Source organism: Streptomyces sp. NPDC048337, from assembly GCF_043201175.1.
GTDB lineage: Bacteria > Actinomycetota > Actinomycetes > Streptomycetales > Streptomycetaceae > Streptomyces.
This window is the reverse complement of record NZ_JBICYR010000016.1, coordinates 1-114391: the sequence shown is the minus strand read 5'-3', so window position 1 is coordinate 114391 and position 114391 is coordinate 1. Positions and strand designations below refer to the sequence as shown.

The following is a 114391-nucleotide window of genomic DNA, read 5'->3' as shown; positions in this document are numbered from 1 at the left end:
CCGTTACACCAGTGCGTGCAACGCCGATCCACGCAAGAAGGTGATCGACGACCTGTTCGCCGCCGGTGTCGCCACCGTCGTGGCGGCCGGTAACAGCGGCTACACCAACGCGGTCAGCGCCCCGGCCTGTGTCCCGTCGGCCGTCGCCGTCGGCTCGACCACCGATGCGGATCAGCTGTCTTCCTTCAGCAACCGTGGCCCGCTGCTCGACGTGTTCGCCCCCGGTACTGGCATAGTCTCCTCCGTTCCGGGAGGGCAGTTCGCCTCGAAGAACGGCACGTCGATGGCCTCCCCGCACGTGGCGGCCGCGATTGCGGTGCTGCGCCAGGCGCATGGGGAAGAAAGCCTGGACAACCTGCTCACGCTGCTGAAGTCGAAGGGGAAGCCGGTCACCTACACGGGTGCCACCACCCCGCGCATAGACCTCGCGGCGACGTTCGAGACGGGCGAGCCGGAGCCCGCCCCGGCCCCGAAGCCGCATCAGGCCGACTTCGCCAACACGAATGCCGCGGCGATCCCCGACGTCGGTACGGTCACCTCTCAGGTCCAGGTCAGCGGTATGGGCGCGCGGGCTTCGGGCGCGTTGCAGGTTTGGGTGGACCTCACCCACCAGCGCCGTAACGACCTGCGGATTGACCTGGTCGACCCGGCCGGAACGGCCCACCGGCTGTCGCTCGGCTACCAGGGCGCCGGCGACGTCAAGCGGTTCTACGGTGTGGACGCGTCGGCTGCTCCGGCGGACGGCACGTGGACACTGAAGGTGCAGGATGTCACCGCCGGGAACACGGGCACGCTGCGCAACTGGTCGATCGGCTTCCCGGTGCTGGAGAACCAGACTGTGACGGCGATCCCGGACGGCGGTTCGGTGGAGCTGCCGGTGACGGGTCCCGACCTCGTCGGATACCCGGCGTCGGAGGTGAACGTGTACGTGGACCTCACGCACGAGTGGCGAGGCGATGTGAGACTCGACCTGATCGCCCCGGACGGAACGGAGTACTTCGTGAAGTCGCCAGAAGTGGCGCAGCGGGGTGGTGATCTCCAGCGACTGTATCCGGTCACGATCGACCCCGAACAGCTCAACGGCACGTGGAAGCTGCGCGTAAGTGACGTGGTGACGGGTTCGACCGGTACGCTCAAGAGCTGGGCGCTGGTGTTCTAGCCGCCCCTGACCTCCCTCGTACGACAATGCCGCCACCGCGCCCAAACCCCGGGCCGGTGGCGGTGATTTTGTCTGCCGTCCCCCTGCGGTGGGCCGCGCCGGGCTGATTGAGGGCACGGGCGCGCACCGCACCTACGGGGTTCGGGGCGGAGTCCCCGGGGAACGGGGGAAGGGCGGAGAGGGACAGGCTCCGCGCAGCGGCCCAGCCCTAGCGGCGCAGCGCGCGCTCGTACACCGGGAGGAGGGTGTCCAGGACGGAGTCCATCGAGAAGGACTGCGCGGCCAGTTCGCGGGCCGCGCGGGAGGCGGATTCGTTCGCCGCCGGGTCCAGCAGGGACAGCACCGCCGATGCCACGCCCGACGGCCCCGGGTCGACCGCGTGGCCGGCTCCGGCGGCGGCGATGTCGCGGGCCAGACCGTTCGAGTGGGTCACCACCGACGGGACCCCCACCGACAGCGCCTCCAGCACCGACATCGGGAACGGCTCGTCCACCGACGGCAGGACGTAGACGTGGGCCCGGCGCAGTTCCGCGAGCACCTCGGCCGTCGAGAGCGCGCCCGGCACCGTGAACCGGTCCGTCAGGCCGAGCGCCGCGATCCGCGCCCGGACCGCCGCCAGCTCGCCCTCGTCGGGGCCCGCCACCACGAACTCCGCGTCCGGGTGCGCCGCGAGCACCGCCGGGGCCGCGTCCACGAAGTCCACCGGCCGCTTACGGGCCTGCAGGCGCGCCGAGTACAGGACGCGCGGCGGCCCGCCGAGCGAAGCGGCAGGCCGCTCCTCCTGCGCCGGCGTGCCGTTGACCAGGCGGACCGCGTTCGCCAGCGGGGCGCCGACCACCGCGTCCAGGCCCTCCCGCTCGTGCGGGGTCAGGTACAGCACCGCGTCCGCCCCGCGCAGCAGCCGCCGTACGGCCACCGCGTCCAGCACCTTGGCCAGCAGCTTCTCGCTCGGGTCCACCATCCCGTGGGTCTGCAGCACCAGCGGCTTGCCGGCCCGCAGCGCCGCGAGGGCCACCGGCAGGGTCACCAGGTCCCGTGCGAGGTGGACATGGACCACGTCCGCGTCCCGCACCAGGCGGCCCGCCGAGGCCAGCAGGGCCGGCGAGGTCATCCCGCTGAAGCCCAGGGGCAGCAGCCGCCGCGCCGGGAAGAGCCTGGCCGGGACGCCCTCCACGGAGGTCGGCCAGGGGTCGGGGAAACCCTCGCCCAGCGCCACCAGCCGCGCCTCGTGGCCGCGCGCCCGCAGCCCCCCGGCCAGGTTCAGCGCGACCCGGACCGGCCCGCCGAAGGCGTGCGAGGGGGAGTGCAGGGTGACGGCGTGCAGGACTTTCAACGCGGCACTCACTTGGGCTCCTCCACCGGGCGGCGCCGCCCGTCCTGGGTCTGCAGGGTCAGTTCCGGCAGGTCCTTGTGTACGACGGCCCCCGCGCCCGCGACCGCGCAGCGGCCCACGGTCACCCCGGCCAGCACGGTCGCCCGTACCGCCACCCACGCCCCGTCCTCGACGGTGATCGGCGCGTTGCGGTAGCGGAAGTCCGCGGCCCGGTGGTCGTGCGAGCCGGTGCACAGCAGGGCCTCCTGCGAGAGGCACACGTGCGAACCGATCGTCACCGGCTCCAGGTTCAGCAGCCAGGCGCCCTCGCCGATCCAGGTGTGGTCCCCGACGGTCAGCTTCCACGGCCACAGCACCCGCACCTTGTGCCGGATCAGCACGCCCTCGCCGATCCGCGCCCCGAAGGCCCGCAGCAGCGAGACCCGCAGCCGCGCCGGACAGAACCAGCTCATGAACAGCGTGTTCATCACGGCGAACCAGAGCGCCTGCGTCAGCAGCCCGCGCCCCTTGTCGTATCCGGCCAGCGTGAAGGAAGGAAGATCACGCACCTGTAGCCCCCATCGTGCACCCACACCGGCGCCTCCCCGGGCACGGCCCGCTCAGACTAGACTGCGCGCGGACCAGGCACATGGGGTGGGGGCGGCAGTGACGACGGACATACGCAAGCCCACCGTTCGGCCCGCGAAGCCGCCGGTGCCGTCGCCCTTCGAGGACGAGACGCTGTGGGGCCGGGTCACCACCCCGCGCACGCTCCTCTCGCGCGCGCTGTCCGTCCCGCTCGCCCTCGGATTCACCGTCTTCCTGCCGCTGTTCGTCGCCGTCCAGACCGGCGCCGGCGCCCGTGACGCGGCCTTCTGGCTCCAGCTCCTGCTCACCATGTACGCGGGTGCCCGGCTCTCCGCGATGGTGCTCACCAGCCGGCGCAAGCTGCTCCAGGGCTCCTTCTGGCTCTTCGTCTACATGGCCATGGGCGTGGCCCCGCTCGCGCAGGCCGTCCTCGGCCAGGTCCCCACGCCCGTCGTCGGCCCGCGCTCCGACCTCACCGCCGCCATCGGGCTGGTGCTGCTCGGCTGCACCGCCTTCGACGTCGGCGTCCTGCTCGCCCGCCACCGGCCGGCCGGCCGCGCGGGCGGCTCGCAGAAGGAACCGCGGCCGGTCATGGCGCACCGGCGCCGCCTCCAGCTCCTGACGGCCCTGTCCTTCCTGTGCAGCGCGGCCTTCGTCCTGAAGCTCGGCGGTCCGGCGGTCTTCTTCTCCAGCCGCCAGGAGATCATCGCGGGCATCGAGGAGGCGGGCGTCTCCAACGGCGACGGCCAGGCCGGCCAGGCGCTGCTGCGCGGCTTCGGTACGGTCCCGGCACTGCTGTCGCTCCTCCTCTACACCCGCTGGCTGATCACCTCGAAGTTCGCCCGTCGCAAGGTCTCGATCATCGTCACCTGGGGGGCGCTCGCCCTGCTGAACCTGGTGGTCAACAACCCGATCTCGAACCCGCGCTACTGGTTCCTGACGGTCATGTTCGCGATGCTGTTCACCGTCTTCCCGGTGAGCGCGGCGATGTACCGGGTGGCGCTGTCGATGGCGGTGGTGATCGCGCTCCTGATCTTCCCGTTCGCGGACCGCTTCCGGTACGACGAGAAGAACTACCGGCCGGTCGAGACCACGTCCTTCCTGGAGCCGATGGCGCTCAAGGACTACGACCAGATCGGCATGTTCGCGAACACGATCACCTTCTCGAACTCCGGGCCCGGCCACTATTACGGGCGCCAGCTGGCCGGATCGGTCCTCTTCGCGGTGCCGCGCTCGGTCTGGCCGGGCAAGCCGAGGGACACCGGCGTGATGGTCGGCCAGTGGATGGGCACGGTCAACACCAACCTCTCCTCCCCGATCTGGGCGGAACTGTGGCTCGACTTCGGGCCGCTGGGCATGGGCGCCGGGCTGCTGGGCATGGGCTACGCCTCGGCCCGCGTCGACCGCCGCTACGCGAAGCGGGCCACTCGGCGGTCGCCGCCGGGCAGCCTGATCTCGGTGGTGGTCCCGCTGGTCGCGGGCTACTCCTTCATCCTGCTCCGCGGCCCCCTCCTCCAGGCCTCGGGGCGCGTCGCCATCGCGGCCCTCTGTCTCTGGCTGGTGGCCACGTACCGCACCGATCGCGCCACCACCCTCCGCTGACCCACCCCGCAAGGGGTCAGGCCGTGGCGGACGCCTGTTGGGGCGTGGCCTGTGCGGTGGGGTCGGGGAGGCGGGAGACGCGGGTCCAGGCGGCCGCGGCCTTGAGGGCGGAGCCGGCTGCCAGGCCCCAGGCGGCGCCCAGGGCACCCCCGACGAGGTAGCCGGCCAGGAGGAGCGCCACCGACAGGAGGGAGAAGAGCACCTGCAGGGAGAGGGTCGACTTCGGGGCCAGGACCCGGAGGGTGAGCAGGGCGCACGTGCCCAGGCCCATCACCGCGTACTGCGCCCCCGTCGCCGGCAGCAGCGCGGACGCCGACGACCAGGTGTCGCCCAGCAGTTCGCGGCCCAGCCGGCCGGGGAGGAGGAAGAGGGCCGTGGCCCAGGCCGCCGAGACCGCGGCCAGTGCGGCGCCCAGCAGGACCGTCGCCCGGACCGTGGCCCGCTTGCCGCCGAGGCGCCCCAGTACCGGCGGGCCGAAGGCGTTCGCCGAGTTGAACAGGACGTTCAGCGGGCCGAAGAGCGTGGTCGCGCCGCGCAGCGCGCCGACCGCCAGAGGGGTCGCGAAGACGCCCAGGCCCAGTACGGCGAGTTGGCTGGCGCCGTTGCCCACCGCGAATTCGACGACGAACCGCTGCCCCAGGTGGCCCCGCCGAAGGTACGGCCGCAGGTCGGCGCGGGAACCGCGGACGTACGGCCGCAGCAGCCACAGCCCGACTCCCAGCGCCGGCAGCGCGGAGAGCCCCCACGCCAGCACCAGCCGCCCCGCCGAGGCACCGGCGGGCTGCACGGCCAGCGCCGCGACCACGCACACCAGCCGCAGCGCGTCGGCGGCCAGGGCCCGCTCGGGGGCGCGCAGCGCGGAGAAGCAGTACCGCAGCCCGTCCTGGAGCAACACCAACGGCAGTACGAGGCCCAGGGAGAGGAACGCCCGCCCCGTGGCCCCGGGGAGCAGCAGACCCACCAGAGCCAGCACCGCGCCCACCGCCGCCGAGGCGGCGCCCGTGAAGGCGGCCGCCGACCGGCACAGCGCGCCCAGCCGCTCGCCCTTCTCCAGGACCAGGCTCTGGCCGACGTAGGCCATGTTCAGTCCGAGGAGCACGCTGAAGGCCACGTACACCATGGAGAAGTCGGCGAAGCCGGACGCCGAGGACAGCCGGGCGGCCAGCACCAGCACAAGGATGTTCGTGGCGCTGGACGCCGCCTGGTCCAGGACCGACGCGACCGCCGCGAGGCCGCGCCGGCTCACCGCCTGCCCATGCGGACGGCCCGCAGGGTGACCGTGTCCGTACCGTCGCCGGGGATGTGCTGCTCGGGCTCGGCGGCCTCGTAGGGGATCGGCTGCGGCGCGGACCGCGTGCGCGCCGCCGGCGGCGGACCGCCGGCCTCCGGGCCGCCCCGACCGCCCTTGCCGCGGCCCCGCTTCTCGCCCGGCAGCGGCGCGTGCAGCACCGCGCCGAGCACCGTACCGCCTGCCCCGCTGATCAGTTCGCGGATCCGCGCGAGGTCGCTGCGGTGCACGGCGCGCGGGTCGCAGACCACCAGCACGCCGTCGACGCGGTCGACGAGGGCGAGGGCGTCGGCGTACGAGAGCACGGGCGGCGCGAGCACGACGACGGTGGAGTTGGGGGAGTCGGCCTCGGAGATCAGCCGGGTGGCGCGCGGGGAGGTCAGCGCGCGGGCGACGTTGCGCACCCGCTCGCCCGGGATCAGGTCGAAGGCGCCCGACTCCCCGGCGTCCACGACCAGCTGGCGCCCGTCGGGCCACTCGGTGTCCCCGTGCTGCGCCGGGCCCTTGCCGGCACCGGGAGCGCCCGGCGACTGGCTCCAGCGGGGCCGGCCGCCCGCGTCGGTCGGCAGCTGGCTGGCCAGCACCGGGGTGCGCAGGTCGGCCTCGATGAGCAGGACGTCCTTGCCGGTCTCCGCGAAGGAGGCGCCGAGGTTCACGGCGACCGCGGCGGCCGTCTCGCTGCTGCCGCGCGGGGCGACCACGAGCAGCCGGCGCCGGTCGGCGAAGCGGGAGTCGTAGGCGAGCCGGAAGGCCACCGAGCGGTACTCCTCGGCGAGCCGCGGATCCTCCTCGCCCGCCGCGAGCAGCGGCCCGCCGCCGGTCTTGTCCCGGGGCAGGTAGCCGAGTACGGGCGCGCGCAGGGCCCGTGCCACATCGCCCTCGGAGCGCGGCGCCGGGTCGAAGACGAGCCGGACCCAGGCAGCCAGCAGGCCGAGCGCGAGGCCCACGGCCGCGCCGAGCGCCAGCGACATGAGGATGCCGGGGCCGTCGGGCGCGGAGGGCGGGGTCGCGGCGCTGGTGACCCGGCCCGGGGTCATGTCCAGGGTCTCCAGCTTGGTGATCTTGGTGTTGTAGCCGCCGACCTCGCTCTGGAGGTCGGTCTTGGTGGAGGTGGCGGCGTCGCGCGGGGCGCCGGCCGGCATCCGGGCGATCTCCTTGGTGAGCTCGTCGAGCTGCTTGGCGATCGGGTCGCGCTGGTCCTTGTAGCCCTTGACCATCTTGTCGCGGGTGGCGTCGAGGGCCTCCTGCCGCTTGAGCAGGTAGGCCTCGGTCATCGCGTTGGCGCGCTGGGCGGCTTCCTTGGGGGAGGACGCGGTGTAGGTGAAGCGGAGCACCATCGTCTGCGGCGGGTTGGTGACCTGGAGCCCGCTGCGCAGGGCGGCGAAGCCGGAGGGGCCCACGCCGAGCTTCTTCGCGGCCTCGTTGGCTATGGAGGAACTGAGCGCGACCTGCCGCTCCGAGCCGATGTTGATCGCCTTGTCGGGGGCGAGGCTCGGGTTGAACGGGTCGTCGGTGGGGGCGCGCAGGACCACGTCGGTGGTCGCGACGTACGTGTCGGCCGTGGAGATGCCGAGGTAGACGCCGCCCAGCAGCCCGACCCCGATGCCCGCGCCGATGAGCCTGCGGTAGCGCAGGAGCTGGCGGAACTGGTCTCTGAGGAGGTCGGGTTCGTCGTCGGCCGGTGCCGCCGCGGGGCGGTTCGTCTCGATCACGGGCGGGGACCCCCAAGTGCCTCGTCCATCAGTGCGTCGATGCGGGCCAGGCCCGCTTCGCGGCTCAGGTGGGCCGCCACGTGGCGGGGCCCGGCCGCTCCCAGTTCGTCCGCGCCCTCTGGGTCCTCGGCCAGGGCCCGTACGGCCTTCAGCAGGGCCTCGGGGTCCTCCGGCGGTACGAGCACCCCCGCGCCCGAGCGCTCCACCTCCTGGGCGGTTCCGCCCTCCGCCGCCACGGAGGCGACGACGGGCCGGCCGGCCTGGAAGTAGGAGGTGAGCTTCGACGGCACGCTCATGTCCAGCACGGCCGCGTGCTGCGTGACCGCGAGCACGTCCGCCGCCGCGAGGATATCCGGGAACTCGCCGTCGGCGGCAGGGGGGATGATGTCGAGGTTGGGCACGTCGGCCGAGAGCTCGGCCAGGGTCGAGCGCTGGCTGCCGTCGCCCATGAGGACGAAGCGGACGCTCGGTTCCAGCCGGGCGGCGCTGACGAGCACCTCGAGCCCCTGCTTGAGGCCCATGTTCCCGGAGTGCAGGACGACGGTCTGGCCCGGGGCCCAGCCCAGGTGGCGGCGGGTCTCGGCGCGCGGTTTGGTGGGCACGGCCACGTGGGACCAGTTGGGCACGAGGCGTATGCGGCCCGGGTCCACGCCCATGCCGACGACCCGGTCCACGAAGGTCTCGTGGATGACGCCGACGAGGGTGGCCCGCTTGAGGGCGTACGCCTCGGCGCGGCCGGCGAGCGCGGCGGCCTTGTCGCCCCCGCTGATGCCGCTCTGCGCGGCGGCGGCGCCCATCAGGTCCTGGACGACCGGGACGTACGGGACCTTCCATCGCGCCGCGAGCCGGGCGGCGAGCACCCCGCCGGCCAGGCTGGGCATCTGGGCGAGGACGGCCTGGGGCTTCGGCATCCGGGGCGGGGCCACGGCACCGTGCAGCAGGATCGATCCTTCGAACAGGGCCCGCTTCACGGCGGTCTGACGCGGCGGCACGGTGTGCGCACGCCGGTGCACGGTGACCCCCGCGCGCTGTTCCGTGCGCCGGAGCGCCCCCTTGTACTCCGGCTCCAGCGACCACGCCGGGTAGTGCGGCATGCCGGTGAGGACGTGGGTCTCGTGGCCGAGATCCGCCCAATGCTCCGCGATCTGGGTGGCGTACGGCCCGATCCCCGCGTGCTCCGGAGCGTAATTGGTGGAAACCAGCAGCAGGCGCCGGTGACCGGATCTGGACACTGAGCGTCCCCTTCTCCCCTGGATGATGCGCACGTCACCCTATTCGTTCACCGGCATGGTGCGGAACGTGCACGCTATTGTCTGCTAATCCGCCGCACCGGGGGGTGCGACTGCTGGGGGTAACAGATGACGGAGCGGGACATGTCGGACCTTGGCGCGCCCGCGCGGCCGGGCGCGCAGCGGGCGTACAGGATCGGCTACGCGCCGGGTGCGTACGATCTCTTCCATATCGGGCATCTCAACATCCTTCGGCACGCCCGCAGTCAGTGCGACTACCTGGTGGCCGGAGTGGTCTCCGACGAGATGGCCGAACTCGCCAAGGGCCGGCGCCCGATGATCCCGCTGGTCGAACGCCTCGAAATCGTGCGCAGCGTGAAGTACGTCGACGCCGCCTTCGTCGAGACGGTCCCCGACAAGGTGGAGACCTGGCGGCAGGTCCGCTTCGACGTCATCTTCAAGGGCGACGACTGGCGGGGCACCCCCAAGGGCGACAAGCTGGAGAAGGACTTCGCCGCCCACGGGGTCGATGTCGTCTACTTCCCCTACACCGTGCACACCTCCAGCACCCAGCTGCGCCGGGCGCTGGACGCGCTCGCCGAACCGCCCGCCTCGGCGGACGGCCCGCTCACCGCCGAACGGCGCTGAGCTCCCGGAACCACTTCGCGAGGAACGCCACCAGGAACAGGGCGGCGACCACGCCGAAGCCGGTGTAGGCCCAGCGGAACAGCTGCCCGCCGCCGAGCAGCAGGAACACCCCGCAGAACACCCCGTAGTCCACGGGCAGCAGCGCCACCGCGCGGACGGTCGAGGGGGCCGCGGCGGCGCTCCCCGGGGCGGCCTTCGGCTTGAGCTTCTCGGTCAGCAGCCCGCCGAAGAAGGTGACGACCGCGGCCAGCTGGAAGCCCAGCGGTACGAGCAGCCAGCCGTCCGCTCCCGTCCCGTACGCCTCGGGGAAGCGGTAGAAGGCGATCAGCACGCAGGTGTGCAGCGCGGTCAGCTTGGCGCAGTCCACGACGTGGTCGAGCCACTCGCCCGCCGGGCTGCCGCCGCCGCGCAGCCGGGCCAGCTGGCCGTCGGCCGAGTCGAAGGCGAAGCCGACGGCGAGCGCCGCCCAGACGGCGATGCCCAGCCCCCACGAGGGCGCGGCCAGCGCGACCGCGGCCACGGCGGCGAAGCTGAAGGCGGCGCTGACCAGCGTCACCTGGTTCGGGGTGAGCCCGAGCGCGTAGGACCCGGCGGCCAGGAACCGCCCGGCGGGCCGGTTGACGAACCGGGAGTAGAGCGAGACGCCCTTCGCCGACTTCTGCGCCCCGCGCAGCTCCCGCAGCGCCGTACCGACACTCGCCATGCGTGCCCCTGTTCGTGTGTTCGTGTGCTCAAGTGTTCGCAGGAAGGCCACATCATCGCAGGCCCGCGGACACCACCACCCGCAGCAGCACCACCGACCGCGCCGGGACCGTCAGCGTCTCCCCGCCGCGGTGCCGGGTGCCCGGGGCCGCGGCCTGGTCCTCCCGCGAGGTGTCCACGACCAGTTCGTACGCCTCCGCCCAGGGTGCCCCCGGCAGCACCCACGCCACCGGCCGGTCCCCGGTGTGCAGTACGGCCAGGAAGCTGTCGTCCGTCACCTGCCGGCCCCGCTCGTCGCGGCCCGGGATGTCCCGCCCGGACAGGTACATGCCCAGCGTGGCGGTCGGCGCGTACCAGTCCCGCTCCGTCATCTCCGCGCCCGCCGGGGTGAACCAGGCCAGGTCCCGCAGCCCGTCCGCCCCCTGCGGACGCCCCGAGAAGAAGGCCCGCCGCCGCAGCACCGGATGGGCCTGCCGCAGCGAGATCAGCCGCGCCGTCAGCGCGAACAGCTCCCGCCACGCCGGGTCCTCCAGCAGCCGCCAGTCCACCCACCCCGTCTCGTTGTCCTGGCAGTACGCGTTGTTGTTGCCGCCCTGGGTGCGCCCGAACTCGTCCCCCGCCACCAGCATCGGCACGCCCGTGGACAGCAACAGGGTGGTGAGCAGGTTGCGCAGCTGGCGGCGGCGCAGCACCCCGATCCGCGGATCGTCGCTCTCGCCCTCCGCCCCGCAGTTCCACGACCGGTTGTCATTGGTCCCGTCCCGGCCCGCCTCCCCGTTGGCCTCGTTGTGCTTGCGCTCGTAACTGACCAGGTCCCGCAGTGTGAACCCGTCGTGCGCCGTCACGAAGTTCACCGAGGCGTACGGACGCCGCCCGCCCCACGCGTACAGGTCGCTCGACCCCGACAGCCGGTACCCCAGGTCCCGTACGTCGGGCAGCGCGCCCCGCCAGAAGTCCCGTACGGCATCCCGGTACCGGTCGTTCCACTCCGTCCACAGCGGGGGGAAGGCCCCCACCTGGTAGCCCCCGGAGCCCACGTCCCACGGCTCCGCGATCAGCTTGACCCGCCGCAGCACCGGGTCCTGGGCGATGACCGCCAGGAACGGCGACAGCATGTCCACGTCGTGCATCGAGCGGGCCAGCGCCGCCGCCAGGTCGAAGCGGAAGCCGTCCACCCCCATCTCGGTGACCCAGTAGCGCAGGGAGTCCGTGATGAGGCGCAGCACGTGCGGGCGCCCCGCGTGCAGGGTGTTCCCGCAGCCCGTGTAGTCGGCGTAGCGGCGCTGGTCCGACTGGAGCCGGTAGTAGCCCCGGTTGTCGATCCCGCGCAGCGACAGCGTCGGGCCGAGCTCGCCCGCCTCCGCCGTGTGGTTGTAGACCACGTCGAGGATGACCTCGATCCCGGCCGCGTGCAGGGCCCGCACCATCCGCTTGAACTCCCCGACCTGCTGCCCGGCCGTACCGCTCGCCGAGTAGCCCGCGTGCGGGGCGAAGTAGCCGATCGAGTTGTAGCCCCAGTAGTTGCGCAGGCCCCGGCGCAGCAGGTGGTCCTCGTGCGCGAACTGGTGCACCGGCAGCAGCTCGACCGCCGTCACGCCCAGCTTCACCAGGTGCTCGACCGCCGCCGGGTGGGCGAGGCCCGCGTACGTGCCGCGCAGCTCCCGCGGCACACCCGGATGGCGCATCGTGAAGCCGCGCACGTGCAGCTCGTAGATCACCGAATCGGCCCACGGGGTCTTCGGCCGGACGTCGTCCGCCCAGTCGTCGTCATCGTGGACCACGACCCCCTTGGGGACGAAGGGCGCCGAGTCCCGGTCGTCGCGCACGGTGTCGGCGATGTACTGCTGCGGCCAGTCGCGGACGTGCCCGTAGACCTCCGGCGGCAGGGTGAAGTCACCGTCCACGGCCCGTGCGTACGGGTCCAGCAGCAGCTTCGCCGGGTTGTGGCGCACGCCCGTCCAGGGATCCCAGCGGCCGTGGACGCGGAACCCGTAGCGCTGTCCGGGGCGCACGCCCGGCACGAAGCCGTGCCAGATCTCGTGCGTGAGCTCCGTCAGGGCGCAGCGGGTCTCGGCCCCGCCCCGGTCGAAGAGGCACAGCTCCACCGCCTCGGCGCCCTGCGCCCACAGCGCGAAGTTGGTGCCCGGCGTCCCGTCGGGGCCCTGGCGGAAGCGGGCCCCGAGGGGATGCGAGGATCCGGGCCACACGGGTGGTCCCGGGCGCGCGGAGGCACGTAAAACCTGCCCTCTGACCTGGCCGTTCGGCTTCCCGACGGCTTCCACCGCCTCTTCCTGCTCGGCTGCGCTCGACACTGACCGCCTCCACGGCTCCTCGGTACCTGCGGGGGGAGGGGAGTGCGGCCCCGGCGTCCCGGCCAGGGCCCGCCCCCGTCTGGTCCTTCCCACTGTTCTGCCCGGACTGTTCTCCCCGGAACGTGCGGCCCGCTCACGTTTCCCCCGGAGGGCCCCCGTCGTTGGAGGGATCGTGACACTTCTGACGAGGCGGGCAGGGGCGGGCTTGGCCGCCGTGGCGGTGTGGGCGGGCCTGCTCGGCAGCCTGGCCGGATGCACCGAGGACGGCCGGGCGCCGGTCGAGATCCAGCTCCCCGGCAAACCCCGCTCGCCGGACGAGGCCATCCGGATCACCCCCGACGACAACGCCAAGGGGGTCCCCGCGGACGGCCGGCTCATGGTCACCGTGCCCGAGGGCCGGCTGGAGCGGGTCGTGGTCACCAAGGTGGAGGACGCGCAGGAGGAGCAGGTCCCCGGCGACATCGCGGAGGACGGGCTCAGCTGGAGCCCCGACGCGTCGGCCGGCCGGCTCGCGCTCGCGGCCAAGTACACCGTGGACGCCGTCGCCCTCGACGGGCACAACCGCCGCCAGGCCCGGCACACCACCTTCACCACCTACGTTCCCGAGGAGCGGTTCATCGGCTACTTCAAGCCCGAGCACCGGTCCACCGTCGGCACCGGCATGATCGTCTCCTTCAACTTCAGCCGGGCCATCGAGCGCCGCGCCGAGGTGGAGCGGGCCATCACCGTCACCTCCGACCCGCCGGTGCAGGTCGTCGGCCACTGGTTCGGCAAGGAGCGGCTCGACTTCCGGCCCAAGCAGTACTGGAAGGCCGGCACCCAGGTCACCGTGAAGGTGAACCTCCGCGACATCGAGGGCGCCCCCGGCTCCTACGGGGTCCAGGCCAAGACGGTCACCTTCACCGTCGGGCGGTCCCAGATCTCCACCGTGGACGCCACCGCGCACACCATGGAGGTCCGCCGGGACGGGGAGCTGCTGTCCACGGTGCCGATCAGCGCCGGCGCGCCCAAGACCACCACCTACAACGGGAAGATGGTGGTGATGGAGATGTTCGACGTCACGCGGATGAACGGACAGACCGTCGGTTTCGGGGGCGAGTACGACATCCCCGACGTCCCGCACGCCATGCGGCTCACCTCCTCCGGGACCTTCCTCCACGGCAACTACTGGCTCAGCCCCGACACCTTCGGCAAGAGCAACATGAGTCACGGGTGCGTGGGCCTGCGCGACGACAAGGGCGGCGGCTCGGACACCCCGGCGGGCTGGTTCTTCGACCGGACCCTGGTGGGGGACGTGGTGGAGGTCGTGAACTCGCAGGACAAGACCGTGGCCCCCAACAACGGCCTGGGCGGCTGGAACATGTCCTGGGCCGACTGGGTCGCGGGCTCCGCCATCGCCTGACCGGCCCGCCCGAACGGGTCGGTCGGGGCGACCGACCCGGCAGTTGGGACGGAACGGTGACAAGACCGTGTTTTTTCGTAGTGTCCCCATGTGATTACCTGTCGACAAGCGCGCGACTGCCCGCGCGCGGGGGACATGGGGAGAACACGAGTGAACGTGCAGCCGATACGCGGCCGAGTCCGCACCGGCCTGCCGGCCCTTCTGCTGGGGGCGGCCCTGCTGCTGACCACCGCGTGCAGCGGTGGCGGAGGAGGCAACAGCAGCGGCAGCGGCGGCGACAACGCCGGGGGTGGTGCGGGCAAGACCGGCACCGAGGCGTCGAAGGCCGTCGTCAACGTCAAGCCCGACGACGGGTCCAAGGAGGTCGCGACCAGCGGCATCCTGAAGGTCACCAGCACCGGCGGCAAGCTCACGACGGTGACCGTCGCCGACACCAAGGGCAACGCCGTCGAGGGCAAGATCGCCGCCGACGGCGCGAGCTGGGAGCCCGCCCGCAACCTGGCCTCCGCCACCGAGTACAAGGTGCACGCGGTCGCCAAGGACGAGGCCGGGCGGGAGTCCGCCAAGGACACCACCTTCACCACGCTCACCCCGCAGAACACCTTCGTCGGCCACTACACGCCCGAGGACGGCGAGACCGTCGGCGTGGGCATGCCGGTGTCGATCAACTTCACCCGCGGGATCACCAACACCGAGGCCGTGGAGAAGGCCATCACGGTGACGGCCGAGCCGTCCGTCCCGGTCGAGGGCCACTGGTTCGGCAACGACCGCCTCGACTTCCGCCCCGAGAAGTACTGGGCCGCGGGAACCAAGGTCACCGTGAAGCTCGCCCTCGACGGAGTCGAAGGCCGCCCCGGCGTCTACGGCAAGCAGACCCGTACGGTCACCTTCACCATCGGCCGCTCCCAGGTCTCCACGGTCGACGCGACCGAGAAGACCATGGAGGTCGTCCGCGACGGCCAGGTGCTCAAGACGGTCCCGATCACCGCGGGCGCCCCGGCGACGACCACCTACAACGGCCAGATGGTCATCAGCGAGAAGTACAAGGTCACGCGGATGAACGGCGCGACCGTCGGCTTCGGCGGCGAGTACGACATCTCCGACGTCCCGCACGCCATGCGGCTGTCGAACTCCGGCACCTTCGTCCACGGCAACTACTGGGCCTCCTCCGGCACGTTCGGCTCCGAGAACGTCAGCCACGGCTGCGTCGGCCTGAAGGACGTCCGCGGCGCCGGCGACGACAAGCAGCCCGCCGCCTGGTTCTTCAACGAGTCCCTGATCGGCGACGTGGTCATCGTGAAGAACTCCAAGGACAAGCAGATCGCCCCGGACAACGGCCTCAACGGCTGGAACATGGACTGGGCGGAGTGGATCAAGTAGTCCCCTCCCGTACGTGACGGGATGGCCCGTGGCCCGGTGCTGTGACCCACAGCACCGGGCCACTCGGGGTTAACCGGCGCTAACCTTCCCCGTATGACCATCTCTCTCGAAGTCTCCGAAGGCGTCGGCACCATCCGCCTGGACCGGCCGCCCATGAACGCCCTGGACATCGCCACCCAGGACCGGCTGCGCGAGCTCGCGGTGGAGGCGACCGACCGGGCCGACGTCCGCGCGGTCATCCTCTACGGCGGCGAGAAGGTGTTCGCGGCGGGCGCGGACATCAAGGAGATGCAGGTGATGGACCACGCGGCGATGGTCGCCCGGTCTCGCGCCCTGCAGGACGCCTTCACGGCCGTGGCCCGCATCCCCAAGCCCGTCGTCGCGGCCGTCACCGGCTATGCGCTGGGCGGCGGTTGCGAGCTCGCGCTCTGCGCCGACTACCGGATCGCCGCCGACAACGCGAAGCTCGGCCAGCCCGAGATCCTGCTCGGCCTGATCCCGGGCGCCGGCGGCACCCAGCGGCTCTCCCGGCTGGTCGGCCCGTCCAAGGCCAAGGACCTGATCTTCACCGGGCGCATGGTCAAGGCCGACGAGGCGCTCACGCTCGGCCTGGTCGACCGGGTCGTCCCGGCCGCCGAGGTGTACGAGCAGGCGCACGCCTGGGCCGCCAGGCTGGCGCAGGGTCCGGCGATCGCGCTGCGCGCCGCCAAGGAGTGCGTGGACGCGGGCCTGGAGGCCGACATCGACACCGGGCTCACCATCGAACGCAACTGGTTCGCGGGCCTGTTCGCCACCGAGGACCGCGAGCGCGGCATGCGCAGCTTCGTCGAAGAGGGCCCGGGCAAGGCCAAGTTCGCCTAGCGAAGCCCCGTCCGGAGGCCGTCCGACCCCCGTCCTCCCTGCGGGTGGATTAGCCAGGGCTTAAGGCAGCCTTAAGCGGGATCCGTGATCTACTCACGGTGATCGCGGAAGTGCGCGCCGTCACACCAGGTCAACGGGGGTATACCCACCCGCTTTGTGCCCTCCGCATATGACAGGACACCCTCCGGAATGCTCGATTCCGGAGGGTGTTTTCCTGCGGAACGGCCCGGAGGGGCGGGCGGGCCGTCCATGATGGGTGCATGGCGGGCCTGGAGGGTGTGGAACAGCCGCGGCAGCGCAGCAGCGCTTCGGCCGTACGGCTCACGGCGGCTCTTGAGGACGAACAGGGTCTCAAGGCACTGGAGTTGTACGGGAACCCGGCCGAGGCGGAAGTGACGCTGCCGTCCCTGCCCGAGTCGGCCGGCACGGCGCGCAGGCTCACCCAGTGCGTGGTGATCCGCCTCTGGGGCCTGCAGCCGCAGATCGCCGAGCACGCCGTCCTGTTGGTCTCCGAGCTCGTCGGCAACGCGGTCCGGCACACCGGCGCCCGCTCCTTCGGCTTACGGATGCTGCGGCGGCGCGGCTGGATCCGGGTCGAGGTGCGCGACCCCTCGCGCGGGCTGCCCTGCCTGATGCCGGTCCACGAGCTGGACACCACCGGCCGGGGGCTCTTCCTCGTCGACAAGCTCTCCGACCGCTGGGGCGCCGACCTGCTGCCGCGCGGGAAGATCACCTGGTTCGAGATGCGGGTCGCGGACCGCCAGAGCGGCTGACTCCGAACGTCGACCGACATGCCTGAAGCCCCCGGGGCGCCGTGGTGGGGCGGTGCGGGGGCTTCATGGATGTGCCGAGGATCAAAGGGGGGTGTGTGATCCTCGGCAGGCGACTTCGCTCGGGTCAATGGGAAGCCGTGGTTCCGACTATGGCAGACGAGGGCTCAAACGCCAAAAGTCCCTACTCGGACATAAGTGTGCAAATAGTAAGAGTTTCGCGTTAAATCCTAGGTGAGGTGGGCCACTCGCCTCGCAATCAATGAATAAGTATCGACCGCTGAGCGTAAATCGTTGATCAGATAGCGGACGGACCCAGCCGTAGGCCGATTTCGGCGAACGTCTTGAATTGGGTCAATCATTACCTTCCGGGCCTACCGGCCCTTAAATGGGCAGGTGCTCTCACATCCAGGCCGCCGCGCGGCCCTGCGCGCGGCCGGTCTCGGGGTGGTCGGCGCCGCCGCGGCCGGCCTCACCGCCGCCTGCGGATCGGGCCGCCCCGCCACCGCGCCCACCGCACCACCGCCGGGCCCGGCCGAACCGGCCCGTCCGGCGCAGGCGGCCCCGGCCGTCCCGCGCAGGTTCCCCGGCCGACCCGTCGAGATCGACCACGGTCCGCGCGACCGCCCCCGGGTCGCCCTCACCTTCCACGGCAACGGGGACCCCGCCATCGCCCGGGCGGTGCTGGCCGAGGCCGAGAGAGCGGGCGCGCGGGTGACCGTACTGGCGATCGGCAGCTGGCTCGACGCCCACCCCGAGATGGCCCGCCGGGTCCTCGAAGGCGGCCACGAGCTCGGCAACCACACCCAGCGCCACCTCGCGATCAACGCCCTGCCCGAGGCGGAGGCGTACGCCGAGATCACCGGCTGCGCCCAGCGGATCAAGCGGCTCACCGGCTCCATCGGCACCTGGTTCCGGCCCTCCCAGACCCAGTACGCGACCCCGCTCGTCCGCAAACTGGCCCAGCGGGCGGGCTACCCGCACGTCCTCTCGTACGACGTGGACTCCCTCGACTTCACCTCGCCCGGCGCCGCGGCCGTCATCCGCACCGTCACCGGGACGATCCACGCCGGATCGGTGGTGAGCCTGCATTTCGGCTACGCGGACACGGTCGACGCGATGCCGCCCCTCCTCGAAGAACTCGCGCGACGCAAGCTGCGCGCGGTGACCACCACGGAGCTGCTGACGCCATGAAGACCACCCGCCTTCCCCGGAAGGCCACCGTGCTGCTGGCCGGTCTGGTCCTCGCCGCCCTGGCCGGCTGCGGATCGGCCGACAAGGGACCCGCCGAGGCGCTCGGCACCAAGGGCCCGGCCAAGCCCGCCAAGGTCGTTCCGGCCGCCCCGCCCGGCCTGGCGGGCATGCCCCCGCTCCTCGACCCCCACGACGTCTACGCGGCGGACCGCCCGAACAAGCTCTCCCCGGTGGTCAAGGACTTCCCGTCGCGCGTCTACGTGCCCAACACCAACTCCAACACGGTGTCCGTCATCGACCCGGCGACCTACCGGGTCATCGACACGATCCCGGTCGGCGTCCAGCCCCAGCACGTGGTCCCCTCCTGGGACATGAAGACCCTGTGGGTCAACAACAACCGCGGCCACACGCTCACCCCGATCAACCCGGCCACCGGAGAGGCCGGAAAGGCCGTCGAGGTGCACGACCCGTACAACCTGTACTTCACGCCGAACGGGAAGTACGCGATCGTCATGGCCTCGATGGACAAAGAGCTCGTCTTCCGCGATCCGCACACCATGGACCGCGTGAAAACCGTCCCGGTGACCTGTTACGGCGTCAATCACGCGGACTTCTCCGCCGACGGCCGCTACTTCATCGTGAGTTGTGAGTTCTCCGGTGAACTCCTCAAGGTCGACACGGAGAAGATGGAGGTCATCGGCCAGCAGAAACTGCCCTTCGAGGGCGCCATGCCGCAGGACGTCAAGGTCTCCCCAGACGGAAAGACCTTCTACGTCGCGGACATGATGGCGCACGGCATGTGGGTGCTGAGCGGGGACAAGTTCGAGACCCCCAAGCTGCTGCCCACCGGCAAGGGCTGCCACGGCCTCTACGTGAGCCGCGACTCCAAGGAGATGTACGTCTCCAACCGGGGCGAGGGCACCATCTCCGTCTTCGACTTCCCGCAGAACAGGCTCACCAAGAAGTGGGAACTGCCCGACGGCGGCAGCCCCGACATGGGCGGCGTCTCCGCCGACGGCAAGGTGCTGTGGCTCTCGGGCCGCTACAACTCCGAGGTCTACGCGATCGACACCACCACCGGCAAGCAGCTCGCCCGGATCCCGGTCGGCGGCGGCCCGCACGGGCTCGCCGTGTACCCGCAGCCCGGCCGCTACTCGCTCGGCCACACCGGCATCTTCCGCTGAACACGGCCGCCGGGCACGGCGATGCCCCGGGAGCTCGCACAGCTCCCGGGGCACCGCCGTGTGATCACCAGGCGACCGGGAGCCGCTCCGGCAGTCGCTTGATGAAGCCCGTACGCCACACCAGGTTCTCCGCCGGTACGGCGAGGCGGAGCCCGGCCAGGCGCTCCACCAGCACCTCCAGCGCGATCTCGGCGTGCGCCCGGCCCAGGGCGGAGGCCGGGCAGAAGTGCCGGCCCGCGCCGAAGGCGAGGTTGGCGTTCTTGCTCTCGCGCTCCAGGTCCAGCTCGTCCGGGTTCTCGAAGGCCTCGGGGTCGAAGTTGGCCCCCTCCAGGAGCACGAGCACGAGCTCGCCCTCCTTCACCAGCACGTCGCCGACCTGGATGTCCGCCAGCGCGATGCGCGGCAGGCCGTCGCCGACGGACAGGTTCCAGCGCAGCAGCTCGTCGACCGCCTTGCCCATGCGCTCGGGGTGCTTGCGCAGGTACCCGATGAGCTCGGGCTTCTGCAGCAGCGCGAGGACCGCGAGGGTCAGGAAGGCGGACGTGGACACCGCGCCCGCCCCGAAGAGCGAGACGGCGACGGTCGCGAACATGTCGTCGGTCAGGTGCGCGGAATCCGGGTCCGCCTCGCGCAGCTCGGCGAACTTTCCGAGGAGCCCCGTACGCTCCTCGGCGGGCAGCGCCAGCTGGGCGTTGAACTGCTCGACGAAGTAGCCGACGTCCTTGTACCAGTTGAGGGCCGAGTCGGCGAAGGGCTCGCGCGCGGTCATGAACGCGACGTCCAGCCCCGACATCAGCCGGCGCCAGTCCTCGAAGGGCACCCCGAGCACCTGGCAGTGCAGCGCCGCCGAGAAGGGGTCGGCGAAGCCGGCCCGGAGGTCGGCCGGGCCACCCTCGGCGACCAGCTGGTCGATGAGCTCGCCGGCCTTGGCGCGCAGCCAGTCCTGGAGCCCCTTCTGGCGCGGGTTGAGCGCCTTCATCACGGCGTTGCGCAGGCCCGCGCTGTTGATGTTGCCCATGTTGTTGACGACCTCGGGCGGGATCGTCAGCGCGTACTGGCGCGGGACGCCGGCGTTCGCCGTGTCCTTGAGGCTGAACCGCTCGTCCTCCAGCACCTGCTTGGCCAGCGCGTAGCTGCTCACCAGCCAGGCCGGGTCACCGGTGAGGGTGCGGACCTTGGCGACCGGAGCCTTCTCGCGGAGCCACGTGCACTCCTCCGGAAGCACGTCACCGCGCCGCGAGAGCGGGAAGTCGAGGAGCGGCTGCTCCTGAGTCCCCTGGCCCTCAAGCTGCTCGACGCTCATCGACGATCCCTTCGGTTGGTACGTGGTTCACGGTGCTCATGTCGTTCGTGGTGCGCCCGGGCCGGTCGGCGGCCTCGGGCCGCACGATGGCGTACGCCTGGTTGCGGGTCGCGCGCAGGCCCCCACCGCGCGCGTAGAGGACATCCGTCAGCGGCATCTTCACGTGGTAGGCCGCCACGGAGGACGGCACGTCGAGAATGCTCGGGGTGTCCACGAAGAACGGCAGCTCGGCCGCCATGTAGTCGAAACAGACCTGCAACTGTTCGTCAGTGATGGATTCACCTTCCGGCAACTTGGATCCGACAAAATGAAGGGCCATCTTCTCGCAGCCCTTACGGAATTCGTCGTCGGTCTCCAGGAAATGCAGTACGCGCCGGTGCAGTAGCTGGTAAACGGGGTTCGTCTGGAACTCCGAAAGTGCCCTCACGCGGATATCGGCCTGGGGAGGTCCTGATTCCTCCACACCCTTGAGTATCCGGCGCCGGACCGCCTTGATCTCCTTCGTGGCGCGCTTCTCCGCATGCTCCCGGGTGTAGCCGAAGGCGGCGAACATCCGGTCCACGTGGAGGTCCGCGTAGACGAAGTCGACCTGCGCGAAGCGGGTCGTGGCCCACTGGGCGAGGCTTCCGATGCGCTCGGAGCTGAAGTAGCTGTTGCCAGGACTCACTCCGATGAGCACATGGTCGCCGTCTTCCCAGATATGGCGGCAGGTGCGGGTGAAGGGCAGAACTTCGAATGATGCGTCGGCTGTGATCGTCACCTGTGGGATCGCCCTTGTTGCCGCTTGTCCCTGGGAGCCCTGCGCTCCTGGTGTGGCGGCAATGCCGGTACGTTATGCCGTGGTCCCGGAGCGTGACAAGTGGGGGTCTCATTTGTTGGCTGGAATTATCGCTTCCGCATTGCGGAAGGGGAATTGGAATATCTATCTGCCGCTCGAACGGGACCCGAGGAGGGGGTGGCCGGAGGGGGCCGCTACCCTGAGCCGGTCAACAAGCACCAAGAAGGGGTGGACCCAGTGGCGGACATCGAGAGCGCACGGGCTACGTTCGACAGGTTCGACGTGAACGGTGACGGCTTCATCACGGCCGACGAGTACAGCGCGGCCATGAAGGCCATGGGTGACGCGTTCGTCACCGGCTCGGTCGCGGACGCGGTGATCGCCGCCAAGGACACCAACGGCGACAAGCTGCTGAGCTTCGACGAGTTCTGGGCCTCCCTGAACAAGTAAGACCTCCACCGCACGCCCCCTCCCCACCGACCTGCCGGGGCGGGGGCGCGGTCAGGTCCGGGTCAGGACATGTCCTCGACCTCGGCGAGGGCCTCCTCCAGCCAGCGCAGCCAGAACGTCTCCAGGGCGATCCCGCCGTGCAGGACGAGCCGCCGCAGCCGGTCCTCGACGGCGTCGCGCTCCGCCGGGAAGTCCTTCTCCTCGATGGCCTCGTACTGCGCCAACTGCCGCTGGTGCAGCTCCAGGTGGCGCCGCAGCTCGGGGCCGAGCCCCTGCGGCCCCACGACGCCGGCCGCCCGGATGCGCAGCAGCAGCGGGTCGCGCATCGGCTTGGGGTCCTGGCTCTCGCCGACCCACCGGGCGAGCTCCGCGCCGCCGGCGGGCAGGACCTCGTACTCCTTCTTCTGCCCGCGCACGGGCACCTCGCTGGGCAGCGCCCGGATCAGCCCGGACTCCTCCAGCCGTCCCAGCTCGCGGTAGATCTGCTGGTGCGTCGCGGACCAGAAGTATCCGATCGACTTGTCGAACCGCCGGGTCAGCTCCAGCCCGGACGAGGGCTTCTCGAGCAGGGCGGTGAGGATGGCGTGGGGCAGCGACATGCCGCCATCCTAGGTTTGTCCGGCCCCGCGGACGGGACGGTCAGCGCCACGTGGACAGGGATTCCGGGAGGCGGGGGCCGGGGGCGTCGGCGGCGAGGAAGCCGTGGGTACGGAGGAAGGCCGTCACCGCCGGGGACCAGGCCTGGCGGAGGCCCGCCTCGGCCAGGAGGGCCGGGTCCGAGAGGAGGACCTCGGCCGGGCCCGTGCGGATCCCGCCCGGGGTGAGGACCGCCGCGTCGTCGGCCCAGCGGACCGCCAGCTCCACGTCGTGGGTGGCCATGACCACCGTGGTGCCCGCCGAACGCAGGCCCGAGAGGGCGTCCAGCAGCCGCTCCTGCCCGTCCGGATCCAGCCCCGCCGTCGGCTCGTCCAGGATCAGCACCCGCGGAGCCATCGCCACCGCCCCCGCGATCGCCGCCCGCTTGCGCTGCCCGTAGGAGAGCAGGTGCGTCGGCCGGTCCCGCAGCGCCGTGATGTCCAGCGCGGCCAGGGCCGACTCGACGCGCTCGTGGACCTCCGGCAACGGCAGGCCCAGGTTCATCGGCCCGAAGGACACGTCCTGCTCCACCGAGGCCGCGAACAGCTGGTCGTCCGGGTCCTGGACCACCAGCTGGACCGCGGTCCGCAGCCGGGTCAGGCCGGCCCGGTCGTGGGCCACCGCCGCGCCGTCGAGGTGCAGCGCGCCCGAGCCCGGCCGCAGGCCCCCGCTCAGCAGCCGCATCAGGGTGGTCTTGCCGCTGCCGTTGCGGCCCAGCAGCACCAGCGCGCGGCCCTCGGCGATCCCGAAGTCCACCCCGGACAGCACGGCGGGCCCGTCCTCGTACGCGTAGCCCGCGCCCACCAGTTCCACCAACGGCCTCACAGGTACAGCTCCTTCAGTACGAGGGTCACGGCCACCAGGGCCGCCAGAAGCGCCGCCGACGCGGCCAGGAACCGCCAGGACAGCGCGGACTCCGGTACGAGCACCCGCAGCGCGCCGTCGTAGCCGCGCCCGGCCAGGCCCGACTGGAGCCGAGCCGCGCGGTCGAAGGCCCGTACGAAAGAGGTCGCCGCGAGCCCGGCCAGCGAACGCCACGCCGCCGCCCGGCCGGTGGTGCCCAGCCGGGCCGCCTGCGCCTGGCGGACGCGGGCGAGGGAGTCCAGCAGCAGGAACCCGATGCGGTACATGACCAGGGCCACGTCGACCACCGGGGCCGGCACCCCCGCCCGGACCAGCCGCGGCAGCACGTCGGAGACCGGGGTGGTGAAAGCGAACAGCAGCACGCCGAGCGAGGCCGCGGAGGTGCGCAGCAGCAGCTCCACCGCCTGCCGGGGGCCGTCGGGGGCCAGTGCGACGAGCCCGTCGGGCCCGCCCACGGCGAACAGCAGCGGCAGCGCCCCCGTGAAGCAGAAGCCGAGCGGGATCCGGAAGGCCCGCCACAGCTGCCGCCCCGTGACCCCGGCGGGGCCGAGCAGCACGGCGAGCGTGGCGGCGGCGACCACCGGCCCGCCGGGCCACGGCGGCAGGCACACCGCCGTGACCGTCAGCCCGATCCCCAGCAGGGCCTTCTCCAGCGGGTGCCGGTGCCGCCAGCGGCTGCCGTGCGCGGCCGCGTCGATCGGCAGCACCCCTACGCCTCCGGGGCGGGCGCGGACGAGGCGGCCTCCGCTGCCGCCGCCCCCTGGCGGCGGCCCTTGCGGACGCCGAAGTAGTACGCGAGCACGCCCGCGCCCAGGGCCGCCTGGAGGGCGAACAGCGCCGACTCGATCTCCCCGGACGGGGGTTCGTACAGCGGCGAGAACCACGGCTCGTAGTCCGGCTTCAGCTCGGTGATGGCCGCCTCCGCCTGCGCGTCGGCGCCCGCGAACGGCTCCTCCTTGTCGTCGCCGAGCCCCAGCGCGAGCGGGAGTACGGCCAGCGCCGCCACCAGGAACAGCAGCAGGGTGTTGATCTTCGCGTTCCGGCTCATCGGGCCGTCGCCTCCTTCAGCTTCGCGACGCCGAGGCGGACCAGGTCCGACCGGCTGGACCGCATCAGCAGCCGCATCACGAGCACGGTCAGCAGGCCCTCGCTCACCGCGAGCGGGAGCTGGGTGACCGCGAAGATCCCGCCGAACTTCCCGAGCGCGCCGAGGAAGCCCGTCACCGGGTCCGGGAAGGCGAGCGCCAGCTGCACCGAGGTCACGCAGTAGGTGACCAGGTCGGCGAAGAAGGCGCCGAAGAACACGGTCACCATCAGCGGCACGTCGAGGCCGCGCAGCAGCCGGTAGACGCCGTACCCCGCCCACGGCCCGGCGATCGCCATGGAGAAGACGTTGGCGCCGAGGGTGGTCAGCCCGCCGTGCGCCAGCAGCAGCGCCTGGAAGAGCAGGGTGATCGTGCCGAGCACGGCCATGATCGGTGGCCGGAAGAGGATGGCCCCGAGCCCGGTGCCGGTCGGGTGCGAGCAACTGCCCGTCACGGAGGGGATCTTCAGCGCGGACAGGACGAAGGTGAACGCTCCGGACGCCCCGAGCAGCAGGGTGCTCTCCGGATTGGCCTTCACCTCGCGGCTCAGGGCGCGGACACCGTGTACGACGAAGGGGGCGGACGCGGCGCCCCAGGCGACCGCGTGCAAGGGGGGCAGGAAGCCCTCGGCTATGTGCATGTGTGGGGAAGACCTCTCCAGCACCTCGTGGATGGACAGCGCGCCCCGGCCGGTCTCCTGGCTCACGGGTACTGATGCCCGGGCTCCGCCTTCCCGGGCCGTGCGGTCTCCCGCGCGGGCCCAGTGGCTTCCCGCTGGGGGCACCTCCCGGACGGAGTCTGGGGGAGAGTGGAGCCGGACTTCCCGATCACAGTGGCGAGGGCCGCACCGGTTTCCCACCGGTTTCCCGAACACCAAGGCCCACTGACCCTATCCCGGATGTCCCGGATGGGTGCGCTCCGGTGGCGGCGCCGGCCCGATCCGCCCAGTGTGAAGGGGTGGCAGCCGACTACTCGTACCCGGACCTGACCGCCGTCTACGTGAACTGCACGCTCAAGCGCTCGCCCGAGACCAGCAACACCGAGGGCCTGATCGACAAGAGCCGCGCCGTCATGGAGTCGGCCGGCGTCCGGACCTCGCTCATCCGGGCCGTCGACCACGACATCGCGACGGGCGTCTGGCCGGACATGACCGACCACGGCTGGGAGAGCGACCAGTGGCCGGTGCTCTACAGCCAGATCATGGACGCCGACATCCTCGTGCTGTGCGGCCCGATCTGGCTGGGCGACAACAGCTCGGTGATGAAGCAGGTCATCGAGCGGCTCTACGCCTGCTCCTCGCTCCTGAACGAGCAGGGCCAGTACGCCTATTACGGACGCGTCGGCGGTGCGCTGATCACCGGCAACGAGGACGGCGTCAAACACTGCGCCATGAACATCCTCTACAGCCTCCAGCACCTCGGCTACGCGATCCCGCCGCAGGCCGACGCGGGCTGGATCGGCGAGGCCGGACCCGGGCCCTCCTACCTCGACCCGGGCTCGGGCGGCCCCGAGAACGACTTCACCAACCGGAACACCACCTTCATGTCCTGGAACCTGATGCACCTGGCCGCCCTCCTCAAGCGGGCGGGCGGGATTCCGGCGCACGGCAACCAGCGCTCACTGTGGGACGCCGGCTGCCGTTTCGACTTCCCCAATCCCGAGCACCGCTAGCACCGGTTGGTGTGCGCGAAGTCCACGACGAACCGGTCGGGCGAGTGCAGCGTGAAGGTGCGGTAGTACGGATTCGTGGCGAAGGCGGCGCCGAAGGTGACGTACCCCTCGAAGTCGCCGGTCAGGGCGAGGCCCTTGAGCTGGGGGAGGAAGATCTTCTGGAGCTTGGGCCCCTTGTAGACGCTGTGCCCCGCGTCGTCGTGCGCGGCGGCGGGGTTCAGCCGGATCTGCAGGAAGAACTTCCCGGCCAGCGGGACGGGCTTGCCGGACCCGTCGTAGACCAGGTGGGAGACGGGAGTGACGGTGACCGAGGGGAGGCCCCCCTTGAGGTCGATGACGAGCCGGTCGTAGGTGGGGTGCCCGCCCCAGCGGGCATTGACGACGAGCGGCGTCTGGGTCTGGGCCGGTGCGCGACCGGCGGCGGCCGTCGTGGCCGAGGCCGGAGCTACGAGGGAGAGCCCGGCGGCGAGCAGCACCCCGGAGGTCACGGCGGTGAGCCGGTGCAGGCGCGGATGGATCATGACGTCCCCTCGATTCTGAAGAGGCGGGGACAAATGGGTCAATTATAGAGATATCGGGCACCCCTCGTCGGTTGCACCCCCCGGCCCCCGGTATCGCGGCGCCGCCGACCCGGGGCGAGTGCCGGGCAGGTGTGCGCAACCCCATGTGCGAAGGCCCCGTTGGCAGTTGACTGTGTCGACGCGTCCCGCACCCAGGAAGGAAACCGGCGTGACTTTCGGCGGAGAGAACCCCTACGGCCCGGCGTGGCAGCCGAACGGGGGGCCGGCCTTCCCGTACGGGGGGCCGGCCTTCCCGTACGAGGAGCCCCGTCCGCTGTGGCAGCGCTTCCGCGAGGGTGACTGGCCTCCGCTGCTGGAGATACTGCGACGGCTGCCCGTCCACGGCTGCGCGTGGGCCGCGATCCTGTTCTGCTTATGGCCCCTGCTCCTGCCCGTCCTCGCCTATCCGCTGGCCCGCTCGGCCCGCCGGCAGGCCCACCTGAGGTTTCCCCCGCACACATACCGCCGCATCCTCGATCCGCAGCTGATGCGCGTGCAGAAGGTCCGGGCCGTGGCCGCCCTGCTCGCGTCCTTCCTGATCCTCGTCGTCTACGGCAGCGAGACGGACCTCGCGGAGATCCAAGGGCAGTACGTGCTCCGGCTCGCCGTCACGCCGTGGCTGCTGCTCCTCACCGCGCCGGTGGTGATCATGGTGCTGGTCCGGCTCGCGCCCGAGGCCGCACGGCCGGGGATGCGCACCCGCCTGCGCCCCGCCGTGCGCACGGCCCTGTGGTACTTCGCGGCCTTCACGGCCGTGCCGCTGCTCTTCGCGGGCATGGCGCTGCTCGGCCGGCAGTTCCAGGCCTACGTCTTCAGCCCGTTCCTCACGATCGCCCTGCTCGCACCGGTGCTGTGGATGCTGTTCTTCGTCTGCTTCGCCTCCACGACGCTGATCCCCACCGCCTTCGGCACCTCCGAGGTGCACGCCGCGCTCCCGGCCCTGCTGACGGGCGTGCTGGTGTGGGAGCTCGCGGTCTTCAACCTGGCCATGACCGGAACGCCGCCGGGACCGCCGTTCATCCAGATCCTCGCCGTGATCGGCGGTCCGGCGTCGGTGTCGGCGGTGGCGTGGTGGGAGATCGGCCGCCTGCGCGCGAGGTACGGGGTGACGCTGCGGGGCAGCCGGTGACCGCGGGCACGGGGAAGGCCCCGACCCGCGGTGCGGGTCGGGGCCTGTACGGGGCCCGGGGCCTCAGCACTCGATGACGTTGACCGCGAGGCCGCCGCGGGCCGTCTCCTTGTACTTGACCTTCATGTCGGCGCCGGTCTCCTTCATGGTCTTGATGACCTTGTCGAGGGAGACCTTGTGGCTGCCGTCGCCGCGCATCGCCATCTTGGCGGCGGTGACCGCCTTGACGGCCGCCATGCCGTTGCGCTCGATGCACGGGATCTGGACCAGGCCGCCGACCGGGTCGCACGTCAGGCCCAGGTTGTGCTCCATGCCGATCTCGGCGGCGTTCTCGACCTGCTCCGGGGTGCCGCCCAGGACCTCCGCGAGGGCGCCGGCCGCCATCGAGCAGGCCGAGCCGACCTCGCCCTGGCAGCCGACCTCGGCGCCGGAGATCGAGGCGTTCTCCTTGAACAGCATGCCGATCGCGCCCGCGGCGAGGAGGAAGCGGACCACGCCGTCCTCGTCCGCGCCGGGCACGAAGTTCATGTAGTAGTGCAGGACCGCGGGGAGGACGCCCGCCGCGCCGTTGGTGGGAGCGGTGACGACCCGGCCGCCCGCCGCGTTCTCCTCGTTGACCGCCATCGCGTAGATCGTCGTCCACTCGCTGCGGTGCATCATCGGGTCGCCCTCGGTGCGCAGCTGGCGCGCCGTGGAGGCCGCCCGGCGCTTCACGCGCAGGCCTCCGGGGAGGATGCCCTCGCGGGACATGCCCCGCGAGACGCAGGACTGCATGACCCGCCAGATCTCCAGGAGGCCCTCGCGGATCTCCTCCTCCGTCCGCCAGGCCTTCTCGTTCTCCAGCATCAGCGAGGAGATCGACAGGCCGGTCTCGTTCGCGAGGCGCAGCATCTCGTCGCCGGAGCGGAAGGGGTACTTCAGCACGGTGTCGTCGAGCTTGATCCGGTCCTCGCCGACCGCGTCCTCGTCCACGACGAAACCGCCGCCGACCGAGTAGTAGGTCTTCTCCAGCAGCGGGGTGCCGGCGGCGTCGTACGCGAAGAGCGTCATACCGTTCGCGTGGTACGGCAGCGAGCGGCGGCGGTGCAGGATCAGCTGGTTCGGCTCGTCGAAGGCGATCTCGTGGACATCGCCTATCTCGGCGCCCAGCAGGCGCAGCCGGCCGCTCTTGCGGATGCGCTCGACCTCGTCGTCCGCCGTCTCCACGTCCACCGTGCGCGGGGAGTGGCCCTCCAGGCCCAGCAGCACCGCCTTGGGGGTGCCGTGGCCGTGGCCGGTCGCGCCGAGGGAGCCGAACAGCTCGGCCCGGACGGAGGCCGTCTGGGCGAGTACGCCGTCCTTCTTCAGCCGCGTCACGAACATGCGTGCCGCGCGCATCGGACCGACCGTGTGGGAGGAGGACGGGCCGATGCCGATGGAGAAGAGATCGAAGACGGAGATGGCCACTGGCGGACTCCCTTGTCTGCTCGTGGGGTGGGAGGGGGCAGGAGAGGTGGATTGTTCGGATTTTGTCCGACAGACGAGCTTAACGTGGCGAGGTGAACGGCTCGTCTGCCGGACGGGAGGGGAAGGCGTCAGGCGGGTGTCAGCTCGTGCTCCCGTACGTCGCCGCGTACGGCGTCCCGGGCGGTCTCGGCGTCGAGGACCGGGTCCGGACCCGGCAGGCCCGCGTAGTGGGCCTTCACGCCCGCGTGGACGGCCCAGAAGTACGTGACCAGGGCCATCACCGCGACCAGGGCGATGTCGACCCCGCCCGGGATGGCGCCGCGGCCGCCGAAGTCGGTGGAGCCGAGCCAGGACAGCAGGGACAGCGCGCCGAGGAAGAAGACGATCCACCAGGCCGGGGCGAACTGCCGGCTGAGGCTCTTCTCACCCTTGCGGCGGAGCACCAGCGCCGCGATCGGGGCGGCCAGCAGCGTCAGTGCGGTGACGATGCCGGTGTTCGGCCACTTCGACCAGTACAGCGCGCAGGCGGCGAAGACGAAGGTCAGCGGGCAGAGCACGGAGGCGAACGGGAGACGGAACGGACGGGGCAGGTCCGGCTTCGTGCGGCGGAAGACGCCGACCGCGATCGGCCCGATCAGGTACGAGATCACCATCGCGGCCGAGATGATCGGGGCCAGGGTCTTCCAGCTGTGGCCGACCGTGACCAGCAGCAGGACCGAGAAGCCGAGGTTCATCCACATCGCCGGGCGCGCGGTCCCGTAGACGGGGTGGGTCTGCGCCAGCTTCTTCGGGAAGAAGCCGGTCTCGGAGAGGTTCTGGACCATGTACGCGGCCGAGGCAACGTTGGCGATGTTGGAGCCGGCGGGGGAGATGAAGGCGCCGAACTGGAGCATCACGACGACCCAGTGGATCATCAGCAGCTTGGCGAGCTCGGCGAACGGCGAGTTGAAGTTCACGCCCGACCAGCCGCCGGCCTGGGCCAGGTGCTCCGGCGGTACGGAGCCCAGGAAGGCCGCCTGGAGGGCGAGGTAGATGACCAGGCCCAGCGAGAGCGCGCCGACCAGGGCGATCGGGATGGCCCGGCCCGGGTTCTTGGCGGCCCCGCCGAGGTTCACGACGGCCTGGAAGCCGTTGAAGGCGAAGACCACGCCGGAGGTGGTGACGGCGGTCAGGACGGCCGTCCAGCCGTTCGGGGCGAAGCCGCCGTGGGCCGTGAAGTTCTCGGTGTGGAAGCCGGAGGCGATCAGTGCGACGACGGCGAGGACCGGGATGGCGAACTTGACCAGGGTCAGCAGAGAGTTGATCTTCGCGAGGAGCTGGACCGACCAGTAGCAGGACAGCCACAGCAGGACCGTGAGCAGCAGCGCCACGCCCATGCCGAAGCCGGTCAGCCGGTGGGACTCGGCGTCGACCAGGTCCCTGGCCCAGCCGAAGCTCCAGGAGGACATGTACTGGGTGGCCGCGATCGACTCGATCGGGATCAGCGAGGCGACCGCGATCCACACCGCCCAGCCTGTGATGAAGCCGAGGACCGGGCCGTGCGAGATGGAGCCGTAGCGGGCCATGCCGCCGGGGATCGGGTAGGCCGCGCCGACCTCGGCGTAGGACATGGCGATCATGCCGATGAAGACCGCGCCGATGACCCAGGCCACGAGTGCCGCGGGGCCGGCGACCTGGGCGGCCGTGCCGGCGCCGAAGAGCCAGCCCGATCCGAAGATCGAACCTATGCCGATCATGACCAGCGCGAAGAGACTGAGTCCCTTCTTGTTGGCTGCGCTCATGTCCATGCGTCGTGTCCGTCCTGAGGGGGATGCCTTGCTGCGGTTTCTTCCTTTATGGGGAGCCTATTTGCCAGTTTTTGGTTATCTCAGTGGCAATGGACCGCATCCACCTGGGGCTTTGGTCATGAGAAGGGCCCGGCCCTGTGCAAAACAAGGCCGGGCCCTCCCAAGGGCGCTGCCTAGAGCGACGGGTACAGCGGGAACTTCGCGGCGAGCGCGGAGACGCGCGCCTTCAGGCCCTCGCTGTCGTAGGCCGGCTTCAGCGCGGCCGCGATGATCTCGGCGACCTCGGTGAAGTCCTCGGCGCCGAAACCTCGGGTGGCGAGCGCCGGCGTACCGATGCGCAGACCCGAGGTGACCATCGGCGGGCGGGGGTCGTTCGGGATGGCGTTCCGGTTGACCGTGATGCCGATCTCGTGGAGCCGGTCCTCGGCCTGCTGGCCGTCCAGCTCGGAGTTGCGCAGGTCGACCAGGACCAGGTGGACGTCCGTACCGCCGGAGAGGACGGAGACGCCGACCTCCGTGACGTCGGGCTGCACCAGGCGCTCGGCGATGATCTTCGCGCCCTCCAGGGTGCGCTCCTGGCGCTCCTTGAACTCGGGCGAGGCCGCGACCTTGAAGGAGACCGCCTTGGCCGCGATCACGTGCTCCAGCGGGCCGCCCTGCTGGCCCGGGAAGACCGCGGAGTTGATCTTCTTGGCCAGCTCCTGCGTCGACAGGATGACACCGCCGCGCGGACCGCCGAGGGTCTTGTGCGTGGTGGTGGTGACGACGTGGGCGTGCGGCACCGGGTTGGGGTGCAGACCCGCGGCGACCAGGCCGGCGAAGTGCGCCATGTCGACCATCAGGTACGCGCCGACCTCGTCCGCGATCCGGCGGAAGGCGGCGAAGTCCAGCTGGCGCGGGTAGGCGGACCAGCCGGCGACGATCAGCTGCGGCTTGGACTCCTTGGCGAGGCGCTCGACCTCGGCCATGTCCACCTGGCCCGACTCGTCGACGTGGTACGGGACCACGTTGTAGAGCTTGCCGGAGAAGTTGATCTTCATGCCGTGGGTCAGGTGACCGCCGTGGGCCAGGTTCAGGCCCATGATCGTGTCGCCCGGCTTCAGCAGCGCGAACATCGCGGCGGCGTTGGCCTGCGCGCCCGAGTGCGGCTGCACGTTCGCGGCCTCGGCGCCGAACAGCGCCTTGATGCGGTCGATCGCGATCTGCTCGACCACGTCGACGTGCTCACAGCCGCCGTAGTAGCGACGGCCGGGGTAGCCCTCGGCGTACTTGTTGGTCAGGACCGAACCCTGGGCCTCCATGACGGCGACCGGAGCGAAGTTCTCCGACGCGATCATTTCCAGGGTCGACTGCTGGCGCACGAGTTCGGCGTCGACGGCGGCGGCGACGTCCGGGTCGAGCTCGTGGAGAGGGGTGTTCAGCACAGACATCAGGAGTCCCTGGGTCAGTTGTCGGAGTGGGTGAGCTTGGCGTACTCCTCGGCGGAGAGCAGGTCGGCCGGCTCCTCCGCGACGCGCACCTTGAACAGCCAGCCGCCCTCGAACGGGGCGGTGTTCACCAGCGACGGGTCGTCCACGACGTCCTGGTTGGACTCGACGACCTCACCGGTGACGGGGGAGTACAGGTCGCTGACCGACTTGGTCGACTCCAGCTCGCCGCAGGTCTCGCCCGCGGTCACCGTGTCGCCTACCTCGGGGAGCTGGGCGTAGACGACGTCACCGAGCGCGTTGGCCGCGAACTCCGTGATGCCGACCGTCGCGACGCCGCCCTCGGCGTCCGACAGCCACTCGTGCTCCTTGCTGTAACGCAGCTGCTGGGGGTTGCTCATGGCCTGATTCTCCTGGATGCGGGGGAGTGGATACGAACAGGGGTCTTGCGGGCTGAGACGGTTCGAGCGCGGTACGAGGATTACTTCTGCCGCTTGTAGAACGGCAGGGCCACGACCTCGTACGGCTCATGCGTACCGCGAATGTCGACGCCGACGCCGGAGGTGCCGGGCGCGGCGTGCGCCGCGTCCACGTACGCCATCGCGATCGGCTTGCCCAGCGTCGGGGACGGGGCGCCGGAGGTGACCTCGCCGATGACCTGGCCGTCGGCGACGACCGGGAAGCCGGCGCGCGGGACGCGGCGGCCCTCGGCGACCAGGCCGACCAGCTTGCGCGGCGGGTTGCCCGCGGCGCGCTCGGCGGCCGCCTCCAGGGCGGCGCGGCCGATGAAGTCGCCCTCCTTCTCGAACTTCACGACCCGGCCCAGACCGGCGTCGAAGGGCGTGAGGGAGGTGCTCAGCTCGTGCCCGTACAGCGGCATGCCCGCTTCCAGGCGCAGGGTGTCGCGGCAGGACAGGCCGGCCGGGACCAGGCCCACGCCCTCGCCGGCCTTGGTCAGCGCCTGCCACAGCTCCACGGCGTGCTCGGGGGAGACGAACAGCTCGAAGCCGTCCTCGCCCGTGTAGCCGGTACGGGCGATCAGCGCGGGCACGCCCGCGACGGTGCCCGGCAGACCCGCGTAGTACTTGAGGCCGTCCAGGTCGGCGTCGGTGAGGGAGGCGAGGATGCCGGGGGACTCGGGGCCCTGGACGGCGATCAGCGCGTACGCGTCGCGGTCGTCGCGGACCTCGGTGTCGAAGCCGGCGGCGCGCTCGGTGAGGGCGTCGAGGACCACCTGGGCGTTGGAGGCGTTGGCGACGACCATGTACTCGGTCTCGCCCAGGCGGTAGACGATCAGGTCGTCGACGATCCCGCCGTCCTCCTGGCAGATGTGCGTGTACCGGGCCCGGCCGACGCCGACGGTGGAGATGTTGCCGACCAGCGCGTAGTCCAGGGCCTTGACGGCCTCCGGGCCGGTCAGGGTGATCTCGCCCATGTGGGAAAGGTCGAAGAGGCCGGCCTTGGTGCGTACGGCGTTGTGCTCGTCGCGCTCGCTCGCGTACCGCAGCGGCATGTCCCAGCCCGCGAAGTCGGTCATGGTCGCACCGAGCGAACGGTGCACCGCATCGAGGGCGGTCAGACGGGGGGCAGTGCTCATGGGTGTGGCTCCCGGGTCCCAGGGCATGACATGACGAGGAGGGTCCTCCCCATCTGTCATCGGAACCTGAGAGGTTCGCCGAGAGTGCCCCCGATCAGACAGGGGTCCCCGGCTTGCACCTTGGGTGGAGCTGTTGCACGTCGCAGAGCTCGCTTTTCAGATCTGCCTCATCCACGCGGTACGGGGCCTGAGAGATTCAAGGGAGGTTCTTGCTCCTTCGGCGCCCGAGCACGGCCTTGCGGCGTGCCGGGACTCTCCCGCGCGGATTCAAGCGGCCGGTATGCAGTTGGTCCAGATGGCGCACATCATTGCACGCCACCGCGGTGATCGGGGGTGGGGGTCCGAAGGTTCGTGCGGATCTCGAGCGGGCAGACCGGAACCGGGGCCCCCGGATTACCGTCTCTTTACACTCAGTGGGCAAGGGTCCTTGGGACCCGATTCGGGGGAGGCGAACACTGTGCGGAGATTCGGAGTGGTGGCGACAACGCCGGGGACCGTGGACGCGGTGCCGGTGCAGCGGAGCGGCGCGGGTGCGGCCGCGGCCGCCGCCGGCGCGCGGGGCCGCCGTGGGCCGGCCGGTCCGGTCCGCGACCTGCGCGGGCCCGGCGTGCGTGGCCCGCGGCGGCTGGGCTTCGCCGCGGGGGACATCGTGGTGGTGTCCGGGCTGCCGGGCGGCGGCAAGAGCACGCTGATCAAGCGGGCGGCGGCCGAGGGCGGGGCGATCGACTCCCAGGACACGCGCGAGCGCTGGGAGCGCCGGATGCCGGGGGCGCTGCCGTACGCCGTCTACCGCCCGCTGGTCCGCGCCGCCCACTACTGGGGGCTGTGGCGCACCCTGCGCTCCGGCGCCTCGGTCGTCGTCCACGACTGCGGTACGCAGACCTGGGTGCGGAGCCTGCTCGCGGCGGCCGCGCGCCGCCGGGGCCGTGCGCTGCACCTGCTCCTCCTGGACACCAGCCCCGAGGAGGCCCTGTCCGGCCAGGCGGCGCGGGGCCGCCGGGTCTCCTCCTACGCCTTCGCCCGCCACCGGGGCGCGGTGGCCCGCCTCCTGCGCGACGCGGAATCGGGCCGCCCCCCGGCCGGCTGCGCCTCGGCCACCCTCCTGGACCGCCGCTCGGCGGCCGCGGTGACGCACATCGCGTTCCACGTTTGAGCGCCGTTGCCGGGGGCTCCGCCCCAGACGACGCGCCTCAAACGCCGGCGAGGCTGGATGTGGCTGCTGCCGTCCGCTGGGCGTGGGGCCGAGCCCCGGTCTATTGGCCGCACCTGTGCACTCAGGCGGGCAAAACCCAGCCTCGCCGGCGTTTGAGGCGCGGGGTCTGGGGCGGAGCCCCAGGAAGTGGCGCCGCACCCGGGCCGATAGCCTCTCCACCTACATCGGCGGGAAGCGAAGGCAGGGGCACATGCACAGCGGCGGCTGGCCGGGGAATGAGCTGGAGCAGGTGCTCGGGGCGGCGCTCGGGCAGCCGGACGCCGGCGGGCGGATCCTCGAGGTCCTCGGGCGGAGCCGGCTGTGGGTGCCCCTGCCCGCCGGCGGCTCCCCCGAGCAGGGCGGCACCGAGGGCCTGACCCTGCCCACCATGGAGATCGGCGGCGCGGCGTACGTCCCGGTGTACAGCTCCGAGGCCCAGTTCCACGCCTGCGTCGGCCCCGGCATGGACTTCGCGGTGGCACCCGCCGTCGAGTTCGCCCGCGGCCTGCCCCCGCAGCTCGGCATCGCGCTCAACCCCGAGGGCGCCGTCGGCCTCCCGCTCCCCCCGCCCGCCGTGGCGGAGCTGTGCCGCACCGGTCGGACCCCCCTCGACGGCCCGACCACCGGCGGCCGCGTGCGGCTCTACGAGCCCGACTGGCAGGAAGACCCGGTGGACTTCCTGGCCGCCGCCGCCGAGGAGTTCCGCTCCACCGGCGTGGTCGCCGCCGCCCACCGCTGCCTCGCCAGCGTCGAGGGAGGGGCGCCGGAACTGTTCGTCGCTGTCCGCCTGCTGGGATGGGAGCCCGAGATGCGAAACGCCCCGATGGACGCGCTCGGCCGCGCCCTGGCCCGCGTACCGGCGCCGTGGCCGGTGCAGTTGATCCTCCTGGACGCCGCCGAGGACCCGGTCACGGACTGGATTCGTGAGCGCGTACGCCCCTTCTACCTCCCGTAGCGCCGCTTAAGCTGGACGGGACGTGTGGACGACGGGCGGACGAAGACGAAGAGGGGTACCGGGTGAGTGCGTCAGGCACGGCCGCGGCCGGGCAGGTCGAGCACATGCTGCGCCAGGTGACTCCGGGGCGCTATGAGGGATACGAGTCGCTTCTGCACGCCCTCGGCGAGGGCCGCCTGTGGATGCTGCTCTGGCAGGGGCAGTCGGGCTCACCGGACGCCCAGTACGGCGGCATGGAGGTCGAGGGCCTCGGGTACGCGCCCTGCGTGACCTCCCCGCAGGAACTGGCCGCCAGCGGCTGGAACCGCGGCTACGAGGTCGTCACCGGGCGGGACATCGCCCGCGCGCTCTACCCCGACCGCTGGGGCCTGTGGCTGAACCCGCACGCCCAGGGCGGCGGCCTCGGCATCCCCTGGGCGGACCTGCGCCGGATCGCGACCGGCCTGGACCGGATGCCGGCCGGACCGCTGCGGCTCTCCGAGCCCGCCATCGAGCTCCCGCAGTTCTACGGGCTGCTGACCCAGCACGCCCACCGCACCCCGGCCGTCCGGTCGCTGCGCCGCGCCTGGGTGCAGCCCGCGCTCGGCTCCCCGTACCTCGCCGTCGGGCTCGACCTCTACGACGCCTCCGCGCCGGCGCTGGAATCCGTACGGGAGATGATGCGGCAGTCGGTCGGCGCGGTCCCCGAGGGCGTTCCCGTGTGCACGGTCGCCCTGGCGGACGAGCACGACCCGGTGGCGATGTGGCTGCGCGCGCAGACCCGCCCCTTCTACGACCGCGAGGGCCAGGCTCCCGCCTACTGAGCAGCTCCTGCGGGCATATCCGCATACTGAGACATTCATCTCGAAGGCCGCACCGGACCCACCGGTGCGGCCTTCGGCATATCCGCCGAATCCACCCAAGAACCGTGCCTGAAATGGCAGTTGGGCCGGATGTCCGTTCCGGGCCGAAGGGGCACTGTTTCACCGCTCACCAGAGCGCGCGGTTCGGATAACGGAAGGTGTAGACGCAGATCACGGTTGCGCATCACATCACCGGCAGGTCTGGCGGGCGATTGAGAGGCCGTTGAAGACTCCCCCCACCGAAGGCCGGTCAATCCCGCAAGCACCAGCTCTTCACGTGCACTTCAGGCGCATTTCGCGCCAATCGCACCATCAGCGACGCCGAAAGAACCAAAGCCGCCACAGCGGCGGGCATGGGCCGGCCACCGTCGGCCGAGAGGGGTCCCCACCACGATGACGGCACCACTGCACGACACCAGCGAGGCCGAGCCCGCGGCCGTGGCCGCCCCCGACGCTCCGCAGAAGGCGATCGAGGGCCGCTCGCCGTGGCAGATCGCCTGGCTGCGCCTCAAGCGTGACAAGGTCGCCCTGGCCGGCGGTGTCGTCGTGCTCCTCCTGATCCTCGTCGCGATCTTCGCGCCGCTGATCGTCAAGGCCTTCGGCCACCCGCCGGAGGAGCTGCACGAGGACCTGCTGGACCCGCTCCTCGGCCTGCCGGCCGGCGACTGGGGCGGCATGAGCGGCGACTTCCTGCTGGGCATCGAGCCGGTCAACGGCCGCGACGTCTTCAGCCGGATCGTCTACGGCGCCCGGATCTCGCTCCTGGTGGCCTTCCTGTCCGCCTTCGTCGCGGTCTCGCTGGGCACCTTCTTCGGCATCATCGCCGGCTACTTCGGAGGCTGGATCGACGCCGCCATCAGCCGCGTCATGGACCTGCTGCTGGCCTTCCCGCAGCTGCTGTTCATCATCGCGCTGATCTCCGTCATCCCCAGCAAGCTGTGGGGTTTCGAGGGATCGGGCCTGCGCATCGCCGTACTGGTGCTGGTGATCGGCTTCTTCGGCTGGCCGTACATCGGCCGCATCGTCCGCGGGCAGACCCTGTCGCTGCGCGAGCGCGAGTACGTCGAAGCCGCGCGCAGCCTCGGCGCGGGCCGCATGTACATCCTCTTCCGCGAACTGCTCCCGAATCTGGTGGCGCCCATCACCGTCTACTCGACGCTGATGATCCCCACCAACGTGCTGACCGAGGCCGCCCTGAGCTTCCTCGGAGTCGGCGTCAAGCCGCCCACGCCGTCCTGGGGAGAGACCCTCTCCACGGCCGTGCGGACCTACGAGGACGATCCGCTGTTCATGATCTTCCCCGGCGTAGCGATCTTCATCACCGTGCTGGCCTTCAACCTCTTCGGCGACGGCGTCCGTGACGCCCTCGACCCGAAGGGCTCCCGCTAGCCATCGCAGGGCACACCAGGAACCGGCTTCGAGCCGTAAGCACACCGGAACACCGGTACTACAACGGAGGGTTGCGAGCATCGTGACTACCCATCGCACGTCGAAGCGCAGACTGGCCGCCGGCACCGCCGTCGTGCTCGCGGCCATGCTGACCGCGACCGCCTGTGGCGGCAACGACAAGAAGGACGAGAAGGCGGGCGCCTCGGGCGGCTTCAACGCCGGCATAGGCAAGGTCGCCAACGCGTCGGACAAGAAGGGCGGCGAGCTCAAGTTCGTCGGCACCCAGGAGGCCGACTCGTGGGACCCGCAGCGCGGCTACTACGGCTTCGTGTGGGACTTCCAGCGCTACTACACCCGGCAGCTGGTGAGCTACAAGGCTGCCCCGGGTGAGCAGAGCACCGACCTGGTGCCCGACCTCGCCACCGCCAAGGCCGAGATCAGCGATGGCGGCAAGACGTACAAGTACACCCTCAAGGACAACGTGACCTGGGAGGACGGCACCCCCGTCACCGCCCAGGACGTGAAGTACGGCATCGAGCGCACCTGGGCCCAGGACGTCATCTCCGGCGGCCCGGTCTACCTGATGCAGGTCCTGGACCCGAAGACCGAGTACCCGGGCCCGTACAAGGACACCGCCCCGGACAAGCTCGGCCTCAAGGCGATCGAGACCCCGGACGCGAAGACCATCATCTTCAAGCTCCCGCAGCCCAACGGTGACTTCGAGCAGATGCTGGCCATGCCGGCGGCGAGCCCGGTCAAGCAGGAGAAGGACACCGCGGCCAAGTACGGCCTGAAGCCCTTCTCCAACGGCCCGTACAAGATCGACTCGTACGAGCCCAACAAAAGCATGAAGCTCTCGCGCAACGAGAACTGGAAGCCCGAGTCGGACACGATCCGCAAGGCGCTCCCGGACACCATCTCGGTCACGTTCATGGCGAACGCGGACGACATGGACAAGCGCCTGATGAACGGCGAATTCGACCTGGACATCAACGCGACCGGCATCGGCCAGGCGGCCCGCGCCACCGCGCTGAAGGACCACAAGGCGAACCTGGACAACGGCCAGACCGGCTTCATCCGGTACGCCGTCATGCCGACGACCGTCGCGCCCTTCGACAACATCGAGTGCCGCAAGGCCGTCATCTACGGTGCCGACCACAAGTCCCTGCAGACCGCCCGCGGCGGCCCGCAGGCCGGTGGTGACATCGCCCCCAACATGCTCCCGCTGGGCATCAAGGGCTCGGACGCCTCGTACGACCCCTACGAGGTCCTGAAGAACGACGGCAAGCCGAACGTCGAGAAGGCCAAGGCCGCCCTGAAGGCCTGTGGCAAGGAGAGCGGCTTCAAGACCACCATCGCGGTCCGCAACAACAAGCCGGTCGAGATCGCCACGGCCGTCTCGCTCCAGAACGCCCTGAAGCAGGTCGGCATCGAGGCCGACGTCGACCAGTTCGACGGCGCCCAGACCTCCGGCATCATCGGTTCGCCGAAGGTCGTCAAGGAGAAGGGCTACGGCATCATCATCATGGGCTGGGGCGCCGACTTCCCGACCGGGCAGGGCTTCTCCCAGCCGCTGGTCGACGGCCGCTTCATCCTGCAGAGCGGTAACAACAACTTCTCCGAGCTGAACGACCCGGCGATCAACGGCCTGTTCGACAAGGCCATCGCCGAGACCGACCCGGCCAAGGCCGGCGACATCTACAAGCAGATGAACCAGAAGGTCTCCGAGGCCGCGGTCTACCTGCCCTTCGTCTTCGACAAGACGATCACGTGGCGCAGCGACCGGCTGACGAACGCCTACACCTCCGACGCCTACAACGGCCGCTACGACTACGCGTCGCTCGGCGTCACCAAGTAGTAGTCCGTCAGACCCGGTTCAGATCCACTTTCCAGTGTTCCAGTGCCACACCCGCTAGGCACGAAGGGCAGGTGATGGCCGCGGTTACGGCTTGGGGGCGCTCTCCAGAAGGGGGCGCCCCCGGGCCGCAGCCAGGCCGAGCGCAGTGCTTGCATATCTCATCCGACGGATCTTCGCCGTCATCGTCATGCTGTTGGTCATCTGTCTGGTGACCTTCGGAATCTTCTTCCTCTTCCCGAAGCTGATCGGGACGGATCCGGCCCTGTACTTCGTCGGCAAGCAGTCCGACCCCGCCGCCATCGAGGGCATCCGGCAGAAGATGGGTCTCGACGACCCGATCCTCGTCCAGTTCGGCAAGTTCATCGTCGGGCTGGTGGCGGGTCGCACGTACGCCAACGGCTCCGACGTCACGCAATGCGCCGCGCCCTGCTTCGGCTACTCCTTCAAGACCGAGCAGGAGGTCTGGCCGCTGCTGCTCGACTGGCTCCCGGTCACCCTCTCGCTCGCCGCAGGCGCGGTCGTGCTCTGGGTGATCGGCGGCGTCGCCACCGGCGTCGTCTCCGCCCTCAAGCGCGGTTCAGCCCTGGACCGTTCGGCGATGGGCGTCGCCCTCGCCGGCGTCTCCCTCCCCATCTACTTCACGGGCATGCTCTTCATCGCCCTCTTCTCCGACCAGCTCGGCTGGTTCGGGCGGCCGGAGGCGACCTTCGCCGACGACCCGGGCAAGTGGTTCAACGGCATGATCCTGCCGTGGGTCTCGCTCGCCTTCCTCTACGCGGCGATGTACGCGCGGCTCACCCGCGCGACCATGCTCGAAGTCCTCAACGAGGACTACATCCGCACGGCCCGCGCCAAGGGCCTGACGGAACCGGTCGTCATCGGCAAGCACGCCATGCGCTCGACGATGACCCCGATCCTGACCGTGCTGGGCCTGGACCTCGGCGCCCTGATGGGCGGCGCGGTGCTGACCGAGTCCACCTTCTCGCTGCACGGCCTCGGCTACAGCGCGGTCCGTGCCATCAGCGACCACGACCTGCCGGTCATCCTGGGCATCACCCTGATCTCCGCCTTCTTCGTCGTCGCCGCGAACCTCATCGTTGACCTCATGTACGCGGTGATCGACCCCCGAGTGAGGCTGTCATGACCGATCTCACCAAGACCGGAGCTCTCAACGAGCCCGTCGGCGCCGGGCAGCCCTCCAGCGCCTTCCTCGAAGTCCGCGACCTCAAGGTGCACTTCCCGACCGAGGACGGACTGGTCAAGTCGGTCGACGGCCTCTCCTTCACGCTGGAGAAGGGCAAGACCCTCGGCATCGTGGGCGAGTCCGGCTCCGGCAAGTCGGTCACCTCGCTGGGCATCATGGGTCTGCACCGCGTCGGCCAGTACGGCCGCCAGCGGGCCCGGATCTCCGGCGAGATCTGGCTGAACGGCAAGGAGCTGCTCTCCGCCGACGAGGACGAGGTGCGCAGGCTGCGCGGCCGGGAGATCGCGATGATCTTCCAGGACCCGCTGTCCGCGATGCACCCGTACTTCACCGTCGGCAAGCAGATCGCCGAGGCGTACCGGGTCCACCACAAGGTCGACAAGAAGGCCGCGCGCACGCGGGCGATCGAGCTCCTCGACCGCGTGGGCATCCCCGAGCCGCACAAGCGGGTCGACAGCTACCCGCACGAGTTCTCCGGCGGCATGCGCCAGCGCGCGATGATCGCGATGGCGCTGGTCAACAACCCCGAGCTGCTCATCGCGGACGAGCCGACCACCGCCCTGGACGTCACCGTCCAGGCCCAGATCCTCGACCTCATCCGGGATCTGCAGAAGGAGTTCGGCTCCGCCGTCATCATGATCACGCACGACCTCGGCGTCGTCGCCGAGATGGCCGACGACCTCCTCGTGATGTACGGCGGCCGGTGCGTCGAGCGGGGCAGCGCCGAGAAGGTCTTCTACGAGCCCAGGCACCCCTACACCTGGGGCCTGCTCGGCTCGATGCCGCGCATCGACCGCGACCAGACCGAGCGCCTCATCCCGGTCAAGGGCTCGCCGCCCAGCCTCATCAACATCCCGAGCGGCTGTGCGTTCAACCCGCGGTGCCCGTACGCCGACGTACCCAAGGGCAATGTGACCCGTACGGTACGGCCGGAGCTCACGGAGGACGGCAGCCGCCACTGGTCCGCCTGCCACATGTCGCAGGAGGAGCGGACCCGGATCTGGACCGAAGAGATTGCGCCGAAGCTGTGACCGACACGCCTGAGACCAAGAAGACGGAAGCAGCCGCGATCCCCGCGCAGGCCACGGGCTCTCCCGATGCTCCCGAGTCCGAGCTCCTGCTCAAGGTGACGGGCCTGACGAAGCACTTCCCGATCACCAAGGGGCTGCTGAAGCGGCAGGCGGGCGCGGTCAAGGCCGTCGACGGCATCGACTTCGACGTCCGGCGCGGGGAGACCCTCGGCATCGTCGGCGAGTCCGGCTGCGGGAAGTCGACCATGGGCCGGCTGATCACGCGGCTCCTCGAACCGACCGGCGGAAAGGTCGAGTTCGAGGGCAAGGACATCACCCACCTCGGTGTCGCCGGGATGCGGCCGATGCGCCGCGACATCCAGATGATCTTCCAGGACCCGTACGGCTCGCTGAACCCGCGCCACACGGTCGGCACGATCGTCGGCGCGCCGTTCAAGCTGCAGGGCGTGGAGCCGGAGGGCGGGCTCAAGGCGGAGGTCCAGCGGCTGCTGTCGTTGGTGGGCCTCAACCCGGAGCACTACAACCGCTATCCGCACGAGTTCTCCGGCGGCCAGCGCCAGCGCATCGGCATCGCCCGGGCACTGGCCCTCAAGCCGAAGCTGGTCGTGGCCGACGAGCCCGTCTCGGCCCTGGACGTCTCCATCCAGGCCCAGGTGGTCAACCTGCTGGACGACCTCCAGGAGGAGCTCGGCCTCACGTACGTGATCATCGCGCACGACCTGTCGGTCATCCGGCACGTCTCGGACCGCATCGCGGTGATGTACCTCGGCAAGATCGTCGAGCTGGCCGACCGCAAGTCGCTGTACGAGGCGCCGATGCACCCGTACACGACGGCCCTGATGTCGGCCGTGCCGGTACCGGACCCGCGCCGGCGCGGTGCCAAGAGCGGCCGCATCCTGCTCAAGGGCGACGTGCCGTCCCCGATCTCGCCGCCGAGCGGCTGCCGCTTCCACACGCGGTGCTGGAAGGCGACGCAGATCTGCACGACGCAGGAACCGCCGCTGCTGGCGCTCAAGACGGGCCACCAGGTGGCCTGCCACCACCCGGAGAACGCCCCCGACCAGGCGCCGGGCGACCAGCCCCTGCCGGGCGCGGCCGATGCGGTGGCCACGGTTTCGGAGTAGCGGCCGAAACGCCGACGGGGCCGGGCAGCCGTACAACGGCACAACCCGGCCCCGTCGGCATGCCCTCCGGCTCCGCCGGGGACAATCCAGCCCCACCGGGGAAATCCAGCCTCGACGGGGACAAATCCAGCCCCGCCGGCGTTTGAGGCGCGGGGGTCCGGGGGCGGAGCCCCCGGCAGCGGCGCCGCACATTCAGCCTCGCCGGCGTTTGAGGCGCGGGGTCTGGGGCGGAGCCCCAGGGGCCGGGCGCAGCCCGGCCCTCCGGCGGCGGAGCCCCCGGTAGGGGCGCGGCGGCGGCGCCGCAGGTGACAATGGCCCGGTGCTCCACGATCTCTTCCCGCCCGGGATCCAGCATGCCCTGGACCTCGCCGGCATCTTCGTCTTCGCCACCGCGGGCGCCCTCCTCGCCGTCCGCAAGAACTTCGACGTCTTCGGCATCGCCGTCCTCGCCCTCGTCACCGCCCTCGGCGGCGGCCTCTTCCGCGACCTCGTCATCGGCGCCGTCCCCCCGGCCGCCTTCGGCGAGCTCAGCTTCTTCCTGACCCCCCTCATCGCCGCCGCGATCGTCTTCTTCCTGCACCCCGAGGTCCAGCGCATCAACCGCGCCATCAACGTCTTCGACGCCGCCGGCCTCGGCCTGTTCTGCGTGACGGGCACGACCAAGGCGTACGAGTACGGCCTCGGCCTCACCGCCTCCGCCGCGCTGGGCCTCGCCACCGCCGTCGGCGGCGGCGTCCTGCGCGACGTGCTGGTCAACGAGGTGCCGTCCCTGCTCCGTGACCGCGAGATGTACGCCGTGCCCGCCGTCGTCGGCGCCTCGATGGTCGCCGTCTTCATCGGCCTCGATGTCCTCAACGCCTTCACCACGGCCGTCGCGATCGTCACCACCTTCGTCCTGCGCCTGCTCGCCATGCGCTACCACTGGCGGGCCCCGCTGGCCTGGAACCGACGCTCGTCCGTGGCCGAAGAGCCGTAGAAAAAAGCTACCGCTTAGTAGCCGCCAGGTGTACCGTCGTTTACATGTCACACGCAGCTGCCCAGGCATCCATCGGCGACAGCGAGTTCGACCGCGACACCACCGTCACCGCGCGCGCGGACGAGCCCGGGGTGTACGACGCGGAGCTCTCCGCAGGCTGGACGATCATCACCGCCGTCAACGGCGGTTACCTGCTGGCCCTGGTCGGCCGGGCCCTGTCGGCGGCCCTGCCGCACCCGGACCCCTTCTCGGTCTCGGCCCACTACCTGACCTCCTCGGTGCCCGGCCCCGCCGTGATCCGCACCGAGGTCGCCCGCGTCGGCCGCACCCTCTCCACCGGCCAGGCCTCGCTGTTCCAGTACGACGAGAATGGCGTCGAGGTCGAGCGCATCCGCGTCCTCGCCTCCTTCGGCGACCTCTCCTCGCTGCCGGAGGACGTCCGCACCACGGCACTGCCGCCGGTCATGCCCGCGTACGAGGACTGCCTCGGGCCTGAGGCCGGCCCGGCCCCGATCCCGGGCAGCTCCGCGATCGTCGACCGGCTGCGGCTGCGACTGGACCCCGCGACCGCGGGCTGGGCCGTCGGCGCCCCCTCGGGCAAGGGCGAGATGCGGGCCTGGTTCGAACTGGCCGACGGCCGTGACGCCGACCCGCTCTCCATGCTCCTCGCGGTGGACGCCCTCCCGCCGACCTCCTTCGACCTCGGCCTGCTCGGCTGGACCCCGACGGTGGAACTCACCACCCACATCCGCCGCCGCCCGGCCCCGGGCCCCCTCCGTATCTCGATCACCACCCGTAACCTGGCCGGCGGCTTCCTGGAGGAGGACGCCGAAGTCTGGGACTCGGCCGACCACCTGGTAGCCCAGTCCCGCCAACTGGCCCGCGCCCCCCGCAGCTGATCCAGCCCCGCCTGCGTTTGGGGCGCGGGGGTCCGGGAGTCCCCTGACCCCCGCGGAGCGGAGGGGTCGGCCGCGCCCGCGGGGGACTCGTAGAATCGGGGGATCATGGCCTACCTCGATCACGCCGCCACCACCCCGATGCTGCCGGAGGCCGCCGCGGCGATGACCGCGCAGTTCGCCGCCACCGGAAACGCCTCCTCCCTCCACGCCGCCGGCCGCCGCGCCCGCCGCACCGTCGAGGAGGCCCGCGAGGCCTTCGCCGAGGCGATCGGGGCCCGCCCGAGCGAGGTGGTCTTCACCGCCGGCGGCACGGAGGCCGACAACCTCGCCGTCAAGGGCCTCTACTGGGCCCGGCGCGACGCCGACCCCGCCCGGACCCGCGTCCTCGCCAGCCCCGTCGAACACCACGCCGTACTGGACGCGGTCCACTGGCTCGCCGAACACGAGGGCGCCCAGGTCGACTACCTGCCCGTGGACCGGTACGGCCGCGTGCACGCCGAGGCCTTCCGCGAGGCCGTCGAGCGCAACCCGGACGACATCGCGCTCGCCACCGTCATGTGGGCCAACAACGAGATCGGCACCGTCATGCCGGTCCGCGCCCTTGCCGCCATCGCCGCCGAACACGGGATCCCGCTCCACTCCGACGCCGTCCAGGCCTTCGGCCAGCTCGACGTCGGCTTCGCCGACAGCGGCCTCGCCGCCATGACGGTCAGCGGCCACAAGGTCGGCGGCCCGTACGGCATCGGCGCCCTGCTCCTCGGCCGCGACCAGACCCCCGTCCCCGTACTGCACGGCGGCGGCCAGGAGCGGCACGTCCGCTCCGGAACCCTCGACGTCCCGGCCATCGCCGCCTTCGCGGTGGCCGCCACCCTCGCCGCCGAGCGGCGCGAACGCTTCGCCGCCGAGATCGGCGCCCTGCGCGACGAGCTGGTCGCCGCCGTCCTCGCGGCCGTGCCCGACGCCGTCCTCGGGGGAGACCCCGTCGACCGGCTCCCGGCCAACGCCCACTTCAGCTTCCCCGGCTGCGAGGGCGACTCCCTGCTCCTCCTGCTGGACGCCCAGGGCATCGAGTGCTCCACCGGCTCCGCCTGCACCGCCGGCGTGGCCCAGCCGAGCCACGTGCTCCTGGCCGCCGGCACCGACCCCAAGCTGGCCCGCGGCACCCTCCGCTTCTCCCTCGGCCACACCTCCACCAAGGAGGACATCGCGGCCCTCGCCGCGGTCATCGGCCCGGCGGTGGAACGCGCCCGCACGGCAGGCCTCAGCTAGCGGCGGCCAGCGCCTCGCCGACCAGGCGGACGTACCGGTCCCAGTCCCAGTGGCGGCCCGGATCCGTGTGGTCGGCGCCCGGCACCTCGGAGTGCCCGAGGATGTGCTTGCGGTCCACGGGTATGCCGTACCTCCGGCAGACATCCGCCGCCAGTCGGGCCGACGCCGCGTACATCGCGTCCGTGAAGTCCTGCGGCCGGTCCACGTACCCCACGTGCTCGATGCCGACGCTGCGCTCGTTCATTGAGCGGTTGCCCGAGTGGAAGGCCACGTCCAGCTCGCGCACCATCTGCTCGATGTGGCCGTCCTGGCGGACTATGTAGTGCGCCGACGCCCTGTGCCACGGGTTCTTGAAGGCGTCCACCGACGACTCGAAGCCGCCCTGCGTCACATGGATCACGATCCGGTCCACGCGGTAGTCGTCCGGCCGGTCCGCCAGCCGCCAGTTCGCCGGCGAGGCCGCCGTCCAGCTCGCGCCCGCGTGGTCGAGCTCGCCCTCCTTGCGCGGCTTGGACACCCCCGGCACCAGCCACCAGGCCCGGCCGATCTCGTCCCGGCCGGCGATCGCCGCCACCGTGAAGATCCCGAGCCCGCCGAACAGCACGGCCCTGCGCGTCCTCCCCGGCCGCTTCTTCGCCTGCTTCCCCTTGCTCGCCATGTGATCCACCCCCCACAGCCGATAACGCGCTGTGACCCCGCGCGGTTCCCCGTACTCTGGAAGGCGCTATGACTGAGAACCTGCCGCGCACCGCCCGCCCCCTTCGCGTCCTGGCCGCCATGTCCGGCGGCGTGGACTCCGCCGTCGCCGCCGCCCGCGCGGTCGAAGCCGGGCACGACGTGACCGGCGTCCACCTCGCGCTCTCCGCGAACCCGCAGTCCTTCCGGACCGGCGCGCGCGGCTGCTGCACCATCGAGGACTCCCGAGACGCCCGCCGCGCCGCCGACGTCATCGGCATCCCCTTCTACGTCTGGGACCTCGCCGAGCGCTTCCGCGAGGACGTGGTCGAGGACTTCATCTCCGAGTACGAGGCCGGGCGCACCCCGAACCCCTGCCTGCGCTGCAACGAGAAGATCAAGTTCGCGGCGCTGCTCGACAAGGCCCTCGCCCTCGGCTTCGACGCCGTCTGCACCGGCCACTACGCCACCGTCGTCCTGAACGAGGACGGCACCCGCGAGCTGCACCGCGCCTCGGACATGGCCAAGGACCAGTCGTACGTCCTCGGCGTCCTCGACGAGAAGCAGCTCGCCCACGCCCTCTTCCCGCTCGGTGACACCCTCACCACCAAGGACGAGATCCGCGCCGAGGCCGAGCGGCGCGGCCTGGCCGTGGCGAAGAAGCCCGACAGCCACGACATCTGCTTCATCGCCGACGGCGACACCCAGGGCTTTCTCGCGAACCGCCTGGGCAAGGCCGAGGGCGACATCGTCGACGAGGCGACCGGCGAGAAGGTCGGCACCCACGACGGCGCCTTCGGCTTCACCATCGGCCAGCGCAAGGGCCTGCGCATCGGCCACCCCGCTCCCGACGGCAAGCCGCGCTACGTCCTCGACATCTCGCCGGTGAACAACACCGTCACCGTCGGCCCCGTCGAGGCCCTCGACGTCACCGCCCTCACCGCGATCCGCCCCCGCTGGTGCGGCTCCACGGCCGCCGCCCCGGGCACCTACACCGCCCAGCTGCGCGCCCACGGCGGCGAGACCGAGGTCTTCGCCGAGCTGGTCGACGGCGAGCTGCGCGTCTCCTTCACCGAGCCGGTCCGCGGCGTGGCCCCCGGCCAGGCGATCGTCCTCTACGACGGCACCCGCGTGGTCGGCTCCGCGACGATCGCGACGACGACCCGGGCCGCTGCGGCGGCCACCGCCTAGCCGCTCGGCCGCCTAGACGACCGTCAGGACGATCTTGCCGGTGGTGCGGCCCTGCTCGCCGAGCTCGTGGGCCTTCGCGGCCTGCGCCAGCGGCAGCACCGTGTCGACCACCGGCCGGAGCCTGCCCTCCTCCACGAGGGTGGCGATGGCCCTCAGGCCCGCGTGGTCCGTCTCGACGAGGGTCCAGCCGGTGCGGAAGCCCTCCGCTTCGGCCGGCACCTCGTCGGGGCCGTTGAGGGTGATCAGGTGTCCGCCGGGGCGGAGCACCTTCAGGGAGCGCGCGCCGTAGTCGCCGCCGATGGCGTCGATCACCACGTCCACGTCCGCCACCGCGTCCTCGAAGGCCGTCGTCCGGTAGTCGATCAGCTCGTCGGCGCCGAGCGAGCGCAGGAGGTCGTGCTTGGCGGCGCTGGCCGTGCCGATCACGTACGCGCCGAGGGCCTTGGCGATCTGGACGGCGAAGTGTCCGACGCCGCCGGCCGCCGCGTGGACGAGCACCCGCTGCCCCGGCCGGAGCCCGGCGGTGTCCGTCAGCGCCTGCCAGGCGGTGAGCGCGGCCAGCGGGAGCGCCGCCGCCTCGACGTGGCCGAGGGCGTCGGGCTTGCGGGTGAAGTGCCGGGCCGGGGCCGTGACGTACTCGGCGTAGCCGCCCGCCTGGACCGGGAAGCGCGGCATGCCGAAGACCTCGTCGCCCGGCCGGAACATCGTCACGCCCGGGCCGACGGCCTCGACCGTGCCGGACACGTCCCACCCGACGGCCGGGACCGGGCCCCAGGGGATGAGGGCGCCGCTCGCCCGGGTCTTCCAGTCGACGGGGTTCACCCCGGCCGCGTGGACGCGTACCAGGACCTCGCCCATGCCCGGCTCGGGCTTCTCGATCTCGGTCTCGGTCAGTACCTCGGGCCCGCCCCACTGGCTGACGACGATGGCGCGCATGGTGTTTCTCCTCAGGTCGGCGCTGCTGTACGGCTACCAGCCTCGGCCTCGGAGCGAGGGCGTGGTATTGGCCAGACGGCCACCATGTGTCAGGATCTGGCCATGCACCGGATTGCCGTACTCGCCCTCGAAGGCGTCCCCCCGTTCGAGCTCGGAATCCCCTCCCGGGTCTTCGGAAACGCCCGCGACGAGGCCGGGAACCCGCTCTACGAGCTGACGGTCTGCACCGCGGACGGACAGCCCGTGACCAGTGACGCGGGCTTCACGGTCGGCGTCTCGGCGGGCCCCGAAGCCCTCGCCGCGGCCGATACGGTGATCATCACGCCCACGCACGCCATGGACGAGCTCGCCCAGGGCGCGCCCCTGCCGCGGGCGCTGGCGGACGCGCTCGCCGGCATCCGGCCCGGCACCCGGCTCGTCTCCCTCTGCACCGGCTCGTACGTCCTCGCCGCCGCGGGGCTGCTCGACGGCCGGCCGGCCACCACGCACTGGGTGCACGCCCCCGTGTTCCAGCGCGGCTTCCCGCGCGTCCGACTCGACGACGAGGTCCTCTTCGTCGACGACGGCGACATCCTCACCTCGGCGGGCGTGGCCGCCGGGGTCGACCTCTGCCTCTACATGATCCGCCAGGACCACGGCTCGGCCGTCGCCAACCGCGCCGCGCGGCTGTGCGTGGTCCCGCCGTGGCGGGACGGCGGCCAGGCCCAGTACATCGACCGCCCGGTCCCCGAGCCCACGGTCGCCACCACCACCGCCACCCGCGCCTGGGCCCTGGAACGCCTCGCCGAGCCGATCACCCTCGCGGAACTCGCCGCCCACGCCCGGATGAGCCTGCGCACCTTCACCCGCCGCTTCCGCGACGAGGTCGGCATGACCCCCGTGCAGTGGCTCACCATCCAACGCCTCGAAATCGCCCGCCACTTGCTGGAGTCCAGCGACCTGCCGGTCGACCTCGTCGCCCACCGCTCCGGCTTCGGCTCCGCGGGCTCACTGCGCCAGCACATGCGCACCACCCTCGGCGTCTCCCCGATCGCCTACCGCCGCACCTTCCAGCCGCAGCCGCAGCAGCCGCAGAGCCCGGCCCCGGCATGACGCCGGGGGTCATCGCCCCCGAGCCGGTCGCCTGGCAGGATCTGATCAACGGCCCGATCCGCCGGGCCGGTTGAAGGGGGATATCACCATGACCGCGTACGCCATCGGCCACATCCGCCCCGACACGATGAACGAGGACGTCCTCCGCTACATCGAGGAGATCCAGTCCACGATGGACCCCTTCGGCGGCCGCTTCCTCGTCCACGGCCGGGAGGTGGAGGTCAAGGAGGGCCCCTGGCCCGGCACGGTCGTCGTCATCGGCTTCCCGGACATCGACCGGGCCCGCGCCTGGTACGACTCGCCCGCCTACCAGGCCCTCCTCCCCCTGCGCACCGCCCACATCCAGGGTGAGGTCATCCTCGTCGAGGGCGTCCCGCCCTACTACGACGCCAAGCAAACGGCCGCCACCCTCCGCGAGGCCGCGGGGCTCTGACACGGCCGCCCCGGCCGCCGCCCGGCCCCCGTCGAGGGCCCCGGATGTGGGGCGGCCGGGACGGGGGGACCGGGTGGGGTGCGAGCATGGGCGGTATGGCTACTCACCTGATCACCGGTGCCGGGTCCGGCATCGGGGCCGCCGTCGCGGCCCGACTGCACGCACGTGGCGACGACCTCGTCCTCCTCGCCCGGGACGCCGCTCGGGGCAAGCAGCTCGTCGAGCGGTACCCCGGCGCGCGGGCCCTCGTGGGCGACCTCGCCGATCCCGACCGGCTGTCGTGGGCCTTCTCCAAGCAGGCCATCCCCGAGCGCATCGACTCCCTGCTGCACATCGCCGGGATCGTGGACCTCGGACCGGTCGGGGAGCTGCGACCCAAGACCTGGCACCAGCAGCTCAACGTGAACCTGATCGCCCCCGCCGAGGTCACCCGGCTGCTGCTGCCCACCCTGCGGGCCTCGCGCGCGACCGTCGTCTTCGTGAACTCCGGCGCCGGCCTCACCGCCCACGCCGACTGGAGCGCCTACGCCGCCTCCAAGCACGGGCTGAAGGCCCTCGCCGACTCGCTGCGCGCGGAGGAGAAGGGGAACGGGATCAGGGTCACCTCCGTGTACCCCGGGCGCACCGCCAGCCCCATGCAGGCGAAGGTGCACTCGCAGGAGGGCAAGGACTACGACCCCGCCGACTGGATCGACCCCGAGTCCGTCGCGACCACGATCGTCATGGCCGTCGACCTGCCCCGCGACGCCGAGGTCAACGACCTGAGCGTCAGGCCCGGCCGATGACCGCGAGCGCCACCGGCGTCGGATCACTCCCCGGCGGCGACGCCCGCGAGGCCGCCAAGACCGTCACCGGCTCCTTCGAGGAGTTCCCGTACCTCGCCGAGCTGCCCGCCCGCGGGCCCGGCGCGGACATGGTCGGCCGCTCCCTCGGGCTGCTCGTCGACATGTACGCGCACGTCGAGCCCAGCGGATGGCGCGTGAGCGACCGGCCCGGGCGGGACAGCCGACGCGCCCGCTCCTGGCTCGGCGAGGACCTCGACGCCCTGGAGGAGTTCACCCAGGGGTACGAGGGGAAGCTGAAGGTCCAGGCCGTCGGGCCCTGGACCCTGGCCGCCGCCCTCGAACTGCACGGCGGCGAGGCCATGCTCCAGGACGCGGGCGCCTGCCGCGACCTGGCCGGATCGCTCGCCGAGGGGCTGCGCGGGCACCTGGCCGACGTGCGCAAGCGCATCCCCGGCGCCGAGATCGTCCTCCAGTTCGACGAGCCCTCGCTGACCGCGGTGCTGCTCGGGCGGGTGCGGTCCGCGAGCGGCTACCGGACGTACCGGGCCGTCGACCGGCAGGTCGTCGAAGGGACGCTGCGGGAGCTGTTCGCCGTCCACGAGGGGGACGTGATCGTGCACTCCTGCGCGCCCGAGGTCCCCTTCGGCCTGCTGCGGCGAGCCGGCGCCGCGGGCGTGTCGTTCGATTTCTCCCTGCTCACCGAGCGCGAGGATGACGCCATCGGGGAGGCCGTCGAAAGCGGTACGAAACTCTTCGCCGGAGTGGTGCCGGGGACCGACGGCCCGTTGTCAGACCCTGCCGGTAGCGTCATGGGTGTCAGGAAGCTTTGGCGCAGGCTGGGGCTGGCCCCGGGGACTCTGGCGGAGTCCGTGGTGGTCACTCCGTCGTGCGGTCTGGCGGGCGCTTCACCCGCCTACGCCCGCGCGGTGCAGGCGCATTGCGTCAGGGCGGCGAGGTCGCTCGCCGACAACCCTGAGTGACGGTCGAGACGGGCCACGGGAGGACACGGCATGGCAGCCGAACAGAAGGACACGGCAGTACCGACGGCGGTGCGTGAGCAGCACCAGCTGCTGGCCGAGCAGGTCGAGGAGCACCGCTTCCGGTACTACGTGAACGACCAGCCGGTCGTCAGCGATGCCGAGTTCGACAAGCTGCTGCGCTCGCTGGAGGCGCTGGAGGAGGAGTATCCGGAGCTGCGCACGCCCGACTCGCCCACCCAGAAGGTGGCCGGGGCGTACGAGACGGACTTCGCCTCCGTGGAGCACCGCGAGCGGATGCTCTCCCTCGACAACGCCTTCGACGACGAGGAACTGGCGGCCTGGGCCGAGCGGGTGGCCCGGGACACCGGCACCGCCGACCACCACTTCCTCTGCGAGCTGAAGGTGGACGGCCTCGCCGTCAACCTCACCTACGAGAACGGCCGCCTCACCCGCGCCGCCACCCGCGGCGACGGCCGCACCGGCGAGGACATCACGCCCAACGTCCGCACCATCGCCGAGATCCCGGACCGCCTGCGGGGCGACCGGGTCCCGGCCCTCGTCGAGATCCGCGGCGAGGTCTACTTCCCGATGGAGAAGTTCGAGGAGCTCAACGCCCGGCTCGTCGAGGCCGAGGGCAAGCCCTTCGCCAACCCGCGCAACGCGGCCGCCGGTTCACTGCGCCAGAAGGACCCGAAGGTCACCGCCACCCGGCCGCTGCACATGGTGGTGCACGGCATCGGCGCCCGCGAGGGCTTCGAGATCGAGCGCCAGTCGCAGGCGTACGAGCTCCTGCGCGAGTGGGGTCTGCCCACGGCCCAGCACAACAAGGTGGTCTCCTCGCTCGCCGAGGTGCGCGAGTTCATCTCCTTCTTCGGAGAGAACCGGCACTCCGTGGAGCACGAGATCGACGGCGTGGTCGTCAAGCTCGACGAGATCGCCCTCCAGGGCCGCCTCGGCTCCACCGCCCGAGCCCCGCGCTGGGCCATCGCCTGGAAGTACGCCCCCGAAGAGGTCAACACCAAGCTGATCGACATCAAGGTCGGCGTCGGCCGCACCGGGCGCGTGACCCCGTACGCGCAGGTCGAGCCGGTGACGGTGGCCGGCTCGGAGGTCGAGTTCGCGACCCTGCACAACCAGGAGGTCGTCAAGGCCAAGGGCGTGCTCATCGGGGACACCGTCGTGCTGCGCAAGGCGGGCGACGTCATCCCCGAGATCCTCGGCCCGGTGGTGGACCTGCGGGACGGCAGCGAGCGGGAGTTCGTGATGCCGGCCGTCTGCCCCGAGTGCGGTACGGAGCTGCGGCCGATGAAGGAGGGGGACATCGACGTCCGGTGTCCCAACGGGCAGACCTGCCCGGCCCAGCTGCGCGAGCGCCTCTTCTACCTGGGTGGTCGGCAGAGCCTGGACATCGAGAACTTCGGCATGGTGGCGGCGGCCGCGCTGACCAGCCCGCTGGAACCGGCCCAGCCTCCGCTCCTCGACGAGGGCGACCTCTTCGACCTCACCATCGAGCAGCTGCTGCCCATCAAGGCGTACGTCCTCGACCCGGACAGCGGGCTGCCCAAGCGGGACCCGAAGACCGGCGAGGAGAAGATCGTCACGGTCTTCGCCAACCAGAAGGGCGAGCCGAAGAAGAACGCGCTGGCGATGCTGGAGAACATCGCGGCCGCCAAGGAGCGCCCGCTCGCCCGCATCATCAACGGCCTGTCGATCCGTCATGTCGGCCCGGTCGCCGCGGAGGCGCTCGCCCGCGAGTTCCGGTCGATCGAGCGCATCGAGCAGGCCACCGAGGAGGAGCTGACCGCCACCGACGGCGTGGGCGCCATCATCGCGGCGTCCCTCAAGGAGTGGTTCGCCGTCGACTGGCACCAGGAGATCCTGCGCAAGTGGCGTGCGGCCGGAGTCCGGATGGAGGAGGAAGGTTCCGCCGAGGAGGAGGGGCCGCGCCCGCTGGAGGGGCTGACCGTCGTCGTCACCGGCACTTTGCAGAGCCACACGCGGGACGGCGCGAAGGAGGCCCTGCAGAGCCGCGGGGCCAAGGTCACCGGCTCCGTGTCGAAGAAGACCTCGTTCGTCGTGGTCGGCGACAACCCGGGCTCGAAGTACGACAAGGCCGTGCAGTTGAAGCTCTCCATCCTCGACGACGCCGGTTTCGAGGTACTGCTGGAGCAGGGCCCGGACGCGGCGCGGGAAGTCGCGCTCCCGGTGGACGGCGAGGGCGAAGGGCAGTAGGACATCAGTAGGCAATCGCCTCGGGGGAGTAGCGAAGGCGAACGGATGCGTGGCGTGCGGCCGTACGGGCGGGCGCACGCCAGGCGCGTCCACCGGTGGTAAACGGCCGGTACAAGGCTGGTCGCAGGGCGGTGACCTGTCGGATCATCGGATGGGTGACCGGGGGGTCCTGGTCCAAACTCACCCGTTCGGCGGATACCGTACTGATGAGGATGGCTGGGTCGCATTCGGGCAACCACCGCCGACCGCTGCCCCTGGGAGCCTCCCGCGTCCTACTGTTGAGGGGTGCGCCTGTCGTGCACGGCTGCCGGACGCGATTCCAGCCGTGATGGCATGACGTCAGGGCCATTGCGTGACATCGGCATCGCCGGCTGTGAGAGGGACGGGCATGAAACCCACCGAAAGCGCCGACCCGTCACCTGAATTCGGCGGGGAACTCCCGTCCATGCGGGCGGGCCGGCTCGGTGTCCTGGGGTCCAGGACACCGGAGACCCGACCGCTCGACCTCGGTGACGGCGGACCCGGGCGCCGGGGCGTGCTCGCGCTCGCCCTCGTGGGCCTCTCCGTCGTGGTGCTCGCGGCCGGTGTGGTGTCCGCGCTGACCGGCCGTCATGCCCTGTTCCCCGGCGGTTCGGTGGGCTGGGCGCTGGCCCTGCTCACCGGCATCATCGTCGGCCATCTCGTCGCGCTGGGCCGCGACCGCTGGTGGGGCGGCACCGGATCGGGCGCCGCCCTCACCCTCGGCGTGCTCATCCTCTACGGGTGGGTGCCCGCCGGGCTCGTCTCCCTGGCGGTGGTCTCCCTGGTCGGGGCCGCGCGCCGGCACCGCTGGCGGCAGGGGCTGCTGCACGGCTCCGTGGACGTCCTCGGCATCGGCGCGGGGGCCCTCGTACTGGCCGCCTTCGGCGAGGCGCCGTCCGTCGAGACCCCCTGGAAGCCCACCACCTGGGGCCTGGACGCGGTCCCCGAGGTCATCCTCGTCGCCGTCGCCTACCTGCTCGTCACCCGCGTCCTGCTGTGGCTCGCGCTGGCCCCGCGCGGCGGCGGCCTGCCCACCGCCGCCCGTACGGCCCTGGTCCGCCAGGCCCTGGTGGCCGTGGCGCTGCTCGGCATCGCCCCGCTCATCTGCGCCGTCGCGGTCACCCAGCCGGTGCTGCTGCCGCTGTTCGCCGTACCGCTGATCGCGCTGGACTCCACCCTGTGGATCGCCCGGGCGCGCGCCGAGGAACAGCTGCGGGACCCGCTGACCGGGCTGCCGAACCGGCAGTGGCTGCTGGAGCGGGCCTGGTCCGCCCTGGACGAGGCTGAACGTTTGGGCACCCGGGCAGCTCTTGTGTTGATCGACCTGGACCGCTTCCGCGCGGTCAACGACACGCTGGGCCACCTGGCGGGCGACCGCCTCCTCCTCCAGATCGCCGAGCGGCTGCGCCAGGCCCTGCCCGAGGACGCCGAGGCGGCCCGGCTCGGCGGCGACGAGTTCGCCGTCCTGCTCCCGACGACCGACTCCACCACCAGCGCCCAGCGGATCGCCCGGCACCTGGTCGCCGAGCTCAGCTCGCCGCTGGACCTGGACGGCCTCACGCTCGTCCTGGAGGCCAGCGCCGGCCTCGCCGTCTTCCCCGACCACGCGCTGGACGCGGAGGGGCTGCTGCGCCGGGCCGACGTCGCGATGTACCAGGCGAAGCGGGACCGCACGGGGGTCGAGGTCTACGAATCCAAGCGGGACAGCAACACGCCCGACCGGCTCGGCCTCCTCGGCGACCTCCGCCGGGCCCTCGACGCGGGCGAGGTGGAACTCCACTACCAGCCGAAGGTCCGCTTCGACGGGCAGGTGGCGGGGCTGGAGGCCCTGGTCCGCTGGGTGCACCCGGAGCGCGGCCGGGTCCCGCCGGACGAGTTCATCGCCATCGCGGAAACCTCCGGCCTGATGCCGCACCTCACGGAGTACGTCCTGGAGACGGCCCTCGCCCAGGTCGCCCGCTGGCGCGCCCAGGGCCTGAAGGTGCCGGTCGCCGTCAACGTCTCGCCGCGCGACGTCCACACCCCGGGCTTCGCGGGCGCGGTGGCCGCCAGGCTGGCCCGGCACGGGGTTCCGGCGAGCGGGCTCCAGCTGGAGATAACGGAACACGTGCTGCTGGAGGACCCGCAGCGGGCGGCCGACACCATGGCCGGCCTGACGGGCCACGGCGTGAAGATGTCGCTGGACGACTTCGGTACGGGGTACTCCTCGCTGGTGCACCTGCGCCGCCTGCCGGTCAGCGAGCTGAAGATCGACCGGTCGTTCGTGGGCCGGCTCGCCGTCGACACCCAGGACGCGGAGATCGTCCGCTGCACGGTGGACCTGGCCCACTCCCTGGGCCTGCTGGTGGTGGCGGAGGGCGTGGAGGACGACGAGACCTGGGAACGCCTCCGGGACCTGGGCTGCGACGCGGTCCAGGGCTGGCTGGTCGCGGCCGCGATGCCGCCGCAGGAGGCGACGGCCTGGCTGCTGGCCCGCGGCGAACGGGGTTGGCGCCGCCCGGCGGACATCTCGGCGGAGCTCGCAGCCGCCGAAGCCGACGCCGTCTGACTCCGTCGGTGCGCGGGCCCGGCTGAATGGTGCCGCGCCGTAATTGCCGGCCCTGGCCAGAACGTGAGCGCCGCACCAAGCGGACGGCAGGGGCCCAATCCAGCCCCGCCGGCGTTTGAGGCGCGGGTCCGGGCGGAGCCCGGGAAGCCCCGCGCAGCGGTCCCGCGCCCGGCCCCCGGACCGGCATCCGCGCAGCGGCCCCCGCTAACCGTTTAGCGGGTCAGGGGGCGGGCCCCATAGGATTGGGCCCGAAACCTACACACTCACCACCCCCAGAGGATCGCTGCATGCCTGGCATCACGCGCGAGGAGGTCGCCCACCTCGCTCGGCTGGCACGTCTGGAACTCAAGGCCGAAGAGCTGGACCACTTCGCCGGACAGCTCGACGACATCATCGGCGCGGTCGCCCGCGTATCCGAGGTCGCCGACCAAGACGTACCGCCGACCTCCCACCCGCTGCCCCTGACGAACGTCATGCGCGCGGACGAGGTCCGTCCTTCGCTCACCCCCGAGCAGGCGCTCTCCGGCGCTCCCGCCCAGGAGCAGCAGCGTTTCAAGGTGCCGCAGATCCTGGGGGAGGACTAACAACCATGGCTGACACCCACATCATCAAGCTCACGGCCGCCGAGACCGCCGAGAAGATCGCCTCCGGCGAGCTCACGGCCGTCCAGGTCACCGAGGCCCACCTGGCCCGCATCGACGCGACCGACGAGAAGGTCCACGCCTTCCTGCACGTCGACCGCGAGGGCGCCCTCGCCCAGGCCGCGGCCGTCGACGCCAAGCGCGAGCGCGGCGAGAAGCTCGGCCCGCTGGCCGGCGTGCCGCTCGCCCTCAAGGACATCTTCACCACCGTCGGGGTTCCGACCACCGTCGGTTCGAAGATCCTCGAAGGCTGGATCCCGCCGTACGACGCCACCCTGACGCGCAAGCTCAAGGAAGCCGACGTCGTCATCCTCGGCAAGACCAACATGGACGAGTTCGCCATGGGGTCTTCGACGGAGAACAGCGCCTACGGCCCCACCGGCAACCCCTGGGACCTCACCCGGATCCCCGGCGGTTCCGGCGGCGGCTCCGCGGCCGCGCTGGCCGCCTTCCAGGCGCCCCTCGCCATCGGCACGGACACCGGAGGCTCCATCCGCCAGCCCGCCGCCGTCACCGGCACCGTCGGCGTCAAGCCCACCTACGGCGGCGTCTCCCGCTACGGCATGGTCGCCTTCTCCTCCTCCCTCGACCAGGGCGGCCCGTGCGCCCGTACGGTCCTGGACGCGGCCCTCCTCCACGAGGTCATCGCCGGCCACGACCCGCTGGACTCCACCTCCATCGACGCCCCGGTCCCGCCGGTCGTCGAGGCCGCCCGCAACGGCTCCGTCGCCGGCATGCGCGTCGGCGTCGTCAAGCAGTTCCGCGGCGAGGGCTACCAGGCCGGCGTCGTGCAGCGCTTCGACGAGTCCGTCGAGCTGCTCAAGGAGCTCGGTGCCGAGATCGTCGAGCTGGACTGCCCGTCCTTCGACCTCGCGATGGCCGCCTACTACCTGATCGCGCCGTCCGAGTGCTCCTCGAACCTGGCCCGCTTCGACGCCATGCGCTACGGCCTGCGCGTCGGCGACGACGGCACCAAGTCCGCCGAGGACGTCACCGCCCTGACCCGCGAAGCCGGCTTCGGCGACGAGGTCAAGCGCCGCATCATCCTCGGCACGTACGCGCTCAGCTCCGGCTACTACGACGCGTACTACGGCTCCGCCCAGAAGGTCCGCACGCTCATCTCGCAGGACTTCGAGAAGTCCTTCGAGCAGGTCGACGTGATCGTCTCCCCGACGACCCCGACCACCGCCTTCCCCATCGGCGAGCGCACCGACGACCCCCTCGCCATGTACCTCGCGGACCTGTGCACCATCCCGACCAACCTGGCCGGGAACTCCGCCATGTCGCTCCCGTGCGGCCTGGCGCCCGAGGACGGCCTGCCGGTCGGCCTGCAGATCATTGCCCCGGCGATGAAGGACGACCGCCTGTACAAGGTCGGCGCGGCCGTCGAGGCCGCCTTCGTCGCGCGCTGGGGACACCCGCTGCTCGAGGAGGCTCCGTCGCTGTGAGTTCCAGTGCACTGTCCAAGGCCAAGGGCTTCAAGAAGTCCAAGTCCGGTACCTACCTGTCGATCGGCACCACCGCCTTCGGCGCCATCAGCGTGATCAAGCAGGCCAAGAAGGCCCGCAGCGAGCACGACACGCTGAAGCTGGTCGACGCCGTCGTGTCCGCCGCCGCCATCGTCACCGGCCTCGCGATCCTGTACCGCGAGCTGAAGCGCCTGGGCGACGACGACGTCCTGCTGGGCTGAGAGGGAAAAGTTTCACCGTGAGCACCTACACCGAACTGATGTCGTACGAGGACGCTCTCGCCTCGTACGACCCCGTCATGGGCCTTGAGGTCCATGTCGAGCTCGGCACCAAGACCAAGATGTTCTGCGGCTGTTCCACCGAGCTGGGCGCCGAGCCCAACTCGCAGACCTGCCCGACCTGCCTCGGTCTGCCCGGCTCCCTGCCGGTCGTCAACGCGATCGGCGTCGAGTCCGCCGTCAAGATCGGCCTCGCGCTGAACTGCGAGATCGCCGAGTGGTGCCGCTTCGCCCGGAAGAACTACTTCTATCCGGACATGCCGAAGAACTTCCAGACCTCCCAGTACGACGAGCCGATCGCCTTCAACGGCTTCCTCGACGTCCAGCTGGAGGACGGCGAGGTCTTCCGCGTGGAGATCGAGCGCGCCCACATGGAGGAGGACACCGGCAAGTCGCTGCACGTCGGCGGCGCCACCGGCCGTATCCACGGCGCGTCCCACTCCCTGCTGGACTACAACCGCGCCGGCATCCCTCTCATCGAGATCGTCACCAAGCCGATCGAGGGCGCGGGCGAGCGCGCCCCCGAGGTCGCCAAGGCGTACGTGGCCGAGCTGCGCGAGGTCATCAAGGCGCTCGGCGTCTCCGAGGCCCGCATGGACAAGGGCCAGATGCGCTGCGACGTGAACCTGTCGCTGCGCCCGAACGGTACGAAGGAATTCGGCACCCGCTCGGAGACGAAGAACGTCAACTCGCTGCGCTCCGTCGAGCGCGCGGCCCGCTTCGAGATCCAGCGCCACGCGGCGGTGCTCTCGTCGGGCGGCTCGATCGTGCAGGAGACCCGGCACTTCCACGAGGAGGACGGCTCCACCACGGCCGGCCGCATCAAGGACAACGCCGAGGACTACCGGTACTTCCCGGAGCCCGACCTGGTCCCCGTGGCCCCGGCCCGCGACTGGGTCGAGGAGCTGCGCGCCGGCCTCCCCGAGATGCCGCGCGTGCGCCGCAACCGGCTCCGCGAGGAGTGGGGCGTGGGCGAGCACGACATGCAGTCGATCCTCAACGCGGGCGCGGTGGACTCCATCGTCGCCACGATCGAGGCGGGTGCCGACTCGACCGCCGCCCGCAAGTGGTGGATGGGTGAGCTGGCCCGCAACGCCAACGAGCAGGGCGTCTCCGTCGACGAGCTGCCGATCACCCCGGCCCAGGTGGCCCGGGTGGCTGCCCTGGTCGCGGACGGTTCGCTCAACGACAAGCTGGCCCGCAAGGTCCTCGAAGGCGTCCTCGCCGGCGAGGGCACCCCGGACGAGGTCGTCGAGAAGCGCGGCCTGAAGGTCGTCTCGGACGAGGGCGCGCTCGGCGCGGCCGTGGACGAGGCCATCGCCGGCAACGCGGCCATCGCCGACAAGATCCGCGGCGGCAAGATCGCCGCCGTCGGCGCGCTGGTCGGCGCGGTCATGAAGACCACGCGCGGCCAGGCCGACGCGGCGCGCGTCAAGGAGCTCATCCTGGAGAAGCTCGGCGTCTCCGAGTAACCGCGCGCACGCACACGCCAGATGGCCCCGCCCCGGATATCCGGGGCGGGGCCATCTGGCGTCCCCGTTAAGGTGCGGACATGACAGGAAGCCGTGAGGAAGAGCCGGCCGGGCCCCGTTTCACGTGGGGCTACTTTCCGGGCCGCCGCAGGAACCTGCCCCCTGCCCTGGTCATCGGCCTTCTCACTTTCGCGGGAGCGGCGATGTGGTACTTCCACGCGAGCGAGTCCTGGAGCGAGGGGGAGGTGCGCGACGCCGTGGAAAGAGCCGTCCACACGCTGGACGGCACAGCGCACCGGCCCGCCACCTATCCGCGGTACGGAGAGCTGATCGACCAGGCGATCAAGGCGTCCGGCGTGGGGCCGCGCGGCGGTCTGCGCATCGAGAAGCGGTCCGTGGGGGAGACGGACGCGGACCATTTCGAGCTCACCCCGGGCCCAGGTGGCGCCGCTTACTGCATGACCATCCGGCCCAAGGAACGGATCGGGCCGTGGGAGGAGGGAACGGACCTGCTGTCGGTGACGGCGGAGGCGGGGAGCTGCCGATGAGTGCTGCTCCCGAGAGGCCGCCGTATCCCAGGGCGCGAGGTGGGCCCGGCAGACTGGGCGGTGGGGGGTCGCGCGCGGTGGGCGCGGGGCCGATGAGGTACACGGAGCATGCGCGTGGAGATCGGGGCGATGGTCATCGCCGTCGTGGGTGTGGCGGGGACGCTCGGCGGGGCGCTGATGACGCAGCGGGGCGCGGAGCGGACCAAGCGGCGGGAGATAGAACTCGTGCGCGCGCACGAGGAGGTACGGGAGAACCTGGCCCTGCGGCGCGACTGCTACACGGCCCTCAACCGCGACTCCCGGCAGTTCACCACCGCCCTCAACCGGCACCTGCACGCCCTGCGGGAGCGCGGCGTCGAGGACACGGACCGGGAGGAGCTCGACGCGGCGAAGGCCGCGCACCGGGACACGTACTCCGAGGCGCAGATGATCGCCCCCGACGGGGTGCTCGACGCGGCGACCGCCGCCAACCACGCCCTGAACCTGGTCTACGGGCAGGTCAAACGCCTGGAGCGGGACGACCCCGAGGCGGGTGAGACGATGGAGACGGTCTCCCGGGCCCAGCAGGAGATCTGGGACCTGCTGCGGGAGATGCGCGCGGCCATGCGCGCGGACCTCGGGGTGTCGTCCGACTAGCGGGTGGCGCTGCCGACGAAGGCCGCCCAGGTGGTGGGGGCGACCGTCAGGACGGGGCCGTCGGTCACCTTGGAGTCGCGGACGTGGACGGCGGCGGGGTGGGTGGCCACCTCGACGCACTCGCCGCCTTGGCTGCCGCTGTAGCTCGACTTCCGCCAGTTGTAGGCGACTTCGAGGCAGGCACCGCCCGCATCGCCGCTGTAGCTCGACTTGAACCAGGCCAGTTGGTGTGTCATGACTCTCCTAGCAGGTCGTCCAGCAGGCGCTTGCTGTCCTCGATCGACAGCGCCTGCGAACGCAGCATCCCATATTTGAGATGGAGGAGATGGACCTCGTCGGGGTCGTCCTGGAGGAAGCTGACGTGCTGGCCCTCCAGGTAGGCGAGTTGGTCGTGGTCGGGGGTCTCCAGCAGGATCATGGGGCCGTTGAGGCCCGCGTGGGTCTCGCGGTCGGTCCGGATGATCTGGATTCCCACGAACGGGAGTTCTGCCATCTCTCGCAGATGGCGCAGCTGTCCGCGGAGGACGTCCATGCCGCCGATGGGGCGCTCCAGTAGATGCTGCTCGATGATGAAGTGCATCACCGGCGGCTGGGGCTTGCGCTGGAAAAGGCTCTGGCGAGCCAGGCGATCCTCGGTCTGCTGGGTGATCTGGTCGGCGGGTAGCGGTGGGTAGAAGTTGGAGAAGACCGCTGCCGCGTACTCAGGGGTCTGGAGCAGGCCGGGGATGGCAGTGTTCTCGTACCAGAGCAGGCTGAGCGCCTCCTCCTCGTGCTCCATGTAGTCGCGGGCGAACGCCGGATACCGCTCGCGGCGGGGGATCGCCTCCGCCGCCTCGCGCAGCGCTCCCTTCGCGTCGAGGTGGTTTTCGAGGACCACGGCCATCTTCACGGACAAGGGCCGGCGGCCCTGTTCCGCCGAGGCGATGGACTCGACGTCGCAGTGGGCCAGTTCGGCCAGTTGCTCCTGGGTGAGCAGGGCGCGCCTGCGCTGATGGGCCAGCAGGACGCCGACGATCTTCCAAGAGCCGTTGCGCTGGGGCCTGTTGCGTTGGGGCATGCCGGACACTTTCCCCTCTTGTGGCGTCCCTGACTCGCGAACCGCACGTACACCACCCGTACAGAATCCTTGTACGGGTTATTTCTGTAGCGATCGTTAGGGAATCTGTGTATCGTTCAATACGTAACGACCACTACGGAAATGCCGAAGGGGACTTCCATGTCCGTCATCACGACCACCCCCTACGCCCGCACCGTCCGCAAGGAGAGCGGCGGCCCCGGACTGCTGCTGGCCCACGGGGGAGGCGGCGCCATCGAGAGCAACTACGGGGCGATCCTCGACGAACTCGCCGCCGGGCACAGCGTCGTCGGCGTCGACTACCCCGGGACAGGGGGCACGCCGAAGTCCGAAGAGCCGCTGGAGCTCGACGAGCTGGCCGACCAGCTGGTGGCCGCCGCCGATGCCGAGGGGCTGGAGACGTTCGCCGTGCTCGGGTACTCCCTCGGGGGGAACGTCGCGCTGCGGATCGCCGCCCGGTACCCCGAGCGGGTGACCGCGCTCGTGCTCACCGCCACCTTCGTCCGCGCCGGGAACCGGCTGAAGCTGGTCGGCGACCTGTGGTCGGGGCTGGCGGCGCGTGGGGAGAACGAGCTCCTCGCCCGGCTGCTCGTGCCGCTGGCGGTGAACCCGGCGGTGCTGGAAGGGCTGACCCCCGAGCAGGCCGAGGAGGTGGTGCGGGCTACCGCCGCTTCGATTCCGCCGGGCGCGGGGGACCACGTCGACCTGATCAAGGGGGCCGACCTGCGCGCGGAGGCCGCGGGGGTCTCCGTACCGGCCCTCGTCATCGCGACCACCGAGGACCTCCTCGTGCCGCTCGTCCTCCAGCGGGAACTGGCGGACGCGCTGCCGGGCGCACGGCTCGCGGAACTGCCCACCGGGCACCTCCCGTTCGCCGAGCGCCCGGCCGAATGGGCCGCGCTGGTCACCGGTTTTCTGGCTGAGGCGCCGGTGCGCTGAGGAAGCAGAGGCGGGCCTTCTTGGCCGGGAGGTAGACCTCGGGCAGGTCGATCTCCGGGAGTTCGATCTCCGGCCCCACCGCGAAACCGGTCCGCTCCAGGCGGGCGATGGCCTTGTCGTTGCGGGCGTCCGGCTCGGCGACGATGCGCCGGGTGGCGGGGTCGGAGAAGAGGAAGGCGAGGAAGGCCGTCATCAGCCCCGCGCTGAAACCGCGTTCGGGGGCCCCCTCGCCCGGACTGATCAGCAGGTGCACGCCCGTGTCCCCGGGCTGGACCTCGTAGCACTCGCTGACCCGGTCCTCGGCGCAGTCGTACGTCTGGAACAGCGCGACCGGCACCCCCTCGCGGGCCACGATGAACGCGTGGTGCGTGGTGCGGCGGTCGACGTCCTCGTAGATCTCCCGGACCAGCTCGCGGCTGGCCTCGCCCATGCCCCAGAAGCGGGCCCGCTCCTGCGTGACCCAGCCGTGGATCAGCGCGGAGTCGGCGGCCGGGTCGACGGGGGTGATGGTGACCGTGCCGAAGCCCTCGACGAGGTGCGTGTACACGGGCTGTCGGGTCGAGCTCATATCGATTCCTTGGTGAGGCGGGCCCAGTCGGTGACGACGGGGACGAGTTCGCAGCGCGCCCACAGGGGGAGCTGGTCGCGGTGGTGGGGGGTGCCGGTGACGCCGTCCGCGCCCAGCGGGACCGCCCACAGGCTGTCCTCGCGGCGGGCGAGGTCCCACACGTAACGGGCCGCCGATGCGCGGGCGGTGAGGTCGGTGAAACCGGGGACGGAGGAGGTGGCGTTCACGCAGTCGTGGTCGCCGCCGAGGCCGGGCCACTCGGCCTGCGGGTCGGGGAGCGCCGACCAGGGGGCGAGCCGGTGGACCTCCGCCCAAGGGGTGTCGGGGGCGCCGGCCGCGGCCGTCTCCTCCAGGGCGGCGCGGACGTGGGCCGTCCGGTCGAGGGCGGGGAGGAGGGTCGTGCCGAGCAGGCCTTCGAGGGCGTAGCCGATCCGCGGGACCAGGTACAGCCAGGGGTGGAACACCTCCGGGCCGGTGGGGGCGCCGGCCAGGTCCGCGAAGACGGGGTCGGCGGCGAAACGGCGTACGGTCGCGGTCCGGAAGGCCGCGAACACGGTGGCGTCGGCGCTGTCGGCCGCCATGTGCCGGTCCCAGGCCAGCAGTCGGGCGCGCAACGCCTCCGCCGCCGGGGTCAGGCCCTCGAAGGCGGGCAGCAGGGCGAGGAGCGGCTCGGCGGAGGCCAGGTGCGTGTCCGCGTGTACGTCGGCCATCGCCTTCGGGGACCAGTCCGCGGAGCCGCTGAGCAGCTCGCGGATGCGGTTGGCGCGGTGCGGGGGCGCGAACTCCACGCCGAGCGGCGAGGCGATCCCGCGCGCGTTCGCCATGACGGCGAAGCCCTGCACCGGCTCGGCGGGGGTCTCGGCCCAGCCGCCCTGCCAGACGTGGCGGGGGTCCCAAGCGGGCACGGGGCGCAGCCGGTTGGCGCCGTCGCGCAGCGGTACGGCGCCCGCGACGCGGTGCAGCAGGCCGCCCGCGGAGTCGGCGGCGTGGACGACGTTGACGGGCTCGGCCCAGCCGTCGAGCGCGCGGTCGATGTCGGCGACGGTACGGGCGCGCAGGAGCGCGGGGAGGACGGCGAAACCGAGGTCCTCGCGGACGCGGGGCGGGTAACGGAGGGAGAGACTCTGCCCGGCGCCGGAGACTTCGTCCGGGTGGACGATCACCGGGCCGCGGGCGGTCTCCAGGACCTCGACCTCGACGTCCTCGCCGCCGGCCACGGCGATCGTCTCCGTGTGCCGGTGGACGGGCTCCCAGGCGCCCTCCGGGCCGAGGGCCTCCACGCCCGTACCGTCGGCCGTGGGCCGGAGCCGCTCGGCGTACAGGTCCTGGTAGTCGGCCATCGCGTTGGTGATGGCCCAGGCGGCGCTGCCGGTGTGCCCGAAGTGGCCGAGGCCGGGGACGCCGGGGACGGCCAGGCCGAGGACGTCGTAGTCCGGGCAGGAGAGACGTATCTGCTGGTAGACGCCCGGGTCCTCGATGAACCGGTGCGGGTCGCCCGCGATGATCGCGCAGCCGCTGGTGGTGCGGTCGCCCGGCACCAGCCAGCCGTTGCTGCCCGCGGTGCCGGGGCCGTCGGTGGCGAAGAGCGTCACGGCGTCGTCGCCGAGGGCGCGGGACACGCGCTCGCGCCACAGCTTGGTGGCGAAACCGGCGAACAGCACGTGCGTGGCGGTCCAGATCGAGAGCGGAACCCACGGATCCCAGGGGGTGGGGGTCAGCCCGGTGCGAGCGAAGCGCTCGTCGCGCGCGGCGCCGGCGGCCAGCCCGTCGTTGACCCCGTCGACGTACGCGCCGACCCAGGCGGCCGTCCGCGCGTCGAGGGCCTCGTGGCAGCGGCGGGCGGTGTCGTCGAGCCGGCACTGGCGGGCGAACCGGTCCCAGGCCACGGAGTCCGCCCCGAGGAAGGCCGCGCTGGAGCCCTGGGCGCGGTGCCGTTCGACCTCCAGCTGCCAGGCGCGGTCGAAGGCGGTGACGCGGCCCTGGGCGTAGGCGAGGGTGAGCTCGTCGGAGGCGCGCAGGTGGGGGATGCCCCAGGGATCGCGGAAGACCTCGTAGGTCGCGCGGGCACTGCTCTCGTTGGTCACGCTGCTCACACTCTTCCCCAAGCGGCATTAGGTTAGGCTGGCCTAACTATAGGGGAGGTGTGGTCACCCGGATCGGCCCCGGCCCCGGCACCCCGGCACCTGAGGTGCCTCAGGCGCCGGTGACCCCGTCGATCGCCTCGCGGAGGAAGTCGGCGTGGCCGTTGTGGCGGGCGTACTCGTGTATGAGGTGGAGCATCAGCATCCGCAGCGAGGCCTCCTTCTCCCAGCGCGGCACGAACGCCGTCACGTCGAGGGACTCGGCGCCGGCCTCGATGCTCCGGGAGTGGGCCAGCTCCGCCTCCCACGCGCCGAACGCCTCGGCGCGGTCGGAGCCGGAGGCGTCGTAGGCGGCCTGGAAGTCGTGGCTGTCCGACCACAGGTGCGGGAGCTCCTCGCCGTTCAGGACCCGGCGGAACCAGTGCCGCTCGACCTCGGCCATGTGCCGGACCAGCCCCAGCAGGGACAGGGTGGACGGGGGCATCGAGGCGCGGCGCAGCTCCTCGTCGGTGAGGCCCTCGCACTTCCAGGCGAGGGTGGCCCGGTGGTAGTCGAGGTAGGCGCGGAGGGTCTCGCGCTCGTCGCCGGTCAGGGGCGGGGAGATGCGTTCGATGCGGTCCATGCGGACGATCCTGCCCGCCGGCCCCACGCCGGGGAAGGCCTGTGGCTCCGGCGCGCGCGCCTACTCGGCCGTCCATACGTACGGAACCGTCACGCCCAGCACCCCGAAGCCCAGCCGTTCCAGGATCGGGCGGCTGTCCGCCGACGCGTCCACCTGGAGGTACGGGATGCCGCGTTCCGCCGCGATCCGGGCCCGGTGGGCGACCAGCAGCCGGTAGATGCCCCGGCCCCGCCACCGCGGATCCGTGCCGCCGCCCCACAGGCCCGCGAACGAGGCCCCCGGCCGCATCTCCATCCGCGCCGCGCTCACCGGGGTGTCGCCCGCCATCGCCACGACCGCCGCGATGGACTCCGGCTCCTCCCGCAGCAGGTCCACCATCAGCGCGCGGATCCGCGGCCGCTCGGTTCCGAACGCCCGCGCGTGGACGTCCATCATCAGGTCCACCCCGGCCTCGTCCGTCACCACCCGCAGGGTGATCCCCTCCGGCGGCTCCAGGGGCAGCCGCGCGAGCTCGGCGGCCGACCCCACCATCAGCGTCTCGGCCGGCTCCGGCACGAGGCCCGCCGCCCGCAGCCGGTCCCCGAGGTCCGCCGGGCGGTCGTGGCCGTAGAGCTTCCACTCGAACTCCGGCGCCCCGCGGCCCGAGAAGTACGCGACCTGCGCCGCGATCTCCGCGTCAGCCGTGCCCTCGTCGAGGTCCGACCAGAGCACCCCGTTCCAGCCGAGCTCGGGCGCGGTCTGCCGTACGACCGCGCCCGCGCGCTCCACCCGGGCCCGGGCGGAGTCCGGCTGCGCGTCGCGGCGCATCCGGGCGTCGTATTCGGCCCGGGCCTTGCGGAGGTCATCGAGATCCATCGTCATCGCGCCAGCTGATCAGTGTCCGACCCGGCCCCACAACTGCATTAGCCTCACCCCGTGAACGACGACTCCACCATCTACACCGGCAAGGCGGGCCCCGACGCGGCCGCCGACCGCGGCTGGCTCCTCGGCCACTTCAAGGACCCCGGGGACCCCCGCCACAGCGCGGACGTGGAGATCAAGTGGGGCGTCCACGCCAAGGGCGAGCAGCGTGAGCGCTGGGCGACCGCCGAGCGGCGCACCGCCCTGCTGGTGCTGATCGGCGGGCGCTTCCGGCTGGAGTTCCCGGGGCGGACCGTCGTCCTCGCCGAACAGGGGGACTACGTGCTCTGGGGCCGCGGAGTCGACCACTCCTGGTACGCGGAGGAGGACGCGGTGGTCCTCACCGTGCGCTGGCCCTCCATACCGGGCTACCGGGTCGACGAGCCGGACGCCCACGAGGGGCGCGACGAGGCCGACCGCGACGACGAACGGCCCTCCGTCCACGCCCCGCGGTGACCAACGTCCCGCCATTCCCCGCCACCCTGTGACGATGCACACGAAAGGGGCCAACGATCACGAAACGCTGAGATCGTGGCGGTGTACACGAGTAATTCAAGAGTTTTGTGCGTTCTTTGCGGCGGGCTGTCTCCCGGTAAAGATCCGAACCACCAGGGAGCACGTCCGTTGGCAGCGATCGCACGGTGGTGCATGCGGCACCGACTCCTCGCCGTACTGATATGGCTGCTCGCGCTCGGCGGAACGGCGGCGGCCGCGACGACCGCCGGATCGGCCTTCTCCAACGACTACGAGGTCCCCGGCACCGAGTCCGGCAAGGCGGCCCGCCTCCTGCGCGAGGGCTTCCACGGGCAGGGCGGAGACACCGACACCGTCGTATGGCGGGCCCCGGCCCATCAGAGCGTCCGCACCCCGGCCGTCGAGGAGCGCATGGCCCGGGCGCTGGACACCATCGCCCGCCTCCCCGGCGTCGGATCGGTCGCGGGCCCCTACGGGCCCGGCCCCGAGAGCGCCGCGCGGATCAGCCCCGACGGCCGCACCGCCTACGCCGTGGTCACCTTCGACAAGCAGGCCGACTCCGTACCCAAGGCACAGGCCAAGGCGGTCGTCGACGCGGCGAAGAACCCGGCCACCGAAACCGACGGCCTCCAGGTCGAACTCGGCGGCCGCGCCATCGGCCTGACCGAGGCGCCCACCGCCCACCTCGCCGAGGTCATCGGCGTCGCCGTCGCGGCCCTGGTCCTCTTCCTGGCTTTCGGCTCGCTCGCCGCGAGCCTGCTGCCCATCGCGACCGCCCTGGTGAGCGTGGGCACCGCCTACTTCGGCATCACCCTGCTCGGGCACGCGATGCCGGTCGCCGACTTCGCCCCGATGCTCGGCACCCTCATCGGCCTCGGCGTCGGCATCGACTACGCGCTGTTCATCATCACCAGGCACCGCAAGGGCCTCGCCCGGGGACTCGCGGTCGAGGAGGCCGCCGAGAACGCCGTCGCCACCACCGGCCGGGCCGTCGTCTTCGCCGGCGCCACCGTCTGCATAGCGCTGCTCGGCATGCTGGTGCTGCGGCTGAACTTCCTCAACGGTGTCGCGATAGCCGCCTCGGTGACCGTGGTCCTGACGGTCGCCGCCTCGGTCACCCTGCTCCCCGCCCTCCTCTCCGCCATCGGCATGCGCGCCCTCTCCCGCCGCGAGCGCCGCAAGCTCGCCGCCGAGGGGCCCCAGCCCGAGCGGACCACCGGCTTCGCCGCCCGCTGGTCTGCCTTCGTGGAGCGCCACCCCAAGCTGCTCGGCCTCCTCGCGACCGCCGTCATGCTGGTGCTGGCACTGCCCACCCTCTCCCTCCACCTGGGCACCTCCGACCAGGGCAACAACCCGGCCACCTCCACCACCCGGCAGGCCTACGACCTGCTGGCGGAGGGATTCGGGCACGGCACGAACGGCCCGCTCGCCGTCGTCGCCCGCCTCGACGGCGCCGGCGACCGTCTCGCCGTCGACCGCCTGGCGGACGCGCTCCGTACGACGAAGGGCGTCGCCTCCACCGGACCGGCCGTCTTCAACCGGAGCGGGGACACGGCCATCCTGACCGTCGTACCGGACTCCGCCCCCCAGTCCCGGGCCACGAGCGACCTCGTCGACACGCTCCGCGAGGACGTCATCCCGCGCGCCGCGCACGGCACTTCCATGGAGGTCCACGTCGGCGGCGTGACCGCCGGCTACGACGACTTCGCCGAGGTCATCATCGGCAAGCTGCCGCTGTTCGTGGGCGTGGTCATCGCCCTCGGCTGCGTGCTCCTGCTGCTGGCCTTCCGCTCGATCGGCATCCCGCTCAAGGCGGCGGCCATGAACGTCGCCGCCGTCGCCTCCTCCTTCGGGGTGGTCGTGGCGATCTTCCAGTGGGGCTGGGGCAGCGAGCTGCTGGGCCTGGGCAGCGCAGGGCCGATCGAGCCCTTCCTGCCCGTGATCATGGTGTCCGTCCTCTTCGGACTGTCGATGGACTACCAGGTCTTCCTCGTCAGCCGGATGTACGAGGAATGGCTGGAGACCGGCGACAACAGGCGGGCCGTGCGCGTCGGCCTCGCCGAGACCAGCCGGGTCATCAACTCGGCGGCCGTCATCATGATCTCCGTCTTCCTCGCCTTCGTGCTCAGCGGCGACCGCATCATCGCGATGTTCGGCATCGCGCTCGCCGCCGCCGTGGCCCTCGACGCCTTCGTCCTGCGCACCCTGCTCGTCCCGGCCCTCATGCACATGCTCGGCGGCGCCAACTGGTGGCTGCCCGCCTGGCTCGACCGACGGCTCCCCAAGATCAGTATCGAGCCCCCCGAGAGCCGTCCGCATGCGAAACTTCCGGCACAGCGGCCGAGCGGAGACACCGCGGAGCCGGCTGACCCCGTATCCGCATCCGTGTCCCGCTGACCAGCCGTAAGGACTCCCCGCATGTTCGCGATAGACCTGGCCGAAGACGCCCAGCTGAAGCCGCTGGAGGTGTGGCACGCCGAGGAGTTCCTCGCCCACATGGACCGCGGCCGTGAGTACATCGGCCAGCACGTCGGCTTCCCCGACCGCGCCACCGACCTGGACTCGGCGCGCGAGCTGCTCCGCACCAACGCCGAGAAGGCCGCCAACGACAGCACCCGGTTCTTCGGCATCTGGGTCGAGGGCACCCTCCGCGGCGGCGTGCTCTACCCGGCCTTCGACGCGGCCGGCGGCAACTGCGAGGTCGGCTGCTGGCTGGAGCCCGCCGCCGCCGGACGAGGGCTCGTCACCGCCGCCTGCCGGGTGCTCATCGACTGGGCCTTCAACGGGCGCGGCATGCACCGCGTCGAGTGGCACGTCGCCACCGAGAACAAGAAGAGCATCGCGGTCGCCGAGCGCCTCGGACTGACCCGCGAGGGCGTGATGCGCGAGAACCACCTGCACCGGGGGGTGCGCCAGAGCACCGAGGTCTGGGCGGTCCTCGCCCACGAATGGCCCGCCGTCCGCTCCGCCTGAGCCGTCCGCGGGCCCCGTCGCCGCGGGGCCCGCGGGATTTCTCATGAACCTCTCATGCGGGCCGCCTACGGTGCCCCGCATGGACACCACGAAGACCCCCGCCCCGAACGCCGTCGACCTGGACAAGGCCGACACCGACCCCACGGCCGAAGCCGCCGACCTGGACCAGGACCCTGCCGCGGACCTGGACGAGGACGCCGAGGCGGAGGCGCTCGCCGCGGAGCAGGACGAGGACGAGGAGCCGAGCCACGTCGGAGCCGCCGCCTCCGCGATCGTGGCCGCGGGCCTGTCCGTCGTCGCCCTGAGCGGCAGCTGGGTCGCGGGCATCGTGTCCGAGCGCACGAGCGTCACCAACCGCCTGGAACTGACCCAGGCCGCCGACGCCAACGCGCAGATCGCCGCCCAGTTCGTCGGCCCGTGGCACAGCACCGCCCTGGTGAACGGCATCTTCTCCACCCTCGCCCTGATCATCGCCGTCTTCGTGCTGGCCCTCCCCGCCTTCGGCACCCCCGAGCGCCACCTCCCCACCTGGGTCCGGTCCGTCTCCTGGGCGTCCATCGCACTCGGCGCCCTCGGCATCCTGCTCTTCGTCCTCATGTACTTCGACCTCCTCCTCGTCATCCCGAAGGCAGCCGGCTAGTCCCGGCCGGCCCCCGGCTAGGCATCGCCTTAGGCATCCCCCGCCCGGACGGGGGACCTTCGGCCCGGGTCTAAGGCCCCCTGCCCCCGGCAGATGCGGCATGCGCCCGATGCCCCGGGACCCCCTGAGACGCGAAGCTTGGATCACACCGAACGAGGTGACCGGGAAACGCAACCAGGGAGTACGAGATGTTCGAGTACGAGATCGCCACCGCCCGTCGCGCCGACCTCATCCGCCAGGCCGACGAGTACCGCCTGATCCGCGAGGCCAAGAAGGCGCGGCGCGCGGCCTCGCGAAGCCAGGAACCCGAAGGGTCGGTGAGAGGGAACCGGAGCCGCTTCGCCCGCGCCGCGTGAGCCGCGCCGCGACCCGCGTGAACTGACACGTGATGAGAAGCGCACCGACAACGAGTGCCGCCGGGCAGGACGTCTGTGCGATGCTCGCCGACGTGGAGACCAGATCTGTCAGCCCGGTGTTCGTCGGCCGCGCCGACGAACTGGCCGTACTCACCGACGCACTGACGCGAGCCGCCGGCCAGGAGCCGCAGGCGCTGCTCATCGGGGGAGAGGCAGGGGTCGGCAAGACCCGCCTCACCGAGGAGTTCCTCTGTGAGGCGACCCGGCGGGGCGCCGTGGTGGCCGTCGGAGGTTGTGTGGAGATCGGGGCGGAGGGGCTCCCCTTCGCCCCGTTTTCGACCGCGCTGCGCAATCTGCTCCGCGCGCTCCCCGACGAGCTGGCCGCCGCGGCCGCCGGCCAGGAGGACGAACTCGCCCGGATCCTGCCCGAGCTCGGCGACACCCCGCGCGGCCCGCACGACGAGGAGAGCACCGCACGCCTCTTCGAGCTGACGGCCCGGATGCTGGAACGCCTCGCCGCCGACCGCACCGTCGTCCTCGTCCTGGAGGACCTGCACTGGGCGGACACCTCCACCCGGCACCTGCTGTCCTACCTCTTCCGGGCCCTCGGGAGCGGCCGCCTCGTCGTGGTCGCCACCTACCGCGCCGACGACGTCCACCGCCGCCACCCGCTGCGCCCCCTCCTCGCCGAACTGGACCGGCTCCGCACGGTCCGGCGCATCGAGCTGCCCCGCTTCAACCGCGCCGAAGTACGCCGCCAACTCGCCGGCATCCTCGCCTCGCAGCCGGACGAGGACTTCGTCGACTCCGTCTTCGAGCGGTCCGACGGCAACGCCTTCTTCGTCGAGGAACTCGTCGCCTCCCGCGAGAACGGATGCCGCGCCGGGCTCACAGAATCCCTGCGCGACCTGCTCCTCGTCCGGGTCGAGGTCCTCCCCGATGAGGCCCAGCGCGTGGTCCGCATCGTCGCCGAGGGCGGTTCCACCATCGAGTACCCACTCCTGCGCGCCGTCGCCGGGCTCGGCGAGGACGCGCTGATCGAGGCGCTGCGGGCCGCGGTCGGGGCCAACATCCTGCTCGCCACCCAGGACGGAGACGGCTACCGATTCCGCCACTCGCTGGTCCGCGAGGCCGTCAGCGACGACCTGTTGCCCGGTGAGCGGGCCCGCGTCAACCGCCGCTACGCCGAGGCCCTGGAGGCCGACGACACGCTGATCCGCACCGAGGAGCGGGTCATCCGGCTGGCGAGCTACTGGTACCACGCCAACGATCCGTCCAAGGCGCTGCCCGCCGTCCTGTCGGCCTCCGTGGCCGCCCGCCGCCGGCACGCCTACTCCGAGCAGCTGCGCCTGCTGGAACGGGCGATGGACCTGTGGGAGAGCGCCCCGGAGGAGGTCCGCGAGGCGCTGCGCCCGGCGGACTACACCGAGGTGTACCCGCCGTGCGGCTGCGACCCGGCGACCACCCCGCTCCAGCACCTGGACCTGCTGGCCGAGGCGACCGTCGCGGCCCGCTACGGAGGTGAGCGGGAACGCGCCCTGAAGATCACCAAGATGGCGCTGCGCCTGCTGGACGACGGCCACGACCCGCTGCGGGCCGCCTGGTTCTGGACCGAGCGCTCCCGGCTGGTCCAGAGCCTCGGCCGGAGCGACGGATGGGACGAGATCGCCAAGGCGCAGGACCTCGTCCAGGGGTTGCCCCCGTCCCAGGTGCACGCCGAGGTCCTGGTCCGGGCCGCGGGCTGGGGCATGCTCCACGACCCCGGCCCGGGGAACATCGCCGCCGCCGAACGAGCCGTCGAGTACGCGCGGATGGTCGGCGCCGAGGACGTGGAACTCAACGCCCGGATCACGGTCGGCTGCCTCCTCACCGACTCCGGCGACCCCGAACGGGGCCTGGCCGAAATGCACGCGGTCAGGGAACGGGCCACGGAACTCGACCTCGCCGTGCTCGTGGGACGTGCACATATCAATCTCACCTCTCAGCTGGAAAGCATGGGCCGGTCCCCCGAAGCCGTGGAACTGGCCGAACAAGGGGCCGAACTGGTCAGGAAATCCAGGCTCTTGGACATCGAGGCCTGGGTTCGCGGCAACATGGCGGAGAGCCTGTACAGCCTCGGCCGCTGGGACGAGGCCGCCGAGGCGGCCCGGCGCACCCTGCTCGTGGGGCAGAGCGCGGCCCCGCGCGGCGCAGCCGCCGCCCGGCTCGCCTATCTGGCGCTCGCGCGCGGCGAGTCGAGCGAGGCGGCCCAGCAGCTCGCCGCCGCCCACGGCCACTTCGGCACCCACGACGTCCAGCCCCAGCACCGCATACCGCTGTACCGCCTCGCGGTCGGCATCGCCGCGGGGGAGGGCCGGATCACCGACGTCCGCGCCGAGACGGCCGCCGCCGTCGCCTACGGGTTCCGGCTCGGGCAGCACCGCTACGCCTGGCCGCTGCTGCTCGCCTCCGCCACCGCGGAGGCGGACTCCCGGGGACTCCCGGCCGCCGACGCCGGCCGGGAAGCCGCCCTGGACGTCCTGAGGAAGGCCGCCCGGGCCCTGCCCACCCCGGCCCCGGTGTGGTGCGCCCACGCCGAGTACCTGCGTGCCGAGCTGCTCCGGGCGCAGGCCCTGGACACCCTCGCCGACTGGACCGCCGTCGAGGAGGCCATCCGCCCGCTGGAGCGCCCCTACCTGCTGGCCAGGGCCCGCCACCGGCTCGCCGAGGCCCTGCTGGCCGCGGGCGGCGACCGCGAGCCCGCGGCCGCCCTGCTCCGCGCGGCCTACACCACCGCCGACGGCCTCGGCGCACGCCGGCTGCGCGAGGACCTGGCCCTGCTCGCCCAGCGTGCCCGGCTCCCGCTCACCGCCACCGCCACCCTCCCCGACCCGCCCGCACGTCAGGCCGACCCCGTCGAGGCACTGGGCCTGACCAGCCGCGAGCGGGACGTCCTGCGCCTGGTGGCGGCGGGCAGCACCAACCGCAAGATCGCGGAGGAGCTCTTCATCTCCCCGAAGACCGCCAGCGTGCACGTCTCGAACATCCTGGCGAAGCTGGGCGTCGCCGGCCGGGGCGAGGCGGCCGCCCTCGCCCACCGGCTGCGCCTCTTCGCCCCCTCCGGGCCCGTCAGCGCCCAGCCGGAGGATGCTCGCCGAGGCGTATGAGCACCGTGCCGGAGTCGAGGTCTATCGGCCCCCGTCCCGGGTCCCCGTCATTGACGTCGACCCGGGACAGCTCCAGCCGCTTCTTCTCCTCGTCCGTGTGCCCCCGCCCCGGATTGAACAGTTCCTCGATCATGTTGAACACCGCGCCCACCGCACCCTTCGTCCCCTGCCGGGGCCATGCCGGTTACCGCACCGTCAGTGTCAGGATCCTGTCGTCGCCCGCTTCCGGCGACCCGCGCCCGTCCGTCTCGCTCGTGACCAGCAGCAATTTGTCCCCGCCGAGAGCCACCACCGTCCGCAGCCGGCCGTACTTCCCCTCCAGGAAGGCCTCGGGCTCCGCCACCGGCACCGCCCCGGCCAGCGGGATCCGCCACAGCCGGTTCCCCTTCAGCCCGGCCATCCACACCGACCCCTCGGCCCAGGCGATCCCGCTCGGCGAGGCCTCGTCCGTCTTCCAGACCGCCACCGGATCCCGGAAGCCCGGTCTGCCCGCCTTCCCCTCGGCCTCCGGCCAGCCGTAATTGGCGCCCGGCTCGATCAGATTCAGCTCGTCCCAGGTGTGCTGGCCGAACTCGGACGCCCACAGCCGCTTGTCCTTGTCCCAGGCGAGGCCCTGCACATTGCGGTGCCCGTAGGAGTAGACGACCGAGTCCGCCTCCGGATTGCCGTGCACCGGCTCCCCGTCGGGGGTCATCCGCAGGATCTTGCCGCCCAGCGACTTCTTGTCCTGCGCGAGCCCGGTGTCACCCGTCTCGCCCGTCCCCGCGTAGAGCATCTTGTCCGGGCCGAAGGCGATCCGCCCGCCGTTGTGGATCAGGCCCTTCGGGATGCCCCGGAGCACCGTGTCGGGCGCGCCCAGTTGCTGTCCGGGAGGCCGCTGTTCGTCATAGCGCATCCGGGCGATGCGATTGTCGGACTCGGTCGTGAAGTACGCGTACACCAGCCGGTCCGAGGCGAACGAGGGCGACAGGGCCAGACCCAGCAGCCCGCCCTCCCCGCCCGGGGCCACCCCGGGCACCTTCCCGATCTGCGTCACCGCGCCCGAGCCCACCGCGACCCTGCTGATCGTCCCCTTGTCCCGCGAGGCCACCAGCAGGTCCCCGCCGGGCAGCGGGGCCACCCCCCACGGGGACTCCAGGCCCTTGGCCACCTCCCCGGTCACCGTCACCGAACCCTTCGCCGGCGGCCCGGAGGCCTCCGGAGAGGCGGACGCCCCCGAGGCCGAAGCCGCGGCCCCCGGCGATCCGGAGCCCGCCGAGGCCGTCCCCGGTGGCGAGCCCCCCGGCCGCGCCCCCGGACCGCCCTCCGGCGAGCATCCCGCCGCCAGCAACGCCCCGCACCCGGCCAGCGCGACCGCCTCCAGCACGCCCCGACGCCCCGCGCCCCGCCCCGCGGTCCCCACCCGTCCGTATCGCATGGCCCTGCTCCCTTCCCGTCCTCCGATCGTGCCCTTCACGTGTCTCAACAGCCCGGCCGGTTCCCGAAGTTCCACCACTCGTACACTCGATCGAGTGGTTGTGGGTCAGTCCCAGGCCTCCACCGCGCCCGGGAGCGCCGCGATCTCGGCCAGATCCCCGGCCGTGAGCCGCACCTCCGCCGCCCGGGCGTTCTCCGCCGCCCAGCGCGCCCGGTCCGCCCCCGGCACCGGAACCACCTGCGGCCCCTGTGCCAGCACCCACGCCAGCGCCACCTGCGCGGCCGTGACCTCGGGCCCGTGCCGCTCCGCCACCCGCCGCAGCCCCGCCACCAACCCCTGGTTCGAGGCCATCGCGTACGCCGTGAACCGCGGATGCCGGGCCCGCACGTCCTCCGACTCGAAGCCCTCGCCCGGCGTGAGCGTTCCGGTCAGGAACCCGCTGCCCAGCGGCATCGCCGCCAGGAACCCCACCCCGCGCGCCGCGCACCAGGGCAGCAGCTGCCACGCCGCCTCCGGCGACCACACCGACAGCTCCGCCTGGACCGCGCTCACCGGGAACACCTGCTGGGCCCGCTCCAGGTGCCGCACGGTCGTCGCGTACGCCCGGTCCCCGCGCCGCCCCGCCCCCGGCCCGGCCCCCGCACCCAGCGCGCAGAACCCGAGCGCCCGCACCTTCCCCGCGCCCACCAGCTCCGCCATGGCCCCCCACGTCTCCTCCACCGGCACGTCCGGATCCACCCGGTGCAGCTGGTAGAGGTCTATGACATCGGTCCGCAGTCGCCGCAGCGAGGCGTCGCAGGCCCGGCGCAGATAGCCGGGCCGCCCGTCGGCCACCACGTGCTGATCACCCGCCCGCAGGCCCACCTTGGCCGAAACGAACGCCTCGGACCGCCGTTCCCGCAGCACCCGCCCCAGCAGCAGCTCATTGGTGAACGGCCCGTACACATCGGCCGTGTCCAGCAGGTTCGACCCCAGGTCCAGAGCCGCGTGCACGGCGGCCAGCGACTCCTGACCCCGCCGCCGCGAAGGCGCGTACGCCCAGCTCATCGGCATGCAGCCGAGCCCGATGGCGCCCACCGTCAGCGCCCCCGCCCCGATCGACCTGCGCTCCACCCCTGCGTCCCCCTCCTGCTCCCGCCCCCAAACTAACGGCTTGATCCTTATCCCTTGGCATAGCCTCCTGATCATGACCGCAAAGACCGCCGACGTCTGGCTCCCCTTCCCCGCCGAGGAGATCGAGGGCCTCCCCGACACCTTCCGGTACCGCCTGTGGGACGGTGAGGACGCCTTCCCGGCCGATCCGGCCGACTGCCTCTTCTACGTCACCCCGTACATGAAGTCCCCGGAGGTCACGGTCCGCCCGCTGGCGGCGATGCCCAACCTCCGGGTCGTGCAGACCCTGACCGCCGGAATCGACCACGTCCTGGGCGGCCTCGGCGACCTGCACCCCGGCGTACGGCTCTGCAACGCGGCCGGCGTCCACACGGCGAGCACCGCCGAACTCGCCCTCGCACTGGTCCTCGCCTCCCTGCGCGGCATCCCCCGCATGGTCCGGGGCCAGGACCGCGAGGAGTGGCACGGCGGCTTCTACGAGGCCCTCGCCGACAAGTCCGTCCTGATCGTCGGCTACGGATCGATCGGCGCGGCCGTCGAGGACCGGCTCACGCCCTTCGAGTGCGGGCGGATCGCGCGCGTCGCCCGATCCGCGCGCGACAATGCCCGCGGCCCCGTCCACGCCCTGGCCGACCTGCCCGAACTCCTGCCGCAGGCCGATGTGGTGATCCTCACGACCCCGCTAACCGACGCCACCCGGGGCCTGGCCGGCGCCGCGTTCCTGGGCCGCATGAAGGACGGCGCCCTGCTGGTGAACGTGGCCCGCGGCCCCGTCGTCGACACCAAGTCCCTCCTGGCGGAGGTGGAGTCGGGGCGGCTGCGCGCGGCGCTCGACGTCACCGACCCGGAACCGCTGCCCGCCGGCCACCCGCTCTGGCATGCTCCGAACGTCCTGATCACACCTCATGTCGGGGGCAGCAGCTCGGCGTTCGAACCCCGGGCCAAGCGCCTGCTGGCGCGCCAGCTCACCCGGTTCGCCGCCGGAGAGCCCGTGGAGCACACGGTGCTGATCACCGAGTGAGACGGAGTGCGTACGCTCCGCAGTCGATCCGACGCGTCCCGTGGGTGCAACTCCCTCCGTGGTAACGGAGAGTAGAGAAGGTATGTCCCTGAGTGACGAAAGTGGTGTATCGTCCGGAAGAAGGGGCTGCGCCACGAACGTCTGGCGCTGGGGAGTGATCGGACACTTTGGGGGGCGACGGGCGATGCACGGCCAATGGACGAAGGATCCGATGCGGCAAAGCCGCCGGAGGCGACGCTGCCGAGACTGGGCTGCGCCGGAACCAGTCGGCGAGGGGGACCGGTGAGTGTCCCGGGGGCGGCCCTCCTGAACCGTCCGTCCCTCTCGGGCGGAGGCAAGGGCCTGGCGATGCAGCTGCTGCTGGCGGTGATCAGCGGCGGGTACGCCGTCGGTGCCGCCCTCAACTGGGGCTCGGAGGAAGTCGCCCAGATCATGGGAGACTTCGGACTCAGCGCCGCCGGCTTACTCGCGGCGGTCTCCTGCTACACCTACGCGCGGGCCATCGACAGCCGTGAACGGCCCGCCTGGCTGCTCTTCGCCTTCTCCTCGCTGATGGGTGCCGGCGGCAACGCCGTCTGGGGCTGGTACGAGGTGATCCTCGGCGAATCCGTGCCCAAGCCCTCGCTCGCCGACTTCGCCTTCCTCTGCTTCGCCCCGCCCGCCATCGTGGGCCTGCTCGTCCTCGCCAAACGGCCCGTCACGCGCGCCGGCTGGGTGTGCCTAGGGCTCGACTCCTGGCTCATCGGCGGCTCGCTGCTCACCCTGTCCTGGAGCCTGGCCCTCGCCCACGCGGCGCGGACCGCCCAGTCCGGCGCCCCCGGCAGCGTCCCGCGCGCCGCGCTCTCCCTCGCCTACCCGCTCCTGGACATCGCGCTCGTCTCGATGGTCCTGGTCCTGCACTTCCGGCGCTCCGAGACCAACCGCTCCGCCGTCAACACCGCCATCGCGGCGCTCGCCCTGACCGTGCTCAGCGACGCCCTGTTCACCTCGCCGCTGCTCAGCGCCGGGTACCAGTCCGGCCAGCTGCTCGACGCCGGCTGGTTCGCGGGCTCGCTGCTGCTCGCGTACGCGCCCTGGGGCGCCCGCCGGGTCCACCCGGGCCCGCAGCCCGTCGGCCACCACCCGCGCGCCGAGCGGGCGCACAGCCGCCCGATCACCGGCTCGCTGCCCGCCCTCACTCCGTACCTCGCGGCCGCCGTGTGCACCCTGGGGATCCTCTACAACGTCGTGGACGGCCGGAAGGTGGACCGGATGGTCGTCTTCACCGGTTGCACGGTGATCCTCGCCCTCGTCATCCGCCAGGGCATCATGCTCCTCGACAACATCGCGCTGACCCAGGAACTGGCCCAGAAGGAGAACCACTTCCGCTCCCTGGTCCAGGGCTCCAGCGACGTCATCATGATCGCCGCGCCCACCGGCACCCTGCGGTACGTGAGCCCCGCCGCGGCCGGGGTCTACGGCCGCGAGGCGGAGGAGCTCGTCGGCACCGAGCTCGCCACCCTGATCCACCCCGACGACCTGGGCCGGGTGGTCCACGAGGTGCGCCGCTTCCTCGCCGCACCGCCCACCGAGGAACCCACCACCCGCATCGAGTGCCGGTTCAAGTCGGGCGGCGGTGAGTGGCTCAATGTGGAGTCCACCGTCAACCGCCACCACGGCGGGCTCATCCTCAACAGCCGGGACGTCACCGAGCGGGTCCGGCTCCAGGCACAGCTCCAGCACAGCGCCGAGCACGATCCGCTCACCGACCTGCCCAACCGTGCCCTGTTCACCCGACGGGTCCGCCAGGCCCTGACCGGCCGGCGCGCGGGCGACCACAGCACCGCCGTGCTCTTCATCGACCTCGACGGCTTCAAAGCGGTCAACGACACCATCGGCCACCAGGCGGGCGACGAGCTGCTCATCGAGGCCGCGCGCCGGCTCCAGGACTCCGTCCGGGCCGGGGACACCGCGGCCCGTCTCGGCGGCGACGAGTTCGCCGCGCTGATCCTGGGCGACGGCAGCCGCGACCGCAGCGCCCGCGAGTACCAGGTCCACGAGATCGCCGACCGGCTGCGCACCACTCTCTCCCAGCCGTACCGGATCGCCGGGAGCGAGGTGAGGGTCGCCGCGAGCATCGGGGTGGCCTTCGCCGACCCCGGCATCACCCCTTCGGACCTGATGCGCAACGCGGATCTCGCGATGTACCGGGCCAAGGCGGGAGGCAAGGACCGTGTCGAGTTGTACGCCCCGCAGATGCAGGCCGAGGTCGTACGGAAGGCCGAGCTGGCGGGGCGGCTGCGGACCGCACTGCACGAGGGGGAGTTCGCCCTGCTGCACCAGCCGGTGGTCTCGCTGGCCACCGGCGAGGTCTCGGCGGTGGCCGCCCAGGCACGCTGGCGCTCCGCCCAGGGGATCCTCTTCACCCCGGCGGAGTTCCTCCGTGTGGCCGAACACAGCGAGGGCGCCGCCGCCGGAGCCGCTCCCGATGCCTCGCGCACCGCCGAGCTGGGGCGCTGGCTGCTGGAGGAGGCCGTGGAGCAGGCCGCAGACCGGCACCGGGCGGGGCACGGCGTACCCGTGGCCGTCCGGATGACCGCCCAGCGGCTCCTGGACCGGGCCGTACCCCTCGGCTCCGTGGAAGCCCTGCTGACCCGGCACGGGCTCCCCTCAGGGGCCCTGATCCTCGAACTGGCCGTATCCGACCCCAGAGTGCCCTTCGACGACCTGGAGCGGCGCCTGACGGCCCTGCACCGGCTCGGGGTGGGCATCGCCCTCGACGGCTTCGGCAGCGGCTACGCGGCCATCAGCGCCCTGCGTCGGCTCCCGGTGGACATGCTCAAGCTGGACCGCGGCCTGGTGGAAGGGGTCGTCGAGTCCGCCCGCCTCCACAAGATCACCGCAGGATTGTTGCGGATTGCAAACGACCTGGGCATGCAGTCCGTGGCCGACGGGGTGGATCTTCCCGAGCAGGTCATGGCCTTGCGCGCCATGGGATGCACCCACGGCCAGGGAATGGCCTTCTCCGGGCCGCTCGACGAATACAGGCTGCGGCGCGCGCTCGTGCGCGGTACTTTCCCAGTACCGGGTGGGGCGGTCCAACCCGCCCTGGCCGGAGGTTCGCCCGGGGGCTCGATGGCCATCCGCAGAGGCTCACATAATGAGACGCCCGTCCCACCTACTTGACATCACCCTCCCGCCGGAGGGAGGGTCAATGCCATGCGCACCCGAATTCTCGTACTTGGAAAGCGCGTCGGCTGAAGCCGGGACCAGCATGTCCCCGCTCAACGCACCCGACGCGCTCCCCTCGCTTGCCCACCGGCACGAGGGGTTTTTTGTTGCACTGGCACAGAGTCGAATCCCGTAAAACCCTCAGCTTCGAGAAGAGAATGCCGATGACCGAGCAGGCCACCGGGGCCCACCATCCGCAGCCGCGGCCCCGTTCCGGCGGACACCAGCCCGCCGCAGTTGAGCACGTCACGGGCGCGCAGTCCCTCATCCGCTCTCTCGAAGAGGTGGGGTGCGACACCGTCTTCGGTATTCCGGGCGGCGCCATCCTTCCCGCGTACGACCCGATGATGGACTCGAAGAAGGTCCGTCACATCCTGGTCCGCCACGAGCAGGGAGCCGGCCACGCCGCCACCGGCTACGCGCAGGCCACCGGCAAGGTCGGCGTCTGTATGGCCACCTCCGGCCCGGGCGCCACCAACCTGGTCACCCCGATCGCGGACGCCCACATGGACTCCGTCCCGCTCGTCGCGATCACCGGCCAGGTCTCCTCCAAGGCGATCGGCACCGACGCCTTCCAGGAGGCGGACATCGTCGGCATCACCATGCCGATCACCAAGCACAACTTCCTGGTCACCAAGGCCGAGGACATCCCGAAGACGATCGCCGAGGCGTTCCACATCGCCGCCACCGGCCGTCCGGGCCCGGTCCTGGTCGACATCGCCAAGGACGCCCTCCAGGCGAAGACCACCTTCTCCTGGCCGCCCACCCAGGACCTCCCGGGCTACCGGCCGGTCACCAAGCCGCACGCCAAGCAGATCCGCGAGGCCGCCAAGCTCATCTGCCAGGCCAAGCGCCCGGTCCTGTACGTCGGCGGCGGCGTCATGAAGTCCGGCGCGACCGCCGAGCTGAAGGTGCTCGCCGAGCTGACCGGGGCCCCGGTCGCCACCACCCTGATGGCCCTCGGCTCCTTCCCCGACAGCCACCCGCTGCACGTCGGCATGCCCGGCATGCACGGCGCGGTCACCGCCGTCACCGCGCTCCAGAAGTCGGACCTGCTGATCGCGCTCGGCACCCGCTTCGACGACCGCGTCACCGGCAAGCTCGACAGCTTCGCCCCGTTCGCCAAGATCATCCACGCGGACATCGACCCGGCCGAGATCGGCAAGAACCGCGCCGTCGACGTCCCGATCGTCGGCGACGCCCGCGAGGTCATCGCCGACCTGATCCAGGCCGTCCAGGCCGAGCACACCGAGGGCAACGCCGGCGACTACAGCGCCTGGTGGAAGGACCTCAGCCGCTGGCGCGACACCTACCCGCTGGGCTACGACCTGCCCGAGGACGGCATGCTCTCGCCGCAGCAGGTCATCGAGCGGATCGGCGCGCTCGCGCCGAAGGGCACCATCTACGCGGCCGGCGTCGGCCAGCACCAGATGTGGGCCTCGCACTTCGTCAAGTACGAGGAGCCCCGCACGTGGCTGAACTCCGGCGGCGCCGGAACCATGGGCTACGCGGTCCCGGCCGCGATGGGCGCCAAGGTCGGCATGCCGGAGCGCACGGTCTGGGCGATCGACGGTGACGGCTGCTTCCAGATGACCAACCAGGAACTGGTCACCTGCGCGCTGAACAACATCCCGATCAAGGTCGCGATCATCAACAACGGTGCGCTGGGCATGGTCCGCCAGTGGCAGACCCTGTTCTACAACCAGCGGTACTCCAACACCGTGCTGCACGCGGACGAGACCGGCCACGACACCGTCGGCTCCCAGCTCGGCGAGTCCGTCGCCCCCCGCAAGGGCACCCGCGTCCCGGACTTCGTCAAGCTGTCCGAGGCCATGGGCTGTGTGGCGCTGCGCTGCGAGGACCCGGCCGACCTGGACAAGGTCATCGCCGAGGCCAACGCGATCAACGACCGTACGGTCGTGATCGACTTCATCGTCCACGAGGACGCCATGGTGTGGCCGATGGTCGCCGCCGGCACCTCCAACGACGAGGTCATGGCAGCCCGGGGCGTCCGTCCCGACTTCGGCGACAACGAAGACGACTGAGCCGAGAGAGCCTGAGAGAGAGAACGACTCACATGTCCAAGCACACGCTCTCCGTCCTGGTCGAGAACACGCCCGGCATCCTCGCCCGGATCGCCGCGCTGTTCTCCCGCCGCGGGTTCAACATCGACTCCCTCGCGGTCGGTGTCACCGAGCACCCCGACATCTCCCGCATCACCATCGTCGTGAATGTCGAGGACCTGCCCCTCGAGCAGGTGACCAAGCAGCTGAATAAGCTGGTCAACGTGCTCAAGATCGTCGAGCTGGAATCGCACAACGCGATCGAGCGCGAACTCGTTCTGGTGAAGGTCCGCGCCGACAACGAGACGCGGTCGCAGATCGTCGAGATCGTCCAGCTGTTCCGCGCCAAGACGGTCGACGTCTCCCCGGAGGCCGTGACCATCGAGGCCACCGGCGGTGCCGACAAGCTCGGCGCGATGCTCAAGATGCTGGAGCCCTTCGGCATCAAGGAGCTCGTGCAGTCCGGCACCATCGCCATAGGGCGTGGCGGCCGGTCCATCACGGACCGCAGCCTGCGGGCGCTCGACCGCAGCGCCTGACCGTCCGGATCATGCGTCAGTTCGCATAGCGAGACCCGAAACTCAGATTCCGTTCCCCGCCGTACGGTGGGTGCAACACCAGCGCACCAAGGAGATATCCCAGTGGCCGAGCTGTTCTACGAGAACGACGCCGACCTGTCCATCATCCAGGGCCGCAAGGTCGCGGTCATCGGTTACGGCAGCCAGGGCCACGCCCACGCGCTGTCGCTCCGTGACTCCGGCGTCGACGTCGTCGTCGGCCTGAAGGAGGGCTCGAAGTCCAAGGCCAAGGCCGAGGAGCAGGGCCTGAAGGTCGTCCCCGTGGCCGAGGCCGCCGAGTGGGCGAACGTCATCATGATCCTGACGCCGGACCCGCTGCAGGCCGAGATCTACGAGGAGTCCATCAAGGACCACCTCAAGGAGGGCGACGCGCTCTTCTTCGGCCACGGCTTCAACGTCCGCTACGGCTTCATCAAGCCCCCGGCCAACGTGGACGTCGCCCTCGTCGCCCCGAAGGGCCCGGGCCACCTGGTCCGCCGCCAGTACGAGGAGGGTCGCGGCGTTCCGTGCATCGCGGCCGTCGAGCAGGACTTCTCGGGCAGCGCCTTCGACCTCGCGCTCTCGTACGCGGCCGGCATCGGCGGCACCCGCGCCGGCGTCATCAAGACCACCTTCACCGAGGAGACCGAGACCGACCTGTTCGGTGAGCAGGCCGTCCTCTGCGGTGGCGCCTCCGCCCTGGTCAAGGCCGGTTTCGAGACCCTGACCGAGGCCGGCTACCAGCCGGAGATCGCGTACTTCGAGTGCCTGCACGAGCTGAAGCTCATCGTGGACCTCATGTACGAGGGCGGCCTGGAGAAGATGCGCTGGTCGGTCTCCGAGACCGCCGAGTGGGGCGACTACATCACCGGTCCCCGCGTCATCACCGACGCCACCAAGGCCGAGATGAAGAAGGTCCTCGCGGAGATCCAGAGCGGCGAGTTCGCCAACACCTGGATGGCCGAGTACAAGGCCGGTCTGCCGAAGTACAACGAGTACAAGAAGGCCGACGAGGCGCACCTGCTGGAGACCACCGGCAAGAAGCTGCGCAAGCTCATGAGCTGGGTCGACAGCAGCGAGAACTGATCTCGCCGCGCCGGGGCCGGGACGGTGCGTCCCGGCCCCGTCGCACAGGCGGGACCGGCCGGATCGGGCTCCTCGCGAGCCCGGCTTGTCCAACCCGGCCAACCCCGGAAGGGTGATCCTTCCGTACAGGCGGAAATCCGGTCCGTCAGCGCTTATACACTGCTCAACACAACGCGTCAGGCCCACAGTGTCGTGCGTCTTCCACGCGGCTACCCCCTCCACCGCCTGCGGCCGTCGGGACGGCCGTCCGCACTGGACTTGTGAGGACCCACGTGAGCTCGAAACCTGTCGTACTCATCGCCGAAGAGCTGTCGCCCGCCACCGTCGAGGCGCTCGGCCCGGACTTCGAGATCCGGCACTGCAACGGCGCCGACCGCGCCGAACTGCTGCCCGCGATCGTCGACGTCGACGCGATCCTGGTCCGCTCGGCCACCAAGGTCGACGCCGAGGCCATCGCCGCCGCCAAGAAGCTGCGGGTCGTCGCCCGCGCCGGCGTCGGTCTGGACAACGTGGACGTCTCCGCCGCCACCAAGGCCGGCGTGATGGTCGTCAACGCCCCGACCTCGAACATCGTGACCGCCGCCGAGCTCGCCTGCGGCCTGCTCGTCGCCACCGCCCGCAACATCCCGCAGGCCAACACCGCCCTCAAGAACGGTGAGTGGAAGCGGAACAAGTACACGGGCGTCGAGCTCAGCGAGAAGACCCTCGGCGTCGTCGGCCTCGGCCGCATCGGCGTCCTGGTCGCGCAGCGCATGTCGGCCTTCGGCATGAAGATCGTCGCGTACGACCCCTACGTGCAGCCCGCGCGCGCCGCCCAGATGGGCGTCAAGATGCTGACGCTGGACGAGCTCCTGGAGGTCGCCGACTTCATCACCGTGCACCTGCCCAAGACCCCCGAGACCCTCGGTCTCATCGGGGACGAGGCCCTGCACAAGGTGAAGCCGTCCGTCCGCATCGTCAACGCCGCCCGCGGCGGGATCGTGGACGAGGCCGCGCTGTACTCGGCCATCAAGGAGGGCCGCGTCGCCGGCGCCGGCCTCGACGTCTACGCGAAGGAGCCCTGCACGGACTCCCCGCTCTTCGAGCTCGACCAGGTCGTCTGCACCCCGCACCTCGGCGCGTCCACGGACGAGGCCCAGGAGAAGGCCGGCATCGCGGTCGCCAAGTCGGTGCGCCTCGCGCTCGCCGGAGAGCTCGTACCGGACGCGGTCAACGTCCAAGGCGGCGTCATCGCCGAGGACGTCCGTCCCGGCCTGCCCCTCGCCGAGAAGCTCGGCCGCATCTTCACCGCCCTCGCGGGCGAGGTCGCGGTCCGCCTCGACGTCGAGGTCTGCGGCGAGATCACCCAGCACGACGTCAAGGTGCTCGAACTCTCCGCGCTCAAGGGCGTCTTCGAGGACGTCGTCGACGAGACGGTCTCCTACGTCAACGCCCCGCTGTTCGCGCAGGAGCGCGGCGTCGAGGTCCGCCTGACCACCAGCTCGGAGTCCCCCGACCACCGCAACGTGGTGACCGTACGGGGCACCCTGTCGGACGGTCAGGAAGTCTCGGTCTCCGGCACCCTCGCGGGCCCGAAGCACCTTCAGAAGATCGTCGGCATCGGCGAGTACGACGTGGACCTGGCGCTCGCCGACTTCATGGCCGTGCTGCGCTACGCCGACCGCCCGGGCGTGGTCGGTGCGGTCGGCCGCATCCTCGGCGAGGCCGGCCTGAACATCGCGGGCATGCAGGTCGCCCGCGCCGAGGCGCACGGCGAGGCCCTCGCGGTCCTCACCGTCGACGCGGAGGTCCCGGCGAACGTCCTCGCGGAGATCTCGGCCGAGATCGGCGCCGTCTCGGCGCGCACGGTCAGCCTCGGCTGACCCGCACGACACGGCGAAGGGCCCGGGGGAAACCCCCGGGCCCTTACGCTTTCCGCCGGACCGTGCACCTGCACCGATCAGTTGTACGTGGGCACCCGCACGCCGGCTTCGGGAACCTCGGCCCCCTCCGCCGCGGGCGGGGCAGGGGTTTCCACGCCCCGCAGCAGCGCCGCGGCGAGCAGCGCCGCCCCGAGCAGCAGCGCCGTACCGCCCCAGGCCGCGTACTGCATTCCGTGGACGAAGGCCTCGCGGGCCAGGGCCAGCACCTGCTCACAGGCTGCCCCGCCGAGCTGCTGGGCGGTGGCGACCGCCCCGCCCAGGGTCTCCCGGACGGCGGGCTCGGAGCCAGTCAGGTCGCCGCGGTAGACCGCGGTGCCCAGGCTGCCCAGCACCGCCATGCCCAGCGCGCCGCCGAACTCCTGGCCCGTCTCCAGCAGGGAGGCGGCGGAACCGGCCTTCTCGGCGGGGGCCGAGGCCAGCACCATGTCCGAGACCAGGGACATCACGGTGACGATGCCCGAGGCCAGCACCCCGGCGCCGGTCAGCAGCAGCCACAGCGAGTCGGTGTCCACGAGGCCGACCAGGGCGAATCCGGCGGCGGCGAGGACGAACCCGCCGGCGATGACGTAGGCCCGCTCCACCTTCTGGGCGAGGGCCGCGGAGACGGGGGCCGCGGCGCCGATGACGACCGAGGGGGCCAGGCTCCACAGGGCGGCTTCCAGGGTGCCCATGCCGAGCACGGACTGCAGGTACTGGGTGGTGAAGTAGGCCGAACCCATCATGGCGAAGGCGGCGATGGTGCCCAGGCCGATGCCCGCCCCGAATCCGCGTCGGCCGAAGAGGGCCCGGGGGACCATCGCGTCGTCCTGTGTGCGCTGGCGGCGGACGAAGACCAGGCCGAAGACCAGGCCGAGGGCGAGCGAGCCGAGGTAGAGGGGCTCGAATCCCTCGGCCGCGATCTCCTTGAGCCCGTAGACGACCGGCAGCACGGCGGCCATGGACAGGGGAACGCTCAGCAGGTCGAAGCGGCCGGGGGCGGGGTCCTTGAACTCCGGGACCAGGACCGGGACCAGGAGCAGCAGGAGCAGCATCGCGGGCACGTTGATCAGGAAGACCGAGCCCCACCGGAAGTGGTTCAGCATCAGACCGCTCATCACCGAGCCGAGGGCGATGCCGCCGGTCATGGCACCGGACCAGATGGCGATGGCCTTGCCGCGCTGCTTGTCGTCCTGGAAGAGGTTCCGCACGAGGGCCAGCGTGGAGGGCATCAGGGTCGCGCCGCCGATGCCGAGCAGGACGCGGGCCGCGATGAGCATCTCGGCGCTGGTGGCGTAGCCGGCGCCGACCGAGGCGATGCCGAAGGCGGTCGCGCCGATCAGCAGCAGCTTGCGGCGGCCGATCCGGTCGCCGAGCGAGCCCATCGTGATCAGCAGGCCGGAGAGGGCGAAGGCGTAGCTGTCGAAGATCCAGAGCTGCTGGGTGGCGCTGGGGTCCAGCTCCCGGGTGATGGCCGGGATGGCGAAGTACAGGACGGAGACGTCCATCGAGACGAGGAGCAGGGGCAGCACGAGAACGGTGAAAGCGATCCATTCGCGGCGGCCGGCGAGGCGCACTGTGGCGGCGGGGTTCGTCATGAGAAGCAATGTACAGCTGTCATAAACGCGTGTCTAGAACGACTGTGTAGAACTTCCGTCTAGGACAGCCGTCTTGCTACGGTGTGGGCATGGGACATCGCGAAGATCTGCTCGAAGGCGCCAAGAAGTGCCTGGTCGAGAAGGGGTTCGTGCGCACCACCGCGCGCGACATCGTCAGCGCCTCGGGAACGAACCTGGCGTCCATCGGCTATCACTACGGCTCGAAGGACGCCCTGCTGACCCAGGCCTTCATCGCCCTGATGGAGGAGTGGGGGGAGGTGTTCCAGGACGGCCTGGAGGGTGAGGGCGGCTCGCTGGAGCGTTTCCGCGCGATGTGGGACGGCGTGCTGGCGCAGCACGAGAAGTCGGGCCGGATCTGGGCGGCCAGCATGGAGGTGGCGCTGAGCGGGGAGCAGCGGCCCGAGCTGCGGGCCATGCTCGCGGCCTCGCAGGGGGAGGGGCGCCGGGGGCTGATCTCGATGCTGACCGGCACCCCGGAGGACCAGCTCGACGAGCGGGACGTGCGCACCCTCGGTGCCTTCTACCAGGCGCTGTTGAACGGCCTGATGATCCAGTGGCTGTTCGACCCCGAATCGGCGGCCACCGCCGAGGAGTTCACCGAGGGCATGCGGAGGGCTGCGGCGATGCTGAATCCGGCGGCGGGCGGGGACCCCGCCTAGGCGGCGCCGTCAGCCGTGCAGGCGGGAGGCCTTCAGGGCCATGTGCAGCAGCAGGCGGTCCTCGCCCTCGTCCAGGTCCAGGCCCGTGAGTTGCTCCACCCGGGCGAGCCGGTAGTACAGCGTCTGCCGGTGGATGCCCAGCGCCGCCGCCGCGCGGCCCGCCTGGCCGGCGCAGTCCAGGAACACCTCGGCGGTGCGGGCGAGTTCGCGGTGCGCCGGGCCCAACAGGGCGCGGACCGCCGGGTCGTCCACCGGGTCGGCGGCGAGGGCGGCCAGCAGCCGGTACGGGCCGATCGCCGACCACTGGGCGACCGGGCCGAGCCGGGGCTGCGCGGAGGCCGCCCGGGCCGCGGCCGCGGCCTGCTCCCAGGCGGCGGGCAGCTCCGCGAGGACCCGTACGGGATCGGCCACCCCGGCGGTCATGGCGTGCACCCCGCCCGCGCCCGCCGCGACTCCCGCGCCCGCCGCGACTCCCGCGGCGGACGGCGAGCCCCCGGCTCCCGCCGTGCCCGCCGCCGCGCGCGGCAGGAGGCGGGCCACCGCCGTCAGGGCCGGGGCCAGCGCGTCCGTCGAGCGGAGTCGGAGCAGTACCGCCAGGGCCGAGCCGCCGCCCTTGCTGCCGGGCTCCCCGCCGGGGACCACGCACACCGCCGCCGCCCCCGGCACCGAAGCCGGCGGCTCCCCCGACCACGGCGCCACGCACACCGCCGCGTGCAGCCCGTCCCCGCCCGCGCCAAGCGCGACCCGCAGCGCCGCCACCGCCATGTCCTGCTGCCAGCCCCGCGCAGCGGTGAGCACCGCCAGGAACTCCCGGGACAGGTCCGCGCCCGCCTTCGCCTCCTCGGCGAGCAGGATGCCGATCCGCTCGGCCACCTCCATGGCCGCGGCCAGCTCCGCCGCCCCGGGACCGGGCTCCTGGTCGAGGAGCCATACGTAGCCCTGCACGATCCCCCGGTACCGCACCGGCAGGCAGATCCGCCCCCGGAACACCCCGGCCTCCGGCGCCGCCGGGATCCGCACCGGGCCGGTCGCGCGGGCGATGCCGAAGCCCTCGAACCAGGAGCGGACGGCCGCCGTCGACTGGCGGGTCAGGATCGAGCGGGTCCGTACCGGGTCCATCGCCGCGTCGTCGTCACTGTCGTGGGCGCCGAAGGCGATGAGGCGGAAGTCCCGGTTCTCCAGGGTCGCCGGGGCGCCGAGCAGCGCGGAGATCTCGTCCACCAGGTCCTGGTAATCGCCCTTCACCCGGACATTCTCCCACCCGCGGACGGGCTCTTCAGACAGATGTATGAGATCCGGGACACGGATGCGTGACAGCTGTCGATGGCAGAGGATCAAAGCGATCCTTAGGTTTCACGGTGGTTTTACTTGCGGTTTCTACCGCGCTTTCTTCTGCCACCCGTTGGAGGTGCCCCGTGCTGGGTCCCGTGATCCTCGCCGCCTCGCGCAGCGACAAGATGCGCCGAATCGTCTCTGCCGCCCCGGTGACCAAGCCCGTGGTGAACCGCTTCATCCCCGGGGAGACGGTCGACCAGGTCATCCCGATCGTCGAGCGCCTCACGCAGAACGGCCTCGAGGTCACCCTCGACGTCGTCGGCGAGGACATCACCGAGGTGGCCCAGTCGCACGCCGCCCGGGACGCCTACCTCCAGCTCATCGAGCGCCTCGCGGACCTCGGTCTCGGCGAGACCGTCGAGATGTCCGTGAAGCTGTCCATGTTCGGCCAGGCGCTGGAGGGCGGCCACGAGCTGGCCCTCGCCAACGTCCGCCCGGTCGTCGAGGCCGCCGCCGCGATCGGCACCACCGTGACCCTCGACGCCGAGGACCACACCACCCTCGACTCGATGTTCGCCATCCACGAGGAACTGCGCCGGGACTTCCCGCAGACCGGCTGCGTGATCCAGGCCTACCTCTTCCGCACCGAGGCCGACGCCCGCCGGCTGGCCGCCGCCGGCAGCCGCGTCCGCATCGTGAAGGGCGCCTACAAGGAGCCCGCCGAGGTCGCGTACCAGGACAAGTCCGAGATCGACCGGGCGTACGTCCGCATCATGAAGATCCTGATGGAGGGCGAGGGCTACCCGATGATCGGGTCCCACGACCCGCGCCTCATCGCCATCGCACAGGAGCTCGCCCGGACGGCCGGGCGCAAACTGGACGAGTACGAGTTCCAGATGCTGTACGGCATCCGCAGCGAGGAGCACCTGCGGCTGGCCGCGGAGGGCCACCGGATGCGTGTGTACACCGCCTACGGGACGGACTGGTACGGCTACTTCATGCGCCGTCTCGCGGAGAAGCCGGCCAACCTGCTCTTCTTCGTCCGCTCGATGATCACCAAGAACTAGCCAAGAGCCCAAGAACCAGGTCAAGGAGTTACCAGCCCCATGGATGCTGTGACCCAGGTCCCCGCGCCGGTCAACGAGCCGGTCCACTCGTACGCCCCCGGCACCCCGGAGCGCGCACGCCTCGAAACGCAGCTCAAGCAGCTGTCCGAGAACCCGATCGACCTCCCGATGACGATCAACGGCGTCAAGCGGATGGGCGGTGGCGAGCGCTTCGACGTGGTGCAGCCGCACGACCACAAGTCGGTGCTCGGCACCTACGCCAACGCCACCCAGGCCGACGCGCAGGAGGCCATCGACGCCGCCCTCGCCGCCGCCCCGGCCTGGCGCTCGATGTCCTTCGACGACCGCGCCTCGATCATCCTGCGCGCCGCCGAGCTGCTGTCCGGCCCGTGGCGCGAGAAGCTCGCCGCCTCGACCATGCTGGGCCAGTCCAAGACCGCCCAGCAGGCCGAGATCGACACCCCGTGCGAGCTCGTCGACTTCTGGCGCTTCAACGTCCACTTCGCCCGCCAGATCCTGGCCGAGCAGCCCGGCGCGAACTCGGCCGGCGTGTGGAACCGCAGCGACCACCGCCCGCTCGAGGGTTTCGTCTACGCGATCACCCCGTTCAACTTCACGGCCATCGCGGGCAACCTGCCGACCGCCCCCGCCCTCATGGGCAACGTGGTCCTGTGGAAGCCGTCCCCCACGCAGACGCACTCCGCCGTCCTGCTGATGGAGCTCCTGGAGGAGGCCGGCCTCCCCAAGGGCGTCATCAACCTCGTCACCGGTGACGGCATCGCGGTGTCGGAGGTGGCCCTGAACCACCCCGAGCTGGCGGGCATCCACTTCACCGGCTCGACCAAGACCTTCCAGTACCTGTGGAAGACGGTCGGCAACAACATCGAGAAGTACAGGTCCTACCCGCGCCTCGTCGGCGAGACCGGCGGCAAGGACTTCGTCGTCGCGCACCCGTCCGCGGACCGCGCCGTCCTGAAGACCGCGCTGACCCGCGGCTCCTTCGAGTTCCAGGGCCAGAAGTGCTCGGCGTCCTCGCGCGCCTACATCCCGGCCTCCATCTGGAACGACGGCTTCAAGGAGGCCTTCGCGGCCGAGGTCGACGGCATCACCATGGGTGACGTCCGCGACCTGACCAACTTCATCGGCGCCGTCATCGACGAGCGCTCCTTCGCGAAGAACAAGGCCGCGATCGACCGCGCCAAGGCCGACCCGACCTGCGAGATCGTCGCGGGCGGCACGTACGACGACTCGGAGGGCTACTTCGTCCGCCCGACCGTCATCGTGTGCACCGACCCGGAGAACGAGGTCTTCACGACCGAGTACTTCGGCCCGATCCTCGCCGTGCACGTCTACGAGGACGACGCCTACGACGCCATGCTGGCCCAGATGGAGTCCGTCTCGGCGTACGCCCTGACCGGCTCGATCATCGCCGGTGACCGGTACGCGGCGGCGGACGCCATGGAGAAGCTCCGCTTCGCGGCGGGCAACTTCTACATCAACGACAAGTCCACCGGCGCCGTGGTCGGCCAGCAGCCCTTCGGCGGCGGCCGCGCCTCGGGCACCAACGACAAGGCCGGCGCGGCGACCAACCTCCAGCGCTGGACGTCGACCCGCTCCATCAAGGAGACCCTGGTCGCCCCGACCGACTACGGCTACCCCCACATGGGCTGACCCACGCCCCACTGAACCCCGCCCCCGCCCCGGTACCCCCAAGTCCGGAGCGGGGGCGGTTCCAGTTCCCGGGGCCGGTCAGACCTCGACGATGACCTGGTCGAGGGATTTGCGGATCAGGTCGGGGACCTCGCAGTCGTCGGCGGGGTAGCCGATCGGGATCACCGCGAAGGCCTTTTCGTTCTCGGGACGGTTCAGGACGTGGGAGAGGAAGCGCATCGGGCTCGGGGTGTGGATCAGGGCCGCCAGGCCGGACAGGTGGAGGGCGGACAGGAGCATGCCGACCGCGATGCCGACCGACTCGTCCACGTAGTAGTGCTTGCGCTTCGTGCCCTCCGGGCCGAGCCAGTAGCGCTGCTGGAAGACCACGACGAGGGCCGGGGCCTCCGTGAGGTGGGTCTTCACGGCGTCCGTGCCGAGGGGGCGCAGGGCCGCGAGCCACTCTTCGCCGAGGCGGCCGTCGTAGGAGAGCGCCTCCTCCTGCTCGGCGGCGGCGCGGATCCGCTGTCGGACCGCCGGGTCCTTGACCAGTACGAAGGTCCACGGCTGCTGGTGCGCCCCGGAGGGCGCGGTCGCGGCGCACGCGATGGCGTCCCGGACCACCTGCTCGGGGACCGGGTCGGGGGAGAAGTGACGTACGGTCCTGCGCTCGTCCATCCGCGCCCGCAACTCGGCGGAGCGAGCGAGGGATTCCGCGCTCGGCATCCGCTCGGGCCGGTAGGCGGCGGGGCGGTACGGCTCGCCGTGGGTGGGGGTCCATTGCCGATCGGTGGGCGACATGCAGCGAGTGTGCGGAGCCGGGCGCCCCGGTGGCCAGGGGCATGCCGGTCGATTCGTGGCGGGGACATACTGGTTCCATGACCGATACGCGGACACGCCTCGCGCACACCGCACAGTTGGACGCCGGCACGCTGAAGGAGATCCGGGCCCTGCTCGACGCGGCGTTCGAAGGGGACTTCGGCGAAGAGGACTTCGAGCACGCCCTCGGCGGGATGCACGCCCTGGTCCGGGAGGGCGGGGAGCTCGTCGCGCACGGGAGCGTGGTGCAGCGGCGGGTGGTGCACCAGGGGCGGGCGCTGAGGGTCGGGTACGTGGAGGGCGTGGCCGTACGGGCCGACCTGCGGCGGCGGGGGATCGGCGGCGACGTCATGGGCGAGTTGGAAACGATCATCCGGCGGGCCTACGTGCTCGGCGCGCTGTCGGCCTCCGACCAGGGAGCCGCGCTCTACATCGGCCGCGGCTGGTCGGTGTGGCCGGGCACGATCGGGGCCCTCTCGCCGGCCGGGCCCGTGCGTCTCCCCGAGGAGGAGGGGTCGACCTACGTCTGGGCGCCGCCCGGAGGGATCCGGCTGGACCCCTCCGGGCGGCTCGACTTCGACTGGCGTGACGGGGACGTGCTCTAGCTGCCGCTGATGCTGGCCGCGCCCGTCTCGATGTGGCCCGTGTAGCGGCGCGACCAGGTGCCGTCGGAGTCGGCCAGGACCGTGAAGTCGTACCAGCCGTTGTTGTACGCCACCGCGTTGAAGTAGTCCTCGCGCGAGGAGTTCGCCGGGACCGTGTACGTCCACGGGCCGTCCGTGCGGTAGGCGTTGGAGCGGATCGTGAAGGTGACCGGCGCGGCCGAGGTGTTCGTCATCTTGAACCAGATCGCCGTCTTTCCGATGCCCGGCTCCACCGCGAAGCGGGCCGCGACCTCGATCGCCTTGCCGGCCTTCGACGCGTCGCCGATGAAGCGGCGCAGGAACCGGTTCGGGCCGTACATCGAGATGTCGTACTTGCCGGAGCCGCTGCCGAGTCCGATGTTGAAGTAGTCCGTCGAGGTGGCACCGGCGTCCACCGTGTACTGCCAGGCCGCCGTGTCCCGGTACTGGTGCGGGTGGATCGAGAAGTGCGCGGCCTGCTTGGCCTCCGCGCCCTGGTTGGTCATCGAGAACCAGGCCAGGATCTTGCCGGCCGCCCCGAACTCGAAGCGGTCCAGATTGCCGTTCACCTGGTACGGAAGGGCTCGCGCCCGGCGGGTGCCCGGCTCCTGCGCCGGGAGGGCGTTGTCCTGCGGCACCGGGTTGGGCAGCGGGCCGCAGGTCGACTGGCCGATCACCTTGGCGGTGGACGGGAGGCCGGCCGGGACCCCGTAGACCGGGTGCGCGAAGTCGAAGACGCCGGTCAGGTCGCCGACGACCTTGCGGCGCCACGCGCTGATGTTCGGGCAGGTGGCCGGGGTGCCCAGGGCGGCGGTCCAGGTCTCCATGAAGCGCAGTACCGAGGTGTGGTCGAAGACCTCGGAGCTCACCCAGCCGCCGCGCGTCCACGGGGACATGACCAGCATCGGCACGCGGAAGCCGAGGCCGATCGGGATGCCGTCGAGGTACTCGCCGGGGGTGCCGGGCGGGGCGATCGGCGGCGGGACGTGGTCGAAGAAGCCGTCGTTCTCGTCGTAGTTGAGGAAGAGGACGGTCGAGTCGAAGACCTCCGGGTTCGCGGCCAGCGCGCGGTAGACCAGGTCCACGAAGTGCGCGCCGTCGCCGGGCGGGGCGTACGGGTGCTCGGAGAAGGCCTCGTTCGCCACGACCCAGGAGACCTGCGGGAGGGTGCCCGCGACCACGTCCGCGCGGATGGCGGCGGCGATGTCGTCGGGGGTGGAGCCGGTGACCTTCGGGACGGAGCCCATGCCGCGGTCCCACAGCGGATTGCCGGGCGCCGCGTCGGTGAACTTCTTGAAGTAGGCGAGCCCGTTGTCCCCGTAGTTGTCCTGGGCGTTCTGGTAGACCTTCCAGGTCATGCCCGCGCGCTGGAGGGCCTCCGCGTACGTCTCCCAGGTCAGCCCGGACTCGTCGCCGCCGTCCTTGCTGGAGGCGTCGATCTTGCCGCTCCACAGGAAGGTGCGGTTCGGGCCGGTCGCGCTGAGCGTGGAGCAGAAGTAGGCGTCGCAGATCGTGTAGTTGTCGGCGAGCCCGTAGTGGAAGGGGATGTCGCCCCGCTCCAGGTAGCCGAGGGTGTGGGTCTTGCCGACGCCGGCGACCCAGTTGTCCATCCGGCCCTTGTTCCAGGCGGCGTGCTGCGAGGTCCAGCTGTGCGGGAGGTCGCCGGTGCACTGGGCCAGGGTCTCGCTGTCGGCGCCGCCGGCCGCCGGGGTGGCGGACAGCTTCCAGGGGTACTGGCGGCCGCCCCAGTTGGGCTGGTTGAAGGTGCCCCAGCCGCCGGGGATGTTGCCGGCGGCGCGGTCACCGAAGCCGCGGACACCCTTCAGCTTGCCGAAGTAGTGGTCGAAGCTGCGGTTCTCCTGCATCAGGATCACCACGTGCTTCACGTCGGTGATCGTGCCGGTCGCGGCGGCCGCGGCCGCCGTCGCCGGCGCGATCGCGGGCAGGGCAGCCCCCGCCATCAGCCCGGCGCCGATTCCCACGAACCCTCTGCGGCTGATCGGTGTCACTGCCTACTCGCCTCCAACTCCAGTGCCCGGCTGGCACATTGACGGCAAGAGTGGGGGCAGCGGCCGCAAAGGTCTACATCCGTGCGGTAAGAACTCGGTGAACATCCGGCTGGCCGGATTCAGCTGTCGAGACGAACGAGCATCTTGCCTAGATTGTCCCCACGGAGCATGCCGAGGAAGGCCTCCACCGTGTGATCGAATCCCTGCACAATGGTGGTGTCCGTGCCGATCCGGCCACTGCGCAGATGGGGGACGAGGAAATCCTCCAGTTCATCCTGAAGATTGGTGTGATTGCGAACCAATACCCCTTCCAGCCGCAGCGACTTGTGGACGACCTCGAAGAGGTTGCGGGGCGCGGCGGGGGAGCGGTCGTCGTGGTACATCGAGATCCCGCCGACCCAGGCGATCCGCCCGTACTCGCGCAGCACGTCGATCGCCCCCTCCAGGTGGTCCCCGCCCACGTTGTCGACGTAGACGTCGATCCCGTCGGGCGCGGCCTTCGCTAGCTGCTCGCCGACCGGACCGTCGTGGTAGTCGAAGGCCGCGTCGAAGCCGAGCACCTCGGTGAGGTGGCGGACCTTGGCGGCCGAGCCCGCGCTGCCGATGATCCGGCGGGCGCCGAGCAGCCGCGCGATGTGGCCGGTGGCCGTGCCCACCCCGCCCGCCGCGGCGGAGACGAAGAGGTCCTCGCCCTCCCGGAGGGCGGCGGTCCGGGTCAGGGCGGCGTACGCGGTCAGGCCGGTGCCGCCGAGGATCGAGAGGTAGGCCTCCAGCGGGACGTCCGCGTGGTTGCGCAGGGTCCGCGTGCCGTCCACGCCGCGGGTGACGAGGGCGTGCGTACGCCATCCCCGCCGGTGGAAGACGAGGTCGCCCTCGCGCAGGCCGGGGTCGCGGGAGGCGAGCACGCGGCCCACCGACCGGCCCTCCAGTGGGGCGCCGAGCTCGAAGCCGTCCTCGCCGCCGTCCATCATCCCGCGGTGGTACGGGTCCACCGAGAGCAGCAGGTTCTGCACGAGGGCGGTGCCGGGCCGCGGTTCCGGGACGGGGGACTCGGCGTACGTGAAGTCGGAGGCGGCGGGGAAGCCGGTCGGGCGGGCGATCTGGTGGACGGCGCAAGCGGTGTTCGTGGTCATGGCGCCGACGCTAGGAGGGAATCACCGGGCCGGGCAGGGGGTTTGGCTCATGGAAGCCGCCGCCGCATGAGCGGCGCTCATAGAACGAGGTGAGAGGCCCATGGCAGCCGGCATCGGCGGCACCAGAACCAGCACCGGAACCAGCACCGGCACCGGAAGCGCCCGCGGAAGCGGCCCGGCCGAGCTCGCTCCGCAGGAACTGCGCATCCTGGTCGCCGTCGCCGAGACCGGTGGCTTCTCGGCCGCCGCCGTCCGGCTCGGCCTCACCCAGTCGGCCGTGTCGCACTCCGTGCGCGGCAGCGAGGCGAAGCTCGGCGCGGTGCTCTTCGAACGGGGCCGCGGCGGCGCCTCGCCCACCCGGGCGGGGGAGCGGGCCGTCGCCCTCGGCCGCCGGATCCTGCGGCTGTACGAGGTCCTCGGCGCGGAGGTGCGCGGCGCGGGCCGGGGCGGCCCGGCGGCCGGCGGGGACGCCGTGGAGGGCGTGCTCCGGATCGCCGCCTTCCGCAGCGCGGCCCTGCACCTGCTGCCGCCCGCGCTGGAACGGCTCACCGCCCGCCACCCCGGGATCCGCCCCGAGGTCCGGGTGGTGCGCGAGCTCGGCGCCGGCACGGCCGGGGAGGTGGCGGCGGGCCGCGCCGACCTCGGCATCGCCACGCTGGGCGGGTCGGACGAGTTGCCTGCGGGCCTGCTGGCCGGGGTGCTCAGGGAGGAGGCGTACGCGCTGGTCCACCCCGCCGGACACCCCGACCCGAAGTCGCTGCCCCTGCTGGACTGGGACGAGAACTGCGGCTCGTACACCCGCGCGTGGTGGCGGGCCCAGGACTGGATCCCGTGCGCCACCGTCAAGGCGGAGGACGACGGCATGGTGCTGACCATGGTGGGACGCGGACTCGGGATGGCGATCCTGCCCGAGCTGTCCCTGTGCGAGGCCACCGAGGCCGTCGACATCACCGATTTGGGCCCCCTGAGGCCGGTGAGGCAGGTGGGATACGTCACCACGCCGGAATCGGCGGCAACCCTCGCCGTCAGGGCCCTGATCAGGGAACTCCGCTCCGGCAAGAGCTGAAACGGACCCCCTGGAGGAGGCCTTCCGGGGGGTTCGGCGTCTCAGATAGTAGGAAGTCCGAGTAATTGCGGAGACAGACAGCGGGGCCTGCCCTAGCTTTGTAGAAGCCGAACGTCTCGCCGATCGGGCGAATGGCGGTCGAGAGCGCGCGCCCTGGCAGGCAACCCCTGCGGCGCATCGCTCCCCGCCTCTTCCGGCGCCTTGAAGGAACCCCTCATCCGTGGCCCCGCCACGCCGTGATCTCAAGGAGTCGATCACCATGCACACCTCCTCCTCCGCCCCCGCCGCCCGCCGCGTCCGTCGCTCCTCCACCGCCGACGCCGACCGCAAGAACGCCGCAGCCGCCCTGCAGCGCGCCCTGGACCGCCGGGACAACGGCGGGTCGACCGGCCACTGAGCAAGCGCCCTTCCGAGACATATCGCGTCCAGATGGTGGACGCGATATGTCTGAGGGCTGGGACACGGAGTACGGTTCCGACATGTCGACCAGCATCAATCTCGCAGTGATCCCCGGTGATGGCATCGGCCAGGAAGTCGTGGCTCAGGGACTCAAGGTCCTTACCGCGGTCCTGCCCCAGGATGTGAAGCTGGAGACCAAGGAATACGACCTCGGCGCCAAGCGCTGGCACCGCACCGGTGAGACCCTCCCGGACGCGGAGCTCGAAGCGCTCAAGCACCACGACGCGATCCTGCTGGGCGCCATCGGCGACCCCTCCGTCCCGTCCGGTGTCCTGGAGCGCGGTCTGCTGCTGAAGCTCCGCTTCGCCTTCGACCACTACATCAACCTGCGCCCCTCGAAGCTCTTCCCCAACACGGCCACCCCGCTCGCCGGCCGCCCGGAGATCGACTTCGTCGTGGTCCGCGAGGGCACCGAAGGCCCGTACACCGGTAACGGCGGCTCGCTGCGCACCGGCACCCCCGCCGAGGTGGCCACCGAGGTCAGCCTCAACACCGCCTACGGTGTCGAGCGCGTGGTCCGTGACGCGTACGAGCGCGCCAACGCCCGCCCCCGCAAGAAGCTGACGCTGGTCCACAAGAACAACGTCCTCGTGTACGCGGGCCACATGTGGAAGAACATCTTCGACAAGGTCGGCCAGGAGTACCCCGAGGTCACCACCGACTACCTGCACGTCGACGCCGCGACGATCTTCTTCGTCACCCAGCCCGAGCGCTTCGACGTCATCGTCACGGACAACCTCTTCGGTGACATCCTCACCGACCTGGCCGCCGCCGTGACCGGCGGAATCGGCCTCGCCGCCTCCGGGAACATCAACCCGACCGGCGCCTTCCCCTCCATGTTCGAGCCCGTCCACGGCTCGGCCCCGGACATCGCGGGCACCGGCAAGGCCGACCCGACCGCGACGATCCTCTCCGTCGCCCTCCTGCTGCGCCACCTCGGCTACGAGGCCCAGGCCGTCCGCATCGAGGACGCGGTCTCCGCCGACCTGGCCGAGCGCGACGGCACCTTCCGCTCCACCGACGCGATCGGCGACGCCCTCGCCGCTCGAGTAGCCGGCTGACCCGGCAGCTCCACCTCCAGGAAGCCGCCGGGTCGCATTCCAGGACCCGGCGGCTTCTCCTGTGCGGCCCCGGGTGCCACCATCTCCCCTGGGCCGCAACACCCCGTTTCTCCGAACTGACCTCGCGCGGGATAATCGAACGCGAGGCCGCGGACTTCGGGGAAGCTCGGACGTCCTAGTAACTAGTACGCATGAGCGCGGTCCGCCATACACAACGGTGAAGGACAAGCACTCATGACGACGCCCACGATCGAGCTCAAGCCCTCCTCGAACCCGCTGTCCGACGCGGAGCGCGAGGCGATCCTGGCCAGCCCCGGCTTCGGCCGCCACTTCACCGACCACATGGTGACGATCAAGTGGACCGAGGGCCGCGGCTGGCACGACGCCGAGCTGGTCCCGTACGCGCCGCTGTCGATCGACCCGGCGAACATGACGCTGCACTACGCGCAGACGATCTTCGAGGGCCTCAAGGCCTACCGCCAGCCCGACGGCACCGTCGCCACCTTCCGCCCCGAGGCCAACGCGGAGCGCTTCCAGTCCTCCGCCCGCCGCATGGCGATGCCGGAGCTGCCGGTGGACCTGTTCATCGCCGCCTGCGACGCGCTCATCAAGCAGGACCGCGCCTGGGTCCCGGACTCCGGTGAAGCCTCCCTCTACCTGCGGCCGTTCATGTTCGCCTCCGAGGTCGGCCTCGGCGTCCGCCCGGCCAACGAGTTCCTCTTCATCGTCATCGCCTCGCCCGCCGGTGCCTACTTCCCCGGTGGCGTCAAGCCCGTCTCCGTCTGGCTCTCCGAGGAGTACGTCCGCGCCGCCAAGGGCGGCACCGGCGCCGCCAAGACCGGCGGCAACTACGCGGCCTCCCTCGTCGCCCAGGCCCAGGCGGCCTCGCACGGCTGCGACCAGGTGGTCTGGCTCGACGCCGTCGAGCACCGCTGGATCGAGGAAATGGGCGGGATGAACCTGTACTTCGTGTACGGCCAAGAGGATGGAGCACAGCGCATCGTCACCCCCGAGCTCACCGGCTCGCTCCTCCCCGGCATCACCCGCGACTCCCTCCTCACCATCGCCCGTGACCTCGGCTACACCGCCGAGGAGGGCCGCATCACCACCGAGGACTGGCAGCGCGACAACGCGAACGGCACCCTCACCGAGGTCTTCGCCTGCGGCACCGCCGCCGTCATCACCCCGGTCGGCTCGGTCAAGTCCGAGCGCGCCGACTGGATCCAGGGCGACGGCGAGCCCGGCCCGGTCACCATGCGCCTGCGCAAGGCTCTCCTGGAGCTCCAGACCGGCCACGCCGCCGACCACCACGGCTGGATGCACCCGCTGGGCTGAGCCCGGAGGCGACCGAGAGGCGACCGATCGGTACGGGCCTAATCTGGAGAGGGGTCCCGTACCGAGGTGGTGTGCGATGTCCGAGGCAAGCAACTACTGGGCTTCCGGCAACTGGAAGGTCTCCGAGGGCAAGGAAGACGAGTTCGTCGACCGTTGGACGGCCTTCCTGACCTGGACCAAGGAAGCGAACGAGGGCTTCCTCTTCGCCCGCTTGATCCGTGACCTGGGAAACCCGGGCCACTACGTGTCCTTCGCCTCCTGGCACGACGTGGAGGCGATGAAGGCCTGGCAGGACAAGCCCGAGTTCGCCGAGTACTTCGGCGGCTGCCGCGCGCTGTGCGAGGACATGCAGGGCGGCGGCTTCTCGCTGGCGCGAGCGGTCGACGCCTGAGGCCCGCCCGTACGTACGAAGGCCCGCACCCCGGAGATCCGGGGCGCGGGCCTTCCGCGTGTACGGGGCGACTCAGGCGGCCGCGGTCACCGGCTCCGGCTCCTCGGCGGGAACGGTCGCCGGGGCGGTGCGGGCGGTCAGCGCGAGGTAGACCAGCCCGCCGGACAGGCCGGAGAGGATGAAGGAGCAGTCCACGCCGCCGGTGAGGGCGAGCAGCGGGCCCTCGTAGAAGGGGGTGGTCACGGCGAGGACGCCGACGCCGGCGCCGACGGCCCAGGAGACGGTGGCGGCCGGGTTCCAGCCGCGACGGTACCAGTAGATCCCGCCCACCGAGCGGCGGTTGAAGACCTGGAGGGCGTCGGCGTCGTACTGCCCGCGGCAGCGCACGTAGCCGATGAGGGTGATCACGGCCCAGGGCGTGCCGATCGCGGTCAGCAGCAGGACGAAGGAGGTCATCGCGGACTGCACGTCCCACTCGAAGGAGCCGAAGAAGACGAACGCGGTGGCGACGACGGCGGCGATCACGGTGGCCTTCGTGCGGGTGGCCTTGGGCACGATGGCGTCCAGGTCGAGGCCCATGGAGTAGAGCATCAGCCCGGCGTTGCCCACCGAGCCGGCCGCGGCGGCGGCGAGCAGCGGGATCAGGTACCAGAACGGCGCGGCCTCCACGAGTGGCCCGGCGTAGTCGGCTCCGGCCTTGGCGGCGAGGGCGGTGTAGGTACCGAAGAGCTGCGGTATCAGCAGGCCGATCAGCAGGCCCAGGCCGGTGGCCCAGAACACCTTGCGGGAGCTGTGCCTGCTGGGGGAGATGTAGCGGGTGTAGTCGCCGAGCAGGGTGATGAAGGCGACGGGACCGCTGAGGCCGGCGGCGACGGCCGCGAGCAGCCAGGTCGGCCAGAAGGAGCCGAGGAGGAGGGGGGTCTCCGGCGGCGCGGCGGTGGTGAAGTCCGGGGCGTAGGCGAAGAAGCCCACGGCCAGCAGGATCACCATGCCGATGGAGAGGACCTTGCTCATGCGCAGCAGCAGTCGGTAGCCGAAGACGGCCCCGACGACGGTACACGCGGCGAGTACGCCGTACATCGCCGCCCGCGAGACGCCCGTGTCCGGGAGCCCGGTCAGCCGGGAGAGGGTGCCCACCATCACGTCGCCGCCGATCCACAGCGTGAGCGCGGTGTAGCCGAGCGCGAGCAGCAGCCCCACGATCGAGCCGACCAGCCGTCCGCGCACGCCGAACTGGGCGCCGCTGGAGGTGGACAGATTGGTGGCGGTCCTGAGGGAGACCAGCGCCAGCGGCGCGGTGAAGGCGATGCCGACCAGGGTGCCGGTCACGATGGCGGTGACCGAGGGCCACAGGCCCAGCCCGAAGGACGGGGGCAGCCAGCCGAAGACGATCACGCCGAGGCAGAGATTGGAGCCGAGCAGGATCGAGATCAGGTCACGGGGACCGCTCGTTCGCTCCTCTTCCGGGATGGTGTCGACTCCGCGCTGTTCGATGGGCATGGGGGGACTCCCTTGGCAGGGCGGGGATGGTTGCGCATTAATTTGAGCGACACTCAATGTGACTCACGCCCTGCCCGCAGGTCAATCATTCCCAGCAAGGAAATGAAGAGTTAGAGTGATGCTCTAACCCATCGAGTCAAAAGGTGGTGGATCGCCGTGCGGCTGACCCCTACGGAGCGCGACCGGCTGCTGCTCCGCAGCGCAGCGGAACTGGCCAGGGCCCGTCGGGCCCGGGGCCTCAAGCTCAACGTCCCGGAGGCCACCGCGCTGATCGCGGACACGGTCTGCGAGGCGGCGCGCGACGGCAAGCGGCTGGCGGAGGCCATCGAGGAGGCCCGTAGCGTGCTGGGCCCCGACGACGTCCTGCCCGGCGTCGCCGACGTCGTCACCGAGGTGCACGTGGAGGCCGTCTTCGACGACGGATCCCGTCTCGCGGTGGTCTCCGCGCCCATCCAGGGCGCGGCCTCCCTCGGCGACGACGCCCCCGGCGCGGTCGTCCCCGGCCCCGGCGCCCCCCAGCCGGAGCCCGTGCTCCACCTGCGCGTGCGCAACACGGCCTCCGTGCCGGTGAGCGTGACCTCGCACTTCCACTTCTTCGAGGCCAACCCCCGCCTCGACTTCGACCGCGCCGCGGCCTACGGCATGCGGCTGTGCGTGCCGGCCGGCTCGTCCGTACGGTTCGACCCCCACGGCGAGGGCGAGGTCGGGCTGGTCCCGATCGGCGGCGACCGGATCGCCGTCGGCTTCGCCGGGCTGGTGGACGGACCCCTCGACGCCCCCGGCGCCAAGGAAGAGGCCCTGCGCAGGGCCGCCGCCTGCGACTACCTCGGCGTACGTGAAATCGGCAGCGAAGGAGCACGGGCATGAGCCGCCAGACCCCCCACAGCGACCACTGTGCGCCGGGCAGCCGGCACATCGACCCGCACGAGTACGCCTCCGTCTTCGGCCCCCGCGCCGGGGACCGGGTCCGGCTCGGCGATTCCGGGCTGACGGTCCGGGTGGAGTCCGACGCGCAGAAGCCGGGCGACGAGTTCCTGGCCGGTTTCGGCAAGACCGCGCGTGACGGCCTGCACCTGAAGGCCGCGGCGGTGCGCGAGACGTGCGACGTCGTCATCAGCAACGTGCTGGTCATCGACGCCGTCCTGGGCATCCGCAAGGTGTCCATCGGCATCCGCGAGGGCCGTATCCACGCGATCGGCCGGGCCGGCAACCCCGACACCCTCGACGGGGTCGACGTGGTGGTCGGCACGGGCACGAGCATCGTCTCCGGCGAGGGCCTGATCGCCACCGCCGGCGCCGTCGACACCCACGTGCACCTGCTGTCCCCGCGCATCATGGAGGCCTCGCTCGCCGCGGGCGTCACCACGGTCATCGGCCAGGAGTTCGGCCCGGTCTGGGGCGTCGGCGTCAACTCCCCGTGGGCCCTGAAGCACGCCTTCAACGCCTTCGACGCCTGGCCGGTCAACATCGGCTTCCTGGCCCGCGGCTCCTCCTCGGACGCCGCCCCCCTCGTCGAGGCCCTGGCCGAAGGCGGCGCCTCCGGCTTCAAGGTCCACGAGGACATGGGCGCGCACACGCGTGCCCTGGACACCGCCCTGCGGGTGGCCGAGGAGCACGACGTACAGGTCGCGCTGCACAGCGACGGCCTCAACGAGTGCCTCTCGGTCGAGGACACCCTGCGTGTCCTGGAGGGCCGTACGATCCACGCCTTCCACATCGAGGGCTGCGGCGGCGGGCACGTCCCCAACGTGCTGAAGATGGCGGGCGTGCCGAACGTCATCGGCTCCTCCACCAACCCCACCCTGCCCTTCGGCCGGGACGCGGTCGCCGAGCACTACGGCATGATCGTCTCCGTCCACGATCTCAAGCCGGACCTCCCGGGCGACGCCGCCATGGCCCGCGACCGGATCCGGGCCGGGACGATGGGGGCCGAGGACGTCCTGCACGACCTGGGCGCCATCGGCATCACCTCCTCCGACGCCCAGGGCATGGGCCGCGCGGGCGAGACCATCCGCCGCACCTTCGCCATGGCGGCGAAGATGAAGGGCGAGCTGGGCCCGCTGGCCGGCGACGGCGAGGGCGACGACAACGCCCGCGTCCTGCGCTACATGGCCAAGCTGACCATCAACCCCGCCATCGCCCACGGCCTGGCCCACGAGATCGGCTCCATCGAGGTCGGCAAGCTCGCCGACATCGTGCTCTGGCGCCCCCAGTTCTTCGGCGCGAAGCCCCAGCTGGTCCTCAAGTCCGGCTTCCCGGCCTACGGAGTCACCGGCGACCCCAACGCCGCCACCGACACCTGCGAACCGCTCGTCCTGGGCCCGCAGTTCGGCTCGTACGGCGCCACGGCCGCCGACATCTCCGTGGCCTTCGTCTCGGCCGCCGCGGCGGCCCTCGGCAGCGACGAGATGCCGACCCGCCGGCGCCGGGTGGCCGTCCGCGGCACCCGCGGCATCGGCCCCAAGGACATGCTCCTCAACTCCCGGGTGGGCGCGGTCGATGTCGACGCGCGCAGCGGCCTCGTCTCCCTCGACGGGGAACCGCTGCGCTCCGAAGCCGCCGAGTCGGTCTCCCTCAACCGCCTGTACTTCCTGTAAGGACCTCCTGCCATGACTGCACAGCCCGTGAACGCCGGATTCCGGATGCCCGCCGAGTGGACCCCCCACGAGCGCACCTGGATGGCCTGGCCCAGCCCCAACCCGACCTTCACCAACGAGCAGGAGCTCGCCGAGGCCCGCCAGGCCTGGGGCGCCGTCGCCCGCGCGGTGCGCACGTACGAGCCCGTGACCCTCGTGGTCTCGCCCGGTGACGCCGAGAGCGCCCGCGCCATCGTCGGCGACGACATCCAGCTGGTCGAGCGGGAGCTCGACGACGCCTGGATGCGGGACATCGGCCCGACCTTCGTCACCAACGACGCCGGCGAGCTGGCGGCCGTCGACTGGACCTTCAACGGCTGGGGCGCCCAGGAGTGGGCCCGCTGGGACCACGACTCGAAGATCGCCCGCCACATCTCCGACGTGGTCGGCACCCGTACGTACAGCACCCCGCTGGTCAACGAGGGCGGCGCGATCCACGTCGACGGCGAGGGCACCGTGCTCCTCACCGATACCGTGCAGCTGGGCAAGGGCCGCAACCCCGACTGGACCCGCGAGCAGGTGGAGGCCGAGATCCACGCCCACCTGGGCACCACCAAGGCCATCTGGCTCCCGTACGGCCTCGCCGGCGACTACGGCACCTACGGCACCCAGGGCCACGTCGACATCGTCGCCGCCTTCGCCCGTCCGGGCGTGGTCATGGTCCACACCCAGCCCGACCCGGCCCACCCGGATCACGAGCGCTGCAAGACCATCGCGGCCATCCTGCGCGCGTCCACCGACGCCCAGGGCCGGCAGCTGCAGGTCGTCGAGATCCCCGCGCCGACCGTGCTGGAGGAGGACGGAGAGTGGGTCGACTACTCGTACATCAACCACTACCTGTGCAACGGCGGCGTGGTGCTGTGCTCCTTCGACGACCCGCGCGACGAGGAGGCCGCCGAGATCTTCCGCGGACTGTTCCCGGAGCGGACCGTGACGCTCGTTGACGCACGTACGATTTTCGCCGGGGGTGGCGGTATCCACTGCATCACCCAGCAGCAGCCGAAGGTCTGACCTTCGGCATTCGGACAAGGAGTGGGCCCATGGCGGCGGGTGGAGTACCGGTACGGGCGGCGCGCAAGAACGCGCCCCCGCGCGAGGACGTACTCGCCGCCGCCATGGCCACGATCGCCGAGCGGGGCCTGGAAGGCCTGACCATGGCCGGTCTGGGCCGCGAGGTCGGCATGAGCAGCGGCCACCTCCTCTACTACTTCCGCAGCAAGGACGAGCTCCTGCTGCAGACCCTGGAGTGGAGCGAGGCGGCGCTGGGCGACCGGCGCCGGGCCCTGCTGTCCCGGCGCGCCCCGGCGCGCGAGCGGCTCCGGGAGTACGTGGACCTGTACGTGCCCGAGTACGCCCGGGACCCGCACTGGACCCTGTGGCTGGAGGTCTGGAACCGCTCCCAGAACGCCGGACCGGAGGAACGGGACCGGCAGGCGGCCATCGAGGGCGCCTGGCACCGGGACCTGGTGGCCCTGCTCGCCGAGGGCATCTCGCGCGGGGAGTTCCGCCCGGTCGACGCCGACCGCTTCGCGGCCCGCACCAGGGCCCTGCTCGACGGCTTCAGCATCCAGCTGGCCGTGGGTCTGCCGACGCTGGACCGCGAGGAAATCCTGAACCACGTCCGCGAGTACCTCACGGAAGGCCTCGGGTCCGGCCCCGCCGAATCCAGCCCCGCCGGCGTTTGAGGCGCGGGGGTCCGGGGGCAGCGCCCCCGGCAACGGCGCCGCACCCGAACCACACCCGCCACCGGTCCGCATCGTGAGATCCGCGTCCACCCGCGGCGAGCGGTATGGCACACTGCGAGCGTGCCTGCTCAGCTCATGATTATCGCCAGCAGCGCGCCGGTCCTCAGTGACCGCTGAACCGTGGAAGACCTTCGCGGGAAGCGGCCACCGTGCCCCAGACCCGCGCGCAAACCTCTCGCACCCGCGAGAGGTTTTTTCGTTTCCCGGCCTCATCCTGCCGGGCCGTGAACGCGCGCGATGATGGGGGCAGTGGATCCCGGGATTCCGGAACCACTCATCCGACAGGAGTCAGATCAGCATGACGACGACACCAGAGGCGGCAGCAGCGGTCCTCGACGACAGCTTCCACGTCTTCGACACCACCCTGCGCGACGGCGCCCAGCGCGAGGGCATCAACCTCACGGTCGCCGACAAGCTGACGATCGCCCGGCACCTGGACGACTTCGGGGTCGGCTTCATCGAGGGCGGCTGGCCCGGCGCCAACCCCCGCGACACCGAGTTCTTCGCCCGCGCCCGTGCCGAGATCGACTTCAAGCACGCCCGGCTGGTCGCCTTCGGCGCGACCCGGCGGGCGGGCGGCTCGGCCGCCGAGGACCCGCAGGTGCGGGCCCTGCTGGAGTCCGGCGCCCCGGTGATCACGCTCGTGGCCAAGTCCCACGACCGGCACGTCGAGCTGGCTCTGCGCACCACGCTGGACGAGAACCTGGAGATGGTCCGGGACACCGTCTCCTACCTGGTCGCACAGGGCCGCCGCGTCTTCGTCGACTGCGAGCACTTCTTCGACGGCTACCGCGCCAACGCCGAGTACGCGAAGTCCGTCGTACGCACCGCGCACGAGGCCGGCGCCGACGTCGTCATCCTCTGCGACACGAACGGCGGCATGCTGCCCGCGCAGATCACGGCGACCGTCGCCACCGTCCTCGCGGACACCGGCGCCCGCCTGGGCATCCACGCCCAGGACGACACCGGCTGCGCCGTCGCCAACACCCTGGCCGCCGTCGACGCCGGCGCCACCCACGTCCAGTGCACCGCCAACGGCTACGGCGAGCGGGTCGGCAACGCCAACCTCTTCCCCGTCGTCGCCGCGCTGGAGATCAAGTACGGCCGCAAGGTGCTCCCCGAGGGCGCGCTGGCCGAGATGACCCGGATCTCGCACGCCATCGCCGAGGTCGTCAACCTCACCCCCTCCACGCATCAGCCGTACGTGGGTGTCTCCGCCTTCGCGCACAAGGCCGGCCTGCACGCCTCGGCCATCAAGGTCGACCCCGACCTCTACCAGCACATCGACCCCGAGCGGGTCGGCAACACCATGCGGATGCTCGTCTCCGACATGGCCGGCCGCGCCTCCATCGAGCTCAAGGGCAAGGAGCTCGGCGTCGACCTCGGCGGGGACCGCGCGCTGATCTCCCGGGTCGTGGAGCGGGTCAAGGAGCGCGAGCTCCAGGGCTACACGTACGAGGCGGCCGACGCCTCCTTCGAGCTGCTCCTGCGTGCCGAGGCCGAGGGCCGGGCCCGCAAGTACTTCCGCATCGAGTCCTGGCGCGCGATCGTCGAGGACCGCCCTGACGGCACCCACGCCAACGAGGCCACGGTGAAGCTGTGGGCCAAGGGCGAGCGGATCGTCGCGACGGCGGAGGGCAACGGCCCGGTCAACGCCCTGGACCGCGCCCTGCGGGTCGCGCTCGAACGCTTCTACCCCCAGCTGGCCAAGTTCGAGCTGGTCGACTACAAGGTCCGCATCCTGGAGGGCAAGCACGGCACGGAGTCCACGACCCGCGTGCTGGTCGCCACCACGGACGGCGTCCGCGAGTGGTCCACGGTGGGCGTGGCCCCGAACGTGATCGCCGCGTCCTGGCAGGCCCTGGAGGACGCCTTCACCTACGGCCTCCTCCACGCGGGCGTCGAACCGGCCGAGTAACAGCCCTCCGCCGCTCCGGACCCCGCCGGGCCTCCGTCCCGGCGGGGTCCGACGCCGTTCGGGGATGGCCTTATGTCCAGCTCACACAGGAAAATCCCGGTTCGGGTAGCGTCATGGGTATGAGGACCAGGCTTATATCCGTACGTCTTGGATCGGTGCTCTCCGGTCTGCTGCTGGCCCTGTCCGCGACCGCACTCGTGGTCGCCCCGCAGGCGTCCGCCGCCACCGGGGTCGCCGCCGTGGGGGAGGCCCTCAAGAAGGGCCCGGTGTATGTCGATCCCCGCGCCGAGGCGCAGCTGCCCAAGGCGGAGGCGGACGCGCTCGCGCAGAAGATCAAGGACGCCGGGAAGCCGGTGTTCGTCGCCGTGCTGCCCGCCACGGCCGAGTTCCCCCAGGACAAGGTGCTCGGCGCCGTCCGGGCCGAGACCGGGATCACCGGGCTCTACGCGATCCGGCTCGGCGACGGATTCAACGCGGGCGCCGACAAGGCCGTCATGCCGCAGAACGCCGTACGCAACCTCACCGAGGCCGTGAAGACCGGCACCCCGGTGGACGCGAGCACCCAGCTCAACAACTTCGTCGACCAGGCACTGAGCCAGGCCAAGGGCAGCGCCCCGGCCTCCTGGGGCAGCACCGGCGCCGACGGGGGCGCCCCGGTCGGCGGGCTGATCACCCTCGGTGCGGTGGCCGCGATCGGCGGCGGCGGAGCCTACGCGCTGGTCCGCCGCAACCGGAAGAAGAAGGAAGAGGCCCGGCGCGAGGCCATCGAGCGCCTCAGCGTCGTCGTCGACGAGGACATCACGGCCTTCGGCGAGGAACTGGACCGGCTGGACTTCCACCCCGGCGAGCCCGGCGCCGACGACGCGATGCGCAAGGACTACGAGCAGGGCCTCGACTCCTACGAGAAGGCCAAGCAGATCATGGCCTCGGTCGAGCGCCCCGAAGAGGTCCGGGGCGTGACCCAGGCATTGGAGGACGGCCGCTACGCCCTGGCCTGCCTCGACGCGCGCCGGCAGGGCCGTCCCGTGCCCGAGCGCCGGCTGCCCTGCTTCTTCGACCCGCGCCACGGGCCGAGCACCGAGGACACCGACTGGGCCCCGGCGGGCGGCGCGGCGCGCACCGTGCCCGTCTGCACCGCGGACGCCGTACGGCTGCGCGACGGCCAGGACCCGGCGGTCCGTACGGTCGACACCGAGCGCGGACCGCGCCCCTACTACGACGCCGGCCCGGCGTACGGTCCCTGGGCCGGCGGCTACTTCGGCGGCGGCATCCTGCCCGGCCTGCTCATGGGCACGATGCTCGGCTCGATGATGTCGAGCCCCGCCTACGCCTCGGACTTCGGCGGCGGCGACTACGGCTCCGGCTTCGAGGGCGGGGACGTCTCCGGGGCCGACTTCAACCCGTCCGACTTCGGCGGCGGGGATTTCGGCGGCGGATTCGACGGAGGCGGCGGCTTCGACGGCGGGGGCGGCTGGTAGCCGCCCCCGGTCACCCGGGTCGAGCGCCCCGTCAGGCCTGCTTGACGGCGGAGATGTCGAAGGTCAGCTTCACCTTGTCGCTGACCATCACCCCGCCGGCCTCCAGGGCGGCGTTCCAGGTCAGGCCCCAGTCGGAGCGCAGGATCTCGGCGGAGCCCTCGAAGCCCACGCGCTCGCTGCCGTAGACGTCGGTGGCGGAGCCGTTGAACTCCAGGTCGATGGAGAGCGGGCGCGTGACGTCCTTGATCGTCAGCTCGCCGGTGATGCGGTAGGTGTCCCCGCCTACCCGGCTCGCCTCGGTGGAGCGGAAGGTCATCAGGGGGAAGGCCTCGGCGTCGAAGAAGTCCGCGCTTCGCAGGTGGCCGTCGCGGTCGGCGATGCCGGTGTCGACGGAGGCGATCTTCACGTCGATGGAGGCGGTGGAACGGGAGGGGTCGGCGCCGTCCAGGTACAGGGCGCCCTCGTGCTCGGCGAAGCTGCCGCGGACGTTGGTGACCATGGCGTGGCGGACGGTGAAGCCGATGCTGCTGTGGGCGGCGTCGATGACGTAGTCGCCAGTGAGGGCGGCCAGGGCCGGGTCCACTTCGAGCGTGGAGACGGCGGCGGTGGCGCCTTCCTGGAGACGCGCGGTCTGCGTGGTCTGGCTGCGGCGGGTGAAGAGACCCATGACTTGCTCCTCGGTAACGATTCTGTTGAATCTTTAACAATGTCAACGAGAACGACGCTAGACCCATTCCGTTCAAATTTCAACATCTTGGCATCGTGTCCCCCCGATTTGTGGAAGCACCACAAAGGACGAAGGCCCCGTATGGCGGAGTCCGCGCAACCCTCGGCGGCACTGTGCGGGCCGGACAGCTGATGACACCGGAGACTGTGCGGAATGAACGGAGGTTTTTCATCGCCCACTTCGTAAGGTCGGTACATGACCGTTGTGGACCAGACCCCGAGCGAGCCCACGGATGCCCGTGGGCGCGTGGCCGAGCTGCACTCGCTGCGTGAGCAGGCGCGGCGCGGCCCGAGTGACCGTGCGACCGAGGCCCAGCATGCGAAGGGCAAG

102 protein-coding genes and 2 riboswitches (1 of these 104 cut by a window edge) are annotated in these 114391 nt (G+C 71.5%); of the genes, 64 read left to right on the top strand and 38 right to left on the bottom strand.

Annotation, left to right across the window (positions count from 1 at the left end):
• A protein-coding gene (locus tag ACGFYU_RS24570; protein ID WP_393829470.1) for a S8 family serine peptidase crosses the window boundary here: on the top strand, positions 1-1159 show its 3' portion. The gene continues 839 nt to the left of window position 1, outside the view; 1159 of the gene's 1998 nt are visible here — the last part of the coding sequence; its start codon lies beyond the left edge, outside the window; its stop codon occupies positions 1157-1159.
• Positions 1160-1367: 208 nt separating this feature from the next.
• Here the strand turns inward: ACGFYU_RS24570 and ACGFYU_RS24565 are convergent, their stop codons facing one another.
• Both ACGFYU_RS24565 and ACGFYU_RS24560 read right to left on the bottom strand, forming a co-directional pair.
• A complete protein-coding gene (locus ACGFYU_RS24565; RefSeq protein ID WP_393829534.1) occupies positions 1368-2492 on the bottom strand; it encodes a glycosyltransferase in 1125 nt (374 codons plus the stop codon).
• 8 nt (positions 2493-2500) lie between these two features.
• Positions 2501-3040 carry a WcaF family extracellular polysaccharide biosynthesis acetyltransferase gene (locus ACGFYU_RS24560; protein WP_393829469.1) on the bottom strand — a complete coding sequence of 180 codons (540 nt, stop codon included), beginning with the start codon at positions 3038-3040 and terminating at the stop codon, positions 2501-2503.
• A gap of 97 nt (positions 3041-3137) precedes the next feature.
• On the opposite strand from ACGFYU_RS24560, the gene ACGFYU_RS24555 reads away from it, so the two are divergent.
• Complete coding sequence (locus ACGFYU_RS24555; protein WP_393829468.1) at positions 3138-4661, top strand: hypothetical protein; 1524 nt, start codon at positions 3138-3140, stop codon at positions 4659-4661.
• 16 nt (positions 4662-4677) lie between these two features.
• On the opposite strand, the gene ACGFYU_RS24550 is transcribed toward ACGFYU_RS24555, so the two are convergent.
• Genes ACGFYU_RS24550 through ACGFYU_RS24540 form a run of 3 tightly spaced genes read right to left on the bottom strand, consistent with a single transcriptional unit; the run spans position 4678 to position 8863 of the window.
• A complete protein-coding gene (locus ACGFYU_RS24550) occupies positions 4678-5907 on the bottom strand; it encodes a hypothetical protein (RefSeq protein ID WP_393829467.1) in 1230 nt (409 codons plus the stop codon).
• Positions 5904-7661 carry a lipopolysaccharide biosynthesis protein gene (locus ACGFYU_RS24545; protein WP_393829466.1) on the bottom strand — a complete coding sequence of 586 codons (1758 nt, stop codon included), beginning with the start codon at positions 7659-7661 and terminating at the stop codon, positions 5904-5906. The genes ACGFYU_RS24550 and ACGFYU_RS24545 overlap by 4 nt, the downstream gene beginning before the upstream one ends.
• Positions 7658-8863 (bottom strand): glycosyltransferase, encoded by a 1206-nt coding sequence (locus ACGFYU_RS24540; RefSeq protein ID WP_393829533.1) that lies wholly within the window; start codon positions 8861-8863, stop codon positions 7658-7660. The genes ACGFYU_RS24545 and ACGFYU_RS24540 overlap by 4 nt, the downstream gene beginning before the upstream one ends.
• 171 nt (positions 8864-9034) lie before the next feature.
• Here ACGFYU_RS24540 and ACGFYU_RS24535 point away from each other — a divergent pair, with 171 nt between their 5' ends.
• Entirely contained in the window at positions 9035-9538 is a 504-nt protein-coding gene (locus tag ACGFYU_RS24535) for an adenylyltransferase/cytidyltransferase family protein (RefSeq protein WP_393829465.1), read from the top strand.
• Here ACGFYU_RS24535 and ACGFYU_RS24530 read toward each other — a convergent pair.
• Positions 9519-10241 (bottom strand): CDP-alcohol phosphatidyltransferase family protein, encoded by a 723-nt coding sequence (locus ACGFYU_RS24530; RefSeq protein WP_393829464.1) that lies wholly within the window; start codon positions 10239-10241, stop codon positions 9519-9521. The two genes, ACGFYU_RS24535 and ACGFYU_RS24530, sit on opposite strands and share 20 nt — an antisense overlap.
• A gap of 52 nt (positions 10242-10293) precedes the next feature.
• Positions 10294-12552: a glycogen debranching protein GlgX gene (gene glgX, locus ACGFYU_RS24525; protein WP_393829463.1), complete on the bottom strand. Its 2259-nt coding sequence runs from the start codon at positions 12550-12552 to the stop codon at positions 10294-10296.
• Between the two features lie 181 nt (positions 12553-12733).
• On the opposite strand from glgX, the gene ACGFYU_RS24520 reads away from it, so the two are divergent.
• The 6 genes from ACGFYU_RS24520 (at position 12734) to ACGFYU_RS24495 (ending at position 19343) form a co-directional block, all read left to right on the top strand.
• The gene (locus ACGFYU_RS24520) at positions 12734-13954 is read left to right on the top strand and encodes an Ig-like domain-containing protein (RefSeq protein WP_393829532.1); all 1221 of its coding nucleotides are present in this window, start codon (positions 12734-12736) and stop codon (positions 13952-13954) included.
• 135 nt (positions 13955-14089) lie between these two features.
• On the top strand, positions 14090-15334 hold the full coding sequence (locus tag ACGFYU_RS24515) for an Ig-like domain-containing protein (protein WP_393829462.1): 1245 nt from the start codon (positions 14090-14092) through the stop codon (positions 15332-15334).
• Between the two features lie 93 nt (positions 15335-15427).
• Entirely contained in the window at positions 15428-16195 is a 768-nt protein-coding gene (locus ACGFYU_RS24510; protein WP_393829461.1) for an enoyl-CoA hydratase/isomerase family protein, read from the top strand.
• A gap of 260 nt (positions 16196-16455) precedes the next feature.
• Positions 16456-16968, top strand: a complete 513-nt coding sequence (locus tag ACGFYU_RS24505) for an ATP-binding protein (RefSeq protein ID WP_393829460.1) — start codon at positions 16456-16458, stop codon at positions 16966-16968.
• 393 nt (positions 16969-17361) lie between these two features.
• Positions 17362-18159, top strand: coding sequence for a polysaccharide deacetylase family protein (locus ACGFYU_RS24500; protein WP_393829459.1), 798 nt, complete (start codon positions 17362-17364; stop codon positions 18157-18159).
• On the top strand, positions 18156-19343 hold the full coding sequence (locus ACGFYU_RS24495; RefSeq protein ID WP_393829458.1) for a YncE family protein: 1188 nt from the start codon (positions 18156-18158) through the stop codon (positions 19341-19343). The genes ACGFYU_RS24500 and ACGFYU_RS24495 overlap by 4 nt, the downstream gene beginning before the upstream one ends.
• A gap of 64 nt (positions 19344-19407) precedes the next feature.
• Here the strand turns inward: ACGFYU_RS24495 and ACGFYU_RS24490 are convergent, their stop codons facing one another.
• Together ACGFYU_RS24490 and ACGFYU_RS24485 are read right to left on the bottom strand one after the other, a co-directional pair.
• Positions 19408-20646, bottom strand: coding sequence for a cytochrome P450 (locus tag ACGFYU_RS24490; RefSeq protein WP_393829457.1), 1239 nt, complete (start codon positions 20644-20646; stop codon positions 19408-19410).
• Positions 20627-21406, bottom strand: a complete 780-nt coding sequence (locus tag ACGFYU_RS24485; RefSeq protein WP_393829456.1) for a tRNA-dependent cyclodipeptide synthase — start codon at positions 21404-21406, stop codon at positions 20627-20629. Before ACGFYU_RS24485 ends, ACGFYU_RS24490 begins: the two co-directional genes overlap by 20 nt.
• Before the next feature lie 255 nt (positions 21407-21661).
• Between ACGFYU_RS24485 and ACGFYU_RS24480 the strand changes: the two genes are divergently transcribed.
• Positions 21662-21874: an EF-hand domain-containing protein gene (locus ACGFYU_RS24480; protein ID WP_393829455.1), complete on the top strand. Its 213-nt coding sequence runs from the start codon at positions 21662-21664 to the stop codon at positions 21872-21874.
• Between the two features lie 62 nt (positions 21875-21936).
• Here the strand turns inward: ACGFYU_RS24480 and ACGFYU_RS24475 are convergent, their stop codons facing one another.
• From ACGFYU_RS24475 to ACGFYU_RS24455, 5 genes are read right to left on the bottom strand one after another with little or no spacing between them, the layout of a single operon-like run.
• Positions 21937-22473 carry a PadR family transcriptional regulator gene (locus ACGFYU_RS24475; protein WP_393829454.1) on the bottom strand — a complete coding sequence of 179 codons (537 nt, stop codon included), beginning with the start codon at positions 22471-22473 and terminating at the stop codon, positions 21937-21939.
• A gap of 40 nt (positions 22474-22513) precedes the next feature.
• Positions 22514-23335, bottom strand: coding sequence for an ATP-binding cassette domain-containing protein (locus tag ACGFYU_RS24470; protein ID WP_393829453.1), 822 nt, complete (start codon positions 23333-23335; stop codon positions 22514-22516).
• Positions 23332-24081: a cobalt ECF transporter T component CbiQ gene (gene cbiQ, locus ACGFYU_RS24465; RefSeq protein WP_393829452.1), complete on the bottom strand. Its 750-nt coding sequence runs from the start codon at positions 24079-24081 to the stop codon at positions 23332-23334. The genes ACGFYU_RS24470 and cbiQ overlap by 4 nt, the downstream gene beginning before the upstream one ends.
• Positions 24082-24083: 2 nt before the next feature.
• Positions 24084-24422 carry an energy-coupling factor ABC transporter substrate-binding protein gene (locus ACGFYU_RS24460; protein ID WP_393829451.1) on the bottom strand — a complete coding sequence of 113 codons (339 nt, stop codon included), beginning with the start codon at positions 24420-24422 and terminating at the stop codon, positions 24084-24086.
• Positions 24419-25099 (bottom strand): energy-coupling factor ABC transporter permease, encoded by a 681-nt coding sequence (locus tag ACGFYU_RS24455; protein ID WP_393829531.1) that lies wholly within the window; start codon positions 25097-25099, stop codon positions 24419-24421. Before ACGFYU_RS24455 ends, ACGFYU_RS24460 begins: the two co-directional genes overlap by 4 nt.
• A gap of 29 nt (positions 25100-25128) precedes the next feature.
• A riboswitch (cobalamin riboswitch) is annotated at positions 25129-25352 on the bottom strand.
• A 64-nt stretch (positions 25353-25416) separates the two neighbouring features.
• Here ACGFYU_RS24455 and ACGFYU_RS24450 point away from each other — a divergent pair.
• Positions 25417-26130, top strand: a complete 714-nt coding sequence (locus ACGFYU_RS24450) for a flavodoxin family protein (protein WP_393829450.1) — start codon at positions 25417-25419, stop codon at positions 26128-26130.
• Here ACGFYU_RS24450 and ACGFYU_RS24445 read toward each other — a convergent pair.
• Positions 26127-26651, bottom strand: coding sequence for a hypothetical protein (locus tag ACGFYU_RS24445; protein ID WP_393829449.1), 525 nt, complete (start codon positions 26649-26651; stop codon positions 26127-26129). The genes ACGFYU_RS24450 and ACGFYU_RS24445 overlap by 4 nt on opposite strands.
• Before the next feature lie 208 nt (positions 26652-26859).
• Between ACGFYU_RS24445 and ACGFYU_RS24440 the strand changes: the two genes are divergently transcribed.
• Positions 26860-27819 (top strand): hypothetical protein, encoded by a 960-nt coding sequence (locus ACGFYU_RS24440; protein WP_393829448.1) that lies wholly within the window; start codon positions 26860-26862, stop codon positions 27817-27819.
• A 63-nt stretch (positions 27820-27882) separates the two neighbouring features.
• On the opposite strand, the gene ACGFYU_RS24435 is transcribed toward ACGFYU_RS24440, so the two are convergent.
• The 5 genes from ACGFYU_RS24435 to gcvT form a co-directional block, all read right to left on the bottom strand.
• Positions 27883-29265, bottom strand: a complete 1383-nt coding sequence (locus tag ACGFYU_RS24435; protein WP_393829447.1) for an L-serine ammonia-lyase — start codon at positions 29263-29265, stop codon at positions 27883-27885.
• A 128-nt stretch (positions 29266-29393) separates the two neighbouring features.
• Positions 29394-31052: an APC family permease gene (locus ACGFYU_RS24430; protein ID WP_393829446.1), complete on the bottom strand. Its 1659-nt coding sequence runs from the start codon at positions 31050-31052 to the stop codon at positions 29394-29396.
• A 173-nt stretch (positions 31053-31225) separates the two neighbouring features.
• Entirely contained in the window at positions 31226-32482 is a 1257-nt protein-coding gene (gene glyA, locus ACGFYU_RS24425; protein WP_393829445.1) for a serine hydroxymethyltransferase, read from the bottom strand.
• A gap of 14 nt (positions 32483-32496) precedes the next feature.
• Positions 32497-32880, bottom strand: coding sequence for a glycine cleavage system protein GcvH (gene gcvH / locus ACGFYU_RS24420; RefSeq protein WP_393829444.1), 384 nt, complete (start codon positions 32878-32880; stop codon positions 32497-32499).
• An 80-nt stretch (positions 32881-32960) separates the two neighbouring features.
• Positions 32961-34076, bottom strand: coding sequence for a glycine cleavage system aminomethyltransferase GcvT (gene gcvT / locus ACGFYU_RS24415; protein ID WP_393829443.1), 1116 nt, complete (start codon positions 34074-34076; stop codon positions 32961-32963).
• 166 nt (positions 34077-34242) lie between these two features.
• Positions 34243-34346, bottom strand: a riboswitch (glycine riboswitch).
• Between the two features lie 205 nt (positions 34347-34551).
• Between gcvT and ACGFYU_RS24410 the strand changes: the two genes are divergently transcribed.
• From ACGFYU_RS24410 to ACGFYU_RS24360, 11 genes are all read left to right on the top strand, one after another.
• Positions 34552-35229 carry an AAA family ATPase gene (locus ACGFYU_RS24410; RefSeq protein WP_393829442.1) on the top strand — a complete coding sequence of 226 codons (678 nt, stop codon included), beginning with the start codon at positions 34552-34554 and terminating at the stop codon, positions 35227-35229.
• 250 nt (positions 35230-35479) lie between these two features.
• Positions 35480-36223 (top strand): enhanced serine sensitivity protein SseB, encoded by a 744-nt coding sequence (locus tag ACGFYU_RS24405; protein ID WP_393829441.1) that lies wholly within the window; start codon positions 35480-35482, stop codon positions 36221-36223.
• Between the two features lie 62 nt (positions 36224-36285).
• Positions 36286-37026 carry an enhanced serine sensitivity protein SseB C-terminal domain-containing protein gene (locus tag ACGFYU_RS24400; protein WP_393829440.1) on the top strand — a complete coding sequence of 247 codons (741 nt, stop codon included), beginning with the start codon at positions 36286-36288 and terminating at the stop codon, positions 37024-37026.
• A gap of 432 nt (positions 37027-37458) precedes the next feature.
• On the top strand, positions 37459-38454 hold the full coding sequence (locus ACGFYU_RS24395; RefSeq protein WP_393829439.1) for an ABC transporter permease: 996 nt from the start codon (positions 37459-37461) through the stop codon (positions 38452-38454).
• Positions 38455-38536: 82 nt separating this feature from the next.
• Positions 38537-40312, top strand: coding sequence for an ABC transporter substrate-binding protein (locus tag ACGFYU_RS24390; protein ID WP_393829438.1), 1776 nt, complete (start codon positions 38537-38539; stop codon positions 40310-40312).
• Positions 40313-40457: 145 nt separating this feature from the next.
• Positions 40458-41456 (top strand): ABC transporter permease, encoded by a 999-nt coding sequence (locus ACGFYU_RS24385; RefSeq protein ID WP_393829437.1) that lies wholly within the window; start codon positions 40458-40460, stop codon positions 41454-41456.
• The gene (locus ACGFYU_RS24380; RefSeq protein ID WP_393829436.1) at positions 41453-42547 is read left to right on the top strand and encodes an ABC transporter ATP-binding protein; all 1095 of its coding nucleotides are present in this window, start codon (positions 41453-41455) and stop codon (positions 42545-42547) included. The genes ACGFYU_RS24385 and ACGFYU_RS24380 overlap by 4 nt, the downstream gene beginning before the upstream one ends.
• Positions 42548-42585: 38 nt before the next feature.
• Entirely contained in the window at positions 42586-43671 is a 1086-nt protein-coding gene (locus ACGFYU_RS24375) for an ABC transporter ATP-binding protein (protein ID WP_393829530.1), read from the top strand.
• Positions 43672-43990: 319 nt separating this feature from the next.
• Positions 43991-44647, top strand: coding sequence for a trimeric intracellular cation channel family protein (locus tag ACGFYU_RS24370; RefSeq protein WP_393829435.1), 657 nt, complete (start codon positions 43991-43993; stop codon positions 44645-44647).
• 44 nt (positions 44648-44691) lie between these two features.
• Entirely contained in the window at positions 44692-45546 is an 855-nt protein-coding gene (locus ACGFYU_RS24365; RefSeq protein WP_393829434.1) for a thioesterase family protein, read from the top strand.
• A gap of 105 nt (positions 45547-45651) precedes the next feature.
• Positions 45652-46815, top strand: coding sequence for a cysteine desulfurase family protein (locus ACGFYU_RS24360; RefSeq protein ID WP_393829433.1), 1164 nt, complete (start codon positions 45652-45654; stop codon positions 46813-46815).
• Here ACGFYU_RS24360 and ACGFYU_RS24355 read toward each other — a convergent pair.
• Positions 46808-47473 (bottom strand): N-acetylmuramoyl-L-alanine amidase, encoded by a 666-nt coding sequence (locus tag ACGFYU_RS24355; protein WP_393829432.1) that lies wholly within the window; start codon positions 47471-47473, stop codon positions 46808-46810. The genes ACGFYU_RS24360 and ACGFYU_RS24355 overlap by 8 nt on opposite strands.
• Before the next feature lie 68 nt (positions 47474-47541).
• Between ACGFYU_RS24355 and mnmA the strand changes: the two genes are divergently transcribed.
• Entirely contained in the window at positions 47542-48681 is a 1140-nt protein-coding gene (gene mnmA / locus ACGFYU_RS24350) for a tRNA 2-thiouridine(34) synthase MnmA (protein ID WP_393829431.1), read from the top strand.
• A 12-nt stretch (positions 48682-48693) separates the two neighbouring features.
• Here the strand turns inward: mnmA and ACGFYU_RS24345 are convergent, their stop codons facing one another.
• Positions 48694-49617, bottom strand: coding sequence for an NADP-dependent oxidoreductase (locus ACGFYU_RS24345; RefSeq protein WP_393829430.1), 924 nt, complete (start codon positions 49615-49617; stop codon positions 48694-48696).
• A 102-nt stretch (positions 49618-49719) separates the two neighbouring features.
• Here ACGFYU_RS24345 and ACGFYU_RS24340 point away from each other — a divergent pair, with 102 nt between their 5' ends.
• The 12 genes from ACGFYU_RS24340 to ACGFYU_RS24285 all read left to right on the top strand — a co-directional run bounded on the left by ACGFYU_RS24340 (position 49720) and on the right by ACGFYU_RS24285 (position 62752).
• On the top strand, positions 49720-50709 hold the full coding sequence (locus ACGFYU_RS24340; RefSeq protein ID WP_393829429.1) for a GlxA family transcriptional regulator: 990 nt from the start codon (positions 49720-49722) through the stop codon (positions 50707-50709).
• Between the two features lie 88 nt (positions 50710-50797).
• Positions 50798-51142: a DUF1330 domain-containing protein gene (locus ACGFYU_RS24335; protein ID WP_393829428.1), complete on the top strand. Its 345-nt coding sequence runs from the start codon at positions 50798-50800 to the stop codon at positions 51140-51142.
• 95 nt (positions 51143-51237) lie between these two features.
• Positions 51238-51927, top strand: coding sequence for an SDR family oxidoreductase (locus tag ACGFYU_RS24330; protein ID WP_393829427.1), 690 nt, complete (start codon positions 51238-51240; stop codon positions 51925-51927).
• The gene (locus tag ACGFYU_RS24325; protein ID WP_393829426.1) at positions 51924-52907 is read left to right on the top strand and encodes a methionine synthase; all 984 of its coding nucleotides are present in this window, start codon (positions 51924-51926) and stop codon (positions 52905-52907) included. Before ACGFYU_RS24330 ends, ACGFYU_RS24325 begins: the two co-directional genes overlap by 4 nt.
• A 30-nt stretch (positions 52908-52937) precedes the next feature.
• Complete coding sequence (gene ligA, locus ACGFYU_RS24320; RefSeq protein WP_393829425.1) at positions 52938-55139, top strand: NAD-dependent DNA ligase LigA; 2202 nt, start codon at positions 52938-52940, stop codon at positions 55137-55139.
• 388 nt (positions 55140-55527) lie between these two features.
• Positions 55528-57708, top strand: coding sequence for a putative bifunctional diguanylate cyclase/phosphodiesterase (locus tag ACGFYU_RS24315; protein WP_393829424.1), 2181 nt, complete (start codon positions 55528-55530; stop codon positions 57706-57708).
• 287 nt (positions 57709-57995) lie between these two features.
• Positions 57996-58292 (top strand): Asp-tRNA(Asn)/Glu-tRNA(Gln) amidotransferase subunit GatC, encoded by a 297-nt coding sequence (gatC, locus tag ACGFYU_RS24310; RefSeq protein WP_010984178.1) that lies wholly within the window; start codon positions 57996-57998, stop codon positions 58290-58292.
• A 5-nt stretch (positions 58293-58297) separates the two neighbouring features.
• Entirely contained in the window at positions 58298-59797 is a 1500-nt protein-coding gene (gene gatA, locus ACGFYU_RS24305; RefSeq protein ID WP_393829423.1) for an Asp-tRNA(Asn)/Glu-tRNA(Gln) amidotransferase subunit GatA, read from the top strand.
• Positions 59794-60039 (top strand): hypothetical protein, encoded by a 246-nt coding sequence (locus ACGFYU_RS24300; protein ID WP_393829422.1) that lies wholly within the window; start codon positions 59794-59796, stop codon positions 60037-60039. The genes gatA and ACGFYU_RS24300 overlap by 4 nt, the downstream gene beginning before the upstream one ends.
• Before the next feature lie 38 nt (positions 60040-60077).
• A complete protein-coding gene (gene gatB, locus ACGFYU_RS24295) occupies positions 60078-61568 on the top strand; it encodes an Asp-tRNA(Asn)/Glu-tRNA(Gln) amidotransferase subunit GatB (RefSeq protein ID WP_393829529.1) in 1491 nt (496 codons plus the stop codon).
• Positions 61569-61648: 80 nt separating this feature from the next.
• Positions 61649-62116 (top strand): hypothetical protein, encoded by a 468-nt coding sequence (locus tag ACGFYU_RS24290; RefSeq protein WP_393829421.1) that lies wholly within the window; start codon positions 61649-61651, stop codon positions 62114-62116.
• A 108-nt stretch (positions 62117-62224) separates the two neighbouring features.
• The gene (locus ACGFYU_RS24285) at positions 62225-62752 is read left to right on the top strand and encodes a hypothetical protein (protein ID WP_393829420.1); all 528 of its coding nucleotides are present in this window, start codon (positions 62225-62227) and stop codon (positions 62750-62752) included.
• Here ACGFYU_RS24285 and ACGFYU_RS24280 read toward each other — a convergent pair.
• Together ACGFYU_RS24280 and ACGFYU_RS24275 are read right to left on the bottom strand one after the other, a co-directional pair.
• Positions 62749-62988, bottom strand: coding sequence for a DUF397 domain-containing protein (locus ACGFYU_RS24280; RefSeq protein WP_393829419.1), 240 nt, complete (start codon positions 62986-62988; stop codon positions 62749-62751). The genes ACGFYU_RS24285 and ACGFYU_RS24280 overlap by 4 nt on opposite strands.
• Positions 62985-63809 carry a Scr1 family TA system antitoxin-like transcriptional regulator gene (locus ACGFYU_RS24275; protein ID WP_393829418.1) on the bottom strand — a complete coding sequence of 275 codons (825 nt, stop codon included), beginning with the start codon at positions 63807-63809 and terminating at the stop codon, positions 62985-62987. Before ACGFYU_RS24275 ends, ACGFYU_RS24280 begins: the two co-directional genes overlap by 4 nt.
• Before the next feature lie 159 nt (positions 63810-63968).
• On the opposite strand from ACGFYU_RS24275, the gene ACGFYU_RS24270 reads away from it, so the two are divergent.
• Positions 63969-64766 carry an alpha/beta fold hydrolase gene (locus tag ACGFYU_RS24270; protein ID WP_393829417.1) on the top strand — a complete coding sequence of 266 codons (798 nt, stop codon included), beginning with the start codon at positions 63969-63971 and terminating at the stop codon, positions 64764-64766.
• On the opposite strand, the gene ACGFYU_RS24265 is transcribed toward ACGFYU_RS24270, so the two are convergent.
• The 4 genes from ACGFYU_RS24265 to ACGFYU_RS24250 all read right to left on the bottom strand — a co-directional run bounded on the left by ACGFYU_RS24265 (position 64732) and on the right by ACGFYU_RS24250 (position 68892).
• The gene (locus ACGFYU_RS24265) at positions 64732-65334 is read right to left on the bottom strand and encodes a GNAT family N-acetyltransferase (protein ID WP_393829416.1); all 603 of its coding nucleotides are present in this window, start codon (positions 65332-65334) and stop codon (positions 64732-64734) included. The genes ACGFYU_RS24270 and ACGFYU_RS24265 overlap by 35 nt on opposite strands.
• Positions 65331-67418, bottom strand: a complete 2088-nt coding sequence (locus tag ACGFYU_RS24260) for a penicillin acylase family protein (RefSeq protein ID WP_393829415.1) — start codon at positions 67416-67418, stop codon at positions 65331-65333. The genes ACGFYU_RS24265 and ACGFYU_RS24260 overlap by 4 nt, the downstream gene beginning before the upstream one ends.
• A 109-nt stretch (positions 67419-67527) precedes the next feature.
• Positions 67528-68037: a DinB family protein gene (locus tag ACGFYU_RS24255; protein WP_393829414.1), complete on the bottom strand. Its 510-nt coding sequence runs from the start codon at positions 68035-68037 to the stop codon at positions 67528-67530.
• Positions 68038-68097: 60 nt separating this feature from the next.
• Positions 68098-68892: a GNAT family N-acetyltransferase gene (locus tag ACGFYU_RS24250; protein WP_393829528.1), complete on the bottom strand. Its 795-nt coding sequence runs from the start codon at positions 68890-68892 to the stop codon at positions 68098-68100.
• Positions 68893-68952: 60 nt separating this feature from the next.
• On the opposite strand from ACGFYU_RS24250, the gene ACGFYU_RS24245 reads away from it, so the two are divergent.
• The 6 genes from ACGFYU_RS24245 (at position 68953) to ACGFYU_RS24220 (ending at position 76526) form a co-directional block, all read left to right on the top strand.
• Entirely contained in the window at positions 68953-69393 is a 441-nt protein-coding gene (locus ACGFYU_RS24245; protein ID WP_393829413.1) for a signal peptidase I, read from the top strand.
• A gap of 168 nt (positions 69394-69561) precedes the next feature.
• A complete protein-coding gene (locus ACGFYU_RS24240; RefSeq protein ID WP_393829412.1) occupies positions 69562-71808 on the top strand; it encodes an MMPL family transporter in 2247 nt (748 codons plus the stop codon).
• Positions 71809-71829: 21 nt separating this feature from the next.
• Entirely contained in the window at positions 71830-72384 is a 555-nt protein-coding gene (locus tag ACGFYU_RS24235) for a GNAT family N-acetyltransferase (RefSeq protein ID WP_393829411.1), read from the top strand.
• A 79-nt stretch (positions 72385-72463) separates the two neighbouring features.
• The gene (locus ACGFYU_RS24230; protein ID WP_393829410.1) at positions 72464-73024 is read left to right on the top strand and encodes a hypothetical protein; all 561 of its coding nucleotides are present in this window, start codon (positions 72464-72466) and stop codon (positions 73022-73024) included.
• Between the two features lie 188 nt (positions 73025-73212).
• A complete protein-coding gene (locus ACGFYU_RS24225; protein WP_393829409.1) occupies positions 73213-73380 on the top strand; it encodes a hypothetical protein in 168 nt (55 codons plus the stop codon).
• Positions 73381-73460: 80 nt separating this feature from the next.
• Positions 73461-76526 carry an AAA family ATPase gene (locus tag ACGFYU_RS24220; RefSeq protein WP_393829408.1) on the top strand — a complete coding sequence of 1022 codons (3066 nt, stop codon included), beginning with the start codon at positions 73461-73463 and terminating at the stop codon, positions 76524-76526.
• Here ACGFYU_RS24220 and ACGFYU_RS24215 read toward each other — a convergent pair.
• From ACGFYU_RS24215 to ACGFYU_RS24205, 3 genes are all read right to left on the bottom strand, one after another.
• A complete protein-coding gene (locus ACGFYU_RS24215) occupies positions 76489-76659 on the bottom strand; it encodes a DUF6191 domain-containing protein (protein ID WP_393829407.1) in 171 nt (56 codons plus the stop codon). The two genes, ACGFYU_RS24220 and ACGFYU_RS24215, sit on opposite strands and share 38 nt — an antisense overlap.
• Positions 76660-76710: 51 nt before the next feature.
• Positions 76711-77943 carry a PQQ-dependent sugar dehydrogenase gene (locus ACGFYU_RS24210; protein WP_393829406.1) on the bottom strand — a complete coding sequence of 411 codons (1233 nt, stop codon included), beginning with the start codon at positions 77941-77943 and terminating at the stop codon, positions 76711-76713.
• A gap of 105 nt (positions 77944-78048) precedes the next feature.
• Positions 78049-79056, bottom strand: coding sequence for an aldo/keto reductase (locus tag ACGFYU_RS24205; RefSeq protein WP_393829405.1), 1008 nt, complete (start codon positions 79054-79056; stop codon positions 78049-78051).
• 73 nt (positions 79057-79129) lie between these two features.
• Here ACGFYU_RS24205 and ACGFYU_RS24200 point away from each other — a divergent pair, with 73 nt between their 5' ends.
• The 6 genes from ACGFYU_RS24200 (at position 79130) to serA (ending at position 88855) form a co-directional block, all read left to right on the top strand.
• Positions 79130-80077 (top strand): 2-hydroxyacid dehydrogenase, encoded by a 948-nt coding sequence (locus ACGFYU_RS24200; RefSeq protein ID WP_393829404.1) that lies wholly within the window; start codon positions 79130-79132, stop codon positions 80075-80077.
• Positions 80078-80425: 348 nt separating this feature from the next.
• Positions 80426-83242 carry a putative bifunctional diguanylate cyclase/phosphodiesterase gene (locus ACGFYU_RS24195; RefSeq protein ID WP_393829527.1) on the top strand — a complete coding sequence of 939 codons (2817 nt, stop codon included), beginning with the start codon at positions 80426-80428 and terminating at the stop codon, positions 83240-83242.
• Positions 83243-83445: 203 nt separating this feature from the next.
• Positions 83446-85332: an acetolactate synthase large subunit gene (locus ACGFYU_RS24190; protein WP_393829403.1), complete on the top strand. Its 1887-nt coding sequence runs from the start codon at positions 83446-83448 to the stop codon at positions 85330-85332.
• A 32-nt stretch (positions 85333-85364) separates the two neighbouring features.
• The gene (ilvN, locus tag ACGFYU_RS24185) at positions 85365-85889 is read left to right on the top strand and encodes an acetolactate synthase small subunit (RefSeq protein WP_031150278.1); all 525 of its coding nucleotides are present in this window, start codon (positions 85365-85367) and stop codon (positions 85887-85889) included.
• Positions 85890-85991: 102 nt separating this feature from the next.
• Positions 85992-86993 carry a ketol-acid reductoisomerase gene (ilvC, locus tag ACGFYU_RS24180; protein WP_393829402.1) on the top strand — a complete coding sequence of 334 codons (1002 nt, stop codon included), beginning with the start codon at positions 85992-85994 and terminating at the stop codon, positions 86991-86993.
• A gap of 272 nt (positions 86994-87265) precedes the next feature.
• Entirely contained in the window at positions 87266-88855 is a 1590-nt protein-coding gene (gene serA, locus ACGFYU_RS24175; RefSeq protein WP_393829401.1) for a phosphoglycerate dehydrogenase, read from the top strand.
• A gap of 77 nt (positions 88856-88932) precedes the next feature.
• Here serA and ACGFYU_RS24170 read toward each other — a convergent pair whose 3' ends face one another.
• Positions 88933-90489, bottom strand: coding sequence for an MFS transporter (locus ACGFYU_RS24170; protein WP_393829400.1), 1557 nt, complete (start codon positions 90487-90489; stop codon positions 88933-88935).
• Between the two features lie 89 nt (positions 90490-90578).
• On the opposite strand from ACGFYU_RS24170, the gene ACGFYU_RS24165 reads away from it, so the two are divergent.
• A complete protein-coding gene (locus ACGFYU_RS24165; protein ID WP_393829399.1) occupies positions 90579-91169 on the top strand; it encodes a TetR/AcrR family transcriptional regulator in 591 nt (196 codons plus the stop codon).
• Positions 91170-91178: 9 nt separating this feature from the next.
• Here ACGFYU_RS24165 and ACGFYU_RS24160 read toward each other — a convergent pair whose 3' ends face one another.
• Entirely contained in the window at positions 91179-92414 is a 1236-nt protein-coding gene (locus ACGFYU_RS24160) for a PucR family transcriptional regulator (RefSeq protein WP_393829398.1), read from the bottom strand.
• A gap of 170 nt (positions 92415-92584) precedes the next feature.
• On the opposite strand from ACGFYU_RS24160, the gene ACGFYU_RS24155 reads away from it, so the two are divergent.
• Both ACGFYU_RS24155 and pruA read left to right on the top strand, forming a co-directional pair.
• On the top strand, positions 92585-93511 hold the full coding sequence (locus ACGFYU_RS24155; RefSeq protein WP_385178358.1) for a proline dehydrogenase family protein: 927 nt from the start codon (positions 92585-92587) through the stop codon (positions 93509-93511).
• A 39-nt stretch (positions 93512-93550) separates the two neighbouring features.
• Positions 93551-95182 carry an L-glutamate gamma-semialdehyde dehydrogenase gene (gene pruA / locus ACGFYU_RS24150; RefSeq protein WP_393829397.1) on the top strand — a complete coding sequence of 544 codons (1632 nt, stop codon included), beginning with the start codon at positions 93551-93553 and terminating at the stop codon, positions 95180-95182.
• Positions 95183-95260: 78 nt separating this feature from the next.
• Here pruA and ACGFYU_RS24145 read toward each other — a convergent pair whose 3' ends face one another.
• Positions 95261-95962, bottom strand: coding sequence for a nitroreductase family protein (locus ACGFYU_RS24145; protein ID WP_393829396.1), 702 nt, complete (start codon positions 95960-95962; stop codon positions 95261-95263).
• A gap of 77 nt (positions 95963-96039) precedes the next feature.
• On the opposite strand from ACGFYU_RS24145, the gene ACGFYU_RS24140 reads away from it, so the two are divergent.
• The gene (locus ACGFYU_RS24140) at positions 96040-96585 is read left to right on the top strand and encodes a GNAT family N-acetyltransferase (RefSeq protein ID WP_393829395.1); all 546 of its coding nucleotides are present in this window, start codon (positions 96040-96042) and stop codon (positions 96583-96585) included.
• Here ACGFYU_RS24140 and ACGFYU_RS24135 read toward each other — a convergent pair.
• A complete protein-coding gene (locus ACGFYU_RS24135; RefSeq protein WP_393829394.1) occupies positions 96582-98612 on the bottom strand; it encodes a phosphocholine-specific phospholipase C in 2031 nt (676 codons plus the stop codon). The two genes, ACGFYU_RS24140 and ACGFYU_RS24135, sit on opposite strands and share 4 nt — an antisense overlap.
• A 119-nt stretch (positions 98613-98731) precedes the next feature.
• Positions 98732-99745, bottom strand: coding sequence for an NADP-dependent oxidoreductase (locus tag ACGFYU_RS24130; protein ID WP_393829393.1), 1014 nt, complete (start codon positions 99743-99745; stop codon positions 98732-98734).
• 100 nt (positions 99746-99845) lie between these two features.
• Between ACGFYU_RS24130 and ACGFYU_RS24125 the strand changes: the two genes are divergently transcribed.
• From ACGFYU_RS24125 to ACGFYU_RS24105, 5 genes are all read left to right on the top strand, one after another.
• Positions 99846-100811: a LysR family transcriptional regulator gene (locus tag ACGFYU_RS24125; protein ID WP_393829392.1), complete on the top strand. Its 966-nt coding sequence runs from the start codon at positions 99846-99848 to the stop codon at positions 100809-100811.
• 220 nt (positions 100812-101031) lie between these two features.
• Entirely contained in the window at positions 101032-101208 is a 177-nt protein-coding gene (locus ACGFYU_RS24120; protein ID WP_393829537.1) for a hypothetical protein, read from the top strand.
• Between the two features lie 82 nt (positions 101209-101290).
• On the top strand, positions 101291-102331 hold the full coding sequence (locus ACGFYU_RS24115; RefSeq protein WP_393829391.1) for a 3-isopropylmalate dehydrogenase: 1041 nt from the start codon (positions 101291-101293) through the stop codon (positions 102329-102331).
• A 234-nt stretch (positions 102332-102565) separates the two neighbouring features.
• Positions 102566-103666, top strand: coding sequence for a branched-chain amino acid aminotransferase (locus ACGFYU_RS24110; RefSeq protein WP_393829390.1), 1101 nt, complete (start codon positions 102566-102568; stop codon positions 103664-103666).
• Positions 103667-103742: 76 nt separating this feature from the next.
• A complete protein-coding gene (locus tag ACGFYU_RS24105; protein ID WP_393829389.1) occupies positions 103743-104057 on the top strand; it encodes an antibiotic biosynthesis monooxygenase family protein in 315 nt (104 codons plus the stop codon).
• 72 nt (positions 104058-104129) lie between these two features.
• On the opposite strand, the gene ACGFYU_RS24100 is transcribed toward ACGFYU_RS24105, so the two are convergent.
• Positions 104130-105557, bottom strand: coding sequence for a cytosine permease (locus tag ACGFYU_RS24100; RefSeq protein ID WP_393829388.1), 1428 nt, complete (start codon positions 105555-105557; stop codon positions 104130-104132).
• A gap of 156 nt (positions 105558-105713) precedes the next feature.
• Here ACGFYU_RS24100 and ureA point away from each other — a divergent pair, with 156 nt between their 5' ends.
• The 6 genes from ureA (at position 105714) to ACGFYU_RS24070 (ending at position 113334) form a co-directional block, all read left to right on the top strand.
• Positions 105714-106424 (top strand): urease subunit gamma, encoded by a 711-nt coding sequence (ureA, locus tag ACGFYU_RS24095; RefSeq protein ID WP_393829387.1) that lies wholly within the window; start codon positions 105714-105716, stop codon positions 106422-106424.
• Positions 106421-108154, top strand: a complete 1734-nt coding sequence (locus tag ACGFYU_RS24090; RefSeq protein ID WP_393829386.1) for an urease subunit alpha — start codon at positions 106421-106423, stop codon at positions 108152-108154. The genes ureA and ACGFYU_RS24090 overlap by 4 nt, the downstream gene beginning before the upstream one ends.
• A gap of 12 nt (positions 108155-108166) precedes the next feature.
• Positions 108167-109204 carry an agmatine/peptidylarginine deiminase gene (locus tag ACGFYU_RS24085; RefSeq protein ID WP_393829385.1) on the top strand — a complete coding sequence of 346 codons (1038 nt, stop codon included), beginning with the start codon at positions 108167-108169 and terminating at the stop codon, positions 109202-109204.
• A 29-nt stretch (positions 109205-109233) separates the two neighbouring features.
• Entirely contained in the window at positions 109234-109878 is a 645-nt protein-coding gene (locus ACGFYU_RS24080; RefSeq protein WP_393829384.1) for a TetR/AcrR family transcriptional regulator, read from the top strand.
• Between the two features lie 358 nt (positions 109879-110236).
• The gene (gene cimA / locus ACGFYU_RS24075) at positions 110237-111856 is read left to right on the top strand and encodes a citramalate synthase (protein ID WP_393829383.1); all 1620 of its coding nucleotides are present in this window, start codon (positions 110237-110239) and stop codon (positions 111854-111856) included.
• A gap of 119 nt (positions 111857-111975) precedes the next feature.
• Positions 111976-113334 (top strand): hypothetical protein, encoded by a 1359-nt coding sequence (locus tag ACGFYU_RS24070; protein ID WP_393829382.1) that lies wholly within the window; start codon positions 111976-111978, stop codon positions 113332-113334.
• Between the two features lie 31 nt (positions 113335-113365).
• On the opposite strand, the gene ACGFYU_RS24065 is transcribed toward ACGFYU_RS24070, so the two are convergent.
• Complete coding sequence (locus tag ACGFYU_RS24065; RefSeq protein ID WP_393829381.1) at positions 113366-114001, bottom strand: YceI family protein; 636 nt, start codon at positions 113999-114001, stop codon at positions 113366-113368.
• Between the last annotated feature and the right edge of the window lie 390 nt (positions 114002-114391).

Coding starts and splice junctions, on each gene's coding strand:
- ACGFYU_RS24535 (WP_393829465.1), top strand. CDS start 9,035: ATGTCGGACCTTGGCGCGCCCGCGCGGCCGGGCGCGCAGCGGGCGTAC.
- ACGFYU_RS24530 (WP_393829464.1), bottom strand. CDS start 10,241: ATGGCGAGTGTCGGTACGGCGCTGCGGGAGCTGCGCGGGGCGCAGAAG.
- ACGFYU_RS24515 (WP_393829462.1), top strand. CDS start 14,090: ATGGGGAGAACACGAGTGAACGTGCAGCCGATACGCGGCCGAGTCCGC.
- ACGFYU_RS24510 (WP_393829461.1), top strand. CDS start 15,428: ATGACCATCTCTCTCGAAGTCTCCGAAGGCGTCGGCACCATCCGCCTG.
- ACGFYU_RS24505 (WP_393829460.1), top strand. CDS start 16,456: ATGGCGGGCCTGGAGGGTGTGGAACAGCCGCGGCAGCGCAGCAGCGCT.
- ACGFYU_RS24495 (WP_393829458.1), top strand. CDS start 18,156: ATGAAGACCACCCGCCTTCCCCGGAAGGCCACCGTGCTGCTGGCCGGT.
- ACGFYU_RS24490 (WP_393829457.1), bottom strand. CDS start 20,646: ATGAGCGTCGAGCAGCTTGAGGGCCAGGGGACTCAGGAGCAGCCGCTC.
- ACGFYU_RS24475 (WP_393829454.1), bottom strand. CDS start 22,473: ATGTCGCTGCCCCACGCCATCCTCACCGCCCTGCTCGAGAAGCCCTCG.
- ACGFYU_RS24460 (WP_393829451.1), bottom strand. CDS start 24,422: ATGAGCCGGAACGCGAAGATCAACACCCTGCTGCTGTTCCTGGTGGCG.
- ACGFYU_RS24455 (WP_393829531.1), bottom strand. CDS start 25,099: ATGCACATAGCCGAGGGCTTCCTGCCCCCCTTGCACGCGGTCGCCTGG.
- ACGFYU_RS24445 (WP_393829449.1), bottom strand. CDS start 26,651: ATGATCCATCCGCGCCTGCACCGGCTCACCGCCGTGACCTCCGGGGTG.
- ACGFYU_RS24430 (WP_393829446.1), bottom strand. CDS start 31,052: ATGGACATGAGCGCAGCCAACAAGAAGGGACTCAGTCTCTTCGCGCTG.
- glyA (WP_393829445.1), bottom strand. CDS start 32,482: ATGTCTGTGCTGAACACCCCTCTCCACGAGCTCGACCCGGACGTCGCC.
- gcvH (WP_393829444.1), bottom strand. CDS start 32,880: ATGAGCAACCCCCAGCAGCTGCGTTACAGCAAGGAGCACGAGTGGCTG.
- gcvT (WP_393829443.1), bottom strand. CDS start 34,076: ATGAGCACTGCCCCCCGTCTGACCGCCCTCGATGCGGTGCACCGTTCG.
- ACGFYU_RS24405 (WP_393829441.1), top strand. CDS start 35,480: ATGCACAGCGGCGGCTGGCCGGGGAATGAGCTGGAGCAGGTGCTCGGG.
- ACGFYU_RS24395 (WP_393829439.1), top strand. CDS start 37,459: ATGACGGCACCACTGCACGACACCAGCGAGGCCGAGCCCGCGGCCGTG.
- ACGFYU_RS24380 (WP_393829436.1), top strand. CDS start 41,453: ATGACCGATCTCACCAAGACCGGAGCTCTCAACGAGCCCGTCGGCGCC.
- ACGFYU_RS24365 (WP_393829434.1), top strand. CDS start 44,692: ATGTCACACGCAGCTGCCCAGGCATCCATCGGCGACAGCGAGTTCGAC.
- ACGFYU_RS24360 (WP_393829433.1), top strand. CDS start 45,652: ATGGCCTACCTCGATCACGCCGCCACCACCCCGATGCTGCCGGAGGCC.
- ACGFYU_RS24355 (WP_393829432.1), bottom strand. CDS start 47,473: ATGGCGAGCAAGGGGAAGCAGGCGAAGAAGCGGCCGGGGAGGACGCGC.
- mnmA (WP_393829431.1), top strand. CDS start 47,542: ATGACTGAGAACCTGCCGCGCACCGCCCGCCCCCTTCGCGTCCTGGCC.
- ACGFYU_RS24345 (WP_393829430.1), bottom strand. CDS start 49,617: ATGCGCGCCATCGTCGTCAGCCAGTGGGGCGGGCCCGAGGTACTGACC.
- ACGFYU_RS24340 (WP_393829429.1), top strand. CDS start 49,720: ATGCACCGGATTGCCGTACTCGCCCTCGAAGGCGTCCCCCCGTTCGAG.
- ACGFYU_RS24335 (WP_393829428.1), top strand. CDS start 50,798: ATGACCGCGTACGCCATCGGCCACATCCGCCCCGACACGATGAACGAG.
- ACGFYU_RS24330 (WP_393829427.1), top strand. CDS start 51,238: ATGGCTACTCACCTGATCACCGGTGCCGGGTCCGGCATCGGGGCCGCC.
- ACGFYU_RS24325 (WP_393829426.1), top strand. CDS start 51,924: ATGACCGCGAGCGCCACCGGCGTCGGATCACTCCCCGGCGGCGACGCC.
- ligA (WP_393829425.1), top strand. CDS start 52,938: ATGGCAGCCGAACAGAAGGACACGGCAGTACCGACGGCGGTGCGTGAG.
- ACGFYU_RS24315 (WP_393829424.1), top strand. CDS start 55,528: ATGAAACCCACCGAAAGCGCCGACCCGTCACCTGAATTCGGCGGGGAA.
- gatC (WP_010984178.1), top strand. CDS start 57,996: ATGCCTGGCATCACGCGCGAGGAGGTCGCCCACCTCGCTCGGCTGGCA.
- gatA (WP_393829423.1), top strand. CDS start 58,298: ATGGCTGACACCCACATCATCAAGCTCACGGCCGCCGAGACCGCCGAG.
- gatB (WP_393829529.1), top strand. CDS start 60,078: ATGTCGTACGAGGACGCTCTCGCCTCGTACGACCCCGTCATGGGCCTT.
- ACGFYU_RS24290 (WP_393829421.1), top strand. CDS start 61,649: ATGACAGGAAGCCGTGAGGAAGAGCCGGCCGGGCCCCGTTTCACGTGG.
- ACGFYU_RS24285 (WP_393829420.1), top strand. CDS start 62,225: ATGCGCGTGGAGATCGGGGCGATGGTCATCGCCGTCGTGGGTGTGGCG.
- ACGFYU_RS24280 (WP_393829419.1), bottom strand. CDS start 62,988: ATGACACACCAACTGGCCTGGTTCAAGTCGAGCTACAGCGGCGATGCG.
- ACGFYU_RS24275 (WP_393829418.1), bottom strand. CDS start 63,809: ATGCCCCAACGCAACAGGCCCCAGCGCAACGGCTCTTGGAAGATCGTC.
- ACGFYU_RS24270 (WP_393829417.1), top strand. CDS start 63,969: ATGTCCGTCATCACGACCACCCCCTACGCCCGCACCGTCCGCAAGGAG.
- ACGFYU_RS24265 (WP_393829416.1), bottom strand. CDS start 65,334: ATGAGCTCGACCCGACAGCCCGTGTACACGCACCTCGTCGAGGGCTTC.
- ACGFYU_RS24255 (WP_393829414.1), bottom strand. CDS start 68,037: ATGGACCGCATCGAACGCATCTCCCCGCCCCTGACCGGCGACGAGCGC.
- ACGFYU_RS24250 (WP_393829528.1), bottom strand. CDS start 68,892: ATGGATCTCGATGACCTCCGCAAGGCCCGGGCCGAATACGACGCCCGG.
- ACGFYU_RS24235 (WP_393829411.1), top strand. CDS start 71,830: ATGTTCGCGATAGACCTGGCCGAAGACGCCCAGCTGAAGCCGCTGGAG.
- ACGFYU_RS24230 (WP_393829410.1), top strand. CDS start 72,464: ATGGACACCACGAAGACCCCCGCCCCGAACGCCGTCGACCTGGACAAG.
- ACGFYU_RS24225 (WP_393829409.1), top strand. CDS start 73,213: ATGTTCGAGTACGAGATCGCCACCGCCCGTCGCGCCGACCTCATCCGC.
- ACGFYU_RS24220 (WP_393829408.1), top strand. CDS start 73,461: ATGCTCGCCGACGTGGAGACCAGATCTGTCAGCCCGGTGTTCGTCGGC.
- ACGFYU_RS24215 (WP_393829407.1), bottom strand. CDS start 76,659: ATGATCGAGGAACTGTTCAATCCGGGGCGGGGGCACACGGACGAGGAG.
- ACGFYU_RS24210 (WP_393829406.1), bottom strand. CDS start 77,943: ATGCGATACGGACGGGTGGGGACCGCGGGGCGGGGCGCGGGGCGTCGG.
- ACGFYU_RS24200 (WP_393829404.1), top strand. CDS start 79,130: ATGACCGCAAAGACCGCCGACGTCTGGCTCCCCTTCCCCGCCGAGGAG.
- ACGFYU_RS24195 (WP_393829527.1), top strand. CDS start 80,426: ATGCAGCTGCTGCTGGCGGTGATCAGCGGCGGGTACGCCGTCGGTGCC.
- ACGFYU_RS24190 (WP_393829403.1), top strand. CDS start 83,446: ATGCCGATGACCGAGCAGGCCACCGGGGCCCACCATCCGCAGCCGCGG.
- ilvN (WP_031150278.1), top strand. CDS start 85,365: ATGTCCAAGCACACGCTCTCCGTCCTGGTCGAGAACACGCCCGGCATC.
- ACGFYU_RS24170 (WP_393829400.1), bottom strand. CDS start 90,489: ATGACGAACCCCGCCGCCACAGTGCGCCTCGCCGGCCGCCGCGAATGG.
- ACGFYU_RS24165 (WP_393829399.1), top strand. CDS start 90,579: ATGGGACATCGCGAAGATCTGCTCGAAGGCGCCAAGAAGTGCCTGGTC.
- pruA (WP_393829397.1), top strand. CDS start 93,551: ATGGATGCTGTGACCCAGGTCCCCGCGCCGGTCAACGAGCCGGTCCAC.
- ACGFYU_RS24145 (WP_393829396.1), bottom strand. CDS start 95,962: ATGTCGCCCACCGATCGGCAATGGACCCCCACCCACGGCGAGCCGTAC.
- ACGFYU_RS24140 (WP_393829395.1), top strand. CDS start 96,040: ATGACCGATACGCGGACACGCCTCGCGCACACCGCACAGTTGGACGCC.
- ACGFYU_RS24130 (WP_393829393.1), bottom strand. CDS start 99,745: ATGACCACGAACACCGCTTGCGCCGTCCACCAGATCGCCCGCCCGACC.
- ACGFYU_RS24125 (WP_393829392.1), top strand. CDS start 99,846: ATGGCAGCCGGCATCGGCGGCACCAGAACCAGCACCGGAACCAGCACC.
- ACGFYU_RS24115 (WP_393829391.1), top strand. CDS start 101,291: ATGTCGACCAGCATCAATCTCGCAGTGATCCCCGGTGATGGCATCGGC.
- ACGFYU_RS24110 (WP_393829390.1), top strand. CDS start 102,566: ATGACGACGCCCACGATCGAGCTCAAGCCCTCCTCGAACCCGCTGTCC.
- ACGFYU_RS24105 (WP_393829389.1), top strand. CDS start 103,743: ATGTCCGAGGCAAGCAACTACTGGGCTTCCGGCAACTGGAAGGTCTCC.
- ACGFYU_RS24100 (WP_393829388.1), bottom strand. CDS start 105,557: ATGCCCATCGAACAGCGCGGAGTCGACACCATCCCGGAAGAGGAGCGA.
- ACGFYU_RS24090 (WP_393829386.1), top strand. CDS start 106,421: ATGAGCCGCCAGACCCCCCACAGCGACCACTGTGCGCCGGGCAGCCGG.
- ACGFYU_RS24085 (WP_393829385.1), top strand. CDS start 108,167: ATGACTGCACAGCCCGTGAACGCCGGATTCCGGATGCCCGCCGAGTGG.
- ACGFYU_RS24080 (WP_393829384.1), top strand. CDS start 109,234: ATGGCGGCGGGTGGAGTACCGGTACGGGCGGCGCGCAAGAACGCGCCC.
- cimA (WP_393829383.1), top strand. CDS start 110,237: ATGACGACGACACCAGAGGCGGCAGCAGCGGTCCTCGACGACAGCTTC.
- ACGFYU_RS24070 (WP_393829382.1), top strand. CDS start 111,976: ATGAGGACCAGGCTTATATCCGTACGTCTTGGATCGGTGCTCTCCGGT.
- ACGFYU_RS24065 (WP_393829381.1), bottom strand. CDS start 114,001: ATGGGTCTCTTCACCCGCCGCAGCCAGACCACGCAGACCGCGCGTCTC.